This is a genomic window from Rhodopseudomonas parapalustris (assembly GCF_053772255.1).
Genome location: NZ_JAMKBZ010000006.1, coordinates 1 through 114,562 on the forward strand (window position 1 = coordinate 1; position 114,562 = coordinate 114,562).

Consider the following 114,562-nt stretch of genomic DNA (forward strand, 5'->3'; position numbering starts at 1 on the left):
AAATTGTTCACGGACGACTATTCAAGTATTCAACGTCATCGCGAGCTGAGCGAAGCAATCCAGCTCAGTACACAGCCCTGGATTGCTTCGTCGCTGCGCTCCTCGCAATGACGGAACGCTGATGACGGTACGAAACTAACTACGCCCGAGACAGCTTCGGGCCGGTGCCGTAGATCTGGTCGGCACGGGTTTCGAAGGCTTCGGCGAAACGATGGAACGCGGTGTCGAACATCGCTCCCATCAGGGTGGCGAGCATCCGACTCTTGAATTCGTAGGAAATGAAGAAGCCGACCTCGCAGGCGCGCTCCGTCTTGGCCACGAAGGTCCAGCGGTTCTCCAGATTGGAAAACGGACCTTTCAGATACTCGACCAGGATCTTCAGATTGGCGCGATCGAGGGTGACGCGGCTGGTGAAGGTCTCCTGCACCAGTTTGAACGACACCGTCATGTCGGCGATCACGACCTCGGTGCCGTCCGGCTGCTGGGTGCGCTCGCGGATTCTCAACGCCTTGCACAACGGCACGAACTGCGGATAGCGCTCGACGTCGGCAACGAGGTCGAACATCTGCTCGGCACTGTGCGGCACCCGGCGCCTGCTGGAAAACTGCGGCATCGAAGCGTCTCAGCGCGCCAGCGCAGCGCGCGCGGCCTGGAGCTTGGCAAAATCGTCGCCGGCGTGATGCGACGAACGTGTCATCGGGCTCGCCGACACCATCAGGAAGCCCTTGGCGAAGGCGGTCTTCTCGTAGGAGTCGAATTCGTCCGGCGTGACGTAGCGCATCACGGCGTGATGCTTGCGGGTCGGCTGCAGATACTGGCCGATGGTGAGGAAATCGACCTCTGCCGAGCGCAGATCGTCCATCACCTGCAGCACTTCGTGCCGCTCCTCACCGAGCCCCACCATGATGCCGGACTTGGTGAAGATCGTCGGGTCGAGCTCCTTCACCCGCTGCAGCAGCCGGATCGAATGGAAGTAACGCGCGCCCGGCCGTACCGACAGATAGCGCGACGGCACGGTTTCGAGATTGTGGTTGAACACGTCCGGCTTGGCCGCGACCACTACTTCTAGCGCACCGTCCTTGCGCAGGAAGTCCGGCGTCAGGATCTCGATCGTCGTGGTCGGGCAAGCGTCACGTACCGCGCGAATGGTGGCGGCGAAATGCGCCGCTCCGCCGTCGGCGAGATCGTCGCGATCGACCGAGGTAATCACCAGATGCTGCAGGCCGAGCTTGCGGGTCGCCTCGGCCACATAGGCAGGCTCGTTGGCGTCGAGCGCGCCCGGCATCCCGGTCTTGACGTTGCAGAACGCGCAGGCCCGGGTGCAGGTGTCCCCCATGATCATGAAGGTGGCGTGCTTCTTGTCCCAGCACTCGCCGATATTCGGGCAGCCGGCTTCCTCACACACCGTGTGCAGGCCGTGCTCCTTGACGATGCCGCGGGTCTCGCCATAGCCGCGCGTGGTCGGCGCGCGCACGCGAATCCAGTCGGGCTTCTTCGGCGACAGCGCATCCGGCCGCGCCGCTTTCTCCGGATGCCGGGGGCGGACGGGATTGGATGACACCGTATCGACGAGAACGACCATGGGCTGCCTGAGCTTGAGCGAGAACCCTACCTAATCCGGCCGCCCCCGTCCCGCAACCCAGGCCGCTTGCAGGCCGTTATCCCTTGGAATAATGCTCGAATTGTAAGCATCGCGCCCCGCGCCGGCCACGCCTTCTGGCGCCCAAGTCCCTGTCCCAGATGACCAAGCCCCGCGCTCCGAAAGCCTCGCCGGACGGAACACCCCTCTCCCTCGGCCCGCTGCTGACACGCCGGTTCTTCGCCCGCAGCGTTCACGACGTGGCGCCGGAGCTTATCGGCGCGACGCTGCTGTTTGATGGCGTCGGCGGCGTGATCGTCGAGGTCGAGGCCTATCACCACACCGACCCGGCGGCGCATTCGTTCGGCGGGCAGACGCCGCGCAACGCGGTGATGTTCGGACCACCCGGCTATGCCTATGTGTACCGTTCATACGGCATCCATTGGTGCGTGAATTTCGTCTGCGAGGCCGAAGGCTCGGCCAGTGCGGTGCTGATCCGCGCGCTGGAGCCGATCCACGGCCTCGCGGCGATGCGCAAGCGCCGCGGCCTCGACGAGCCGCGCAGCCTGTGTTCCGGCCCCGGCAAGCTGGCGCAGGCCCTCGGCATCACCATCGCTCACAACGGCCTGCCTCTCGATGCCGCACCGTTCGCGATCCATCGCCGGATCACCACGCCGGAGATCACCACCGGCCCGCGTATCGGCATCACCAAAGCTGCGGATTATCCGTGGCGATATGGGCTGAAAGGCTCTCGATTTGTCAGTAAAGCGTTTCCTCGCTGACAGTCAGCAGAGCTACCACATCTAACAACCGTCATCGTCCGGCTTGTCCGGACGACCCAGTATTCCAGGGTGCTGCGGCTCAACAAAACCGCTCTGGAATACTGGTCCCTCCGCATTCGCGGAGGGTGACAACCTTTTACGGGATACGTGCCGCCTGTCCGGCGCGGATACGTATCAGCTCGCGTTCTTGAGCCGAAGCAGCGCTTCGAGGATCTTGACCTTGCGCGCGACCGCCGCCTCGCGCTTTTCGCGTTCTTCCTCGACGACTTCTTCGGCAGCATTGGCGACGAACTTCTCGTTCGCCAGCTTGGCTTCGGCGCGCTTGATGTCGGCTTCGGCCTTGCCGAGTTCCTTCTCCAGCCGCGCCTGTTCGGCGGCGAAATCGACAACGCCCTTGAGCGGCAGCGCCGCCACCTCGCCGCGCACCAGAAGCTGTACGGCCCCTTGCGGAGCGGCATCCGCGGACGAAATCTCGCCGACCCGCGCCAGCCTCTTGATCACGTCGCTCCAGCGGCTCGCCCGCGAATTGGTGTCGGCGGACGCGCCGGCCAGCACCAGCGGCGTCAGGGTCGACGGCACGATGTTCATCTCGGCGCGTACCGATCGGATCGCGGTGACAAGATCGACCACCCAGCCGATCTCGGCTTCCGCCGCATCGTCGGAGAAGTCCGGCGCCACCGGCTCAGGGATCGCCAGCATGGCCGGCCCCGCCATCGGGTCGGTCGCGGCCGACGCAACCAGCACCGACATCTCTTCGTCGGACATCCCGGCCTTGCGCGACCACGGCGCCAGCGCCAGCAATCCGTCGCGGGGGGCGGTCACCGCCCACAGCTCTTCGGTGATGAACGGCATGAACGGGTGCAGGATCTTGAGGATCTCGTCGCGCGCCCACGCCACCATCGCGCGGGTCTCGGTCTTGGCGGCCCCCTCCTCGCCCATCAGCACCGGCTTGGCGAGTTCGAGATACCAGTCGCAATACACGTTCCAGACGAAGCGATAGGCGGCTTCGGCGGCGTCGTTGAAGCGGTAGGATTCGATCGCCTCGGTGACTTCGCGCACCGCACGCACGGTCTCGTGTGCGATCCAGCGGTTGAGCGTTTCCTTGGCCGCGGTGTAGTCGAAGCCGGCCGGCGCAACGCAGCCGTTCATCTCGGCGAAGCGGCAGGCGTTCCAGAGCTTGGTGGCGAAGTTGCGATAGCCTTCGACGCGCGAGGTCGCGAGCTTGATATCGCGGCCCTGCGCCGCCATCGCGGCCAGCGTGAAGCGCAGCGCGTCGGCGCCGTATTGGTCGATCAGGTTGAGCGGATCGATGACGTTGCCCTTCGACTTCGACATCTTGGCGCCCTTCTCGTCGCGGACGAGGGCGTGGATGTAGACGGTCGGGAACGGCACGTCGTCCATGAAGTGCAGGCCCATCATCATCATCCGGGCGACCCAGAAGAAGATGATGTCGAAGCCGGTGACCAGCACATCGGTCGGGTAGTAGCGATCGAGCTCGGGCGTCTCGTCCGGCCAGCCGAGCGTCGAGAACGGCCACAGCGCCGACGAGAACCAGGTGTCGAGCACGTCCTCGTCACGGGTGATGAATCCCTCGCGCTTGGCGGGATCCTCCGCCATGTCGTGCGCCTGCGCGGGCGTGATCACTTCCTGTTCGACGTAATAGCCGAGCGCGTTGCCGACCGCCTCCGCCTCGGTCTCGGCGACGAACACCTTGCCATCCGGCCCATACCACGCCGGGATCTGATGACCCCACCAGAGCTGGCGGGAGATGCACCACGGCTGAATGTTCTCCATCCACTCGAAGTAGGTCTTCTCCCAGTTCTTCGGCACAAAGGTCGTCTCGCCCGAGCGCACCGCGGCGATCGCCGGCTGCGCCAAGGTCTTGGCGTCGACATACCATTGGTCGGTGAGGAACGGCTCGATCACCACGCCGGATCGGTCGCCGTGCGGCACCATGTGGACGTTGGGCTCGATCTTCTCCAGGAATCCGAAATCGTCGAGTCGCGCCACGATCATCTTGCGCGCGACGAAGCGATCGACTCCGTCGATCTCCTCGGCGAATTCACGCGCACCTTCCGGCAGCCCCTCAAGATAGGCGCTGTTGTCGGCGACCGATATCTTGCCCTCGATGTCGAGCACGTTGATCTGCGGCAGATGATGGCGCTTGCCGACCTCGAAGTCGTTGAAGTCGTGCGCAGGCGTGATCTTCACCGCGCCCGTGCCCTTCTCGGGATCGGAATATTCGTCGGCGACGATCGGAATCCGGCGGCCGACCAGCGGCAGGATGACAGACTTGCCGACGAGATGCGTGTAGCGCTCGTCCTCCGGGTTCACCGCGACGGCGCTGTCGCCCAGCATCGTCTCGGGCCGCGTGGTGGCGACTACGATGAAGCTCGACGGATCGGCCGGATCGAACGTCTTGCCCTCGATCGGATAGCGCAGATGCCAGAGGTTGCCCTTCACCTCGACCTGCTGAACTTCGAGATCAGAGATCGCCGTCAGCAGCTTCGGATCCCAATTGACCAGCCGCTTGTCCTTGTAGATCAGCCCCTGGCGGTGCAGCTCGACGAACACCTTGGCGACGGCGCGAGACAGCCCCTCGTCCATCGTGAAGCGCTCGCGCGACCAGTCGCACGACGCGCCGAGCCGCTTGAGCTGGTTAACGATGACGCCACCGCTCTCGGCCTTCCACTGCCACACCCGCTCCAGGAACTTGGCCCGGCCCATCTCGCGCCGGCTCGGCTCCTGCCGCTCCATCAACTGGCGCTCGACCACCATCTGGGTCGCGATGCCGGCGTGGTCGGTGCCGGGTTGCCACAGCACGTCGCGCCCACGCATCCGCTCGAACCGGCACAGGATGTCCTGCAGCGTGTTGTTGAGCGCGTGGCCCATGTGCAGCGAGCCGGTGACGTTCGGCGGCGGAATGACGATCGAGTACGGGACAGCGTCGCGGCGCTCCGGACGGCCGGCCTTGAAGGCCTCGGCGTCTTCCCAGGCACGCGCGATGCGGGCCTCGATGTCGGCTGGCTGATAGGTTTTCTCGATCATGGCGCTGCAATCAAAAAAGGCGCGTCGCCGGGCTGCGAACGCGCTCGTTGGACGTGGCTAGAAACCTTCCGGCGCGCCGCAAGTCAACAATGGATGGCCGGTCCATTCGATCGGGCGGGACATCGGGCGAGACGTTGGCCGCCCCGCGCGGAAGCTCAGCGCCCGCGCGAGACCCGCTCGATTTCCTGGCGGACGATCCGTTCGACCAGAGTCGGCAGGTTGTCATCGAGCCAAGACTTCAACATCGGCCGCAGCATCTCTTTGACCAGATCCTCGAGGGTGCGGGCATTGTTGCTGAGCACGGTGGTGGCGAGCGAGTTGAACGCCGATTCCACCGCAGCGGACGTCGTCCGCGACATGATCGGCTGCTGCGGCTCCTCGTTCCAGGACGGAGCGGGCGGCGGTTCATAGGCCGGCTCCGGGGCCCGCGGCTTCGGCGCGGCTTCGGCGAACTCAATGTCGTCCTCGATCGGCGCCTTCTGAACCGGCGACGGTGGCGGCGGAGGAGGCGTCGGCTCGGGTTCAGGCTCCGGCAGCGCCATCTCGTCGGTCAATTCGAGAACGTCGCCATCGGGCTGTGGCGGGCGCACCTCTTCCTCGGTGGTGTTGGCATCGAGTCCAGCCAGCAACGCGTCGATGTCATCCTGGCTGTTGCTCTCGGCCGGGGCCGGCGTCGGCGGAGGAGCCGGCTTCGGCGCGGCAGCGGCAGGCTTTTGCGGCGCAGCTTGCGCCACCGGACTCGGTGCAGACGGAGGTGGGGTCATGGCCGCGGGTTTGCTCGGCGGGGGAGCCGCCTTCGGCGGCTCCGGCTTCGGGGCAACGGCCACCGGCGTCGGCGCCGGGGTCGCGGGCTTTGCTTCGTCATCGGCAATGATGCGACGGATCGACGCCAGAATCTCCTCCATGGAAGGTTCTTGCGCCTTTGCAGGCTGCGTCATCTCCGACTCCACATCATCACGCCCTTCCCGGCGTTGTATCATCAAAGCTCTTCGGGAGAGACCGGTTCCGGATCGGTAGCGTCAGGTTTGACGTTGGAAGCAGGACTTGTCCCCAGCATCAACTGCGGTACGCCCCGAGGTTCACTCCACGCGCAACGACGTCAAGCACCGCCAAACACGGGAGCATTTCCGATGCGAATCGTCGCGACGACTCGAACAACGGTAGGCAGCCGATTAGTTGTTTGCAAGCAAAGCGCCCGGGACAAACGCCCGGGCCGCACCTCGGACGGCGATCAGCGGCCGTCGGGCGTCCGAACTCCGCCCCAACTGTCGCGGACCTGATGATAGTGTACGCTGGGATCATAAACGTTGGTCTTCAGGCCGAGCACCTGCGGCGACAGCCGACCAATCGCATTGAGCACCGCGTAGGACGCCACCACGCGGTCATGCTGCGCGGTCACCAGCGCGACGCGGGCATTCACCAGCGCCTGCTGCGCGTTCAACACGTCGAGCGTGGTACGCTGGCCAGCGCGAGCTTCTTCGCGAACGCCGTTGAGCGCGATCTCCGAAGCCTTCACCTGCGACTGCGCAGACGAGACCTGCGACTTTGCAGCCTGCAACTGGCCCCACGCCTGCACGACGCTGGCACGGGTCTGGTCGCGCACCTGCTCGAGGTTGAGGCGCTGCTGCGCCAGCGTCTCCTTCGACTGCCGGATCAGGGCGTATTCACCGCCGCCCTGGTAGATCGGGATCGAGAGCTGGGCCACGCCCGAAGCCTGGAACTGACGCGGCGATGAGATCGACGGTTCCCAAGATTGCTGCGCGCTGGCCTGCAGCGTCAGCGTGGGAAACAGCGCACCCTCGTTGATCTTCACATTGAGATGGCTGACGTCGATGCCGTACATCGCTGCTGTGACGTTCGGGTTCTCGACCAGCGCCAGATTGATCGCCTGCGCCAACGTGCTCGGCAGAAAACGATCGACCGGCGAGCCGGGCGCGAGATTGCCGGGCTCGTTGCCGATGATGCGGCGATAGTTCGACCGTGTGGTGGTGAGCGTCGATTCGGCGGCGAGTTGCTGGGTATTGCCGGCCGCGAGCTGAGCCTGAGACTGCGCCACGTCAGTCCGGGTCACTTCGCCGACATTGAAGCGATCGTTGGTTTGCCGCAGCGTCTGATCGAGCACACGCACGTTGGTCCGCTGGACTTCGAGCGTCGCCGAATCCCGCAGATAGTCCATGTAGATGGTGGCCGCAGACAACAGCACCGACTGCTCCAGCACCCGCAACCCTTCGCGGGCAGCGGACACCTGACTCTCGGCGGCACGCGTGCGGTTCGCCGTCTGATTGCCATTGAACAGCGTCTGAGACGCGGTCACACCGACCGATCGAGGGATCTGCGTGCCGGACAGTTTGAATTGGTTACCTGCGAGGTTCGAGATCGCATCTGTGTATTGATATCCGCCCGACGCCGTGACAGCGACTTTCGGGCGATAGCCGGACAGCGCCTGCGGCACTGATTCGTCGGTGGCGCGGACCGATGCTCGTTGTGCGTTGAGCTGGGGATTGTTCTGATAGGCGCGGATCAGCGCAGCCTCGATGGTTTCGGCGTGAGCCACCGCATGAGGTGCGCACACCAGAACGACGCCGGCAACGACAAGGCCGGAGACTCGCTTGAACCCATCCATGTCTGGCAATCCAATCCTACACTTTTCCCCGCACCGGAACCGAAGCCGCCTCGCACCCTGGCAAGCGCCGAAAAACCGGTAAGTCTATCCTCACCATAAGCCACGGCAGCGACTTAAGAAACCCCTCGGAACGCGAGAGAAGCAAAACTCCCGAGCTGGGGCATTCGCGCCACAGGTATGATTCCTCAGCAGAATTTGCCTAGTTTCAGTCAGAACACGAAGGCCGCGGGCCGCTCCATTCCGGGCAGCACAGGCACGAACGCGTCGAACAAAACGCGGGTCCCAAAGTCACCGACAGACCTAGTCACGACGGTAACCCGCTGCGGCCCACCATCAGCAAAGGCGCCGACCAACCGGCCACCGAGCTTGAGCTGCTCATACAGAGTGCTCGGCTCGACCTCGGTTCCACCACACAGCAGAATGGCGTCGAACGGCGCGTCGTGCAGATCGCCCCGGGTCGCCTCGGCAACCCTGACATTGATGTTGGAAAGACCCAGCGCAGCCAGCGTCGAACGCATTTGCTGCGCCAGCGTCTCGTCATCGATGGTCGTTGTGACCCGGTCCCCGAGCTTGGACGCGACCGCCGCGACGTAACCGGTCGGACAGCCGACCACGAGAATGCGATCCTCCCGGGTGAGCTCTGCAGCCTGCATCATGCGCGCGGTCATGATCGGATTGAGAAGGAAGTGCTTGCGACCGTCGCCTCCGACGATCTCCAGATCGAGATCGAGATACGCCAACTCGCGCTTCGCCTCGGGAACGAACGCTTCGCGCCGCAGCGACCGCATTGCATCGATGATTCGCCAATCCGTCACGCTGGCAGGCCGAATTTGGCCATCGACCATGTTTTGCCGCGCGCGCTCGAATTCCAACATCCTCGATCCCCTGCGATGAAACCCGCGTCATCCATGCTGCAACGCGCTTCAAAACGCAACTGGCCGCGCCGTTCACAGATTTGGTGTCATGGGGGCTTCACGCCGGGCTCCATATCCCCTACATAGCCCTCGCCGTCACGGCGGCTCGCCGCAGCGTTGCGGCGGAAACGGCCGGTGTCGATCGACCGATTTCTGCTTTTCAACGCTGAACGGCTTTGTTATACGCTGCCCGCGAAGCAACGCTTCGCATGTTCCCTGGTAGCTCAGTGGTAGAGCAACCGGCTGTTAACCGGTTGGTCGCTGGTTCGAATCCGGCCCGGGGAGCCACTTCCATTTACCACCAGCGCTGCAAGACAAGCCCGGCTCGACCGAGATATGGTCGCAGCCCTCGCCTCTTTGCAGGCCCGGCTGTCACGCCGGTGTGACCCATCCTGGCATCCTTCCTGGAACGTTCTCGCGCTGGCGCACGTTGCGCCAACGCGATCCAACGAAGGAGACCAAGATGTTCAAATCGACAACGTTTGCAGCCGCTGTGTTCGCGGGCGCTGTGGCCCTGACGACCGCCGCATCGGCGCAGCAGCCGATTCAGCACCGCGGGCAGCACTACGGCTCGGACATGCAGCGTCACCATGCGTACCAGCATCGTTCCGATCAGGACCGCTGGTCGCAGAATCGTCAATGGCGTGACAGCAACGCGTTCTGGCCTGGTCAGGTAGCCGCAGGTGTGGTCGGCGGCGCCATCGGAGCGGCCGGCGCGATCGCAACGGCGCCGTTCCAGGCCGGATATCAGGGCGACTACGACATGCGCAGCTATGCGGCGCGTAACGGCTTCGTCTGTCTTCCCGGCACGACGTTCCGCGGCGAAGACGGACGCATGCATCTCTGCCAATAAGCGCCTGATCTGAAGCGCCGAGCCTAGCCGCCTCCGTTCGGGGGCGGCTTTGCCGTGGCATCGCGACTCGCGATCGGCTTTGCGAAGTTCCGAACAAAATGGCCGATCGATAAAATTCGAACGATCCGCTCAACAGGGCTCACAACAGTTCTTGTCACACTCCGGTTCGGACAGGGGAGCCGAACCATGAGCGAAGCCGAATACAATATGCTGCTGGAATCCATCAGCGACGCCGTCGCGGAAACCGCGCAGGACAACATCGTGCGTCCCAACGTCGTGGCGACGATGCGCCGCGCCGCGAACGACAATTCGGTCGAATGGCCGCTGCTGCCGTTTCCGTCCGATTGGTACGCCTCCTGCTGACAGCGTCCGCAGACCTAACGAGCGTCCTGCGAGACAGTGTCCGCCAGCGAATCCAGATGTCGCTCCGCCAGCTCTTCGATCACCAGATCCGGCCTCTCGCGTTCGATCAGCGGTATGATCTCCCGTGACGGCTTGAATCCGGACCGGGCGACATAGACCACTTCCCCGAAGCTTCGCGACAGATACTTGATCAGGCCTTCGGTGAAAGAATCGCCGATGAACATGATCTTATGCCGCGCCTGCGGACAGAACGTCCGCTGCATCGACATATCGTCGCCGACCGGCTCGGAAGCTGTCGCCGTGAAGGCACAGCGATCGGGTAGCATTGCCGACGTCCGCGTCGCCTCCCGCCGCGTCAGTCCTGCCATGCCGGCAAGATCGCCTGCATGCTCCGAAGCGACCGCAAACTGCGTCGTGTCGAGATCGATCACCGCCAGATTGGGCAGCGGCAGCGCAGCCATGATGCGGCGATAGCCGAGATAGGCACCCCAGTCGGTCCAGTGCGAGTCGTCCTTGAAGTACACCTGTCCATCCGCCTTGCCCTGCCGCAGCGTCGCGCGCAGATCGAGCACCGGCAGATGTTCCTTTTCGGCCATCGTCCCAACCTGATCGAGCTGCGACGGCGGATCGCGCCGTGACATGTAGGCCGGCATCTCCTCCCGGTAGATCGTGTGCTTGTCCGGCACCACGACGAACAGATACGGCCGGTTCGCGACCTGCAGCGGGCGCATCCGCAGCGCCAGAGCTCTGCGGGTGTTGTCGAGCTGCAGCGAACTCAGCGGGCGCTGATTGCGATACAGCTCGATCGAATTGTCGCCAGCGTAGAACAGCCAGTCGTCCTTGCCGAACACCACCTTGTCCGACGGCGAACGCCCCAGCATCACCGTGGTGAAGTTCGAATTCAGCCGCAGCAGCAGCTTCCGCAAGCCGAAATTGTCGTTGAAATACGCGTCGAACCGCTCCGGAAAGCTGTCCCACTCCGCAGCCGTGCGCGGCCATCCCGGAATCTGCGTCAGCGCGCGGTTCTCTCCGATGCTGATCTCGGCGTGCTTGAACGCCATCGCGATCAGCGACGTGAACGAGAATGCCATCACCAGGCCGACCAGGGCGCCGCTGTAGAGTCGCGCGCTGAATGAGGCTCGCTGCATCGCTAGAACCGGAAGTAGATGAACGGATTGTAGGTGCCGGCCGCGACCTGGCTGCCGGCGAGCAGGCCGATCGTCAACAGAACAATCAGCCTGCCGGCCATCATCACGGCGCCATCCTGTCCGATCTGCAGAGTGCGGACGTCGGCATCCACCCGCCCCTGACTCTGGTGGCGGCGCAATCGCCAATCCGCTGTCAGCGGACTAAACACCGCTGCGCTCGCGAGGCTCCCCATCACCAGGCAGATCACCACCAGCGGATCGATATCGCCAAGGAAATCGAGCGACCAACCCGCGCCGAAGCCGGCCATCGCCCTCAAATAGATGATCGCGTGCGAAAGATCCGTGGCGCGGAAGAACACCCACGCCAGCGACACCACGGCGAGTGTGTAGAGATGCCGCACCGGCCGCGGCATCCGCGCCAGCGCCGACGCCAATCCCAGCCGTTCGAAGATCAGGAACAGGCCGTGGATCAGCCCCCACACCACGAACGTCCAGTTGGCGCCGTGCCACAGACCGCACAGCAGGAACACCGTGGCGAGATTGATGTACACCCGCCACGGCGCGACGCGGTTGCCGCCCAGCGGGATGTAGAGATAGTCGCGCAGCCAATTCGACAGCGAGATGTGCCAGCGCCGCCAGAACTCCTGCAGTGACTGCGACAGATACGGATAGTTGAAATTCTCCAGGAAGGTGAAGCCGAACAGCCGCGCCAACCCGATCGCCATGTCCGAATAGGCCGAGAAATCGAGATAGATCTGCAAGGTATAGCAAAGCAAGCCGAGCCAGGCCGCGCCCGGGCTGAGATCGGCCGCCGGCAGCGCGAAGATACGGTCGGCGACCTCGCCGAGCGGATTGGCCAGCAGCATCTTCTTGCCGAAACCGGCGAGGAAACGCTCGATCCCGGAAGCCGCCAGTTCGAGCGTCACCGGCCGGCGCCGGAGCTGGTCGGAGATGTCGTGGTAGCGGATGATCGGGCCGGCGATCAGTTGCGGAAAGAATGCGATGTAGAGGGCAAAGTCGACCGGCCGCCGCTGTGCCCGGGCAACGCCGCGATAGACGTCGATCACGTAGGACAGCGCGTGGAAGGTGAAGAACGAAATCCCGAGCGGCAGATGCGGCGCCACCACGCTGACCGGCGCGATTCCCACCGTCTCAAGCAGCGCGTTGAGGTTCGTGATCAGGAATTCTGAATACTTGAACACCGCCAGCAGGCCGATGTTCAGCACCACAGCGGCGGCCACCACCAGCTTGCGCCGGCCCGGGTCCGTCAGGGCATCGAGCGCCAGCCCGAGCAGCCAGTTGCCGAAAATCGACCCCAGCATCACCAGCGCGAAGAACCGCTCGCCCCAGGCATAGAACACCAGACTGGCGACCAAGAGCACGCTGTTGCGAAGCGGCCGCGGCACGCTCCAGTAGACCAGGAGCAGCAGCGGCATGAACAGGAACAGGAACACAGGCGAACTGAACAGCATCAGGCCATCGCCCTCGCTTCCCAGTTCCTGCAGTCGCGCCTCGGCATCACCGCCCCGTCCTTTGGTGCGTCTTCTCCTTGCGCGACCGCCCCCGATTGTTCAAGGGCGCCTCTGTCCCCAGCGCAACGCGCTGTGCGGCGGTTGCCTATCGCCGTCCGTCCGTATAAGAGTTCGCCGCGTGGGGCCACGTGGCGGAGTGGTTACGCAACGGTCTGCAAAACCGTGTACACCAGTTCAATTCTGGTCGTGGCCTCCACTTTCCAATCAAACACTTAGCCGATCTTCCGGAGACTCGACGGGAACCTGCGTCGAGGCAAGCGTCGATGCGCGCGGAATCGTGTTGCGCACGCCCCCCGCACTCGACGATCTGTGGCGATGTGATCGCGTCCGGCGAGCGCCTGCCCGCTCACCCGCGCCGCTTGCGCCGCCAATCGCGCTTCTTCGGCTTCGGCGCCAAATCTGGCCGCTCGGCCTGCACCTGCTTGAACCGCGCCAGCATCCGGTCGAAAGCCGACAGCAAGACGGTCTCGATGTCTGGGCGATGCTCCAGCCGCGACAGCAGCATCGCGGCGGCTTCCAGCGTCGACAGCCCGTCGCGGCGCGGCTCCTTGCGCAGGCGGCCGTAACGCGACGGCGCCGCGGGATCGAGAATCACCCGCTGACATTTCAGCATCCAGGCGTTGCGCCACCACAGCGCCTTGGCTTGGCTCCAGGTGCCGTCCAGCAGCACCACGCCCTCGATCTCGTCGAGGATCATGTCCTGATACGGCTCGGGTTGCCCCTTGGCGTCGACCGCGAGGATCTCCCGCCCCTCGGCCAGTTCGGCCGCGCGGGCGGAGCCGAGATACAGCACCGCCCAGCGCGACGGATCATGCACGGTGCGGCCGAGCGCCTTGGACAGGCTCGGCCACGACAGCCCGATTCGGACCACGGCGTTCTTGAAATGCTGCGCGGTCAGCCGCGCGGTGCCGAGCGCACGGTCCTGCTCCTGCGGATGCTGCAGAATCAGAAGCTGAATCCGGCTGGGGATCGGCTCGACCGTGTCGCAAATGCACAGCGGCAGCGGCTTACCGCAGCGAGCACACTCCGGCTCCGGCGCGCCGCGCTCTGCGGCATGGGTGTCGTGTTCGGTCGTCATCTCGTCCCTACTCCGCCGGCACTGCGGCCGGCGCGCCGCGGCGCCAGCGCCGCTGCCGCACCCGGTCGATCAACAAATAGATTACCGGCGTCGTATACAACGTCAGCACCTGCGACACGAACAATCCGCCGATGATGGTGATGCCGAGTGGCCGCCGCAGCTCGGTGCCGGGGCCGACCGCGACCACCAGCGGAATCGCCGCGAACAGCGCCGCCAGCGTGGTCATCAGGATCGGCCGGAAACGCACGATGCAGGCCTCGAAGATCGCTTCGGCGGAAGACAGTCCGCGATCGCGTTCGGCCTCGAGCGCGAAGTCCACCATCATGATCCCGTTCTTCTTGACGATGCCGATCAACATGATGATGCCGACGAAGGCGATCACCGTCAGCTCGGTGCCGGTGACCAGCAGCGCCAGCAGCGCGCCGAGTCCCGCCGACGGCAGCGTCGAGATGATCGTCAGCGGATGCGCGAGGCTCTCGTAGAGCACGCCGAGCACGATGTACATCGCGATGAACGCCGCCAGGATCAGCAGCGGCTGCTTGTTCGAAGTAGCGCGGAAATCGCCGGCATTGCCGTCGAACGAACCGCGGATGCCTTCCGGCATATGCAGCTCGTCGACCGCCCGCTGAATGTTCCCGGTCGCCTCCTGCAGCGGCACGTCGGGCAGCGTGTTGAACGACACCGTGGTCGACGGCACGCCCTGGGTATGAGCGACCGCAAGCGCCGCCAGCCCGCGTTCGGCACGCACCACCGCCGACAGCGGCACCTGATCGCCGCTAGAACTGTCGACGTAGATCCGTTTCAGATCGGTCGGATCGGTCTGAAACTTCGGGTCGATCTCCAGCACCACCTGATACTGGTTGCGCTGGGTGTAGATCGTGGCGATCTGCCGCTGCGAGAACGCATTGTTGAGCGCGTTGTCGATGTCCTGAATCTTGACGCCGAGCCGGGCCGCCATGGTGCGGTCGATCGACAGCGTCAGTTGCAGTCCGCCGTCGTCCCGATCACTGGTGACGTCGGTGATCCCCTCGACGGTCTGCATTCTTTTGGCGACGATCGGCGCCCATTTCTGCAAGAGATCGAGATCCGGACTGCTCAGCGTGTACTGGTAGTTGGACTCGCTCGACCGGCCGCCGCCACGCAGATCCTGCGCCGCGAACATGAACAGCCTGATCCCGGCGACACGGCTGAGCTGTCGGCGCAGCCGATCGATCACCATCTGGGTGGTGATGCCCTCCCGTTCGGCGTTTGGCTTGAGGTTGATGAACATCGTGCCGCGGTTCGAGCCTCCGCCCCCCGGTCCGCCGCCCCCGAGCACCGAACCAACGCCCGCCACCGCCGGATCCGCCATCACGATGTCGGCGAGCTGTTCCTGCAGCTTGCGCATCGACTGAAACGAGATATCGGCGGACGCGCGGGTCGAACCGATGACGAAGCCCGAATCGTCGATCGGGAAGTATCCCTTCGGCACTTTGATATACAGCGTGACGGTGAGCGCGATGGTGGCGACGAACACCACCATCGTCACCCACGGCACCGCCAGCACCGCGCGCAGCGTCCAGGCATAGAAACCGACGATCCGACTCAGGGCGCCCTCGACCACACGATCGAACCAGTTCTGCTTCGGGGATTCCTCGGCGCGGATGTAATGCGCACAGATCATCGGTGTCACCGTCAGCGACACCACGGTCGAGACCACGATGGCGAAGGTCAGCGTCAGCGAGAACTCGCGCAGCAGCCGGCCGATCAACCCATCCATGAAGATCAGCGGCGCAAACGCGGCGACCAGCGACAGGCTGATCGACAGCACCGTAAATCCGATCTGCCGGGCTCCCTCCAGCGCTGCCGGCAGCGGCGCCATGCCGCGCTCGAGGTTGCGGTACATATTCTCGATCATCACGATGGCGTCGTCGACGACGAAGCCGACCGCGATCGCAAGCGCCATCAGCGACAGGTTGTTGATCGAAAACCCGCTGATCCACATGCCGGCGCAAGTGCCGGCCAGTGCCAACGGCACCGACACGCCGGCGGCGATGGTCGGCGTCAGCCTGCGCAAAAACAGAAGAACAACCACCATCACCAGGATCGCGGTCGCGAGCAGCGTCCATTGCATGTCATCGACGCTGGCCCGGATCGTGCCGGTGCGGTCGGCCAGCACCGAGATGTCGACGCCGGCCGGAATCCACTGCTTCAGCTCGGGCAGCAACGCCTTGACCCGGTCGATCGTCTCGATGACGTTAGCGTCGCCCTGCTTGGTGATCTGCATGATCACCGCCGGCTGCTTGTTGAACCAGGCGATGGTGCGGGCGTTGCGGGTCGCATCGCTGACGGCGGCGACGTCCGAGAGCCGCACCGTGCCGTTGGCGTCGCTCTTGATCACGATGCTGCGGAACTGCTCCGCGGTGCGCATCTGCGGATTGGTCGACAGCGTCTCGGTCAGCCGCGGCCCGTCGAACGAGCCGACCGGGCCGACCGGATTGGCGGCGACGATCGCGGCACGGACATCGTCGGTCGAGATGCCGGCATTGGAGAGCGCCACCGGATTGAGCGCAATCCGCACCGCGGGCTGGTCGGCACCGGACACCGTGACTTCGCCCACACCCGGCACCTGCGAAATCCGCTGCGCCAGCACCGTGTCGGCCACGTCGTAGATGGCGCTGGCCGGCATCGTCTTCGAGGTCAGCGCCAGGATGTAGACCGGCGCCGCCGCGGAGTTGAACTTGCGAAACTTAGGCAGTGTCGGCAGGTCGGTCGGCAGGTCGCTGACCGCGGCGTTGATCGCCGCCTGGACGTCGCGCGCGGCACTGTCGATGTTGCGGCCGATCGAGAACTGCAACTGAATCCGGGTGGTGCCCAGCGAACTCGTCGAGGTGATCTGGTCGAGGCCGGCGATCTCGCCGAGTCGACGCTCCAGCGGCGCCGCAACCGTCGCGGCCATCACCGACGGGGCTGCGCCGGGCCGCGACGCCTGCACCATGATCATCGGGAAATCGACGTTGGGCAGCGCCGCCACCGGCAGCACCGCATAAGCCACCATGCCGACCAAAAACAATCCGATTGCCAGCAGCGTCGTGCCGACCGGCCGCCGGATGAACGGGGCGGACATGGACGCCATCAGCGCGTCTCCCCGGCCAGTGGCGGGGACGGCGTCGCCGGCGGGACCGGTGGCAGCGCCCGTTCCAGCTTTCGATTGATCCGGTCGAGCGCCAGATAGATCACTGGCGTGGTGTACAGCGTCAGCAACTGGCTGAGCAGCAGACCGCCGATGATCGAGATGCCGAGCGGAAACCGCAGCTCTGAACCGGTGCCGCTTTCCACCGCGAGCGGCAGCGCGCCGAACAGCGCCGCCAGCGTCGTCATCATGATCGGCCGGAACCGAAGCCGGCAGGCCTCCACGATCGCCTCGTAGGACGACATCCCACGTCCTCGCTCGGCTTCGAGCGCGAAGTCGATCATCATGATGGCGTTCTTCTTGACGATGCCCATCAAGAGGATGATGCCGATCAGCCCGATCACCGACAGATCCTGGCCGAACAGCATCAAGGCAAGGATGGCGCCGACGCCGGCCGAAGGCAGCGTCGACAGGATGGTGATCGGGTGGATGTAGCTCTCGTACAGCACACCGAGCACGATGTAGATCGCGACGATCGCAGCCAGGATCAGCCACGGCTGGCCGTCGAGCGCCTTGGAGAACTCGGCGGCATCGCCGTAGAACACGCCGACGATGCTGCCCGGCATTCCGATCCGTTTCTCGATCGCCTTGATCTCGTTCAGCGCTTCGCCGAGCGAAGCATCAGGCGCGAGGTTGAAGCTCATCGCGACGGACGGGAACTGCGCCTGGTGCGAGATCGCCAGCGGCGCGATGGTGCGCTTCAACTCGGCGACCGCCGAGATCGGCACCTGGGCGCCCGCAGTACCGGGCACGTACAGCTTGGACAGGATCGACGGATCCTGCTGATAGATCGGCATTGCCTCGAGCACCACGCGGTACTGGTTGGCCTGACCGTAGATCGTCGAGATCTGCCGCTGCGCGAAGGCGTCGTTGAGCGTGTCGTTGACCGCTTGGATGCTGACGCCGAGCTGACCGGCACGCTCGCGGTTGACCGTGAGCGCGGCGCGCAAGCCGCCTTCCTGAGCCTCGGTCGAAACGTCGCGGAACAGCGGATCGCGGCGCAGCTCGCCGAGTAACCGATTGGCCCATTGCGACAGCAGCGCCGCGTCGGTCGCGGTCAGCGTGTACTGATATTGCGAGCGGCTGGATTGGGTGGAAATCTGCACGTCCTGGACGGCCTGGAAATACACCGTCATGCCGGGAATGCCGGCGACGCGCTGCTTCAGCCGTTCGATCACCTCGCCGACGTCGGATTTGCGGTCGCCACGCGGCTTCAGCGTCAGCACCAGCCGGCCGACATTCGGCGTGGGATTGACCGCTCCGGCACCGATCACCGAGACCACGCCGACGACGTCGAGATCGGCTTCGATCGCCTTGGCGGTCTCGATCTGCCGCGCTTTCATCTCGGCGAACGAGACCGCCGGCCCCGCTTCCGTCACCGCAGTGATCGAGGCGGTGTCCTGCAACGGCAGAAATCCCTTCGGCGCGATCACATACAGTACCAGCGTCGCCGCGATGGTCAGGAACGTCACCACCAGCGTGGCGCGCTGATGCTTCAGCACCCATAGCAGGCTGCGGTGATAGGCCTCGGCGCCGCGGTCGATCCAGGCCGTGATGGTGGCAAGCCCGGGCACCTGCCGCTCCTCGCGGGCGTGCTTGAGCAGCCGCGAGCACATCATCGGCGTCAGCGTCAACGATACGATCGCGGATGTCACGACGGCGATCGTCAGTGTCAGCGCGAATTCGCGGAACATCCGCCCGACCAGTCCCGACATGAACAGCAGCGGGATGAACACAGCGATCAGCGACATGGTCAGCGAGATCACGGTGAAGCCGATCTCGCTGGCCCCTTTCAGGGCCGCCTGCATCGGGCTTTCGCCGTCCTCCATGTGGCGGACGATGTTCTCGATCATCACGATGGCGTCGTCGACCACGAAGCCGGTGCCGATCGTCAGTGCCATCAGCGACAGGTTGTCGAGGCTGAAGCCCATGAAATACATCACGCCGAAGCTGGTGATCAGCGACAACGGCAACGCCACGCCGGCAATGATCGTCGCGCGCATCGAACGCAGGAACAGCAGAACCACCAGTGTCACCAGCACGACGCTGAGCAGCAGCGTGAACTGGACGTCGTGAACCGAGGCGCGGATCGTCTCGGTGCGGTCGCTGACCACGGTGAGCTTGACGCCGGCCGGCACCAGTCGCTGAATCCGCGGGATTTCGGCGCGGATGCCCTTGACGACATCAATGACGTTGGCGCCAGGCTGACGCTGAATGTCCAGGATCACCGAAGGCGCGCCTTGGTACCAGGCGCCGGTCCGTTCGTTCTCCAGCCCGTCGACGATCTGCGCGACGTCGCCGATCGTCACCGGCGAGCCGTTGCGATAGGCGACGATGATCGGCCGGTAAGCGTCGGCCGCGGCAATCTGGTCGTTGGCGGCGATGGTGTAGGCCTGCTGCGCGCCGTCGAGCGAGCCTTTCGGCCCCGACACGTTGGCGTTGGCGATCGCGGTGCGCAAATCCTCCATTGAGATGCCGTAGGCGGCGAGCCGCGCGAGATCGGCCTGCACCCGCACGGCGGGCTTCAGACCACCGAGCACCGAGACCCGGCCGACGCCTGAGATCTGCGCCAGCCGCTGCGCCATCAGCGTGTCCGCAAGATCGCTCATGTTGCGCAGCGACACCGTGTTCGACGTCAGCGCCAGCGTCATCACCGGGGCGTCCGCCGGGTTCACTTTGGCGTAGACCGGCGGATACGGCAGATTCTTGGGCAGGATGCCGGCCGCCGCGTTGATCGCCGCCTGCACGTCCTGGGTGGCTCCGTCGATGTCGCGGTTGAGGTCGAACTGCAGCGACACCTGGCTGACGCCGAACGACGAGGTCGAGGTCATCGCGGTCAGTGACGGAATTTGGCCGAGCTGCCGCTCCAAAGGTGCGGTGATCAGCGACGCCACGACGTCGGGGCTCGCGCCCGGCAATTGCGTCGTCACCTGCACGGTCGGAAAGTCGACCTGCGGCAGCGCCGACACCGGAAGTGCGATATAGCCGAGCAGACCGCCGATCATCAGCGCCACGCCGAGCAGCGAGGTCGCGATCGGACGGCGGATGAACGGCTCGGATACGCCCATAAAACTCACCTCAGCGTTGCGTACTGACGTCTCGCACTCTGATGTCCGCCGCCGCTGCGCGGACAGTGTCAGGGCGTCTTAGGGCCGCCAGACGACGACTCGCCGGACGCCGGCGCCTGCTGCCCGGCCTCCCCGCGGGAACGCTTGCCGCGCCCCTCGCCGGCTTCTCCGCCGCCCTGGCCCTGAGCACCGTGCGAACCCCGGCGACGTTTCTGCGGAGCGAGATCGGCGGTCGGAACTTGGCTGGCGTCTCCGATCGTCACCTTGGCGCCTTCCGCCAGGTTGGCAAAGCCGGTAGTGACCACCCGCTCGGCCGGCGTCAGTCCATCCGCGACCACGGCCTCGGTTTCGTTCTGCTGCGTCACCTTCACCGGGCGGGCGTGAACGATGTTGTCTTCGCCGATGACATAGCTGAACGTGCCGGCCGGCCCGCGCTGCACCGCTGAGACCGGCACCACGATCGCCTGCTTCAAGGTGTCGACCTTGAGTCGGACGTTGACGAACTGGCCGGGCCAGAGCTGCAGCTTGGCGTTGGGAAATTCGGCCTTCAGCTTCACCGTGCCTGTGGTCTGGTCGACTTGGTTGTCGATGCCTTTCAAGGTACCGGTATCGACCACGGTGACGCCATCGTTGCCGAACACGTCGACCCGCAGCGGCGCCTCGGCGGCCGCAGTATTGACCCGCACGATCTGCTGCTGCGGCAGGCTGAACTGCACGCCGATCGGGTTCAACTGCGTCAGCACCACGATGCCGGTGGTGTCCGAGGCGTGGACGATATTGCCCTTGTCGACCTGCCGCAGACCGGCGCGGCCGGAGATCGGCGCCACCACCTTGGTGTAGCTCAGTGTCGCCGCGGCGTTGTCGATCGCCGCCTGATCGGAGCGTACCTGCGCCTCGAGCTGCGCAACGGTCGCCTTCTGGGTGTCGGCCTGCTGTTTGGAGCCGGCATTGGAGGCGGCGAGCTGCTGATAGCGCGTCAGATCGATTTTTGCGTTGGCGAGCTGCGCCTCGTCCTGCGCCTTCTTGGCGACCGCCTGATCGTATTGCGCCTGATAGATCGCCGGATCGATCTCCGCCAGCACATCGCCGGCCTTGACGTCCTGACCTTCGGTGAAGTTCACCGAGATCAGCTTGCCGTCGACCTGGGCACGCACCGTGACATTCGCGAGCGCTTTGACGGTGCCGACGCCATCGAGATACACCGGCACATCTTCGACCTTCGGCGTCGCGGCCAGTACAGGCACCGAAAGATCGATCGGCATCCGGCGCTCCGCCTGCTTGGTCTGCATCGCCCGCCAGGCGACGAAGCCGAAACCGCCGAGAATCAAGACCATCAGCAGCAGCGAGACGCTACGGCGGCGCAGCCGCGCGCCCCATCCGTTGCGTCCGGCCCCGGACGTGTCTTTCGCATCCGGCTTAAAGAGCATCGGCCGTTCTTTCCATCTTTGGCTCCCAGCCGCCCCCGAGCGCCTGAAACAGACTGACGATCGCCTGGAACCGCGCAAGACGCGTCTGGATCAGCGCGTCCTCGGCCTGGAATAACGTCGCCTGGGTATTCAGCACCGTGACGATGTCACTGGTGCCGGCACGAAGCTGCTGCTCGGCGAGATCGAACGCGCGCCGCGACGCCGTCACCACATCGCGCTGCAGCCGCAGCCGCTCGGTATTTTGCTTGATCGACTCCAGCGCGTTGTCGACGTCGGCGAACGCCGACACCACGGTCTTTCGATAGGTCTGCAGCATCTCTTCCTGCTGCGCCCGCGTGAGGTCGAAATTGCCCTGGATGCGGCCACCGTCGAAGATCGGCTGAGTGAGCCCTGCGGCAATGTTGGAGAACGTCGCTTGCGGCGTGAACAACGACGCCAGCGCTGCGCTCTGATAGCCGCCCTGCGCGGTGAGCTGAATGGTCGGGAAGAACTGCGCCCGTGCACTGCCGACATTGGCGGTCGCCGAGGCGAGCTGCGCCTCCTGGCGGCGGATGTCTGGCCGCTGGGTCAGAAGATCGGACGGCAACCCGGGCGTTACCCGCGGCGACGACAGCCGTGTCAGCGAGCCGCCGGCGATCTTCACGCCCTCCGGGGGACGTGCCACCAGCGTTGCCAGTGCATTGACGTTCTGCGCCAGCGTCAGCCGCAGCGGCGGCAGCGCGGCGCGCTGGTTCGCCAGCACGCTCTCCTGCTGGGCCAAGTCCAGATCAGTTCCGGTGCCGGCCTTGAGGCGTTGCTTGATCGCATCCAGAATCCGGCTGGCGTTCTTGATGTTGTTTTCGGCGGTGCGAATCCGGTCCTGCGCCGCGAGCACCTGGAAATAAGCGTTGGCGACACTGGCCATCGTGGTCAGCATCACCGTGTCGCGGTCGAACCGGTTGGCGGTGGCGGTCTCCTCGGCCGCGAGCGCAGCGTCGTGGTTCTTGCCCCAGAAGTCGATCTCGTAGGAGGCGCTGAGCGACGACGAATAGGTGCTGTAGCGGCGTCCGGCGATCGTGGTGTTGGAGATGTTCGAACCGGAGGTCTTGACCTGGCTGCCATTGCCGCTGCCGCTCAGGCTCGGCAACAGCGCTGCGCCAGTGATCCGCGCCTGTGCGTCCGTCTGGCGAATCCGCGCGACGGCGGCGGCGACGTCGAGATTAACGGTCTGTGCCTCCTCCATCAGTTGCGTCAGCTCGGCCGACCGGAAGCCGCGCCACCAATCCAGCGCCGGCGGTTTCTCGACTGTGGCTCGTGACGCCGCCTTGTAGCGATTCGGCAGGTCGAGCGCCGGATCCGGCAGGTCCTGGGTCAGGATGCAGCCGCCACACGCAGCGACCAACGCCGAGGCCACCACGAGGCGGGCTCCGCGACCAAGGTAGCGAAGTGTGGTGCTCATGCTGGGCGCAGTCCATCTCCCGGCGCGGCGTAACGCCGCGCACGCCGCGCCATGAACGGTTTCGGCGCACGATGTTCTCTGCCAGTCACTTGCAACTCGATCTCGGAAAACTGCGGTTTGAAAGCCAAGTGCCATTGTAACTGGCGGAAACGCTGGCGCACAGGCCCGTCATTGCTGCGTTCGGTGACAAGTTGTTTCCGCAGCGCGAGCGTCTCCACCATCTGCCAGTGACGTTTCTCCCGATTCCATCGGTGTTCCATCGACTTGACGCCCTCACCGAATGCGGCAAATCTTACGAAGATTTCATCTGGTGATACGGCCGTCCGAGGAAGATTCCCTGCCCGCCCTTCGATTTTTTTCGCTGCCGGACGTGCTGAAACTCTCGCTCTTCGATGCCGTAGCTCGGTCGCCGGTGGGCTAGAGGGGGCTTGGAATGCGCGTCGCTATCGTCGGAACGGGAATTGCGGGAAATGCCGCCGCATGGGCGCTGTCGCAGCGCTATCCTGTCACGGTCTACGAGCGCGAACTGCGCGCGGGAGGCCACAGCCACACGGTTACGGTCGACTACGACGGCACCGCCATTCCCGTCGACATCGGCTTCATCGTCTACAACCAGCTCAACTATCCCGACCTCACCGCGATGTTCGCGCATCTCGGCGTCGAGACCGTGGAAAGCTGCATGAGCTTTTCAGTCAGCGCCGACGCTGGACGATTCGAATGGAAGGGCGGCGGCTCGAACTGGCTCGAAACCGCGGACGGCCTGTTCGCGCAGCGCCGAAACCTGCTGTCGCCGTCGTACCTGCGGATGCTGCGGCACATCCTCGTCTTCAACGAACAGAGCGTCGAAGACTTCAAGACGGGCGCCCTCGATGGACTCTCGCTCGGCGACTATTTCAAGAAACGGAAATTCGCGCCGCGGCTATTGACCGACTATCTGGCGCCGATGGGCGCGGCGATCTGGTCGGCTCCGGCATCCGAGATTCTCGACTTCCCGGCCGAGAATTTCGTCGCCTTCTTCAACAACCATCGGCTGTTGCACTACGAGCGCCCGATCTGGCGCACAGTGAAAGGCGGCAGCGCCCGCTATGTTGAGAAGCTGACCAGCGCCTTCAAGGACGACATGCGGCTTGGCGCCGCGGTAACCGCGATCGAGCGCTCGGCGAAGGGCGTGATCGTCCGCGACAGCCTCGGTGGCGTCGGAATCTACGATCACGTCGTGATCGGCGCGCACAGCGATCAGGCGCTTGCGATGCTCGCCGACGCCAGCGACATCGAGCGCGACGTTCTCGGCAGCATCGGCTATGCACCGAACATGGTGTACCTGCACCGCGATCCGCGGTTGATGCCGAAGCGCAAGCGGGCCTGGGCATCGTGGAACTTCCTGCGCTGGCAGCGCGAGGGATCCCCGGTCAACGACGTCGCGGTCACCTACTGGATGAACCGGCTGCAGGGCATCGACGCCGACAAGCCCCTCTTCGTCAGCCTCAATCCGCCGTTCGAGCCGGCACCGGAGCTGACCTTCGGCCGCTATGCCTGCGATCATCCGCAATATACTGCCAGAGCGTTCGCGGCGCAGCGCCGCGTCGGCGAGATTCAAGGCCATCGCAACACCTGGTTCTGCGGTGCCTGGACCGGTTACGGCTTCCACGAAGACGGTCTTCGGTCAGGACTCGCGGTCGCCGAACATCTCGGAGCACCGGTGCCGTGGCGCGGCCCGCCGTCGGAATTCCGCGAAGCAGCCGAATAGCCATGGCTCCCCTCGCCGCGCCCGCTTCCTCCGAACCCGTCGCTCCGCCCGCAGCGGCCGCATCGCTGTATATCGGCGATGTGATGCATGCGCGGCTGAAGCCGCTCGGCCATCGCTTCCAGTACCGGGTGATGTCGCTGCTGATCGACCTCGATCGGCTCGACGAGGCGGATCGGATGTCGCCGCTGTTCGGCGTCAACCGGCGTGCGCTGTACAGCTTCCGCGAGATCGATCACGGCCCGCGAGACGGGTCGTCGCTGCGCGCTTACGCCCAGGCTAGTGGCGCCGCGCAAGGCGTCGATCTCAGCGGCGGCCGGGTGCTGCTGCTGACCTACCCGCGAATCGTCGGCTACACCTTCAATCCGCTGTCGGTCTATTTCGGATACGATGCCTCCGGTGCGCTGGCGCTGGTGATCTACGAAGTCCGCAACACCTTCGGCGACATCCATCCTTACGTGATGCCGGTGCGCTCCGGGGAGCTCGGCCCGGCCGGTCTGCGGCAGGAGCAGGACAAGCTGTTCTACGTCTCGCCCTTCATCGAGATGGCGATGCGCTATCACTTTCGCATCGTGCCTCCCGGAGACATCGTGCGCCTGCGGATTCTCGAGACCGACGCCGAAGGTCCGCTGCTCTCAGCCACCTTTGCGGGCACGCGCCGCGCGTTGTCGACGGCGTCGCTGCTGCGAGCATTCCTGTCGCTACCGATGATGACGTTCAAAGTGATCGCGGCGATTCATTGGGAAGCGCTGCGACTGTGGATCAAGGGCGCCAAGCTCGTTCCACGTCCTGCGTCACCGCCACCCCCGCCTGGCTTTGCAGCCAGCAAGCGCGATGCTTATACTCCATGAACGGTGAGCCCGGCGTTGCATCGTTTAGCTGGGCGCGAACGATGGAACGGAAATGTCCGAGTTAGTAGCGCTGACCCCCGACAACGTCGACGCCCGCGTGGCCGATCTGCCGCGGGTGGTGCGGATGGCGCTGGCGTTCGGCGCGCGGCTGCAGCGCGGAACGCTCGACGTCACGTTGCCCGACGGCCGCCGCTTCCGCCTCGGCGGTGCCGAGCCTGGACCTTCGGCCGAGATGCGGCTGCACAGCTACGGCTTCGCTTCACGGCTGATCAATGGCGGCGACATCGGCATCGCCGAAGCCTATTTGAACCGCGAGTGGGACACGCCCGATCTCACCCAGTTCCTGTATCTGTTCTGCGTCAATCACGAGCTGATCCAGGCGATGCTTGCCGACAATCCGCTGATGCGGTTCGTGCAGATGGTCCGGCACTGGTTCAACCGCAACACCAAGCGGCAGGCGAAACGCAACATCTACGCCCATTACGATATCGGCAATGAATTCTATTCCGCCTGGCTCGATCCGAGCATGACCTACTCGTCGGCGCTGTTCGAGGATCACACCCACGATCTGACCGCGGCGCAGATCAACAAATATCAACGGCTCGCCGAAGCGATCGACCTGAGGCCGGGACAGTCGGTGCTGGAGATCGGTTGCGGCTGGGGCGGGTTCGCGGAATACGCCGCGAAGACCTTCGACGTCCGCATCGTCGGGCTGACGATCAGCCGGGAGCAGCGTGATTTCGCACAGCAGCGGATGTTCGAAGCCGGCCTCGCCGACAAGGTCGAGATCAAGCTGCAGGATTACCGCGACGAACGCGGTCGCTACGACCGGATCGCCTCGATCGAGATGATCGAAGCCGTCGGAGAAGAATTCTGGCCGAACTATTTCTCACAGTTGCGCGATCGGCTGATGCCGGGCGGCCTCGTCGGGATCCAGGCCATCACCATCCAGGACCGCTTCTTCCAGGCCTATCGCCGCGAGGTCGATTTCATCCAGCGCTACGTGTTCCCGGGCGGAATGCTGCCCTCCCCGAGCGTGCTCAAGTCGCTCGGCGAGACGTTCGGTGTGCCTGTCATTGGCGAGCGGGTGTTTGGAGAAGATTATGCCAAGACACTCGCGACCTGGAGGGACAATTTCCGCGCTGCCTGGCCGAGCCTGACCTCGCAGGGATTCGACGAGCGCTTCCGGCGGTTGTGGGAATACTACCTGTCGTATTGCGAAGCCGGATTCCTGTCCGGCAATATCGACGTCCGCCAGGTGGTTTTCGCGAAGGTCGGCTGATCCGGCTCGCCTCACGTCGCCGCGATTGCTTCATGCGGAAGCATGCGTGCCTTGTCTCGCGCCGTCCGGTCTCCTAACTTGAGGGCCCGCAACGCCACCAGCCGGACAGCATGAGCATCAAGAACGACGTCGTCGACGCCATCGGCAACACGCCCCTTATCAAATTGAAGCGCGCGTCGGAGTCGACCGACTGCACCATTCTCGGCAAGGCCGAGTTCATGAATCCGGGCCAGTCGGTGAAGGATCGGGCCGCGCTGTTCATCATCCAGGATGCGGTGAAACGTGGCGCGCTGCGCCCAGGCGGCGTCGTGGTCGAAGGCACCGCCGGCAACACTGGCATCGGGCTTGCCCTGGTCGCCAATGCGCTCGGCTTTCGGACGGTGATCGTGATCCCGAACACGCAGAGCCAGGAAAAGAAGGACATGCTGCGGCTGTGCGGCGCCGAGCTGATCGAGGTGCCGGCGGTTCCTTACGCCAATCCCAACAATTACGTGAAACTGTCCGGCCGCCTCGCCGCGCAGCTCGCCGAGACCGAACCGAACGGCGCGATTTGGGCCAACCAGTTCGACAATGTCGCCAACCGTCAGGCTCACATCGAGACCACCGCGCCGGAGATCTGGCGGCAGACCGACAGCAAGGTCGACGGCTTCGTCGCCGCGGTCGGCTCGGGCGGCACGCTGGCCGGCGTCTCGATCGGCCTCAAGCAGTTCAATCCGAAGGTCCGCGCCGTGCTCGCCGACCCGATGGGCTCGGCCCTGTACAATTACTACAAGAACGGCGCGCTGAAGTCCGAAGGGTCGTCGATCACCGAAGGCATCGGCCAGGGCCGCGTCACCGCCAATCTCGAAGGCGCACAGATCGACGATGCCTATCGGATCCCCGACGACGAAGCAGTGCCGCTGATCTACGATCTGCTCGAGCACGAAGGCCTGTGCCTCGGTGGCTCGAGCGGCATCAACGTCGCCGGCGCGATCCGGCTGGCCAAGGATCTCGGCCCCGGCCACACCATCGTGACCATCCTTTGCGACTACGGCAGCCGCTACCAATCCAAGCTGTTCAACCCGGACTTCATGCGAGCCAAGAATTTGCCGGTACCGGATTGGATGGAGACGAAGAGCACGATCCAGGTGCCGTTCGAGCAGGCATAAGCGGAGCAATGGCTGGCGGCGCGGCAAAACACTGAGCCAACGTTAACCCGCTGCCAACCGTGCTTGCACGGCGCGCTCAGCATTAAACTGAAACTTCATGGCAGTGGCCGACCCTTGCGCAAAACAAGGAGCGCGTCGGCTCATGTCAGAATTCCGATCCTTCGGCGCCACCCTCGTGGCGGCGGTCGCAGTGCTATTCGTATCAGATGCGCTGTTCGGCGACGGTGCCTACCGTTTCGACCGGTCGCTGTACGACAGCGCGCTGTATGCCCCGCACGCAGCTCCCGCCCCCGCGGCGGCGAGTGGCTTCGACGAGGCGATGACGCCTGCCGATAGGGTCCGCGAGACGTTCAGCCAGTTCACCGTGACCAGCGTCAAGCGCTACTCGTCGCGCGCGACCATCATCAGATAGCGTTCCGAGCGTTCGACGTCAGCGCAAGATTTGGCTGAGGAACAGCTTGGTACGCGCGTGCTGCGGATTGGCGAAGAACTGTTCCGGCTCGTTCGCCTCGATGATCTGACCGGCATCCATGAACACGACGCGATCGGCGACTTCGCGGGCGAAGCCCATCTCGTGCGTCACCACCAGCATGGTCATGCCCTCTTCGGCGAGGTCGACCATGGTGTCGAGCACCTCCTTGACCATCTCGGGGTCGAGCGCCGAGGTCGGCTCGTCGAACAGCATCACTTTTGGGTTCATCGACAGCGCCCGCGCGATCGCCACGCGCTGCTGCTGCCCACCTGAAATCTGGCCCGGATACTTGTCCGCCTTGTCCGGAATCCTCACCCGCTCCAGGAATTTCATCGCGGTGGCTTCGGCGTCTTTCTTCGGGATGTTGCGCACCCAGATCGGCGCCAGCGTGCAGTTCTCCAGCACGGTGAGATGCGGAAACAGGTTGAAGCTCTGGAACACCATCCCGACTTCGCGGCGGATGGCATCGACATGCTTCAGGCTCGGCCCGAGATCGATGCCGTCGACCACAATGTCGCCTTCCTGAAACTCCTCGAGCGCATTAATGCAGCGGATCAGCGTCGACTTGCCCGAGCCCGAAGGCCCGCAGATCACGATCCGCTCACCGCGCGCGACCTCGAGGTTGATGTCGCGCAGCACATGGAACTCGCCGTACCATTTGTTCAGGCCCGCGATCGAGACGATCGGATTATCAGCCATCAATCGATCCTTCCGTCAGGTCCGCCGGTGCGCGTTGAGCCGGTGTTCGACCGACAGCGAATAGCGCGACATGCCGAAGCAGAACACGAAATAGATCAGCCCGGTAAAGGCGAAGCCGGTGAACAGCGTCGTCGGGGTCGACCACGTCGGGTCGGCGAAGGCGGCACGAAGCTGACCGAGCAGATCGAACAGCGCCACGATCGACACCAGCGACGTGTCCTTGAACAGCGCAATGAAGCTGTTGACGAGGCCGGGAATGACATGGCGCAGCGCCTGCGGCAGCACGATCAGCCCGGTGGTCTTCCAATAGGACAGCCCGAGCGCGCTCGCCGCTTCCGCCTGCCCGCGCGGGATCGCGTTCAGGCCGCCGCGAATGACCTCGGCATTATAGGCACCGGCGAACAGCGCGATGCCGATCAGCACCCGCATCAGATTGTCGATTGTAAAATTGCCCGGCAGGAACAGCGGCAGCATGTAGGTGGCGAAGAACATCACCGTGATCAGCGGCACGCCGCGCCAGAACTCGATGAAGGCGACCGAGAAGATCCGGATCAGCGGAATCGTCGATCGTCGGCCGAGCGCGAGCACAATCCCGATCGGCATCGAGGCGACAATACCGGTCACCGACACCACCAACGTGACCAGGAGGCCACCCCACATCCGGGTGTCGACGATCGGCAGGCCGCCACGGTCGAGTCGCAATACAGCGATCGTCACAGCGATGCCGGCGAAGGTCCCGACCGTGGTGGCCAGCGCCCGCCAGCCGTTGCGCACACCGGTCAGCAAGAAGACCAACGCGGTGACCGCCACTGCGGTGATCGCAAGATCGAGCCACAACGGCTGCGACGAGGACTGAATCCAATCGCGCAGCGCCACCAGAGGCCAGCTCAGCCAGCCCAGCACGAAGCCGATGCCAAGCAGTCCCCGACCGATCCCCCCGCCGATCGCTCCGCCGCCGGCGAGCTTGCGTCCGGCGCTCCCGACGCTGTCAGCCAAGCCGCTTGCCAGATCGGCGCTCCAGGTCACCCCGAAGCCTTCCAGACCGCCGCCGTGGAGGAGAAAAAACGCGAGCACCGGGAACGCGACGAAGAACAAGCCCGCGTTCAGCGTCTTGGCCGGCGCGCGCGGGATCAACAGCGGCAGCAGCAGCAGCGCGCCGAGCGCGAAGACCAGATCCACCCGCCAGCGCTCCGGCGTCGGATAGAAGCCGTAGATGAATTGCGAGAACTTGGCATGGACGAACGGCCAGCAGGCACCGACCGGATGGCCGGCCTTGTCGGCCAGGCAGTCGGTGCGGTTCGAGCCGGTCCACACCGCGTCGACCAACAGGAACTTCACCGTCGGCACCACGGTGAAATACAGCAGCAGCGCCCCAACGATCGTCAGCAGGATGTTGGTCGGCGAGTTGAACAGCCGCTGCTGCATCAGCCCAATCACGCCGGGCCGATGCACCGGCGGCGGCCGCTGCGGCACCATCTCGCCGCGCACGAACACAGGAGTCACGGACCCGAGCTCGCTCATGCGCCCATGCTCCGGTTGATCCGCCACGAGTACAGGCTCATCAGGGCGCTGGTGACCAGCGAAATCAGCAGGTACACGCCCATCGTGATCGCGATCACCTCGATCGCCTGCCCGGTCTGGCTCAGCGTGGTGCCGGCGAACACCGAGAACAGGTCGGGATAGCCGATCGCAACAGCGAGCGATGAGTTCTTGGTGAGGTTGAGATACTGGTTGGTGAGCGGCGGCAAGATCACCCGCAGCGCCTGCGGGATCACGATCAACCGTAGCGTCTGGCCGCGCGACAGGCCGAGCGAGGCACCCGCCTCCATCTGCCCCTTGTGCACAGACAGAATCCCGGCGCGAACGACTTCAGCGATAAACGCGGCCGTGTAGGTCGACAGCGCCAGCGTCAGCGCCGCAAATTCCGGCGCCAGTCGCGCCCCGCCGACGAAATTGAAGCCGCGCAGCACCGGCAATTCCAGCGAGAACGGCTTGCCGAAAATCAGGAACGCGATCAGCGGCAACCCGATCAGCAGACCGAGGACGTATGGCCACACCCGCATCGGCTTGCCGGTCGCGAACAGCCGGCGCCGGGCGAACAGCGGTAACCCAATAGCTACGGCAACCGCAATCAGCAGAGCGACGAGGAAGCCGTCGAGCCCTGCCTCGCCGACCAGCCGCGGCACGACGATCCCGCGATTGGACAGGAAGAAGCTGTCCATCACCGAAACGCTCTGTCGTGGTGACGGCAGCGCTCCGAGTACGGCGAGATACCAGAACAGGATCTGGAACAGCAGCGGCAGGTTGCGAACGATCTCGACGTAGCCGCCACCGATCCGCGAGATCAGCCAATTCGGAGACAACCGAGCGAGCGCGACCGCAAACCCGATGATCGTGGCGAAGAAAATGCCGACGACCGACACCACCAGCGTATTGACGAGGCCGACCAGAAACACCCGGGTGTAGCTATCGGACTCCTGATACGGGATCAGCGTCTGACTGACGCCGAAGCCCGCAGTCTGCGACATGAAGCCGAATCCGGAGGCGATCCGCTGATTGGCGAGATTGTCGCGGGCATTGTCGAAGATCTCGTAGCCGATCCAGAACAGCGCCGCGACGAACAGCACCTGCGCGATCAGCCCCTTCCAGCCGGAGCGACCGCCCAGCACCCGCCGCAGTTTCGCGACGAGCTGCGGCGGCGGTGGGCGGGCGTCGATCGCCATCGGCGCGGGTCTTTGCGCGGTCAGCGGATCGGTGGGGCGTACATGATACCGCCCTTATTCCACAGCTTATTGAGACCGCGCGCGATCTCCAGCTTCGAACCGGTTCCCACATTACGCTCGAACGACTCGCCGTAGTTGCCGGTCGCCTTGACGATGCGGGACACCCAATCCTTGGTCAGGCCGAGCTGTTCACCGAGATTGCCGTCGGTGCCGAACACCCGCTTCAGCTCCGGTTTGTCTGACTTGGCCATCTCGTCGACGTTCTTCTGGGTAATGCCGAGCTCCTCGGCATTGATCATCGCGAACAGCGTCCACTTGACGATATCGAACCACTGATCGTCGCCGTGGCGGACCAGAGGCCCCAGCGGCTCCTTGGAGATCACTTCCGGAAGCACGATGTGATCCGCCGGCGTCGCCAGCTTCAGGCGCTGGGCATAGAGCTGCGAGACGTCTGAGGTGAACACGTCGCAGCGGCCGGATTCATAGGCCTTGACCGCTTCGTCGGCGTTGGCGAAGGCGATCACCTCGTACTTCATGTTGTTGCCCTTGAAATAGTCGGCAACGTTCTGCTCGTTGGTGGTGCCGGTCTGGACGCAGATCGAGGCGCCGTTCAGTTCCAGCGCCGAATTCACCTTGAGCGCCTTCTTGGCCATGAAGCCCTGGCCATCGTAATAACTGATGCCGGTGAAGTTGACGCCGAGAGAAGTGTCGCGCGACAGCGTCCAGGTGGTATTGCGCGACAGCACGTCGATTTCGCCCGATTGCAGCGCGGTGAAGCGGTCCTTGGCCGACAGCGGCACGAACTTCACCTTGCTCGGATCGTCGAAAATCGCGGCGGCGATGGCGCGGCAAACATCGACGTCGAGGCCGGTCCAATTGCCTTTGTCGTCGGGTGCCGAAAAACCGGGCAGACCCTGACTGACGCCGCACGACAACATGCCGCGATCCTTGACCGTCTTCAGTGTCTGCGCGCCCGCCGACGATACCGAGAATACGGCGGCGGCTGCGAGGGCGGCAACGAGCGATACACGTTTCATGCAATGACCTTTCAAGGGATGTCCTGGCCGCTTCAATCGGCTCCGTGGGCGATGCGTTCCGATTGGATCCGCCGTTCGATCGCCCGAAGGCCCGCGCGCGGCAGCCGTTGTCCGGCACCGTGCTGCAAAAACTCTCGCCCTGCAATTCGCGAGCCTCTCAGCACGGCCGTCCAGACAGACCGATATGCATCACAGAACGAGTTGCGCGTCGGGTCAAGGGGTTGACGGCCGTCTTCCAGAAGCTGCTATTACACCCATTCGTCGAAGTAGCCGAAACACACGCGCCCGCGCTGTCACATTCGGCCCAACCATCAGCGAGCCTTCATGGTCTCTTCCGACTCCAGCGGGGCGCCCGCGCCGCTCAGCACGCAGACCCGTCTCGTCACCGCGGGCCGCGACACAACGGCACAGAAGGGCTTCGTCAATCCGCCGGTCGTGCACGGCTCGACGGTGCTGTACCCGACCGCAGCCGACCTGCACGCCCATCGTGGCGAGTACTCCTACGGACGGCACGGCACCCCGACTACCAAGGCCTTGCAGCAGGCGCTGATGGCACTGGAAGGCGAACAGTGCGCCGGCGTCGGCATCACCCCCTCGGGCGTGTCTGCGATCTCGACCGCCCTGCTCGCGGTCGTCAAGGCCGGCGACCATGTGCTGGTTTGTGACAACGCCTACCGCCCGACCCGGCTGTTCTGCGATCAGATGCTGAAGCGTCTGGGCGTCGAGACCAGTTATTTCGATCCGCTGATCGGGGCCGGCATCTCCGCGCATTTCCGCCCCAACACGGTGGCCGTCGTGGTCGAAGCGCCCGGCTCGCAGTCGTTCGAGATGCCGGATATCCCCGCGATCGCCGCGGTCGCCAAACAGCACGGCGCGCTTGTGATCGACGACAACACTTGGGCAACGCCGCTGTATCATCGTTCGCTGGAACAAGGCGTCGACATCTCGATCCAGGCTGCGACCAAGTATATCGGCGGCCATTCCGACATCATGTTCGGCACCATCTCGGCCAACGCCGCGGCCTGGCCGAAGGTGTCGGAAGCGATCCGGCTGCTCGGCGTCTGCGCCGGACCGGACGACGTTTTCCTGGCGCTGCGTGGCCTGCGCACGCTGGAGGTGCGGCTCGCCCGGCACTATCAGGCAGGCCTCGAGATGGCGCGCTGGCTCGCCGCGCGCCCCGAAGTGCAGCGGGTGCTGCATCCGGGTCTCGAGAGCGATCCGGGCCATGCGATCTGGAAACGCGACTTCACCGGTGCCTCCGGACTGTTCTCGATCGTGCTGCAGGACGCACCGCAGGCGGCCGTCGATGCCCTGCTCGATACCGTCACCTTGTTCGGAATGGGCTATTCCTGGGGCGGCTTCGAAAGCCTTGTGATCCCGTTCGACTGCGCGTCGTACCGAACCGCGACGACTTGGAACCCAGGCGGCCCGGCGCTGCGGCTGCATATCGGGCTGGAATCGACCGACGATCTGAAGGCCGATTTGGAGCGCGGCTTCGCCGCCTTCAACGCCGCGCGCTGACCATAGGTTCACAACGCCAGCCTCTCCGTCATTGCGAGGAGCATAGCGACGAAGCAATCCAGGAGCTCAGTGCACGGAGCCGCTGGATTGCTTCGCTACGCGCGCAATGACGTTGGGTGTCTGTGCTTGAATCGCCAGCTGAGCCGAGTCGAGAGAGCGTAAGCGTCGCAGCCGATCAGTTCGACAGCGTCTCCGAACCGCGGGCGTGCGCCTTGATGATCAGCATGATGTTGCGCACATAGATGATGGTCGCCATCGCCTGACCGAGGATGATCACCGGCTCGCGTTTGGCGATGCCGTAGATCAGCGTCATCAGCCCGCCCCCCATCGAGAAGAACCAGAACGCCATCGGCACCACGCTCTTGCCGGCGCGCTCGCTGGAGATCCACTGCACCAGGAAGCGCGCGGTGAACAGGAGCTGCGCGACGAGCCCGAACGCGAGCCAGAAATCGAACTTGGCGACGAACACGTCGTACAGATAGTCGCCGAGTGCCTGGCCGTATTGAATCAGCATCAGTTTACCTCAGTGGCGACCGGCGTCGCTTTCTTGCGGCGGATCAGCCACCACACCCCGGCGAGGTCCATTAGTCCGACCCACAGCCGGTCGAAGAAGCCGTAGTTCGACTTGCCGGACAATCGTGGCCGGTCGGCGACGTCGACATAGACGATGTCGAAGCCCTCGCGTCGGACCAACGCCGGCAGGAACCGATGCAATCCGTCGAAATACGGCAGCGACAAAAACACGTCGCGCCGGAACGCCTTGAGGCCGCAGCCGGAATCGCGGGTACCGTCACGCAGGATGGCGTTGCGCACCTTGTTGGCGACGCGCGATTGCAGCCGCTTGAAGCCGGTGTCCTTGCGCCCCACCCGTTGACCGGCGGCGAGGCCGACCCGAGCCCCGCCCTGCTCCAGCGCGAAAATCAGTTCGGGGATGAAGGCCGGGTTGTTCTGGCCATCGCCATCGAGCGTCGCGACCATCGAGCCGCGCGCCGCGCGAACGCCGGTCCGCACCGCGGCAGACTGACCGCACGACGAGGCATGGCGGATCTGGCGGAGATTGGGCCGTTCGGCGCGCAACGCTGCGAGCCGCTGCGGGGTCGCATCGGTCGAGCCGTCGTCGACATAGACGATCTCGTAAATCCAGCGCCCATCCAGCGCGGCAGCGATCTCGGCGATCAGCGGGGCGACATTGTCAGCCTCGTTGCGCACCGGTACCACGATGGACACCGCAGGCGGCGGTCCGGACTGAGACAAGGTTTCAGGCATGCTTTCGGAACAATCCGGGGCCGACGGGAACTCGCGGCCGGGGCGCTGTCTGCGCGCCCGCTTCTTATGGGGCAGAGGCGCCGCGGGCAACCCTTTTGACGCGATCCCAGGACGGCCCTGGCAGCGGATCGATGGTGCCATCCTGCCGGATGGTGAACGCCAGCCGCCGCGCGGCGAACCAATACCGCACAGCCATTGCGCCGACGAGGCCTAGCAATGCGCCGGCGACGACATCGCTCGGATGGTGCGCGAGCAGCACCAGCCGGCTCACCAGAATCGCCAGCACGTAAGCGGCCATCACCGCAGTCAGACGAGGCCATAGCGCCGAAACCGCAAAGCCCAGCGCGGCTGCGGTAATCGAGTGGCCCGACGGCAGGCTGGCATAGGCCTCGTTCCAAGCAAACAGCGAGAAATTGTACGGATCGGCGGCCCCGCCGACGAACGGCCGGCCGCGACCGATCACACCTTTCAGCACTTCCCCGATCGCCACCGGCACCAGCACGGCCAGAAACAAGAATTGCACGCGGGTGCCGAACCCGACCAGGATCGCACGCGCCGCGCCGCGCAGCAGCGGCACACTCAGCGCGATCAGCAGCAGCAGGCCCGCCAGCGTCCACAACACGTAGGCGGACTTGCCGAAATCGGTGACGATCTTCACCGGCCACAGCGACGGCGTCCCCCGCGGCGGCATCAGGCCGATTTCGAAGGCATCGACGCCGAACATCAGCACCACGACCGCCAGCGACAGCCCGGCCGTCAGCCACAGCGCATGCCGCGCCCAGCGCCGCGCGGCTTCGGCGCGCCGCGAATGCGACGGCGCCCGGACCAATTGCGCCAGCGCCCGGCCGATCACCAGGACCAGTTCAACTGGGTAGATGCGCTGCAGCCGGCCGGGTTTGTCGGGCACAACCATATTACTGGGTGCCTTCGGAACGGAAGATCGCGATCGAGACCGGCTTGCCTTGCGAGAAGTTGTAACCGTCGATCCGCGCCGCAACGTTGTAGCGCAGCCCGATCGCCTCGGCGCGGCTCGCAAACGCACGCTCGCTACGCGACTCCACGATCGCGAACCGGCAGGAGCCGCCGAGCAGGAAGTCCGCGGCCCCGGAGCCGTCGGTCAACAGCGTGCTGGTGCCGGTCATGAACACAAGGCTCGGCTCGTGATAGCCCGCCGCAGCGGCCTTCGGCCCGACGCAAACAACTTTGCGCAGCTCGCGCGCAATTTCGACGCTCGGGAACACCGGGCGCAGCAGCGGCACCACGACGCCAAACACCGCCACGGCAAGAAATAGCGACGCCAAAGCCCCATTCAGCAGCGAGGCTTCGGCGCGGTTCTCGTCGAACAGCCGCCAGGCGAACAGACCGAAGATCAGCGAACCGGCCGCGAACGGCCACGCCAGGAACATCGGGTGATGAGTCAAATACACCGACCCGATCACCGCCAGCGGCAGAATGATGGCGGGGATCGCGAACCACCATGCCGAGCCACGCGCCAGCCAAGAGCGCGACAGAACCCGGCGCTCGATCGCCCCCGCCGTCATGATCGCGATCGCCGGATACAGCGGCAGCACGTAATGCGGCAGCTTGGTGATCACCAGTTCGAACACGATCCAGGATGGGATCAGCCAGGCCAAAAGATATTGCGCGCCCGGCTCCCGCCGCGCCCGCCACACCGCCGGCGCGGCCATCGCCGCAAGCGGCGCGCCCGGCCAGAACGTCGCCCAGAACAGCAGGAAGTACAGGCCGGGAGGCGCGCCGTGCGACTCCATCGGGCTTGCGATCTTGCTCAGCATGTCGCCGCCGACCGAGTCGGCAAAGAACGTGTCGCCGGCACGCAGATAGATCGCGATGAACCAGGGCAGCACCCACAGCAGCATCCAGGGAACGCCGAGCAGCGGCCGCAACCGCCACAGCCAGGCCGCCGACCGATCGAGGATCGCCAACGGGATCACCGTCAGCGCGATAAACATCAGGATCAACGGCCCCTTGAGCAGGATGCCCGCCGCCAGCGCGGTCCAGAACACCGCCGGTACGATCCACGACCGCTCCGGCCCGATGTCGCCGCGCTGCCAGCCGAGATAGGCCCGCGCCATCGCGCCCATCGCGGCGGTGACGGTGAACAGCAGGAACGCGTCGGTTTTCGCGAGCCGCGCCTCGACGCCGAGCAGAATACAGCTACACAGCATCAAGGCGGCGATGACCGCGCCGCGCCGGCCGACGAAGGCCAGCGCCGCCCAATAGGTCATCAGCACCGCGCCGATCGCGCCCGCCAGCGATGGCACCCGGTACAGCCAGATCCGGACCTGCGCCCGCGGAATGCCGAGCTTACCGGCGGTCTCGACCACGGTGGCCTGCAGCCAATAGATGCCGACCGGTTTCTTGTAGCGGACCTCGTCCTGGAAGCGGATGTCGATGAAATCGCCGGTCTCGACCATCTGCTTGGTCGCCTGTGCGAATCGCGCTTCGTCGCGATCGATCGGCGGGATGTTGAAGAACCCCGGCAGGAAAAACAGCAGACCGACCAGAACCAGAAATGCGGTGGCGCGCAGATGACTGACCGTCACGAAATCCAGCACCGCGACCAGCCCGCGGCCGGGATCGACGGTGGTTTTAGGTTCGCGCGGGGCGCCGAAACGGGGTCTGGCAGAGGTCTCGATCATCGGCTCCGCATACGCTGAAACCGATACAGCGACAACTGCTTAGCCCGGCTCTATTGAATTCTGACGACAACTGTGTCCGCGGCGCCAACCGCGTCCATCACGGTGAGCCGGACGAAACCCGGACCGGGCGGCGCGATCAGCCGTTGCCGCCGTCCGTCGATCTCGCCGACCGACAATCCGTTGACCATCACGGTCATCGGCAGCACCCCGCCGGCGACCTTGACGGGCAGCGCGCCGACCGAGGCTTCACTGACCGCATCGATCCGCGATCCGTTCAACGGGAACTGGATGCGCAGCGCCTTGTCGTCGCCGGTTCGCACCAGATCGCCCGCCGGCCGAAATCGCCGGAGCGGCAGCGGCAGCTTGGCATTACTGGCGACCAGCGTTCCCCGCGGCGCCTTCGGTAATGGCGCGCGGAGATGGCCGCTGCGGGCAAAGGCATCGAACAACACTGGAGCTGCCGCGACACGGCCGATCATGCCGGGCACCGGGGCGCCGTCGGGCCGCCCGACCCAGACCCCGATCGTCATCCGGCCATCGAACCCGACCGACCAGGCGTCGCGGTAGCCATACGAGGTGCCGGTCTTGAACGCGATCTGGTTGCGCACCGCATTTTCGGGCGGCGGAGTTCCGAGCAGAACGCTGCCGACCTGCCAGGCCGCGACTTGATCCATCAGGCGCAGAGTCTCTCGCTTGTCGTTGCTGGAACTTGCAATTTCGCGTAGCGGCAGAACGCTGCCGAGACGCGGCAGCCCGCTGTAGAGCTGCACCAGATCGATCAGCTTGATGCCGACGCCGCCGAGCCCCATCGCCAACCCCGGCGCTTCGTCCTTGGGCAGCACCAGTTCGGTGCCGGCCTGCTTCAGCCGCGACGCCAGCCGCGCCGCGCCGACGCGGTCGAGCAGTTCGATCGCCGGCACGTTGAGCGACAGCTGCAGCGCCTTGCGCACCGGCACCGTGCCCTGAAACGTCATGTCGAAGTTCTCGGGCGCATAGGCGCCGAACCGCACCGGCCGGTCGTCGATCAGGCTCTCCGGATGAACGAATCCGTCCTCGAAGGCGAGCCCGTAGATGAACGGCTTCAGCGTCGAGCCCGGCGAGCGCACCGCGCGGACCATGTCGACCTGCCCGGCCCGGCGGTCATCGAAATAGTCGGCCGAGCCGACATGGGCGAGCACCTCGCCGCTGGCATTGTCGACCGCCACCAGGCCGATCGAAATATCGGGGCCGAGCGCAGCGGCGCGGTCGCGCGCCAGCGTTTCGAGGGTGCGCTGCAGGCCGGCATCGAGGGTGAGCCGGATCAGCGGCGCGTCCTTGTCGGCCGCCACCGCCTGATCGGCAGAATGCGGCGCCAGGATCGGCATCGGCTTGCGTTGGCGCAGCACCGGCACCGCCCTCGCCTGCGCCGCGTCCTCGGCGCTGACGACGCCGTCCTCGACCATCCGCGCCAGCACGCGGTCGCGCGCTTCTCGGGCGACGTCCGGATGGCGATCGAGCCGGCGATGCTCGGGCGACTGCGGCAGCGCCACCAGCAGCGCCGATTCCGCCAGCGTCAGCCGTTTCGGCTCCTTGCCGAAATAGGCGATCGAAGCGGCACGAATGCCTTCGAGATTGCCGCCATAAGGCGCCAGCGCCAGATACAGGTCGAGAATCTGCTGCTTCGACAGCCTCTGCTCGAGTTCGACCGCCCGCACCATCTGCCGCAGCTTGGCTCCGAGCGAGCGCTGGCGCCGCGGCTCCATCAGCCGCGCGAGCTGCATGGTGATGGTCGAGCCGCCCGAGACGATCCGCCCCTGGCTAATGAGCTGCAGCGCGGCACGCCCGACCGCCAGCGGATCGACGCCGTGGTGCTGATAGAACCGCTTGTCCTCATAGGCGAACAGCAGCTTGAGGTAGCGCGGATCGACTTCGGTCGAGGCGTCCACCGGCAACTGCCAGCGCCCGTCGGCCATCGCATAGGCGCGCAATAGCTTGCCGTGGCGATCGACCACCGTCACCGAGGTCTGCCGCGCCTCGTCGAGCGGCAGCGGGCCGAGCGAGATGGCGTAGGCGATAAGCCCGCCGACCACCGCAACGACCGCAACCGCCGACACGATCGCGCCCCGCTTGAGCCACGACCATCCTCTCCGCCCGTCATGGCCGGGCTTGTCCCGGCCATCCACGTCTTTCGCCGTCGACGAGTCAGGCGTGGATGCCCGGGACGAGCCCGGGCATGACGATCGTGGTGGTGTGGGGGCCACGCTCATTTCGCCGCCCGCACCTCGATCGTGCCGGTGCCGGTGCGGCCGTAGCGCGAGGGATTGTACATGTCCTCGACCACCGCCTGCGGCAGCACGTATTTGCCGGGCGACACAGCGCGCACCACGTAGGCGACCGTGAACACCGACTTGTCGTCGGCCTTGCGGTCCATGGCGGCGGTGAAGCGGTCGTCGCGGAACTCGGTGTTCACCGGCTCGGCGCCGTCGGCGATCCAGCTCAGCGTGCCGGAATCGCCCGACGACACCAGATGCGGATTGTCGATCTCGAGCCCCGCCGGCAGATAGTCGGCGATCATGACGTGACCGTATTCCGGTTTCGGCTCGGTGATCGTCAGCACCACCGCGAAGCGGTCGTTCTGCTTCGCCTTGGTGATGTCGGCCGGCTCGCCGCCGAGCGTGAAGTAATTGCGCTCGATCTTGAAGCCATTGCTCGCGGCCGGCTCCGGCGTGATCGGCGAACCGCTCACCGTCACCACCGCCTGCACAGGATTGTCACCGGTGTTGGCGATCTTGAGCGGCTTGGCCTTCACCTCGTCGGCCTTGTAACTGCGATACAGCGCCGTCTTCACAGCATCGCCATTGAGGTCGAGCGCCATGGTCTCCTTGGCGAGCGAGCGCGCCGCCAGTACCAGCCAGGCGTTCTCCTGGGTCGAGGTATAAGGCGACAGGCCGCGCGCGGCTTCGACCCGCTGCACCGCCGTCGTCAGCGTCGGTCGCGGCGCGTTGCCTTCGCTGGCGAGCGACACCAAAGCGGCAGCGTCGCGCAGCTCTGAACCGTAGTCGACCCGGCCGAACACGATCGACGGCTTTGGATTGAGGCTGTCGGCCGCCGCCGCATACACCCGCTCGGCGCGGGTGCGGTCGCCGACCAGCGCCAACGCCGCCGCAAGCTGCGCCTTGGCGATCGGGGTCGCCAGCTTGTCCAGCTTGGTGTCGGCGAGATAGCGCAGGTCGCCGATCGGTGCGGCGCCGTTGCGGGCGAGCACGTACAGCCCGTAGGCGAGATCGCGGCCGCCGTTCTTGTCCGGCTCGTCGGCATTGACCACCGAGTTGCGGATGCGGTCGAGCGCGCTGCGGAACGCGACGTCCGGGACCACGAAACGCTTCTCGCGCGCCCGGGTCAGGAAGTCGGTGACATAGGCGTCGAGCCAGGCATCGTCGCCGCCGGTCGACCACAGCCCAAACGACCCGTTCGAGCCCTGCCGCGACAGCAGCCGGTCGATCGCGCCCTTGATGCGCTCGTCGGCGCCACCGTCCATCGCCAGATGCGCGCCGGCGGCCAGATCGTTGACGTAGAGCAGCGGCATCGCGCGGCTGGTGATCTGCTCGGTGCAACCGAACGGATAGCGGTCGAGCGCCTTGAGGATGGTGGCGGCGTCGAGCGCGGTCGACATGCTGACCGACAGCGACAGCCCGCCGGTGCCCGGCACCAGGTCCGAGAACATGTCCGAGGTCAGCGTCAGGCTTTCGCCCTTGGCGAGCGTCCGGATCGAGCGCCGCGCCAGGGTCTGATTGGCGGGACGGATGTCGAGCGCATAGTGCCGCGCCAGCGACAGGCCGTTCGGCCCCTGGATCGCGACGTCGAGCGCCGCCGTGCCGGCTCCGCCGGCGTCCAGCATCAGCTTGGCCGAGCCGCGCTGCTTGGCGGCGAGCTTCAGCGTCGTTGCCGCTTCGCCGCTCAGCTTCACCGGACCGCTGGCGCTGACCTTGATGGTGTAGTCGCCGGCAGCGCCTTCGACGTTGTCGAGATCGAACGCCATGGTGCCGCGGTCGCCGTTGCGCAGGAAGCGCGGCAGCGTCGTGGTCAGCACCACCGGATCGCGCACCGTGACATCTGTGTTGGCGCGGCCGACCTTGGTGGCGGTCCACGCCACCGCCATCACCCGCGCGGTGCCGGCGAATTCGGGGATGTCGAAGTCGATCGTCGCGGTGCCATCGGCCGCCACGGTGACGATGCCGGAATACAGCGCGAGCGGCTTCTGCGTCGGCGGGCTGCCCTGCAGCTCCGCCGCCGAGGCGTCGCCGCCGGAACGGATCTGGCCGCGGGCGCCCTGCATGCCGTCGATCAACTGGCCATAGAGGTCGCGGATCTCCGCGCTGAGCCGGCGCTGACCGAGATAGTACACATCGGGCGCCGGCGGCTTGTAGCCGGTGAGATTGAGGATGCCGACGTCGACCGCGGCGACCACGATCTTGGCGTCTTCACCGGGCGACAGCCCGCCGAGCTTGACCGGCAGCTTCAGCGTCGTCGACGGCCGCACCAAGGCCGGCGGCGACAGCTCCACCGACAGCGTCCGCGCCGCCTTGTCGATGCCGAACCATTTCAGGCCGATCGCACGGCCCGGCATCCGCTGCGCGGCGGTGTCGAGCGGCCGCCGCAGCGTCGTGACGACATAGGCGCCCGAGCCCCAATCCTTGCCGACCGCAACCTTGACCTGCGAGCTGCCCGGCCTGACCTGCAGCGACTGCGTGGTCAGCAGCCGGTCGCCCAGCACGTTGACGGTCAACAGACCCGCGGTCCGCGCGTTCACCGTCACCGTCATGGTGTCGCCGGAGGCGTATTCCGGCTTGTCGATCGAGGTCTCCAGCAGATCCGGCGTATCGGCCGAACCATCCGAATACCAGCCAACGTCGAACTGCACCGAGGTCAGCGGACCGGCCACATCGGCGGTCTTGACGTCGAGCCGGTAGCGGCCGGGCTCCGGGTTGAACTGCAGCCGTGCCGGCTCGCCGGCCTTGATCGACAGATCGCCGTCCGCGACCCGCTTGGTCGACTTCACCGGCTCGTAATCCCAGGACGAGTTCTGCCGGTACCACTGATAATGCGACTCGATCTTGAGCAGCTCGTAACGCAGACCGCTGCGCGGCAGCGAGGTGCCGTCCGGCGCGACGAACGCGACATCGAACTTGGCGACATCGCCCTCGGGAACGTTGCGGTCGGCGAACAGCGGCTTGACGCCGATCATCGCCGCCGCAGGCGCGATCGGCAGCACCAGCTTGCGCTCGACGGCGCGGCCGCCGGCTTCCGCCACCCGAACGAAGATCTGCGCTTCCTGCGGCCGGGTCGAGGACGGCGGCTTCGGCAGGCTCAGCTCGAAGGTGGCCGCACCATTGGCATCGGTCTCGGGCAGGTTCTCGAGCGGGGTGCGCTCGTTGCTGGTGGTCTCTTCGTCGGCGACGCCGAACTGATAGCCGGCATAGCCCGGCCGCCCTTCGGCCGGCGCCACCAGCAGATCGCCTTCGATCTGGAGCGCCGAGGCCGGCGCGCCATACAGGAAGCGGCCGTCGACCTTAAGTTCCACAGGAGCATCAGCTTTGACCGCCTTGTCCTTGGTCGAAATGTCGAATTCGATCCGATCGGGAACATAGTCTTCGACCATGAAGGTGGTTTCGCCGACGCTGGCTCCCTTCGGATCGGTGAACGCGCGGACCCGCCAGGTGCCGGTCGGCACCGCCGAATTGAGCGCAACATCGAGGCTGCGGCCGCCGGCGCCCTGGTCGGACAGTACGGCACGGCGGTATTCGACGCCGTCCGGCCGCTCGACCACCAGCGTCATCGGGCTGGCGGTCAGCGCCATGCCCTGGCCGTCGCGTAGCAGCGCGGTGAGATGCACCGTCTCGCCGGAGCGGTAGACGCCGCGCTCGGCATAGACGAAGGCGTCCGCCCCGGCCGGCACCGCGCGCCCGGCGACGCCGCGGTCGGACAGGTCGAAGGCGTTGGTCTTGAGGCTGAGGAAGGCGTAATCGGCCTTGTCGCGGCTCGCGGTCAGCAGCGCCGGCGACAGCCCGCCCTCGCCGCGCGCCAGCCCGGCTTCGAACAGGATGTGGCCGGAGGCGTCGGTCTTGCGGGTCGCCAGCACCTCGTTGTTGCGCGCGATCAGCCGCACCTCGGTATTGGCGAGCGGATCCGTCGAGGCCAGCGAATTGACGAAGACATGGATGCCGTCGTTGCCGGAGAACGCGGTCAGGCCGAGATCGGAGACGATGAACCACTGGGTGGCGATCTGGCCGTCATCGTCGGAATTGGGGATCGGACCTTTCGGCGCCGCGGTCATCACATAGACACCGGGCTGCAGATCGCCGAGCACCTGATCGACCGGGAACGCGGTGGTGACGTCGGCATTCAGTGCCGCGGCAGCGGTGTCGAGCTCGCCCGACCACACCTTGGCGCCACGCTCGTTGCCGAGGTCGCTGAGCTGGTAGCGGTTCAGCGTGCGCTGGAAATCGCTGTCGACCACGGTGTTGATCAGGTTGCGGTCGCCGATCCGGAACACCTGCACCGCCACGGTCGGGGTGTTGACGCTGACCAGCGGAATGCCGCGCTGGCCGGTGCGCGGCAGCACATAGGCGCGTCCGGTGAAGCGGACCAGCGGCTTGCGGTCGCGGACATAGACGTTGAACTCGGCCGACTTCGCCAGCGCCTCCTTCACGGTCGACGGCAGGCCGGCGCGCAGATTGATGTTGTAGCGCTCGCCGTGCTTCAGCCCCTCGACGCAGAGCTGCCGGTCCTCAGCGCTGATCGCCGGCTTGTCGGTGCCGGCCAGCGTCACATAGGGCGCAAAATCGGTGCGCTTGGCCAGTTCCTCGGAGAATTGGAAGCACACCCGCGGCGAGGCCGAATCGGAGTCCACGGTGTAATCGAGCAGCCGGAAGCCGTGATCGGCGCGCAGCTTCTCATATTGGCCGCGAATGTCGGCGACCTCGCGCAGTTCCAGCGAAATCCGCAAGGCGTCGAGCGCCGGCCGCCACAGGCTGCGGTCGGCCATCGCGCGGCCGAGCAGCGCCAGCGCGGCGGCCTCCTCGCCCGGGCTCTTGGCGCGCTGATAGGCGATATAGGCGGCGGTGGTGGCGCGTTCGCGCAGGAAGGTCTGTTCGGAACTGGTGGCGGCCTTGATCTGCAGCACGGTGCGAGCCAGCCGCTGCCAATTGTCGCCGTCGGACGGATCGAGCGCCGCGATCTGTCCCAGAATCTGCAGGCCGCTGCGGTAATCGCCGCGCTTGAACGCGGCGTCGGCGTCGCCGCGCAGCACCGCGGTCGGCTTGTTGGTGGCCGCCGCCTCGCTCTTGATCTGGGCTTCGAGCTTGATCGCGGCGTCCGCCAGCTCCTCGCGCTGGAACGCCTTGTCGGCCGCCTGAGCCGATGCGAGCCCGAGCGCCAATCCGGCGCAAAGCGTGAGGGCGCGAACCAGACCGATCATGCTTGAACTCCCTTGCCGCGAACGAGCGTCGCGTTAGACCCTTGCGCGTTAGACCCACGTCATGCCGTGACGAAGATGACGCCGTGATGGCTGGAGGCGAACGCAGGGGCCGCCGGTTTCGCCACCCATCCTCCGCCCCTCACCGGCCAGCGCCGCTTCAGGACTCGCATCCTCGCCCGCCCGCGCGCCGAACACAACGCGCCGCATGCGTTGGACGCCGGTTGGTGGCAAATGGTTCGGGGCGGTTGTGGCGGAGGCGGATTTTTTGTATCCGGTGGTGCTATAAAGCCCCCGACGGTCCCATAGCTCAACTGGATAGAGTAGCGGATTTCTACTCCGCGGGTTGCAGGTTCGAATCCTGCTGGGATCGCCAGTCTACGTGATCGCCAAACGACAGACTCGCTAGTCAACGGCTTTTACACTTCAAGGCGTCGTAGCAACCCTACGAGGCTTGATCTTGCGACAGCATCAGATGCCTCCGTTGCGCGATACAGTATGATCGCCGCTTCACAACAGAAGCAACGAGAGTTTCTGCAAGGCCTGCTGGTTCGTCAGAGCCAACTCTTCTATCTGCCTCGTCCGCTCAACGACCTGCTCAACGATCGCGAAAGCTGAGGCCGTAGCATCCTCCGTTTCGTCGTGGATCAGCTCGGGTGCGACTGGGCCTTGCTCGTCTTTTTGACGTTCTTCCTGTCCCATTCGGATTTCCCGCTCAAGGGACTTAACGATGGCGAGGGCAGAGATGCCTGCCATATCCAGCCACTTCTGCTTATCTTCCAACCCGCAAAACCGCTTCGGATCGCTATCACCCACAGCGAGTACCTCACGGATCAAGAGCTGACCAACCTCAGCGTTTTTTCGAACCAGGCGGAGCACAGCCTTGCTCAGCGCGGCCTCAGTAAAAGGAGCCGACTTCGCGAACTCAGCCAGCTTCTCAGCCTCCGTTTTCGGCTTACGCACCATCTCCCAATCCCCGCATCTCGAACGGTCGCGCAATCGAGTGTGGGGAAACGCTACACAAGTGGCAAGTGGATGGAGTGGCGGACCAACTACGCTTCTCCCCGACCAATGACCGGGAGACCAGCGTCGTTCGCTCACCTCGCGATTAGCCGGACAGCACATGTTACCTTCCAGCGGCGTTGGCGCATAAGCCGAAGTCAGCTCACCGGCACCCGCGGCTTGCGATGATGCCGGACGACCGGTGGCGGCGGTGCAGGTACCGGCTGCAGCGTCACCACGACCGGGTTGGGCTTGTGATCCATCGCGGCGCCGGTGGCGGCGTCGACGCCCATGCCGACCACGCCGCCGAGCAGCAGATTGCCGGCAAAGCCGGCGCCGCCGCTGCCGGAGACTTCGCGGGTCAGCGGGATGATCTGCGGCTCATAGCCCTCTTTGCTCAGGCTGACGGTGATGTCGGCGTTGCGGTTGACCTCGACGACGCACGGCGTGACGCAGGAAAACGGCGCCTCGGTGCCGGACACATCGGCCTTGGCGCCGGACGGCGTGCTCGCAATCGAAATGTTCTCCGTGGTGCCGCGCGTCACCGACGCACACCCCGACAGCAGCAACGCGGCCAGCGCCGCGCCTCCCCATGACCGCATTGCATTCCCTCAGATACCGATCCTCCCAGAGCACCGTGTTCCAGCGGGAATTCAAGCCGCTGCGGCGCGCCGAAGCCGCAACTGAGACGCAGAGACAAACCTATTTGCAGGATGTCCCCACCGCGGGTGATCGCGGCCGAGCTGCAGTCCGACTTTTACCGGCGGCCCCGCTCGCATGACGCTGCAGCGGCCCTGTGGCAGAATCGGATACCGATCTCCATCCCGGTGAGCATTCGAGATCTCGTGGACCAGTCCCAAGCCCGAGCGATTCTGCATCTGAAGGCGGAGATCGTCCGCGTCCGCTCGTTCGGTCAGTCGCAGCTCTACAAGTTCTGGGCCTTCAAGGTCGACGAGATCATCGACCCCGTGTGGACCGACGGTGCGATCACCACATCGACGGTGTGGCTGACCACCGACTATGGGCTGCTCGACGGCACCGGCTATCGCGACCGCCGCAAGTTCCGGATCGACCCCGGCGGGCGGGTGTCGCTGATCCAGGCCAGCAGCCACGACGGGAGCATCGTCGAGGGCCGCAGTGCCGGACGGCTGGCGAGCGGCGTGGCGCGGTCGGTGGCCTGGCCCGGGACCGGGCGCTGATCAGAACTGCCGGCTGCGGAGCAGATAGGCCGGGATCGCCAGCCCCGCCCCGATCGCGCCGACGATCGACAGCACCCGCACGAACGCCTGCGACGCGGCGACGATCTGCGCGGTCGAGGTGCCGGTGGTGTCGGCGGCGACCGCCATATAGCCGAGCATCGCCTGGCCGAAGAATGCGCCCGGCACCATCGGAATGCAGCCGGCGAGCGCAACCGCGTTGCAGGCCGGGCCAAGCCAGCGCAGCGCCAGGATCGCGGTGAACGAGGTAACGAATGCCGCCGCGAAGGTCGCGGCCTCCAGGCTGCCGCCGGTCTGCTGCACCACGGTCCGCACCGCCAGCGCCAGCGCCCCTGCGACCGCACACCAGGCGAGCGTGCGCCAGCCGAAATTGAACAGCACGCCGAACCCGGCCGCAGCGAGCGCGCCGAACGCCGCCTGATGCGCCAGATGCGGCAGCATCGCAATCCAGCTCGCGGTCATGTGTGGATCCTCAACACGAACTCGGCCAGCCACAGCCCGGTGACCGCGAACACCATGATCATGATCACGGTGACGGCGCGGGCGCTGCCCATGGTCGGATAGCCGTCCATCACGTCGGTCTGCGCGTTGGTCGACGGCACGCCCGGCACCAGCAGCAGGATCGACGCCATCATGGCGAGCTCGGTGGTCGAGCTGCCGATCAGCCGCGCGCCGAGCCCGCCGAGCGCCGCCGAGATGCAGCCGACGATGGCCGCGACCACGAAGACGTTGAAGCGGCGGCCGAGCAGCAGGTGACGAACGCCCTGCCCGATGCTCGCCGCTGCCAGCACCGGACCGAACGACAGCCAGTCCGAGCCGAGCAGCCGGCCGAACGCCGCGCAGGCGGCGCCGGTGGCGACCGCCACCAGCCACGGCGGGTGCCGCGGCGTGTCCTTCTGCAGCCGCTTCAGCTCGGCCTCGATCGCATCCGGCGTCATGTCGCCTTGCGAGGCGCGCTTGAGCAGGTCGCGCACCGCAAAGTCGAGCCGGTGGTTCACGCCATGCGGGCCGATCTGCATCATGCGGGTGATGCTGTGATGGCCGCGGGCCAGCGTGATCTCGAACGAGGCGTAGCCGGAGCGCATCCCCAGCACCTCGACGCCGAGCCCCTCCGCCACCATCCGGGCGCCTTCATGCACCACCCGCACCGAGGCACCGCTCTGCGCCAGCACCGCGCCAGCCTGCAGCGCGACGTGCGAGATCCGCGCCAGCGAGTACGGATGGATCGGTTCGAGGTCGGCGGGATCGGGCTGAATCATCGTCATGGCGGATCGCTTTATAGATCGAACGTGGGCAAAAGCGGGATCGCTCCACTGCACGCATGCAACGTATACCACGCCGCAACTAATCGCGGTCGCATGTTACCATTTGCGCGGTATCAGTGCCGAGTTAACAGCGTTGGCGTTGAATGCTTCCAATTCCGCAATGCAGGTCTATGCTCGACGCGGCCTCGGCTGCCGCCAAATTCGAAGAATGGGGTTGAAGATGAAGTTCTCGACATTGATCATCGCCTGCATCGCAGTTGCCGCAGTTGTATTCGGCGCGCGCCAATTCAATTCCGAGTCCGCCCCCACCGCGGAGGCGCCTGAACAGACCGCTGTGAGCGTCGCAGCCGTGCCGGTGAGTCCGATCAAGACGGTGACATCGTCATCGTGCTCGTCCGATGGCTGCCCGGTGTCCTGCGGCGAAGACGAGACGCCGTTGTCAGCGTTCTGCGTCAGCGGCACCAAGGCCCGTTTCGCCGATAACCTCAAGCTCGCGGGCGGCAAGCTGACCGCGACCTGTGGCATGGGCGCCAACAGCGTGCTGATGTATTGCGGCCGTCCCTGAGCGCCGCGTCGATGGCCCGGCTCGCGCCGGGCCATCGCATCGCCGGCTTCACTTGAGGCCGAGCAATTCCACCTCGAAGATCAGGGTCGCATTCGGCGGGATCACGCCGCCTGCGCCACGCGCGCCGTAGCCGAGCTCCGGCGGAATGATCAGCGTGCGCTTGCCGCCGACCTTCATGGTCGAGACGCCCTCGTCCCAGCCCTTGATCACCCGGCCCATGCCGATCGGGAATTCGAACGGCTCGTTGCGGTCGACCGAGGAGTCGAACTTGCGGGTCTTGGCGCCGTTCTCGTACAACCAGCCGGTGTAGTGCATCACGCAGATCTGGCCGCGCGCCGGCGACGCGCCGGTGCCGACCTGGGTGTCCACGATCTGGAGACCCGACGGAGTGGTGACGGATTTGGCGGATTCGGACATGGCGGGGGTGCTCGACATCAGGGCCGCGGCGGGAGACAGCGCAGCAACGGCCAAAGCCAGCACAGCGCCGGCGGGAAAAGCGAAACGCATCGGATTGTCCTTCGGGAAGATCGACGTCGGTCGCGGTGAGCCACGGTTGTAGCCGCTCGGCGCCGATCTCACAACCGAGGCAGCAACGACAGATCCGGCGCACCGCGACGCGCGGTCGCCTGCCCCGTTTCCGAAAGCGCTCGCGGCCCGGCTCCGCACCGGGCCGCGATCATCGCCCTCAATCTCTGGCGAACGGCCACGCTCCGAACTTGTAGTTCACGCCGAGCGATACGGTCTGCAGCTTGTTGCTCGCCGGCGCGAAATCGATGCCGGACAACGGCAGCGGCGGCGCGGCGCCGAACACCGAGGATGCGCCGAAGTCGAAGTACTTGTACTCCAGCGCCATCGACCACGACGGCGCCAGCGCATATTCGAGGCCGCCGCCGACGGTCCAGCCCCAATTGGTGCTGGTGTTCGATATCACCGGGCCTCCGACGCCGACCAGATTGAACTGATCCTGCTGGCGATCCCAGGCCGCACCGCCTTTGACGTACAGCAGCGTGCGATCGATCGCATAGCCGCCACGCGCCGTGAAGGCGCCGATCGCGTCGATCCTGCTGCCGCAGTTGAAACCGGCGAAGACCGGATTGGGGAAAGCGCCGAAGCAGGTGTCGGTGCCGCGGATGTTCGCCCAGTTCGCCGAGGCTTCGACGCCGGCAACGAGGTCGCCGACCTGATAGTTCACGCCGATCTGGCCGCCGAGCAGCGCGCCGCCGAGGTCGACGCGGTCGCCCGTCGTCGGAGTCGGGAATGGATCCGCATAGGTGGTGCGGCCCCAGCCCGAGCCGACGCTGGCGCCGACATAAACGCCGGTCCAATTGGCGACCGCGATCGGGGGCGCCTTGGTGATGCCGCGCTCCGCAGTGCCGGCGCGATCGATATCGCCGAACTTGTACGAGGTCTGCAAGAAGCCGCCGTAACGCTCCGAATAGAACTGCATCGGCGCGGCGACAGTCGCCCCCGGGAAGACCGTGCTGGCACTGTCCGTCGCGAAATACCAATAGCGGCCGCCGACGCCGACGCTGAAGCGGTCGGTGACGGCGTAGGACAGGATCGCCTCGAACTGCGTGCCCCAACCGTGGCCGACCTCGGACTGCGGATTGATGTCGGCGCGGAACCAGTGATTGTCGAAGCCGGCGCGATTGACGTAAGGCAGATAGGCCGCGTCGACCTCGAGCCGCAGTCGTTCGGTCAACGGCGCCCGGACGTTGATGCCGAGCGCGACGCCGCGCCAGGATTCGGTCTCGCTGAGACCGAGATAGTTGGTGGGAAACGGAACGCCACAGGTGGCGAAATCGGTCGCGATCTGAAGGCAGCCGAAGCCATTGCCGGTCTGGTAGAACGAACGATAACCGACGAAGCCGCCGAGCTTGCGCCCGCCATCGTTGATGAAATTGTAGCCGATGTCGGCGCTGCCGAACGACAAGCGGCCGTCGCGCATTTCCGAAATCGTGTTGGAATAGGTCACCTGGCTGGGGAAATCTTCGTCGTTGAGCTGCCCGTCGACGAGATGACCGAGGCCGAGGTTAGCCTTGGCGAACAGACCCGACGCATGATCGACACGCACGAACGCTTCGAGCGAATGACCGGTCTGATCGCCATAGATCAACCGCGAATTCAGCCGGCTCGGCAGGACGTTGCTGTTCAGATCCTTCTGCATCCGCCCCGAGCTGCCCCAATAGCGGGTGCCGGCTTCGACCTGCCAGCCGAGCGGCAGCGCTGCGGCTTTGACGAACAGCGGCGCGTCGCTGCCGGCGCCGAGTGTCGGCGCGCCGGAGCCGAGCCGGTAGTTCAAGCCCGCCTTGACCAGATCGAACTTCTGCTTGAATCCGACATTGGATGCGTTGCCGAACTGATCGACGTAGGATGTGTCGGCGGTGCCGAGGTCGACGTGATCGTACTCGACGAACGCCGACAGGTTCGAGCTGAGCGCGTATTCGAGGCCGGTGCCGGTAACCCAGCCCCACCGCGTCCCGCTTTCGGTGAAACGGTTGGCGATCCTCGCGCGCTGAGCATCGCTGCTGCCGCTCGCCCACGCCGCGCCGGCCTTGCCGTAGATCAACAGGTTACCCCAGGTCTGGCCGAGCCGACCCGTGATCATGCCGAGCGAAGAGACCGAGTTGTGGCAGGTGAAACTGCCTTGTGACCCGATGTCGGTTGCGCATTTGGCGTAGCCGCCGATATCGGCCGCGGATGCGGATGCTTCGACGCCGGCGACCCACCGGCCGATCTGATAGTTCGCCCCGATCTGCCCGCCGCCGAACAGACCCGAACTATCGCCGCCGCCGGGGAAGCCGCCCGACGACGATGCGGCGAGCAAGGCACCGGTTGCCGAGTCCCAGTCGTTGCGGCCGAAGCCGCCGCCGGCGTGGACGCCGAGATAGATCCCGGTCCAACTCCACTGCGGCAACGGCACGCCGGGAAGCGGCGCTGCACTGACCGACGCTGCGCCGAGCCGATAGTTGAGACCGACCTTGACCAGATGCGCGGTCTGCCCGATCGAGACGTCCGACACTCCGCCGAACTGATCGGCCATCGTCAGCGAGCGATTGCCGAAATCTGCGTAGTTGTATTCGATCTTACCCGACAAGCCCGGCAGGAAGGCGTATTCGGCACCGACGCCGACCAGCCAGCCGGTGCGGATCTCGGACGCTTCGAGGACATTGACGAAGTTGCCGCTGGCCATGCGGCGATGCACATCGGCCCAGGCGGCGCCCGCCTTGCCGTAGAGCAGCAGATCGCCGGCGGCATAGCCGAAGCGCGCCGCGAGCGTCCACAGCTCGTCGATCCGGGTAGTACAGGCAAAAGCGCCACGCAGGCACCGCGCCAGGCCGTTGATGGAACCGAAGCTGGCGTCGCCCTCGATGCCGACGACGGTGCGGCCGAACTGCGCGTTGTAGCCGGCCTGGACGCCCGTAATCGCATTGCCGCTGACGCCGTGGCCATAGAAGGCCGCTCCTGCCAGCGCAGAGCCCCCGCCCGCGATGCTGTTCCAGGCACTATCCGAAGCGGCACCGCCAACGTGGCTGCCGATGTAAAAGCCGGTCCAGTCGGTTGCGACCGCTGTGGGCGACCGGACGTTGTTGAACGGCAAATCGGCCGCAGCGGCCGGACCGCACGAAACGCCCACCACTGAACCAATGCTCAGCCACACTGAGAATTTTCTCATACCGCCCCCCCTCGGCCCGTAGCCGCACCACCCGGGGCAGGGCAACATGATTCTCTGGCGGAACTCTACGGCCGCGCGCACATGGAGACCGCGTAAAGCACAGCAAAGCTGCATTCTGCACACCATTACGCAGGTCGCACGGCCCATTGTGAGAACCTCCGACCTCGGTACAGTCTGCGCAGGACACTGAGGCTGGACGATGCGAAACGGGATGTACTCCATCCACATCCGGATGCTCGACGGTATCCGCGCGAAAGCCAACGGGATCATCATCTTGCGCGACGGACGCCTGCTCGGCGGCGATCCTTACTTTTGGACCGTCGGCACCTCCACGCTCGGCGACGCGACCTGGAAAGGCGACGCGACCTGGAAAGGAGAATTGCTGACGCGGCAGCACACGCCCTACAGCGAAACCCCAGGACGGCCGCTGTTCGCGGGGCACGACGTGACGACCGGCTTCACCGGCCGCTTCGCGGACGATCGCTCGGAAGTATACGGCACGTCGCTGATCGGCAGCCGCAGCGTCAGCTTCCGCGCCACGCTGCGGCTGCTCGCCGCCGACTGATCGGCGGTCGCTCTCTTGTTCCGACTGCGTCGCGCGAGAATTACTTCTTCATTTGATCCTTGGACATGTGGTCCTTCGACATGCCGTCCTTGTGCATGCCGTCCTTCGCCATGGTGTCCTTCTTCATGCCGTCTTTAGCCATGGAGTCCTTGGACATCGAGTCTTTGGACATGCCGTCCTTCTTCTCCATCTTGTCCATGGCGTAGGCAGCGGGAGCCGCAGCGAGACCGGCGGAGAACACGGCCAGAGCGACGGCGGAAGAGAGGCGGATGCGGGTCATGTGATGTGATCCTTGTCGAAATCGATCGGCGCGGCGAATGCCGCCCTCTTCCTCAACGCGCGCGAACAGCCGCTTGTTACGTCGGCCCGAAATAATTCTCGCTCTCACGTCGGCGGAACGGCCATTGCCGCCTAGCGCGCGTGCATCGCAGCAAGTTCTCCGCCGCACTGCAACTAACAAACATCGTACCAATTGGGCCAGTTTGTCGCATCATGCCTTGACCATCGCGCGACTGATGCCCTAGCGATTCAAGCAACAGATAATGATCGGGAGAGAAACGATGCTGTCACGCCGCCACCTCCTCGTCTCCGCACTGGCCGCACCGGCCGTCCTCAAATTCGGAACAGGCACCGCTCAGGCGGCCACCACGCTGAAGATCTCGCATCAGTTTCCCGGCGGCACGATCGACAAGGGCGACTTCCGCGACCGGCTGTGCCGCAAGTTTGCCGAGGAGATCGGCAAGCGCTCCGGCGGCGAACTGGTCGGCGAGGTCTATCCGGGCTCGTCGCTGATCAAGACCAAGGCGCAGTTCTCGGCGATGCGCAAAGGCGCGCTCGACCTGTCGCTGTATCCGATGCCCTATGCCGGCGGCGAAGTACCGGAAACCAATATCGGGCTGATGCCCGGCCTGGTGTCGACCTACGACCAGGGGCTGTCGTGGAAGACCAGGCCGGTCGGCAAGATGCTGACCGACCTGCTCGCCGACAAGGGCATCATGCTGATCACCTGGGTGTGGCAGGCCGGCGGCGTCGCCAGCCGCTCCGAACCGCTGGTCGGGCCGGACGACGCCAAGGGCCTCAAGGTGCGCGGCGGCTCGCGCGAGATGGACATGGTGCTGCAGAAGGCCGGCGCGGCGGTGCTGTCGGTGCCGTCCAACGAGATCTACGCGGCGATGCAGACCGGCGCCTGCGACGCCGGCATCACCTCCTCGACCAGCCTGATCTCGTTCCGGCTCGAGGAAGTCGCCAAGCATCTGACCTCCGGCGCCGACGCTTCGTACTGGTTCATGTTCGAGCCGCTGATGATGTCGAAGGCGGTGTTCGACAAGCTGCCGAAGAACCACCAGGACATCATCCTGTCGGTCGGCGGCGAACTCGAAGCGTTCGGCAAGAAGGGCGCGCAGGACGACGATATCGAGGTCGCCAAGGTCTACGAGAAGGCCGGCGCCAAGGTCGACAAGCTCGACCAGGCGACCGTCGAGAAATGGCGCGCGATCGCGCGCGACACCGCCTGGAAGGACTACGCCGCCAAGACCGAGACCTCGGCCAAGCTGCTGAAGCTCGCCACCGACTCCGCCGCATGATGCACGCTCCTGCGCCGGGCGGTCCTGATGCCATCGCGTCCGGTCACGGTGTGACCAGCGCATTGGCGCGCGGGCTCGCCTTTCTCAATGGCGTGATCCTGGTCGTGGCGGCGCTGGCGCTGGTCGCGGCCTGCTGCATCCTCAGCTACAGCGTGATCAGCCGCGGCCTGTTCAACGCCGCCACCTACTGGCAGGACGAGGCCGCGGTATTCCTTTTGGTCGGGGCCACCTTTCTGACGGCCGCGTTCGTCCAGGGCCAACGCGGCCATATCGGCATCGAAGCGTTTACCGGGCTGCTGCCCCCCGCCGTCAACCGGCTGCGGCTGCTCCTCGTCGACGTCGCCAGTCTCGCCTTCTGCGGCTTCTTCGCCTGGAAGTCGTGGACGCTGACCCACGAAGCCTTTGTCGACGGCCAGGTCACCGACTCGATCTGGTCGCCGCCGCTCGCGATCCCCTACGGACTAATGGCCGCCGGCATGACGCTGCTCTGTCTTCAACTCGCTCTGCAGATCGTTCAGGCGCTCGGCGGGATGCGCCGCCCGTGACAGTCCTCGGAATCGGAATCAGCTACGGCCTCGCCACCCTGGCGGCGATGTTCTCCGGGATGCCGATCGCTTTCGCGCTCGGTGCCGTCGCGCTGGCGTTCATGGCGATCTACATGCCGCACGCCTCGCTCGATACGGTGACGCAGAACGTCTACGAGGAGATGGCTTCGATCACGCTGCTGTCGATCCCGCTGTTCATCCTCAAGGGGGCGGCGATCGGCAAGTCGCGCGCCGGTCAGGATCTGTATTCGGCGCTGCACGCCTGGCTGCACCGCGTGCCCGGCGGGCTCGGCGTCGCCAACGTGTTCGCCTGCGCGCTGTTCGCCGCGATGGCAGGCTCCTCGCCTGCGACCTGCTCGGCGATCGGCTCGGCCGGCATCCCGGAGATGCGCAAGCGCGGCTACTCCGGGGGCTTCGCCGCCGGCATCATCGCAGCCGGCGGCACCCTCGGCATCCTGCTGCCGCCGTCGGTGACGATGATCCTGTTCGCAGTCGCGGCCGAAAAGTCGCTCGGCCGGCTGTTCCTCGCCGGCATCGGCCCCGGGCTGCTGCTGGTGACGCTGTTCGGCCTGTACGCGGTGTGGCGCTTCCGCAGCGAATACGCCACCGCCAAGGCGCTGTACGAGCAGACCGGCAAGGACTCTGCGATCCTCACCCGCGAGCATTACACCATGGCGCAACGCTTCGGCGCGCTGCCGCGGGTGCTGCCGTTCGTGATCCTGCTCACCGGCGTGATGATCGCGCTGTACGGCGGCTACGCCACGCCATCGGAAACCGCCGGGCTCGGCGGCGTGTTGGCGCTGGCGTTGATCGCGCTGATCTACGGGGTGTGGAAGCCCTCCGACCTGTCGCCGATCCTGACCTCGACGATCCGCGAAAGCACCATGCTGATGATGATCATCGGCATGTCGCTGTTGTATTCCTACGTGATGAGCTACCTGCACATCTCGCAGTCGGCTGCGGAATCGATCGTAGCGATGCAGCTGCCGCGCTGGGGATTGCTGGTGGCGATCCTGGCGCTGGTCGTGGTGCTGGGATTCTTCCTGCCGCCGGTGTCGATCATCCTGATGACCGCGCCGATCATCCTGCCGCCGCTGCGCGCCGCCGGCTTCGACATCATCTGGTTCGGCGTGGTGATGACCATTGTGATGGAGATGGGCCTGATCCATCCACCGGTCGGCCTCAACATCTTCGTCATCCGCAACGTCGCCCCCGACATCCCGCTCTCCGAGGTGATCTGGGGCACGCTGCCATTCGTGCTGCTGATGATGCTGGCGGTGCTGCTGCTGTGCCTGGTCCCCGGTATTTCGACCTGGCTGCCGGACCTGGTGATGGGGCCGGAGAGCGTCAGATAGTTCGCGAGGGGTAGGCGCACTTGCACCGTAACCACCCTCTCTGTGTCGACACCTCAATCGGTGGGTTACGCGCTTCGCGCTAACCCCACCCTACGAACTAACCCGCCCGCTTCTTCTTCGCATTCAGCGCATTGACGACGCGGCTGACCGGCGGGCGACCGAGCAGAGATGCGATGCCGTTGGTCGCGGCGATCAGCCTGTCCATATCGACGCCCATCGGCACGCCCATACCTTCCAGCATGTACAGCACATCCTCGGTCGCGACGTTGCCGGTGGCGCCAGGCGCGTAAGGACAGCCGCCGAGGCCGCCGGCGGCGCTGTCGATCACCCGCGCGCCCTCCTCCAGCCCGGCATAGAGATTGGCGAGCGCCTGACCGTAAGTGTCGTGGAAGTGCATCGCGAGGTTCCGCATCGGGATCGCCTCGGCGCAGGCGCGCAGCAGCTCGCGGACCTTGTTCGGCGTGCCGACCCCGATGGTGTCGCCGAGCGAGATCTCGTAACAGCCGAGATCCCACAGTGTGGTGGCAGCGTCGACCACCGCCTGCACCGGCACCTCGCCATCGAACGGGCAACCGAGCACACAGGAGATGTAGCCGCGCACCTTCACGCCATCGGCCTGCGCGCGCGCGATCACCGGCTTGAAGCGCTCGATCGACTCCGCCACCGAGCAATTGATATTGGCGCGCGAGAATCCTTCCGAGGCCGAGGCGAACACGGCCACGACCTGGGCGCCGGCCGCGCGGGCGGCCTCGTAGCCCTTTTCGTTCGGCACGAGGACGTGGAATTCGCCGGGCAGCTTCAGCGCCGCGCGCAGCACTTCGTCGGAGCCGACCATCTGCGGGATCGCCTTGGGCGAGACGAACGCACCGACCTCGACCGTCGACAGCCCCGCCGCCACCAGAGCCTCGACGAAAGCGATCCGGTCCTCCACCGAAACCGGGGTCTTCTCGTTCTGCAGCCCATCACGCGGGCCGACTTCGACGATACGGATGGTGTCGGTCATGCGCCCTCCACGTATTACTTCGTCATGCCCGGCCTTGTGCCGGGCATCCACGCCTTTCAGCGGGCCAACGCCTGAAGGCGTGGATGGCCGGGACGAGCCCGGCCATGACGGCGTTAGTTGTTAGTCTGCGTCGGCCTCGAGTTCGGCCAGCTCGGCGCCTTCCTGGACGATGTCGCCGACCTTGCACTTCACCGCCGTCAGCGTGCCGGCGAACGGCGCGCGCAGGGTCTGCTCCATCTTCATCACTTCGAGGGTGAGGATCGGTGCGCCCTTTTCCAGCTTGGCGCCGACGTCGGCGAGCAGCGCCACCACGGTGCCGGGCAGCGGCGCGACGATCTTGTCCTCGCCGGCCTGCTCCTCGCTCTCACCGCCGAACGGATCGACGAGGTGCAGCTCGAACCGGCCGTTGCGGGTGCGGACGTAAAACTCGGCGCCCTCGACCACGGCATGCACGCGCGAGCGTGCATCGCCGAGCGACACGTCGATGCCGTCACCATTCGCCGCCCAAGCAAATGCCAGTTCGCGGCCGTCGATCGTCAGCGACGACGCTCCCCCGCCATAGGTCAGCTCGACCTTGTGATCGGTGTGGTCGTGCCCCTGCCCGCGCCGGAACAAGAAGGCGCGCTTGCGCCGGCCGACGGGCATCCAGCCTGCCGTCCGCCATGGCGACGGACCTTCGGCCTTCGCCACGTCATCCTCGCCGCGCAGGATCGCCGCGACCGCCGCAGCCAGTTCGAGATCACCGAGCGCACGCGGCGCAGCGGTGAGCGCTGCAAGATTGCGTTCGATGAAACCAGTGTCGATGGCGTTGGCGCGTACCTCGGGGTGCGTCACCAGCGCCGACAGGAACGGGATATTGGTGACGACGCCGCGGACGTCGGTCTCGTTCAGTCCGCGGTCCAGCCGATCAATCGCCGCCTGACGGGTCGGCGCCCAGGCGATCACCTTGGCGAGCATCGCGTCGTAATATGGCGATACGGCATCGCCGCTGCGATAGCCGGCGTCGATGCGCAGGCCGCCCGTCTCTGACGGCGTGCGCCAGGTCGTGATCTTGCCGACCGACGGCATGAAGTTCTTCGCCGGGTTCTCGGCATACACCCGCGCCTCGATGGCGTGGCCGTTCAGCTTGAGCTGATCCTGCTTCAGCGGCAGCGCTTCGCCGAACGCGACGCGGAGCTGCCATTCGACGAGGTCGACGCCGGAGATCAGTTCGGTGACCGGATGCTCCACCTGCAGACGGGTGTTCATCTCGATGAAGAACACGTCCTTGCCGTCCGAGACGAACTCGATGGTGCCGGCCCCGACGTAGTTCACCGCACCGGCGGCGCGCCGGGCCGCTTCGCACACAGCCTCACGCTGCGCAGCGCTCAGCGTCGGCGACGGGGCTTCTTCGATCACCTTCTGGTGGCGGCGCTGCAGCGTGCACTCGCGCTCGAACAGCGACACCAGATTGCCGTGGCTGTCGCCAACGATCTGCACTTCGATGTGGCGCGGATTGTCGACATACTTTTCGATCAGCAGCGTGTCGTCGCCGAACGCCGCCTTGGCCTCGCGCTTGGCGCTTGCGATGGCATCCGAGAGTTCTTCCGCCTTGCGCACCACCCGCATGCCTCGGCCACCACCGCCGGCCGAGGCCTTGACCAGCACCGGGAAGCCAATCTTGTCAGCGGCCCCTGCGAGCGTCGCGTCGTCCTGCGCGGCGCCGTGATAGCCGGGCACCAGCGGCACGCCGGCCTTTTCCATCAGCGCCTTGGAGCCCGACTTCGAGCCCATCGCGGTGATCATCTCCGGCGTCGGCCCGACGAACACCAGCCCGGCATCGGCGCAAGCCTGCGCGAACTCGGCGCTCTCCGACAGGAAGCCGTAGCCGGGATGCATCGCTTCGGCGTCGCTCTGCTTCGCCGCCGCGATGATCCGTTCGATGTTCAAGTAACTGTCGCGCGCCCGCGCCGGTCCGAGCAGCACCGCCTCGTCGGCCTCGCCGACATGCTGCGCGCCGGCATCGGCCTCGGAATACACCGCGACAGTGCGCAAGCCCATCGCGCGCGCGGTGCGGATGACGCGGCAGGCGATCTCGCCGCGGTTGGCGATCAGAAGCGTGCGGAAGCGACGATACAGGGCCGTGTTTGCCATCATCAGATCCTGATCATCACATCCGGAACAGGCCGAACTTGGTCGGCTCGATCGGCGCATTGCTCGACGCCGAAAGACCGAGCCCAAGCACCAGCCGCGTGTCGGCGGGGTCGATCACGCCGTCGTCCCACAACCGCGCCGTCGCGTAGTACGGGCTGCCTTGCGTCTCGTACTGTGCACGGATCGGCGAGCGGAACTCCTCCTCCTCGTCCGTGCTCCACGAGCCGCCCTTGGCCTCGATGTTGTCGCGGCGGAGCTGGCTCAGCACCATCGCGGCCTGCTCGCCTCCCATCACCGAGATGCGCGCGTTCGGCCACATCCACAGAAAACGCGGCGAATAAGCCCGCCCGCACATGCCGTAATTGCCGGCGCCGTAGGAGCCGCCGATCACCACGGTGAATTTCGGCACGTTGGCGGTCGCGACCGCGGTCACCAGCTTGGCACCGTCGCGGGCTATGCCGCCGGCCTCGTATTTCTTGCCGACCATGAAGCCGGTGATGTTCTGCAGGAACACCAGTGGGATGCCGCGCTGGCAGCACAGCTCGATGAAGTGCGCGCCCTTCAGCGAAGACTCGCTGAACAGGATGCCGTTGTTGGCGATGATGCCGACCGGGAAGCCCCAGATATGCGCGAAGCCGCAGACGAGCGTCTGGCCGTAGAGCTTCTTGAATTCATCGAACTCCGAGCCGTCGACGATCCGGGCGATGATGTCGCGCACGTCGAACGGCTTGCGGCTTTCGGCCGGCACGATGCCGTAGAGCTGATCGGCCGGATACAGCGGCTCGCGCGGGGTGCGCATGTTCAGCGGCGGGCGCTGCGGCGGCTTCAAGGTGCTGACGATCTTGCGGGCGATGCCGATCGCGTGAGAGTCGTTCTGCGCGTAGTGGTCGGTGACACCGGATTGCCGCGAATGCACGTCGGCGCCGCCGAGCTCTTCGGCCGACACCACCTCGCCGGTCGCCGCCTTCACCAGCGGCGGGCCACCGAGGAAGATGGTGCCCTGATTGCGGACGATGATGCTCTCATCGGACATGGCCGGCACATAGGCGCCGCCGGCGGTGCAGGAGCCCATCACCACCGCGATCTGCGGAATGCCTAAAGCCGACATATTGGCTTGGTTGAAGAAGATCCGACCGAAGTGGCGCTCGTCGGGAAACACCTCGTCCTGCTGCGGCAGGAAGGCGCCGCCGGAGTCGACCATGTAGATGCACGGCAGATTGTTCTGCCGTGCGATGTCCTGCGCCCGCAGATGCTTCTTCACCGTCAGCGGATAATAGGTCCCGCCCTTCACGGTGGCGTCGTTGGCGACGATCATGCATTCACGGCCCGCGACTCGGCCGATGCCGGTAACGATCGAGGCCGAATGCACATCGCCGCCATAGAGGCCATTGGCAGCGAGCGGCGACAATTCGAGAAACGCGGTCCCAGGATCGAGCAGCAGATCGACGCGGTCACGCGGCAGCAGCTTGCCGCGCGCGGTGTGTTTGGCGCGGGCCGCTTCGCCGCCACCGGCGGCCACCGCCGCGAGCTTGTCGTTCAATTCATCGACCAGCGCGCGCATCGCCTCGGCGTTGCGCGCGAAATCGGCCGAACCGGGATCGATCTTGGAGTGCAGCGACATGGCGTTTCCGGCGGGTTCTGACTCGCTTCGGGACCGAAGCGTTGAAGACATCGTGTCATCGCCGGGCCGACAGGCGCAACCCTAACCTGCCCGGGCGCAACGCAACTCGCGCATAGCCGGGTCTCGCGGCCGGCGGCTTGCGCCAAGCGGCCGCGGCTGCAATGCCGGATCAGTGCGTCCAGGGTTCGGGACGACGGAAGGCGAAATTGTCGGCGTAGGCCGCGCGGCGGCGCGCCGGCTCCTTCGGCTCGATGATCTGGTATGGAATGCCCTCGCGCTCGCAATAGGCGACCGCGTCCTCACGGGTTTGGAAGTGTAGGCTGACCTGCTGGTGCATGTCCGAGGACGAGGTCCAGCCCATCAGCGGCTCGATCGTGCGCGGCGTTTCCGGCTCGTAATCGAGCTGCCATTCCCGGGTCTTGGCAGTCCCGGATTGCATCGCGTTCTTGGAGGGCTTGTAGATCCGTGCGGTCATGGAAGAGTCGAGCCTGTCGAGCTACGGCACTGCGCCGGTTTGGTGGAAGCAACGATCCTGGTGTAAAGTTCCGCCGCGTAACGGACGTGGTCGGAATCACGTAGAGTTTTGAGGTTGGTCCCGGCCAATTGAGATTCCGTCGCCTAGCGATTTCGTTTCCTGATTTCCTATATTCTGTCCCCGGCATCGTGACAATCGTAGGCCGGCGGGCGACCTCGCAACAATACGGACGATCGGCTCCATGGAGATACAGGCTATTCTGCCCAGCAAAGGGCGCGATCTGCGGCTCGACCTGTTCCGCGGCATTGCCAACTGGGCGATCTACCTGGATCACATCCCGAACAACGTGGTGAACTGGATCACGACCCGCAACTGGGGATTCAGCGACGCCGCCGACCTGTTCGTGTTCATTTCCGGATACACCGCTTCGTTCGTGTACGCGAAGATGATGCTGGAGCGCGGTTTCATCGTCGGCGGCACCCGTCTGACCAAGCGGGTCTGGCAGCTCTACGTCGCGCACATCGTGCTGTTCGTGATCTACATCGTGGCGATCGGCTACGTGGCGGAGCGCTTTTCCGATCCCGAGATCATCAACGAGTTCAACATCGCGGGTCTCGTCGCCAATCCGGGCGAGACGTTCCGCCAAGGACTGCTGTTGAAATTCAAGCCGGTCAATCTCGACGTGCTACCGCTGTACATCGTGCTGATGGGGCTTTTCCCGCCGGTGCTATGGCTGATGTTGCGCCGTCCCGACGCGGTGATGATCGGCTCGTTCGTGCTGTATTTCGCCGCCCGCTATTTCGAGTGGAATCTGCAGGCGTTTCCGGAAGGCACCTGGTACTTCAACCCGTTCTGCTGGCAGCTTTTGTTCGTGTTCGGCGCGTGGTGTGCACTGGGCGGCACAGTCCGGTCGCGCTCGCTGATCAACTCGCGCGGCATGCTGTGGTTCTGCATCGCCTATCTGGTATTCGCGCTGATCATGACGATGGCGGGCCGTTTCCAGGAATTCGGCGATCTGTTTCCGCGCTGGCTGTACGACGCCTTCAATCCCAACGATAAAACCAACCTCGCGCCCTACCGCTTCCTGCATTTCGCGGTGATCGTTGTGCTGGTGATCCGGTTCGTGCCCAAGGATTGGAAGGGATTGGAATCGCGCGTCTTCGAACCGCTGATCAAATGCGGCCAGCAGTCGCTCGCGGTGTTCTGCGTCGGCGTCTTCCTGTCGTTCGTGGCGCATTTCGAGCTGACAATGAGCTCCGGCTCACTGCTGGCGCAGATCCTGGTGAGCGCAACCGGCATCGCGCTGATGACGCTGGTGGCGTACTACATCTCCTGGTCGAAGCAGCAGGACAAACCCGTCCGCCCGGCCCCCAAGCCGGCCGTGGCCCCCGCACCCGCGGCCCCGTCCGCTTCTGGGGCGGAGCCTCAGGCAGCCCGATCGCAGCTTCAGGACGGCAGCGCGCCAGCGGTATCGCCGGCGATGATCGCGGCGGCGCGGTCGAGCCCGGAATAGAGGTCATGGCTGGCGCCGTAGCTGGCGCCATTCTCGCTCCATGATCTCCGGAGCTCCGCTGCGGAGGCTTGGCGAAGTGCTTCGATCAGATTGCCGGGGCCGAACGGTTCCGGCAGCACCACGCCGGCATCGGCCGCCGCAACATGGCGCGCATAGCCGCACACAGCGGTGGTGATCACCGGCAGGCCGTTGACCACCGCCTCCAGGATCGCGGTGCCGGTGGTGTCGACCCGCGCCGGATGGATCAGCAGGTCCGCCCCCGCCATCAATTCGGGAATGTCGCGCCGCATACCGAGCAGCACGACGCGATCCGACACCTTGGCGTCGTCGGCGAGCCGGCGCATCAGCCGCCCCTGCTTGCTGTCGTCGGCCACCCCGGCCACCACCAGCCGAGCCTCTGGAAAGGCAGCAAGTGCCGCAACCGCTCGGTCGAGCCCCTTGGTCAAAGGATGCGCCGCGACCGCCAGCCAGACGACCGTGTTGGCACCGACGCCGAACTCGCCCCTGATCCGCTCCCGCGTACCGTCTTTTCGCAGGTCCGGATGCCGGCGGCCGGGATCGATCGTCGGCGGCATCAGCGCCAGCCGCTGCGGCTCGGTGTCCCAGGCCTGCCGAAAGCTGTCGAGCTGGTGCTGACTCAACATCAGACATTGTGTCGGCCGGCCCAGCGCAAAACTCGCCGCCTCCAGGCCGAGCTTGATGCGCCGCCGCGCCGTCAGCCGATCGGACCAGCGCGCCGGCCTCGCTTTGTCGCAGCCGTCGGCGCAATACAGCACATCGAGATCGGTCAGTTTGCCGAAGCCGGCAAGACGGTCGAACGCGCGCTTGCGGCGCGCCACGGCGTCGGCGAAGCGAAGATCCCGACCGTGATTGCTCCAGGCGTCGACCGGCAGCAGCTCGATGTTCAAGTCGGAAGGCAGGTCGCCCTGCACGCGCGAGGCCAGAATGGTGACGTCGTGGCCGCGCGCTTGGAGGCGCCGGGCGATCCCCATGCAGTCCCGCTGCAGGCCGCCGCTCGGGAACAGCGACACGATCGCCAGCGCGATCCTCATCGGCCGAACTCCCCAGCTTCACGCGCGACGACGCCTTCGACATCGCTCGCGTACCGACGGGGCGAACGCCAAATCCGTCGCAAAATCAAAAGGTCGGTTGGTCGGGGCAGCTGGATTCGAACCAACGACCTGCAGTACCCAAAACTGCCGCGCTACCAGGCTGCGCTATACCCCGATCCACGCCCCCCGATCCATGATCCGGATCCCGGGGCAGACGGCCGTCGATACACGGTTCACGGCACCCCAGCAAGCCGGGCTCCGCGCGACTTGGACATCAGTGCGACTTGAACAGCGGATGCGCCACCCTGTCGCCGGCCGCGATGCCCAGCTTCTTGGCGGTGCCGCCGCTGACCTCGAGCACGCCCGCGACGGGCCCACCGGAGGCAATGATCCGGGTCGACAGCGGCTCGGTATTTTCGGCGATCCGCAGGATGGTGCCGTCACCGCGGATAAAGATCATGTCGAGCGGGATGTAGGTGTTCTTCATCCACATCGACACTTGCTGCTCGGGCCGGAAGTCGAACAGCATCCCCTGCCCGTCCGGCAGGCTCTTGCGGTACATCAGGCCGACTTCCCGCTCCTGATCGGTAGTGGCGATCTCGACGGTAAATACATGCACGCCGGTCTTGCCGACGATCTCCAGCGACTGCATCTGCGCCGCGACCGCCCCGCCCACCGCAAGGCCGCACAGCATCACCGCCACCGCCAGCACACCGAGCCACCGCAGCCGGCGGACGTTACCCATTCGAGAAGCCTGCATTGAATCGAACCTGTTTCCTGCGCGCGACCGGGCTACGTGCTGCGGCCTGGATCGGACCTAAGACGGCCCCGCCGCGCAAAGAGCATACGCGGCAGCCGCCCGCCGATTCACAAATTGGCGATCAAGGATGGCACGATCAAGAAAGATGCACGGGCGTGCGCCGATACGCCGGGCCGAGCCTGGTCAGTGCGAGGACAGTCCCGGTGCGCCGTTCTCGGGCTGGATCTCGGCCGCCATCATGCCCTTCGAGCCCGGCCCGAACCGCACCAGCACATACTGGCCCGGCCGCAGCTCGGTCATGCCGTAGCGCCGCAGCGTTTCCATGTGGACGAAGATGTCAGGCGTGCCCTCGCCGCAGGTCAGGAAGCCGAACCCGCGCAGCCGGTTGAACCATTTCACCTGGGCGCGCTCCAGCCCGCTGGTCGGCGTCACGCTGACATGCGTGCGTGCCGGCAGCATCTGGGCCGGATGGATCGCGGTCGATTCGTCCATCGAGACGACGCGGAACGCCTGATAGCCTTTGGCGCGCTGCACGCATTCGACGACGATGCGGGCGCCCTCGTAAGCGGTCTGATAGCCGTCGCGTCGCAACACGGTGACGTGCAGCAACACGTCCGGCCAACCATTATCGGGGACGACGAAGCCGTACCCCTTGGATGCGTCGAACCACTTGATGACGCCGCTGACCTCGACCAGGTTCGCCGCATCGCCGAGGCCGGCATAGGCGTCGCGCGGGTTCACATCGCGGGACGTCGCAAGCTCGCGATGCGCACCGGCTCCGAAGTCTCGCGGCGAGAAATCAGCGGCGGGAAACTCCGCTGCTCTCGGCTTCGCAGCGCTGGCTGCGGGCAAAACACCCGGCCTCTTGGACTCAAATCCGTCCGACCCCATGACCCCGGACCCCGCACGTCATCAACCAATGCGCCGCATCTGCGACGACGATGATTCGCGCAACGTCCCATCGAACTACTCAGGATTGTGCCGCCGCGAATCTGTTGATTCGAAGATAACATCGTGGCCGGAACGGCAAAGACAAAAAAAACGTTACGCGACAACTATAAACAGCCTTGAAAGCCTGCGAATCTTACGAGGTTTAGTTGCCAACGAACGGTCCGAGCGTGTCGCCAATGTCGTGACGGATCACCAGATCGGCGATTTCATCCTGCTCGGTCGGCTCATTGTTGATGATCACGAGCTTGGCGCCGCATTCTTTGGCGAGCATCGGAAAGCCTGCGGCGGGCCACACCACGAGCGACGAGCCGATCGCGATGAACAGATCGCAATGCTGCGCGAGCTCGGTCGCGCGACGCATCGCATCCGACGGCATCGCCTGACCGAACGACACCGTCGCGGTCTTCACCGGCTCGTCGCAGGCTGTGCAATGCGGCGCATGGCCGGTGCGTTGAAACCAACCGTGCACCCAATCGAGCTCGTGACGTTTGCCGCAACCGATACAGCGCGCGTAGGTGGTGTTGCCGTGGAGTTCGACCACGTCGTGTTCGGCGAAGCCGGAGGCCTGATGCAGATTGTCGATGTTCTGCGTGATGATCGCCGGGACCTTGCCGGCCCTGTACAGCGACGCCAGCGCGCGGTGGCCGCGGCCGGGCCGGGCTTTGGCAAAGGTCTGCTCCATCGCGAAGCGCCGGCGCCAGGCTTCGTCGCGCGCGTCCTGACGGGCCACGAACTCGTCGAACGGGATCGGTTGGTTGCGACTCCACAACCCGCCGGGCGATCGAAAATCTGGAATGCCGGATTCGGTCGAAATGCCGGCGCCGGTAAAAGGCACGATCGACGATGCATGTGCGATCATGTCGCCGAGCTGTTCGACCCCGCTGGAAAGGCTGGGTGCGATCATGGTTGGATCATTTCAAGAATACCCTCTCGTCGCGCGAGCATCCGCGCGCAGCGAGCCGAAACCGTGGCGACGAGGCTGCATCGACACACGCACCGCGGAGAAGCTGACGGATCCCGTGCCCAGATTCGAAGCCACATTTTTTTGAATTGCAAGAGGGCCGCGCTGGTCGGATAGTTGAACCCGTCTCTACGGATGACCTCCTCTGAAAGAGCCCCGCGCGACCTCCAAGGCGGGGCTCTTTTCGTCGGCTATCCGAGGCGATCGGATGCGATGCCACCGTGCTCGGTGTCATTGCGTTCCGTTCGCCGCACCTCCTCCGAGCGAGCATAAGGTCTGGAGCCTCGGCTCCGGGCCTTATTGTTTTGGGGGCCAGATTGGGCAGGATCGCGATCATCGACGCCGTCGGACGCTCCCGCGCTTCCTCTTGCCGTCGTTCCGTCGCAGACTCCCCGTGAGCTTTTCCCAAGGAGACCCAATGCACATGCGTTACCTGCACACCATGCTGCGCGTCCGCAATCTCGACGTCGCCCTAAAATTCTTCGTCGGAGCGCTCGGCCTCAAGGAGGTCCGCCGCATCGACAACGACAAGGGCAAGTTCACGCTGCTGTTCCTGTGTGCGCCGGAGGACGAGGAACTGGTGAAGCGTCCAAACGGACGCCCGGCTCCGACGATCGAGTTGACCTACAATTGGGACGAGGAAACCTATGGCGAAGATCGCTTCTTCGGTCATCTCGCCTTCGAAGTCGACGACATCTATGCCACTTGCGAACGGCTGATGAAGCTCGGCATCACCATCAACCGTCCACCGCGCGACGGCCAGATGGCGTTCGTGCGGTCGCCGGATCTGCATTCGGTCGAGCTGTTGCAGAAGGGCGAAGCCTTGCCGCCGCAGGAGCCGTGGGCCTCGATGCCGAACACCGGCCATTGGTGAGGCGGGAACGCGCCGACTGCCTATAGCGTCGTTCCGGGAATCGAGGCCGTCTGACGGCACGGAACGACGCGCCGCAGCTCGCGTTGGTCGAGTAACCAACGGAGGACATCAATGGCGCGAGGACTTTACTTTGGCTGATCGGCATTCCGATCCCGATCATCATCTTGCTGTGGCTGTTCTTCGGCCACTGAGATGACGACCGCTGCAAACGGTCGCGACGGGCTCCACGTCTCAAGGAGCCCGTCGTGCGGCGGCCGGCGCAGCCCGCTCAATTGACGAATTTGACGCCGAGCGTGGTGCCGCTTCGCCACACCACTTCGCAGTGCCGGCCCTGACGGGCATCTCGCGAAAATCCCAGCCGCAGCCGCGCTCCGAGCGACTCCGCTTCGCTCAGAACCAGCTTGGCCCCAGAACTCGACAGATCCAGCACCTCACAGGGACGCGCGGCAAAGCCACCGTCGAGCGTGATCCAGCCGCGCTGGCGCACCGACTTGCGCTGCTCGCGTTTGGTCTTGTCCTTGGCCATGGCTTTCTCCTCGACCTGGTCTGGGCGGCCTTGCCGGCGGACACGCTCCGCACGACAAGCCGCATCCGCGCGCGCGACGTGAGAACTTCAGCTCCGAATGCTCAGAACTGCTCCTGCTCTAGGTCCAGGGCTGTTGAAAAATCGTTGCAAGATTTAGCGAAAAGCCGGTGTATCGGCAGATCGCCACGCAGAGCGCTTGCCCCTCGGAAAAAACGCCTCTATACGTTCGCCGCTGCTTCGCGGCGGGCCGGTTCCCCGCCCCTGCTGAAGCAGCCGTTTCGGGTAAAACCGTGCGTTTCCGCCTGCGAGCGATGTCCGTATCGCGAGTGTCCGGCGGCTACGCTCCCTTCGTCTATCGGTTAGGACGCCACCCTTTCACGGTGGAGAGAGCGGTTCGATTCCGCTAGGGAGCGCCACCCTTGTTTTTCAGCGCAGCAATGATCTTGGCGACTCGCTCGTCGGCCAGCAACGTCCAGGCGGAGTCTGGGGCCGGGCTGACCTCGTAGAAATCGGTCTTGCCGCAGCTCGGGCACTCGTAGATTCGCAATTCAATGGACTGAACCGGCGAAATCCGGGCGAGGCCTGTGCGCGATCCGCAGCGCGTGCATCGCGGTCGTGTCTCTGGACTCATGACGCCCCCGAACGGAGACTGATTGACCAAGGCGCGGGAAATCCGCAAAAATACAATCTTAGATTGTATCGCGCTGGTTTATACACCCGAATTCATCATTTAAGGAATCGAATATCGAGATAACGGCCATGTAGGCCATAGCAACTTGGTCGAAGACCAGGTGGCGAGATCCCGCCCCGTTGCGAGCAATCGCAAAAGCCGCAAATCGCGGATCGACCGCGCGCCTTTCGACAGACCGGCAGCTCAAATCGACAGTCGAAGAAGCTGATCAGGCGAATACGAACAGCGTAATCGCGAGTGCCAACGCGACAAGATGCAAAACGGCCGGGATCATCGTTCCACTCCCGCCAAAGTCGTCGCAATCAAGCGCTATCATTAACCGATTCCCTCGCCGTTTGGATTTCGGTCACGCTCGCGAACGAAGCACACGGACAGGACCGAAACCTTTCTCACCGAAACGCGTTGCGCGAGGTAAGTTCCTGCTCGGGAACCATTGAAGGAGAACTCCCCATGTCCCTGCCAGATGACAGCGTTCGTCCCGAAGACGTTGCGCGCTTGCAGGCCCGCGTCGAGGCCGCCATCCGCGATCACTGGAAGGCCTATCTGTTCGAGGGTATCCTACTGCTGATCATCGGCTTTGCAGCGATCCTGCTACCGCTGCTCGCCAGCCTCACCTTCACCATCATGCTCGGCTGGCTGTTCTTCATCGCCGGCGTGGCTGGCGTCGGCTTCTCGATCTGGGCCCGGAAGGGCCCCGGCTTCTGGTGGTCGCTGCTGTCCGCCGCGCTGGCATTGGTCGCCGGCCTGGTGCTGATCGCGATGCCGCTGCAGGGCACACTGACCCTCACCTTCATCGTCGGCGTCTATTTCCTCGCCGAAGGCGTCGCCAGCATCATGTACGCGTTCCAGCATCGCGGCCGGATGTCGGAACGCTGGGGCTGGATGCTCGCCGCCGGTATCGCCGACATCCTGGTGGCGTTCATCATCATCTCGGGCTGGCCTGGCACAGCCTGGGCGATCGGCTTGCTGATCGGCATCAACCTCGTGTTCGGCGGGACCTCGCTGATCGCGATGGCCCTCGCCGCCCGCAAGGCGAGTTGACATCAAAGGCGTTGGCCGCGGCTCGCGTCAGCAGCCGCGGCAGATGCTCTTGATCTTGCGGTCGAGCGCCGCGTCTTGCGGATCGATTTGATCGATCGTCCGCTCCGGCGGCGTGTCGGACCGTCGCGGCTGCAGATGACCAATGGGCGCCTGTCTGGTCCCCGATCCGCTCGAGGCGCCCCGCGACATCGTCGAGCCGGGTGACGAGGTCGTGGCTCCGCCAGAGCCGGATTGCGCGAACGCAACGCCGCCGCTCAGTGTCAGGATCGCGGCTGCGATCATCACAGGTTTCATCGGAGCTCTCCTTCCATCCAAGTTGCCGTCGCGACGCTGGTCTGCGACGGCGCCAGCAGCAAAGCGATCTGCGCCAGCCAGCGGTCCCGCGCCGACCTCGTACCAACGCATTACGCTCCGCTCAGTTGCGGTGCCTCAGGAGCGACGGCGAACCATCGCTCATTCCGATTGCGGCGGATACAAATGCACCTCGCCACAATAGTCGGCGACACGATAGCGCGAATCCGCTTCGGTTCCATCTCCGTCCGACAAATAATTGGGGCCAACCGGCGCCTTACCGTAGCCGCCGGGAATGTCGAGCACATACTCCGGCTGGCAAAGTCCGGAAACATTGCCGCGCAGTGCTCGCATCAAGGCCTGACCTTCTGCGAGCGTGGTCCGCAGATGCGCGGTGCCGGGCGCCAGATCCCCGTGATGCAGGTAGTACGGCTTGATGCGGCATGCCACGAAGGCACGCATCAGCGCCTCCAGTGTCGGCAGGTCGTCGTTGACACCGCGCAGCAGCACCGATTGGCTGAGCATCGGAATCCCGGCGTCTATAATCCGCGCGCATGCTGCCCGCGCAGCCTCAGTCAATTCGCGCGGATGATTGGCATGCAGCGCGAGCCAGGTCGTTTTTCCAGGCGCACGCAGGGCCCGAACCAGATCCGGCGTTACCCGTGCAGGGTCGGCGACCGGCAGGCGGGTGTGGAAGCGGATGATCTTGACGTGCTCGATCGCGGCGAGCTCAGCCATGAGCTCGGCAAGACGCCGCGGTGACAGCATCAGCGGATCGCCGCCGGTGAAAATCACTTCCCAGATCTCGTCGTGCGCACGGATGTAGTCGAGCGCCGAAGCGGTCGCCTCACGCGACAGCGCGTTGTCCTTGCCGGGGCCGACCATCTCTCGGCGGAAGCAGAACCGGCAATATACCGCGCAGACGTGCACCGGCTTGAACAGCACCCGATCACGATGGCGATGCACGATGCCTTCGACCGGCGAATGCGCGGCATCGCCGATCGGATCGTCCCGCTCGGCGGACAGTGTCACGAGTTCATCGGCTTGCGGGATGTACTGCCGCGCGATCGGATCGTCGGGATCGTCGCGATCGATCAGCGCCGCGACCGCCGGCGTCACCGCGACCGCATAGCGCGCCGCGACCTGCTCCAGCATCGGGCGATCATCCGCGGCGGCGAGGCCCTCGGCGATCAGTTCGGCCGGTTGCCGCAACGTCGCCGCTGCCGGGGTGTTCAATCGCGTGACCTTGGTCATGAGCCCTCGCCCGCCGGCAGCGTCCACACCACCTGATCGATCGTCGTCGCACCGGCCGCCAGCATCACCAAACGGTCGAAGCCGAGCGCAACGCCACTGGCTTCGGGCATTTCGGCGACCGCTGCGAGAAACGCCTCGTCGAGCGGATAGCGCTCGCCATAACGCCGCTCCTTCTCGTCCATCGCTGCGACGAAGCGCGCCCGCTGCTCGCTGGCGTTGGTGAGCTCGCCGAAGCCGTTGGCGAGTTCGACGCCGCAGGCATACAGCTCGAACCGTTCGGCGACGCGTAGGTCGTCGGGCTTGGCCCGCGCCAGCGCAGCTTCCGGCGCAGGGTATTCGCTGAGCACCGTCAGTCGTCCGTCGCCAAGCCACGGCTCGACATGCTCGACCAGTACCTTGCTGAAGATGTCAGACCAAGTGTCGTCGTCGGCAATCCGCACGCTGCCGGCGGCGGCCGACGCCAGCGCGGCGCGATCCCCCTCACCTGCGCTGATCGTCGCCAGCAGGTCGATGCCGGCATAGCGGATGAATGCCTCTGCAACCGTCAGACGCTCCGGCTCGGCCCGCGGATCGGCGCGCCGTCCCCTGAACGAGAATGCACCGATTCCTGTGGCCTCGGCCGCGACGCGGATCAGCGCGATGGTGTCGTCGATCACCTGCTGGTACGGCGCCTCGGCGCGATACCACTCCAGCATGGTGAACTCCGGCAGATGCACCCGGCCCCGCTCGCGATCGCGAAACACCCGAGCCAGTTCGAAGATGCGCGTCTCACCGGCCGCCAGCAGCTTCTTGCAGGCAAACTCCGGCGAGGTCCGCAGGTATCGGGTCCGCCGTTCGCCATCAGGGCCCTGCAGTTCGGTCCGCGGCGCGTGCAAATGGGTCTCGTTGCCCGGCGAGATTTGCAGGACCGCGGTCTCCACCTCGGTGAAATCCGCGCCCTCGAACCAGCCGCGCACGGCGCGCGTCGCCGCGCCCCTCGCGCGCAAAAACGGCTGACGGTCCAGATACCTATCCCTGTTCCACCAGGGCGACGGATGGGTCTGCGTCTCCATCTCAAGTCGCCCCCGCGCGGCCGCGCAAAACACTGGCATCAGCGCCACAAATCAGTATGTTGCGGCCCGAAACCGTTTCGGCCTCGGGATACCAACGCCCGGATCGGGCCCGGACCTGAACGACAGGAAACATTCCTTTGAGAGTCATCGCCAGTTCTATTCGCAAGGGCAACGTCCTCGAGCAAGATGGGAAGCTTTACGTTGTCCTGTCTGCCGAAAACATCCATCCCGGCAAGGGCACCCCGGTCAGTCAGATCGAAATGCGCCGAATCAGCGACGGCGTGAAGATCTCGGAGCGCTACAAGACCACTGACCAGGTCGAAAAGGTCACCATCGAAGAGCGCAACTACAGCTTCCTCTACGAGGATGGCGAAGGTTTCCACTTCATGGAGCCGGAATCCTACGATCAGGTCCAGGTCGCCAAAGACGTCGTCGGCTCGGCCGCGCCTTACCTGCAGGAAGGCATGGTGGTGAAGCTGTCGATGCACGACACCACTGCCGTCGCGATTACGCTGCCCCAGCGCGCCACGCTCGAAGTGGTCGAGACCGAGCCGGTGACCAAGGGCCAGACCGCATCGTCGTCCTACAAGCCGGCGGTGCTGTCGAACGGCGTTCGCACCGCCGTCCCGCCGCACATCGGCACCGGCACCCGCATCGTGGTGCTGACCGAAGACGGCTCCTACGTCGAGCGCGCCAAGGACTGATCGGGCTTCGTCCCGACTGATTGCGACCAAAGCCCGCCGCGCTCCGGCGGGCTTTTTCATGAGCTTGGCACACGGACGATCAGCGCCGCGGCGGCGGCTGCTCCGGGACGAACACGCTGACGGCTTTCTGCAGCAGTTCGAACCGCGCCGGCGTGAAGGTCACCAATTCGCCGTCGGCGTTGACCGGACGCGGCTTGCGCGTGCGGATTTCGAACGACGTGCCGCGCGCGGCGCGCACTTCGCGCCATAGACCGTGACGGCCCTTGCGGAAATCGTAAGCCACCGCCAGCAACTTCCACACCTGCGCGAATTCGAGCGAATACAGATCGAACTGCCCGTCGTCGATCTCGGCGGTGTGCTCGACCGCCATGCCGCCGCCGTAGTAGCGCCCATTGCCGACCGCGACCTGCATCGTCTTGACCCGGACCTCGTCGTCGGGAGAGACGATCACCGCGTGAAACGGCCGTGCCCTGCTCAGCACCTTCGCCGCGGTCAGCGCGTAACTGAAGCGGCCGAACCGACGCTTGCTTTCGCCGCTAAGCTCGCGCGCCAGGTCGGCGCTGAGTCCGACGCTGGCGACGTTGAAGAACTTGTGGCCGTTGACCGCGCCGAGATCGATCGTCTGGCGGTGGCCGGCGACGATCACGTCCGCCGCAGCTTCCATATCGGTCGGCAAACCAAGCGTCCGTGCCAGATCGTTGGCGGTGCCGGCCGGGATGATGCCGAGCGGCAGTTTGGTCTTCACCAACGCCGGCGCGGCGGCGTTCAGCGAACCGTCGCCGCCCGCGATCACCACGGCCTCTGCGCCCTCGGCATGGGCTTCGATCCAGGTAGCGACTTCGTGCGGACTGCTCGGTGCCGACACCATCAAATCGAACCCGGCGGCACTGAGCCGCGAGCCAGCAAGCCCAACGGCCCGACCACCGGATCGGCTGCCACGGTTGATCACCATCAGCAGCCGTCGCACCGCCCCCGGCTGCACACAACGACGATCGGTTGGGACAGCATCACCGGGCGGCAGCTCTTCCGGCTCAGAGGCGACATCGAATTCCTGGTCCACCTGCGATCCTCGATAGAGCCGGTCAGAGCTTCGCGCGCGCATGCGTCTGCGAAGGGGTGATGGTGACGCCAATTGGGTGACCGACTTCATTGGTACAAGGGCACAGGCAGAGACATCATGTCGCTGCCGCCCCAGGGAACCATTTGCGGTTCCGGTCCGGAGCATGCCCGCGTCGCGCGGCGGCTTTGGGAGAGGCCGGCAATGCCGTAGACTGCCGACCATGTCCAACCGCGATTCCCACGCTTCCCTCACCCGCCGCCGCCTGCTGCAAATCGGACTCGGCGCATCGGCGATGCTGCCGGCCGTCGCGGCGATCGCAGCGCCGGCGGGCTTTGACGAATGGCGCGACGCGTTCCGGAGCAAGGCGATTGCCAAAGGCATCTCGCCGCGCACTTGGGATCGGGTCATGGGCCCGGTCGAGCCCGACATGAGCGTGTTCGCGAAGCTGAAGAAGCAGCCTGAGTTCAAAGAGCAGCTCTGGCAGTACATCAACCGCCGGGTCTCGGACTGGCGGATCACCGCGGGACGCGAGGCACTGCGCAAGAACGAAGCGCTGTTCGCGCGGATCGAGCGCGATTTCGGCGTCGAGCGCGGCACGCTGCTCGCCTTGTGGGGCGTCGAGAGTGCCTATGGCGATCCGCTGGTGCAGCAGAATCATATGCGCCCCGTGTTTCCGTCGCTCGCCGCCTTGGCCTGGCGCGAGCCGCGGCGGCGGACCTATTGGGAAACCGAGCTGATCAACGCGCTGCGGATCGTCGACAGGGGCTGGTCGACGCCTGAGGAGATGCGGGGCTCCTGGGCCGGGGCGATGGGCCACAGCCAGTGGATGCCGGAAGTGTGGCTGAACGTCGGCATCGACTATGACGGCGACGGACGCGTGTCGCCGTTCGGCCGGCCGGACGATGCGCTCGGCTCGACCGCGAAGTACCTGGTCAGGCGCGGCAAGTATCACCGCGGCGAGCATTGGGGCTACGAGGTCGAAGGCCCCGGCGGCGCGGTCAGCGGTCGCCGCAGTTACTTGGAGTGGTCGCGCTCCGGCGTCTCCCGCGCCGACGGCCAGCCATTTCCCGATCCCTCGGCCAGCGCGACGATGTGGGTGCCGGTCGACGGCGGCCCGAAATTCCTGCTCGGTCCGAATTTCTACGCCGTCAAGAGCTACAATCCGTCGATGAACTACGCCCTCGCGATCTGCCACCTCGGCGATCGCATTCTCGGCGGCGGACCGTTCGTGCACCCCTTCCCCGGCTCCGAGCGTGCATTGACGCTCGCCGAAGTGCAGGAGATGCAGACGAGGCTGACACGCGCCGGGTTCGACACCGGCGGCACCGACGGCCGGGTCGGCAACGACACCATGAAAGCGATCCGCGACTTTCAGCTCAAGGCTGGCCTGCTCCCGGCCGACGGCTACGGCGGGCTGAAAGTGCTGGCACGGCTGCGTCAGGGCAGATAGAGGCCGCGGACCGTTCGATGCGACATCACTGGACGTGGCACCGGATCAGGGCGCTGGCGCACGAGGAGTGGCGCGAGCTCGTCACCTTCAATCCGAGTGACCGGCCGTGGCAGATGCCGTTCTCGGCCGCGCTCGCCGCCGGAGTGCCGATGCTGATCGGCGCTTACTTCGATCACCTCGACTACGGCCTGATCTCCTCGCTCGGCGGCATGGCATTTCTGTATTTGCCGCGCACGCCGCTGCATCACCGCATGGTCTCGATGATGGCGGCGGGATTCGGCTATGCCGCTTGCTACACGCTCGGGCTGGTCGTGCATCTGCTGCCCTGGCTGCTGGTGCCGGCGATCACCTTCACGGCGGTCTTGGTGACGATGCTGTGCCGGTTCTATCGGGTCGGGCCGCCCGGCAGCATGTTCTTCGTGATGGCAGCGGCGATCGCCGCCTATACGCCGGGCGATCTGATGCAGGTGCCGCTCAAGGCGGGGCTGTTCGTACTCGGCAGCCTGCTCGCAACCCTGATCGCGATGGTCTACTCGGTGGTCGTGCTGAGGATCCGCGATCCGCTGCCGGTGCCGCCGCTGGCGACCGACGATTTCGAACACGTCGTGCTCGACGCCGTCGTGATCGGCGTGTTCGTCGGCTTCGCGCTGGCGCTGGCTCAGGCGCTGCAGCTCGAACGCCCATATTGGGTGCCGGTGAGCTGCCTCGCGGTGATCCAAGGGCTGTCGGTGCGCGCGATCTGGAATCGGCATCTGCACCGGCTGCTCGGCACCGCGATCGGGCTCGGCGTCGCCGCCATCCTGCTGGCGCTGCCGCTGGAGAAATGGAGCATTGCGTTCGCGGTGATCGCGCTCAGCTTCATCATCGAAACCGCGGTGATCCGGCACTACGGCTTTGCCGTGATCTTCATCACCCCGCTCACCATCTTCCTCGCCGACGCCGCCACGCTCGGCCAGGAGCCGGCGCACCAAATCATCGCGGCGCGGTTCATAGACACCGTGATCGGCTGCGTGGTCGGCCTGATCGGCGGCGTCTGCCTGCACAATGCTGCGTTCCGCAAGGCAGCGGCCGGCTTGATCCGCCGGCTGATCCCGGCCTATCTGATCCCTGCCAAGCACGACCGAGGCGATTGACCGAAAGTCAGGGTTTTGCCCCGGCCAAGCTGTGGAATAATACCCTTCCGCCCTCTCTTCAGGATGTATCGCCGGATTGAGCCATGACCGACGTGCGCCCGCAGGCCGAAACCTTCCAAGCTCCGCTGGACGAAATCGTCTGGAACACAACTTTTCGCCGCGGCTTCGCCGAAGCCCGCTCGGGCCGCACCCCGCGCTACGACGATGAAGTGATGTTCCAGGACGGCCTCGCCTGGGTCTACGAGTGGGGCCGCCAGTTCGCCATCCTGGCGCCGCCGGATCTGCCGCTGGTACTGCCCGAAGAAGGCGCTCTGAACCCGAAAGCCGTCGAGCTGTTTCGGGAGCTGGTGATGCAGGGCGAAATCTGCACCTGAAGATCTTTGCCTTGAAGTCGATCCGGGACGCGAACTGGCGCGTCCCGGATCATCGTCCGTTCGTTATGCGGCGCGCACAGTATCCAGGAAGCGGCTGACCTCGCCCTTCAACCGCGTGCTGTCCTTGGCCAGCGACTGCGCCGACGACAGAACCTGCGCCGACGCCGAACCGGTTTCGGTCGCGCCGCGCTGGACGTCGATCACGTTCGAGGAGACCTGCTGCGTGCCCAGTGCAGCCTGCTGCACGTTGCGCGAGATCTCCTGCGTCGCCGCGCCCTGCTCTTCGACCGCCGCGGCGATCGTCGACGCGATCTCTGACAATTGCTCGATCGTGCCGGTGATCTGCTTGATGGCCGTCACCGAGTCGTTGGTCGCAACCTGGATTCCGGAGATCTGCTGGCTGATTTCGCCGGTCGCCTTGGCGGTCTGCTCGGCGAGAGCCTTCACCTCGGACGCAACCACCGCGAAGCCTCGTCCCGCCTCACCGGCGCGCGCAGCCTCGATCGTCGCGTTGAGCGCGAGCAGATTAGTCTGACCGGCGATGGTGTTGATCAGCTCGATGATGTCGCCGATCCGGGTCGCCGCCTTCGACAGCTCGCTGACGCGGTCGTCGGTGCTGCGCGCCTGATTGACCGCATCCAGGGCGATGCGCGCGGATTCCTGCACTTGGCGGCTGATCTCACTGATCGAAGAGCTGAGCTCTTCGGTCGCCGAAGCGACCGACTGGACGTTGGTGGACGCTTCTTCCGAGGCAGCCGCAACCGTCGAGCTGAGATGCTGGGCACGGTCGGCGGACTGCGTCAGCGTGCTCGCCGACGCTTCCAGCTCGGTCGAGGCGGACGACACCGTGTTGACGATCTCGCCGACTGCGGCCTCGAAGCCGTTCGCCATCTTCATCATCTCGGAGCGACGCTGCTCGGCCTGACGACGCTCCGCCTCCTGCTGCTCGGCTTCGAGCTGCCGCACGCGGATGGCATTGTCCTTGAAGACCTGGACGGCCGCCGCCATCTTGCCGATCTCGTCCCGGCGCTCGGCATGCGGCACGTCGACCGTCAAATCGTTCTGCGCAAGCCGTCCCATGGCTGCCGTCATGTCGACAATGCCTCGGGTCACCGCACGGCCGAGGAACAACAGGCCGGCGACGATGATCACGATCATCACCACGGCGCTGACGATAATCGCCGTGTATGATGACGACAGCGCCGTCGCTGCAGCCTCGGCGCGCACCGACAGCAGCGAAGCTTCGGTATCGACCAACTCGCGAACCAGCATGCGAATGCTGTCCATCGCCTTCTTACCCGCCCCCGACGCTTCGAGTCCCCTGGCTTCGCTCACGGTTTGCGGGTTCTTCATCAGTGCGATTTCTCGCTCAGCGACATTGCCGCGCCATTCGGCACCGGCGGCGGCGATCTGATCGAGCCGCGCCTGCTGCGCCGGATTGTCCGAAGTCAGCCGCTTCGTCTCCGCCAATGACGTGCGAAATGCCTTGTCCGAAGCACGATAGGGCTCGAGGAATTTGTCTTCACCGCTGATCAGGAAGCCGCGAACACCGGTTTCGCCGTCGACCATCGACGCGACGATCGACTTGGCCTGGTCCATCACCTGATAGGTATGGGTCGTCATGTCGTTGTTTTGCGCGAGGACGGCCAGGTTGCGCACGATCAGTCCGTTGGCCGCTAGCGACACCACAGCGATCAGAAAAAAGATACCTGCCAGCTTGTAGGAGGTCCTCAGATTGAGCAGAGAAGACAGCATCGTCGTTGTTCTTTCCTTCTGGAGCGATTTGGCAAAACGTCTCTGACGACGCGGCCAATAGATGGCGGATCAGCAACCGCCCAGCTGCCGACACATCGAGAGCAAGAAGAACGATTAGTTGATCGACTCACGAGCGAGCCGTGTCCACACCCGCCGAACACCAACGCGCGAGGCTTTCATCGCCATGCCGCACTCAAGTTCCGCCCGCACACCGAACAATTAGTAAACGCGTGGGAATTACTTGCCAGATCGAGACATTTTCAATTTTGCATTGCGCAGATCGCCACTACACAACCACGTAGTAACGTCACGATCCCCGTAGAAATACGAGGCCGGATATCGCCCCTCTCAACCAGGGATCGACGCCGACAAAATCTACACCATCGAAGCGTGCTCTTCCGGATGCGAACAGGCCGGCGATTCGGTGTAGCCGCACCGAACGAATCACCAACAGCGTTGATGCAGATTGATCGCGAAACGGAATTAGTTGGCAGAGCGACCGCTGGATTAGCGAATCATCGTCGGTCCGGCGTCGGGCAGCGCGACGTCGATGACGCGGAGCTGGACGCGTTCAGCACCCTGCCAGCGGTCGATGCTGAGGCTGCCGGCGACGTGCAGTGTCTGGCCGCGATTCTCGGTCAGCGCGTTGCCCAGCTTCTGACCGACGCTGCGAAACGCGATGCCGTTGACGGTCGCACCGTCGCCGGACTTGAAGCGCAGACGCAGGTGCGCCTGCCCGACTTCGTCGGCATAGACGAGCTGGTGCGCCGGCAACGCGACGACCGGCTCCGGAGTGCCGGCGCCGAACGGCCCTGCCCGATTCAACGTCGCGGCGAGCGCGGTCGTCACGCCGCGCGCCGACACAGCGCCGTCGATATACAGCTCGTTGACGTGGCGCGACTTGGCGACGTCCGCCGCGAGCGTCGTCTCCAGCCAGGCGCGGAATTCGGCAAGCCGCTCCTTGCGCAGTGTCACGCCCGCCGCCATGGCATGGCCGCCGCCCTTCAGCAGCAAGCCGTCGTGTACGGCTTGGCGCACCGCCTTGCCGAGATCGACACCGGAGATCGATCGGCCGGAGCCGGTCCCGATGCCACCGGGCTCCAGCGCGATCGCGAAGGACGGCCGGCCGAACTTCTCCTTCAGGCGCGAGGCGACCAAGCCGACCACGCCGGGGTGCCAACCTTCCGATGCGGTGACGATTACCGCACCCTTATCCTCGAGGCCGAGAGACGCCATCGCCTCGGCTTCGGCCTGGGCCTCGGCCTTCTGCTCGATCTCCCGGCGCTCGCTGTTGAGGCGGTCGAGTTCAGCGGCGATGCGAGCGGCTTCGGAGACGTCGGATTCGAGCAGCAGCCGAACGCCGAGATCGGCGCGGCCGATCCGGCCGCCGGCGTTGATGCGCGGGCCGAGCATGAAGCCGAGATGCCAAGCCTCCGGCGGGCCGCCCAGCCTCGCCACGTCCATCAGCGCGGTGTGGCCGACATGGTCGCGCCGACGCATCGCGACCAGGCCCTTGGCGACGAAGGCGCGGTTCAGCCCGATCAGTGGCGCCACGTCGGCGACCGTGCCGAGCGCGACGTGATGCAGCATGTCCAGAAGGTTCGGCTCTGGCCGCTCAGTGGTCCAGAATCCGCGGTGCCGCAGCTCGCGATTGACCGCGACCAGCGTCATCAGCACCAACCCGACCGCGGCGAGATGGCCGAGCCCCGACAGATCGTCGGGCCGGTTCGGATTGATCAGGGCCTCGACCTCGGGCAGCTCGTCGCCGCATTGGTGATGATCGATTACCACCACGCCCATGCCGAGCCGCCGCGCCTCGGCGAGCGGCTCCAGGCTGGTGGTGCCGCAATCGACAGTGATCAGCAGCGTCGCGCCTTTGCCCGCGAGCATGCGAATTGCATCGATGTTCGGGCCATAGCCTTCGAAGATGCGGTCGGGAATGTGGATCAGCGGGTCGAGCCCGCAGTGGCGCAAGTGCCACGCCAGCAGCGCCGACGAGGTGGCGCCATCGACATCGTAATCGCCGAAGATCGCCACCTGCTCGCCGCGCGCGGCGGCGTCCGCAATCCGGTTGGCGCCCGCTTCCATCTGGGTCAGCGACGCCGGATCGGGCATCAGCTTGCGGATCGTCGGGTCGAGGAAATCCTCGACCTGATCGATCTCCACACCCCGCCCTGCCAAAACCCGCGCCAGCATCTCGGGCAATTGATAACGCTGCACCATCGCCTGTGCCTTGGCGGTGGCGCGCACATCGAGCCGATCCCGCCACGCCTTACCGGTGGCGGAGCGGGTCACGCCGAGAAACGCCGGCACGGTTTCGGGCGGCAATGCGGATACGGGAGGCGTCATGGTCAGCGCAGATAAGCACGAAGTGCGGGACGCGCAAACCGGAGCAGTAAATGCTCCACGCCTCATGCACTGGGTCGTCATTCTGAGGCGCTCGCCCTCGGGCGCGAGCTCGATGGATCCGGCGACAAGCGCAAGCAGCCCATCCTTCAAGGCCGCGCTACGCGCGGCGCCTCAGGATGACGCCCAAAACATGGAAAGGAACGAGATCAGCACCCAAGACGGTCGGCGACGCCGGCCAGATCGTCCGCCACGATGGTCCAATCGCCAGTGGCTTCGAAGTCGATCGTCTGCAGCGGGCCATATTCGGTGGGACGCGGAATGAATGCGGTCTTCAGGCCCAGGGCCTGCGCGGCCTGAAGATCGTAATTGTGCGCGGCGACCAGCATCACTTCACCCGGCTGCAGATTGAGCAGCTTTGCCGCGCCGAGATAATTCTCCGGATCCGGCTTGTAGTGCCGGAAGATGTCGCTGCCGAGAACCAGATCCCACGGCAGACCGGCATTCTTCGCCATCCGGGTCAATAGGCCGACATTGCCGTTCGACAGCGGGGCCAGGATGTACTTGGTCTTCATCCGCTCCAGGGCCGCGACGACCCCCGGCCATGGCTTCAGCCGATGCCAGCCGGTGACCATGTAATCGAGATCGTCCTCGGTCAGCCCCGTGATGCCGAACCCGCCGACCAGTTGCTTCAGCGATAGCCGGTGCAATTCATCGAGGGTGAGAAAATCGGCCTGCGGATTGTTGCGTACGGCATCCATTGACGGCACGTAAGCCTGCCGCCATGCGTCGATCAATCCGGCCCAGTCGCCTTCAAGGCCACGGTTAGCTGCGTAGGCCGAGAGATCGTCGATCAGGCTGGTCCGCCAATCGACCACGGTGCCGAACACGTCGAACAGCAGGGCTTTGACATCGATCGGCTCGGTGACCGGCATGGCATTCATCCCTCGTTGTTTTCTGTCATTGCGAGCGAAGCGAAGCAATCCAGTGTCACGAGCTCCGTCTGGACTGCTTCGTCGCTTCGCTCCTCGCAATGACGTTGTTGGGCTGGCTACAGTATCTTCCGATACTGCATGAAGCCGGAATCCTCGGCAATGCGGTCGTAAAGCAGACGCGCGGTGGCGTTGCTGGTCTGGGTCAGCCAATGCACGCGGCTGCAGCCGTCGGCTTTGGCGCGCGCGTACACCGCCTCGATCAGCTTGCGGCCAAGGCCGAGCCCGCGGGCGGTGTCGTCGACGAACAAATCCTGCAGATAGCAGTAATCACCGGCCGTCCAGCACGACCGATGATAGATGAACTGCACGATGCCGGTGAGCTTACCGTCCACATAGGCGCCGAGCAGATGCATCGGCTCGGCGGGATCGTGAAACCGCGCCCAGGTGACGTCGGAGGTGCCGGGCGCGAGGGTCGCTTTGTAGAACTCCAGATAGCCGCCCCACAGCGGCTCCCACGCGGCCCGTTCGTCGGGGCCGACGGGACGAATCTCGACGGCCATCCGACGATCTCCTTAGTCCAGGTGGAACTTTTCGAACTGGCGGTGATCCGCCTTGATGTAGCGCACCGTGCCGGTGACCGAACGCATCACCACGGTCTCGGTCTGGATTACATGCTTGCGGAACTTGACACCGGACAGCAGCGAGCCGTCGGTCACGCCGGTCGCGGCGAACAGGCAGTCGCCCTTCACCATATCCTCGATCTGGTAGACGAAATTCGGATCCTCGATGCCCATCGACTCGGCGCGGTTGCGCTTGGAGTGGGTGTCGAGCAGCAGCCGACATTGCATCTGGCCACCGATGCAGCGCAGCGCCGCCGCGGCCAGCACGCCTTCCGGCGCGCCGCCGGTGCCCATGTAGATGTCGACGCCGGTGTTGTCCGGATCGGCGCAGTGGATCACGCCGGCCACGTCACCATCGGTGATGAGCTGGACGCCCGCGCCGGTGGCGCGGATCTTGGCGATCAGCTCGGCATGGCGGGGCCGGTCGAGCACCAGCACGGTGATGTCGTGCACCGGAACGTCCTTGGCATTTGCCAGCCGGCGGATGTTGTCTTCCGGCGGTGCGTCGATGTCGATCACGCCCTTGTCGTATCCCGGGCCGATCGCGATCTTCTGCATGTAGACGTCGGGCGCGTGCAGCAGCGTGCCGCCTTCGGCCATCGCCATGGTGGCGATCGAGCCCGGCATGTTCTTGGCGCAGAGCGTGGTGCCTTCGAGCGGATCGACCGCGATATCGACCTTCGGGCCGGTGTCGACGCCGGCGCCGACCTTCTCACCGATGAACAGCATCGGCGCTTCGTCCCGCTCGCCCTCGCCGATTACGATGGTGCCTTCGATCGGCATCTTGTTGAGTTCGCGGCGCATCGCGTCCACCGCGGCCTGGTCGGCGCCCTTCTCGTTGCCGTGGCCGCGCAGCCGCGCCGCAGAGACTGCGGCGCGCTCGGTCACGCGCACGATCTCCAGCGTCAGGATGCGCTCCAGCAACAATTGCGGCGGAACGGAAATGGTGGTCGACATCGGCCCAGCTCCTCAAAACAGCGCCCCCGCGCTTGCGGCGGGGGCTGTACGAATGGTCGAACTCAGTTCTTTTCGATCCGGATCACCTGTGGCCGGCCGCTGATCACCTTATCGCGCTGCACTGCCTGCAGCGCGCGGCGCACCGCGTCTTCGGCGGTGGCGTAAGTGATCAGGATCACCGGCACCGGGACCGACGATTTGGCCGCCTTGCCGTTGGCATCGACACTGCGGTGCGGATGCCGCTGCACGATCGACTCGATCGAGATGTCCTGCTCGGCGAGCCGTTTGGCGATGGTGGCGGCGGTACCGGCATGATCGCGCGCCAGCAACCGCAGGTAGTAGCCGCCCTCGTGACGCTGCATCGGCGCCTTCGCGGTCGCCTTCAGCCCCGCCACCGGCCGGCCGAACGGCACCGCACGAATGCCGCGCGCGACGTCGGCGATATCGGCCACCACCGCGGACGCAGTGGCAGCAGCGCCGGCGCCGGCACCGACCAAAGTGATCGGCGGAATGCCGTCGCCATCGATCGATACCGCGTTGGTCACGCCCATCACCTGAGCGATCGACGACGTCTTCGGCACCATGGTCGGGTGCACGCGCTGCTCGATTCCCTTGGCGGTGCGGACTGCCACGCCGAGCAGCTTGACCCGGTAGCCGAGATCATCGGCCGCACGCAGATCCTGCGGGGTGATCGAGCGGATGCCCTCGACGTAGACCGAGCTCTCCGACACCTTGGTGCCGAACGCGAGACTAGCCAGGATCGCGAGTTTCTGCGCGGTGTCATGGCCGTCGATATCGAAGGTCGGATCGGCTTCGGCGTAGCCGAGCCGCTGCGCATCGGCGAGGCAGTCATCGAACGACAGCCCCTCCTGCTCCATCCGGGTCAGGATGTAATTACAGGTGCCGTTGAGAATGCCGTAGATGCGATCGATGTCGGTGCCGGCGAGGCCTTCGCGCAGCGTCTTGATCACCGGGATCGCGGCGCCGACCGCAGCTTCGTAGTTCAGCGCGGCACCGTGCTTCTCGGCGAGCGCGGCGAGCTTGAGGCCGTGCTTGGCGATCAGCGCCTTGTTGGCGGTGACCACGGCCTTGCCGGCAGCGAGCGCCGCCTCGATCGCAGGGCCGGCCGGCTCGCCGGCGCCGCCGATCAGTTCGACGAAGCAGTCGACCTCGGGATCGGTGGCGATCGCCAGCGGGCTCTTGGCCCACTTGATGCCGGAGAGGTCGAGCCCGCGCTTCTTCGCCTTGGAGCGCGCGGTCACAGCGACCACGCGCACGGGACGGCCGCAGCGAGCGGACAAGGTCCGCTCCTGCCGTTCGATGACGCGGACCACTTCGGCACCCACGGTGCCGAGACCCGCAATACCCACTCTGAGTGGCGCGACCATGACGCGCAAACCTGCTGCCGGAACCGGCGTTTCTCGGGAAAGAACCCGGAGGCCGGCGGGCGACCTCCAATGACGGCCTATCGCTGAACGGCGAGAGGCACGACGTTGTGCAACGTTTCGACGCCGCTTTCAAGGAAGCGCCGGACGCCGCGCGCCGCCTGGCGGATGCGCTGCTCGTTTTCCACCATCGCGATGCGGACGTAGCCCTCGCCGTGCTCGCCGAACGCGACGCCGGGCGACACCACGACGCCGGATTTTTCCACCATCAGGGTGGCGAACTGCATGCTGCCGAGTTCGCGGAACGCCGGCGGCAGCGGCGCCCAGGCGAACATCGAGGCCGACGGCGGCGGGATTTCCCAGCCGGCGCGGCCGAAGCTCTCCACCAGCGCGTCGCGGCGCTTCTTGTAGGTCTCGCGCATTTCCTTGATGCAGTCGTCGGGGCCGTTCAGCGCGGCGGTGGCGGCCACCTGCACCGGGGTGAAGGCGCCGTAGTCGAGATACGACTTTACCCGCGCCAGCGCCGCGATGATGCGCTCGTTGCCGACCGCAAAGCCCATCCGCCAGCCGGCCATCGAGAACGTCTTCGACATCGAGGTGAACTCGACGGTGACGTCCATCGCACCCGGAACCTGCAGCACCGATGGCGGCGGGTTGTTGTCGTCGAAATAGACCTCGGCGTAGGCCAGATCCGACAGGATCATGATCTCGTGCTTCTTCGCGAACGCCACCAGATCCTTGTAGAAGTCGAGGCTGGCCACATAGGCGGTCGGGTTCGACGGATAGCAGGCGATCAGCGCGATCGGCTTGGGGATCGAATGGATGATCGCCCGCTCGGCGGCGGCGAAGAAATCCGGGGTCGGCTCGGACGGCACCGAACGGATCACGCCGCCGGCCATGAGGAAACCGAAAGCATGGATCGGATAGCTCGGGTTGGGGCAGAGCACGACGTCGCCGGGCGCGGTGATCGCCTGGGCGACGTTCGCGAAACCTTCCTTGGAGCCGAGCGTGGCGACCACCTGGGTGTCGGGGTTCAGCTTCACGCCGAACCGACGCTCGTAATAGCCGGCCTGGGCCTTGCGCAGGCCAGTGATGCCGCGCGACGCCGAATAGCGGTCGGTGCGTGGCTTGCCGAGGGTGTCCTTGAGCTTCTCGAGCACATGCGGCGGCGCCGGCAGGTCCGGATTGCCCATGCCCATGTCGATGATGTCGGCCCCGGCGTTGCGCGCGGCGGCCTTGGCCCGGTTGACCTGCTCAAACACGTAAGGCGGCAAACGGCGGATGCGGTAAAATTCTTCCATGGTCCTCGACTCCGGGTAACGGTGGGATCGTTACCGCGTTCTTGATCGGAGGGGAATCCGATAAACGTGCAGCAACGCCCTGATTCGTTCGAATTTACGGCTGTTTGCGGCGAAGCTGACATGCAGCCTGCGCGCGGTCGTCACCTGCCCCGGCGGCGGGTGGTCAATGGCGGCGTCGGTCCGGCTACTTCGACGCCGCCGTTCTGGCGGCCGCGGTAGCTGCCGGCGGCGCCGCGCTGGCATTTGCATTTGCCTGGCGCTCGCGCGCGGCGATCAATTCCTGTTCGATCTTGTTACGCTCGGCCGGGGCCAGCACCGCCTCGTCGCGATTGGCCGGAAGGTCGTTCACGGCCGGGAAGGCGTCGGCTTCCTTCGCCTTGGCAGGGGCGTCGCTGCTGCCGAGCAAGGGCATATCCGACAGCGAAACCGAGCAGCCGCCGAGAGCGCAGCCGGCCACGACCAGCCCGGCCGCCACAGCAGCCCGCGAGCCAAGTCGCATCCATCCACCTCTGCCTGCCACTTGCTTCACCCTGCTCGCCTTCACGCGGCCTCGCCTCTCGACCGTCGCCGCCCGCAACAATCGTCGCACTCGCGGATTAAACCCTATCTTATTTCGCCTCGAACCGGCCAGCACCGAACCGCGACATTAACCGACCCGACCGCCTCACTGGGATGTCAATGTGGCTAAATCAAGCGCAATTTGTCGCACTGCAGCACATCGAAATCAGCGGCGTCTACCGAACTATGCCATCATCCGGTGGCCGCGACGACAAATCTCAGTGGAATTTCCATACTGGACTGTAGTGTTGTTTCATGACCGACAAGCTCGCTGACCCCCAGACCCCGAAATTCGATCCTGATGCGTTCGCCCGGAATCTGACGCAAGCGATGGAGAGCGGCAGCCAGGCCCTCGCGACGATGATGAAGTCGCAAGGCGGCACCGTGCCGCCGGACGGTCATCCGCCGCCCGGCCTGACCGAGATGGTCCGGAGCTTCTCCTCCGTCGCCAATTACTGGCTGTCCGACCAGGCTCGCGCCAACGAGCTACAGCAACGGCTCGGCAAGTCGTATCTGGAGCTGTGGGGTGCGGCCTCCCGCCGTCTGGCCGGGGAACAGGCCGAACCGGCGATCGCGCCCTCGCCGCGCGACAAGCGGTTCGCGGCGCCGGAATGGAAGACCAATGCGTTCTACGATTTCCTGATGCAGGCCTATCTGCTCACCACGCAGTGGGCGGACGAGCTGGTGAAAAACGCGGAGATCGACCCGCACACCAAGCGCAAGGCGGCGTTTTATATCCAGCAGCTCACCACTGCGCTGGCACCGTCCAACTTCGTGATGACCAATCCGGAACTGACGCGTCAAACGCTCGAATCCAGCGGCGACAATCTGGTGCGCGGGATGAAGATGCTGGCCGACGACATCCAGTCCGGCCGAGGCCATCTGAAGATCCGGCAATCCGACCCGGCAGGGCTCGAGGTCGGCGTCAACATGGCCGTGACCCCGGGCAAGGTGATCTTCCAGAACGAGATCATGCAGCTCATCCAGTACGAGCCCGCCACCGAGACGGTGCAGCGGACGCCGCTGCTGATCGTGCCGCCGTGGATCAACAAGTACTACATTCTCGACCTGAAGCCGGAGAAGTCGTTCATCAAATGGTGCGTCGACCAGGGTCTCACCGTCTTCGTGATCTCCTGGGTCAACCCGGACAAGAGCCTCGCCGACAAGGATTTCGCCGACTACATGAAGCTCGGCCCGCTGACCGCGATGGACGTGGTCGAGAAGGTCACCGGCGAGATGAAGGTGCACACGCTGGGTTACTGCGTCGGCGGCACCCTGCTCGCCTCGACGCTGGCCTGGCTCGCCGAGCGCCGCCGGGTGCGGGTCACCTCGGCGACCTTCCTGACCACGCAGGTCGACTTCACCCAAGCCGGCGACCTGATGGTGTTCGTCGACGAGGAGCAGATTTCCGCGGTCGAACGCGAGATGAAGGTCACCGGCGTTCTCGAAGGCGCCAAGATGGCGATGGCCTTCAACATGCTGCGGCCGAACGACCTGATCTGGTCCTACGTCGTCAACAACTACCTGAAGGGCCAGCCGCCGCAGGCGTTCGACCTGCTGCACTGGAATTCCGACGCCACGCGGATGCCGGCGGCGAACCACTCCTACTATCTGCGCAACTGCTATCTCGACAACAAGCTGTCGGCCGGCACCATGGTGCTGGACAACACCACACTTGACCTCTCCAAGGTCAAGGTGCCGATCTACAACCTAGCCACCCGCGAGGATCACATCGCGCCGGCGGAGTCGGTGCTGTACGGCTCGCAGTTCTTCGGCGGACCGGTGAAGTTCGTGCTGTCGGGCTCCGGCCACATCGCCGGCGTCATCAATCCCCCGGCCGCCAACAAGTACCAGTATTGGACCAACCCCGACATCCTCGCCGGTTCGGTCGCCAATTGGCTGAGCGGCGCCGAGGAGCACAAGGGGTCGTGGTGGCCGGATTGGCGCGCCTGGATCGGCCAGTTCGACGACGAGCAGGTCCCTGCCCGCACGATCGGCAATGAAGCCTACCCGCCGCTGGAAGACGCGCCGGGTAGCTACGTCAAGGTCCGGTCGTGACCTCTTGACCATCGCGCGGCGGCGAAGCTGCAACCGCGCTGAGAGGCGTCAGCTCGCCAGTTGCGCCTCGACCACCCGCGCGGTGCGCAGCAGCTTGGCGTCCTCGCCAAATCCACCGATCACCTGCAGGCCGAGCGGCAGGCCGCGTGCCGACCGGGCGATCGGCATCGTCAGCGCCGGCACGCCCAGCATGGTCCACAGCGCGCAGAAGCTGGCGTCTCCGGTATAGGCCAATCCTTCCGGCGCCTCGCCGGGGGCCGGCACCGTCAGGACGCCGTCGAGACCGCTCAGATGGCGCGGAAGTTCCTGGTGCAGCGATGCCTGCAACTGCCGGGCTTCGATGTAGCGCGGCGCGCTGATCGTGTTGCCGGCTGCCACCAGCTCCTTCAATTGCGGACTGGTCAGATCAGGCTTCTGCTTCACGAGCGTATTGAAGATGGCAGCCGCCTCTGCCGCCAGAATTACCTCGGCCGCATCGAACCCCAGCCAATACTCTGCCGGCAACTCCAGCGGCACGATGCTGACGCCAGCTCGCTGGAGTGTCTGCAGCGCAGCTTCGAACGCCTGGTTCTGCTCGGCACTGACCCGATCCCAGATCGGCGGGCGGACCACACCGAGGCGGAGCGACGGCGCAGCCGGAAGGACGTCAGCTTCGACGGCCTTGGCCGCTCCCGACGCGTCGGCATTGTCCGCCAGCAAGCCGAATGCGAACGCCGCATCCTCCACCGATCGGGTCAAAAATCCAACGTGATCGAGCGACTGCGCCAATGGGTGAACGCCGTCGCGTACAATTGCGCCGAAGCTCGGCTTGAAGCCGACGATGCCGCAATAGGCAGCGGGGCGCACCACTGAACCGACAGTCTGGGTACCGAGCGCGATCGGCACGATGCCGGCAGCCACCGCAGCCGCCGACCCGCTCGACGAGCCGCCGGGCGTGTGCTGCGGGTTGTTCGGATTGACCGTCGGGCCGGGGCTGCGCCAAGCGAACTCGGTGCTCACGGTCTTGCCGAACACGATGCCGCCGAGCTGCTTGATGCGGGTGACGATGGGCGCGTCCTGATCCGGAACATGATCGGCGTAGACGCGCGATCCGTTGGTGGTCGGAACCCCGGCAGTGGCGATGATGTCCTTGATCCCGACAGGGATTCCAGCCAGCGGGCCCTCGCCGCCCGTGAGCTGATCGGCCGGCACGCGATAGCAGAACGCCTTCAGCCACGGTTCGACCTCGTCGGCGCGCTGAGTGCAGGTTGCAAGATAGTCGGCGGGGCTCAGCGTTCCTTCACGAAACGCGCGATGGACTGCGAGCAGTCCCAACGGATTCGACATGGTGGAGATGGTCCTCGGCACGGGAAGAACACGCCGGCGATCACCTCGGACCGCCGGCGTTTCGGCTTGATTACTTCAGCGCGAGCGCCGGCTTGACGTAGTCCTGGATGACGAAATCCTCGTACTTCGGAGCCTGCTTCAGATTGCCGAGCGCGATCTGGGTCTGCATCGCGGTCTCGTAGGCCTGCTTAGTCGTCTGCACGCTGGTCGGATAGACGTTCTCGGCGATCATCCGCCGCACCGCCGCCTCGACGATCTTGGGATCGAGCGTCGGAAATTCCTTCTGAGCAATGGCGACCGCTTCATCCGGATTGTTCTTCATGAAGCGCAGCGCCAGCTCCATCGCGTTGACGACGGCCTGCGCGTCCTTCGGATCGACACCTTTGCGCGCCGTGATCGACGAGAATGCATACGGGCCGTAGGCCTTCGGGAAGCCGATCACCACTTTCATGCCCTTGGCCACCACCTGATCGAGGCCGGGCTCGTACAGCACGGCGAGCTTGGCCTGTCCGCCGAGGAACGGGCCCGGCTCCGAGCCGATCTGCACCTGCAGCAGATCGACGTCGGAATCAGGCCTCATGCCGTTGTCCTTCAATAGCTTCATGAACAGCGACGTGCTGGTGGTCGGCATCAGGCCGGCGACGACCTTCTGGCCCTTGAGGTCTTTCAGCGTCTCGTACTTGAAATCCGGCGTCGCTGCGACCCACACTGCAGCCCCGTTGACGACGTTGCAGATGATAGCGACGTCGGCGCCTTTCGAATTGGCGATCGCGGTCCACTCGGGACCATGGATCGAGAACGCTGCGCTGCCGGACAGCACCGCGGACAAGGCCGTCGTGGGCGAGCCGGCGGTTTCCTTGTCGACGTCGAGTCCCTGCTGCTTGAAGAAGCCCTTGTCCATCGCGACGTAGAACGGAAGGTAAAGCATGGACTGGAAGGCTTGCGAGATCTTGACCTGCTTGGCCATCGCGGCGGTCGGCACCGCCGTCGACATCGCAAGCGACGCCATGACGGTGACTGCACCGACGATTTTTCCGATCGAACGCATAGGGCTTTGGCTCCGTGGTTGGGTGAACAGTGTGGTGATTGCGTGAGAGGCCGCGTCTAGGCCTGGATCCGGACGTGTCCGGCATCTTGCTTCCAGGGGAGCAAGTAACGCTCCAGCGCATCGATGCCGTGGTAGAGTACGAACCCCATGAACATCAGGACGAACAACCCGACCCAAACTGAGTTCAGGTCGTAGAGACTCGATGCGTTGTAGACGAGATGCCCGAGGCCACGCTTGGAGGAGATGAACTCTCCGACCACCGCGCCGACCAGCGCGAAGCCGATATTGATCCGGAAGGTGGCGATGATCGCCGGCAACGACGACGGGATGATCACGCTATAGAAAATCTGATGCTTGGAGCCGCCCATCGACACCATCAGCGATTGCAGATCCTTGTCGCTGTCCTTGGCCGCCTGATAGGCCGCGATCAGCGCCACCAGTGCCGTCATCGACACCACAAGAACCACCTTCGACAACAGCCCCGTGCCGAACCACAGCAGAATGACCGGCGCCAAAGCGATCTTCGGCACGCTGTTCAACGCCACGATGAACGGTTCGGTCATCCGCGCGACGAAGACCGAGTACCACATCGCGAGGCCGAGGATCGATCCGATGATGGTGCCGACGACGAAACCGAGGATCGCCTCGTACAAGGTATATCCGCTGTCGACGATCAGCGAGCCGTCGAGCATCTGGGTTTCGAAGCGCAGCCAGATTCCGGACGGCTTGCCGACCAGGAATTCGGAGATCCACCCCATATGGACGCCGAACTCCCACACGAGAAAGAACGCCACAACGGCCAGCGTCTGCAGCAAGGTGCGGCCGATGTGAGTATCGAACGCGACGATCAGGCGCTGGACCGTGCTGATCTTTTCGCGATTTGCAATCGCGGCATTACCGCCCGACGGCGACGCGACGTCTGTTGCGCTGGTCATTAGTTGGACTTCACTTTTCTGGTCTGGATGTCGAGTTCGCCGCAGAGCATGTGGAAATACTCGGAGAACCGGTGATCGCTGCGCGCCTCGACCGGCCCGGCGCGCTCGATGTCGATGTGGTGGACGTTCTTGACCTTGGTCGGCCGCCCGCTTAGCGCCACCACACGCTTGGAAAGAGCCACGGCCTCGTCGACGTCGTGGGTGATCAGAATGACGGTCTTGTGGAAGGTCTCGACCGCCTCCATCAGCACGCCTTCGAGATACAGCCGCGTCTGGTAGTCGAGCGCGGAGAACGGCTCGTCGAGCAGCAGGATATCGGGATCCATGATCAGTGTTCGGATCAGCGCCACGCGCTGGCGCATGCCGCCCGACAACGTCTTGGGATAGGCCTTCTCGAAGCCGGACAGACCGAACGTCGACAGATACTCCCGCGCGGTGTCGAGCGCTTCGGCATCGGCAACGCCGCGCACACGCAGACCGAGCAGCACGTTCTCCAGCACCGTGCGCCAGGGAAACAGCAGATCCTTCTGCATCATATAGCCGATACGGCCGCGCAGACTGCTGACCGGCTCGCCGCGATAGATCAGGCTGCCGCTGTCCGCGTTCAGCAATCCGGCGATCACGTTGAAGATCGTCGTCTTGCCGCAGCCGCTCGGCCCGATGATGCTGACGAAGTCGCGCTCGTAAATATCAAAGGATAGTCCGTCGAGAACCGGCACGGCGCCGCCCTTGCTGGGAAATACCTTGCGGACGTCTCGAACGCTGAGTTGGATCTGCGGCTCGGCCATGGATTTGCTCCTTTGCAATTGCTTTGCAAAGGCTGTGCCAGCACCTCAACGAAAGTCGCAAAGCCGCCGAATTCCCAATCACTACAGCGATTAGCGACGGATCGCCCGCCCCGCGTCCGGTGAGACGAGCGCCGCCCCGGCCCAGCCGGCTGCTCAAATGCATTGTGCATTATGCACACCGAAACGGCAGTGGTTCGCGGAGTAAGTGTGATAGACGAGATTGAAACGACGGCGAGAGCGCGGGCGATGCGAGGCCCCGCGACCGGCTGCGGCGAAGACATTGCACGCCGACGGACAACCGAGGGGGTGAACGATGCGGAAACGTGGACAGCCCACGACGGTCCGCCAGCATGTCCTGCACGATCTGCGGACCAAGATTCTGCAGGGGCGCTACCCGGCCGGAACGCGTCTGCGCCAGGAAGAAATCGCGCGTCAGCTCGACGTCAGCACCACGCCGGTGCGGGAAGCATTTCGGGACCTATTGTCCGAAGGGCTCATCTCTCTCGACGCGCGGCGCGGCGCTGTTGTTCGGGGACTGACGCTGGACGACGTGCAGGAAATCTACCAGATGCGGATGCGCCTGGAGCCGCTGTTGGCCGCCCGCACCTTCGACCATGTCACCGAGGACGATCTGTCACGCGCCGAGGCCTGCCATCGCAAGATGACCGGCAAAGTGTCCGCGCAAAGCTGGGCCAGTCTCAACGAAGAGTTTCACGCTGCGCTGACCGGCAACACCACCAGCGGCCGGCTCGGCAGTCTGGTCTACAACCTCGCCCATGCCGCCTCGCCTTATGTCGTGCTGTCGCTGTTCGCTGATCCCGACATTCGCGAGGTGAACAATCGCGACCACGCCGAACTGCTGGCACTCTACCGAAGCCGCGACCGCGACGGCGTGGTGGCCACGACCGAACGCCACTTGGCGCAGACGCTGCATCTGATCGAACAGGAGGCGCAACTGAAGTCGGCGCCGGTGTCGATTGACGACGGCGAGCTGCTGAACGCCGCCCGCTGAGGCCGAAGCACCGGCGCTACGTCCCCGACACCCAGGCCAGCAGCAGCGCGAAGCCGGCGAGCCCGACCGTGATGTGAGTGCCGAGCACGACATTTGCCGCCACAGGCGACCGCCGCGCCAGCGCGGCGATGAAGCCCGAGAAAGCCGAAACGGCGAACATCCCGACCGCAACTTTGCCGAGACTGATATTGCCGGCCGCCTGGGCACCATCTGGCGTGCCGTGCAACAGCATCACCAGGGTTTCGAGGCCACCGAAGCCGAGCAACAGATGCAGCGCCACCAGCCCCTGCTTGCGTTCACCGCGCAGATACAACAGCCCGAGATACAACCCCAACGCCGTCGCCAAACCGAGGATCACCAGCACAGGAGCTGTCGTCATGCCGCCTCCGAAACCGTTTGAGCTCACCTGCGGAATTTAACCATGGCGGCGGAGCCTTGAGAACAGGCCCAGGGCCCGGGTCGCGTCTCGCGTCGCACAGCACTTTCGGAACTCATCAACGGAAAGCTCTCACACAGGCTTCCGGACCGAGACGTGAAGAAAACGGGCCAGCTCCTTATCGAACCCCTTCCCCTCGCTGGTCTCGATGGCCATCGAGGCCCACGAGCCGGCTTCGGCGTAGCGCCCGCGCAGCCACTCCTCCGACGGGTAGTTGTAGTAGCGCGAGAGCTTGTCGCGCCCCTCGCCGTCGCCGGATTTGTAGCTGGCATAGAACAGGCCGCCCGGCTTGAGCGCCCGCCACACCCGCTTCAACACATCGGCAAGCTCGTCGCGGGGCACATGCAGCAGGCAGGCGTGCGCCCAGACGGCGTCGTAAGTGTCGACGGCGTCGAGCTCGTGGAACAGCATGGTACGGACCGGCCGCCCGAGCCGGCGCGAAGCCTCCGCAGCCAGCTCCTGCGAACCGTCGGTCGCCTCGACGTCGAAGCCTGCGGCGAGCATCGCCTCGGCCTGATAGCCGGCACCACAACCGAGCTCGAGGATCTTGGCGCCCGCCGGCAGCTCGCCGAGGAAACGGGTCAAGGTGGCGCTGCGCGGCTGGCGCTCAGCGTAGGCGGTGGCGTTGCCGCGGTAGAACCGCAGCGTGTCGTCGTCGAAGGCGCGCGTCATGTCAGGTTCCAAATGGCGTCGCTCCCGTGCGCAGGAACGGGAGCGACGGCGTGTTGAGGCAAGCCGTTAATCGGCCCCGCCGATGTCTGGCAAGCCCAGCATCAGTCGCATGTTTTGCACCGCGGCGCCCGAGGCGCCCTTGCCGAGATTGTCGAGCCGGGCCACCAGCACCGCCTGGCGGTGAGCGTCGCTGCCGAACACGTAGAGCTCGAGCTGGTTGGTGTCGTTCAGCGCTTCCGGCTCGATCCGGGCGCCGGCGTACACCGCGGCGTCGCGCGTTGGCACCGACACATAGGTACTGCCGGCGTAGCGCTGCGCCAGCGCCGCATGCAGGTCGGTGGCGCCGGGTTTGCCGGGCAGCGTATCGAGATGCAGCGGCACCGACACCAGCATGCCCTGCCGGAAATTGCCGACCGACGGGATGAAGATCGGCCGCCGCGACAGGGCTGAGTACTTCTGGGTTTCGGGCAGATGCTTGTGGGCGAAGCCGAGACCATACAGCTCGAACGCCGGCGCGGTACCGGCCTCGTAGGCGGCGATCATCGATTTGCCGCCGCCGGAATAGCCGCTGACGGCGTTGATCGTCACCGGATAGTCGGCGGGCAGCAGGCCGGCATCGACCAGCGGGCGCAGCAGCGCGATGCCGCCGGTCGGATAGCAGCCCGGATTGGCCACCTTCTTGGCGGCGCGGATCTTGTCGGCCTGGTCCGGCGCCAGCTCGGCAAAGCCGTAGACCCAGTCTGGCGCAACGCGGAACGCGGTCGACGCGTCGAGCACCTTCGGCCCCGAAGCGCCGAGCTCGTCGATCAGCGCCACCGTCTCCTTGGCGGCATCGTCGGGCAGGCACAGGATAACGAGATCGACCTCGGCCATCAGCGCGCGCTTGGCGCCGGGATCCTTGCGCTTGTCGTCCGGGATGTCCTTCACGGTGACCTGGCCGTGGCGGGCCAGCCGCTCGCGGATGCCGAGGCCAGTGGTGCCGGCGGCGCCGTCGATGAACACCACCGGCTTGCGGCTCGCAGCCTGCATCTGGCCTGGATTGGTGCTGTCCGTCAGGGTCATCTGTCGCTCCTTGATCAAGCGTCTTCGCCAGCGAGTGCCGGCATGGTGTAATCCAGATGCGGCCGCAGCGCGACCATCTCGGCCGCGATTTCCTGCGAGCCGGCGTCAGGCTGGCGCGCCAGCGCGGTGGCGACCGCGACATGATCGGCGTCCGACTTGTGCTGGTTGAGCTTGAAGCTGCCCGCCACCTCGTCGACCCGCATCATCACCCCGACGACCGCCTGCTTCATCGCGTTGCGCCGTCCGGCTGCCATCTTTGCCATGGTCCACGGCCGCTTCGGCGCCAGCGCGCTTTCGAACACCGCGCTGACGTCGTAGAGCTGTGCGTCCAACTCGCTGGCCGACATCACCGCCGCCGGACCGGTCAGATGCACGCTGCGATACAGCCAGGTCGGTACCTGGTCCGGCGAAGCGTACCAGTCGGCCGACACATAGGCATAACCGGGGGTCACTGCCATCAGCCACGGGGTCCGGGCGTCGGCGCAGTGCGCCAGCGGATTGTTGCGCGCGATGTGGAACGACAACAGCGGAGTGCCGTCGCTGGCATATTGGATCGCGAACGGCAGCGGGGAAGCAATCGGCCCGGCGGCGTCATGGGCGCAAGCGAGGCCGAAACCGCGCGCCGCCGCAAACGCAAGGCAGGTGGACCGGTCAGGCTTGAATTGAGGTGGCGCATACATCGGTAAAGGCTCCTGGTTTGAACGGGAGCCGCCGGATCGATTGCGCGTAAGGGGGATTTGAAGCTCACCTGCCGCGGACCGTAACCGGCGGCAGGGACGACGCTGTCAGACGCGCGCGTCAACCCATGCCGCGGGAATGCGGCGGCGGGCTTTGGCGGTGGTGAGCGCGTTGAGCATGTCGCGTTGATAGGAGCGGTTGCGTACCAGGTCAACCCGCGATGCGCGCGCATCTCGGTCTCGATTATGAAGAGTGCCGCACGCACAGCTTGCAAATCTCGCTGTTGGACTGTATTTCCCGCGCACTGGTCGGCAGTTCACCAAGGCGTCGCTGTCCCGCGAGGGAGGCTAAACCTGCCTGTTTCCTCGATCGGCAGACACTTGTCCCGTGCCGCCGTCGTAAGTCAGCGACCAACGACATTCATCGTTCGGCACGATCGAGGATGAGGTCATGACCAGAACTGTTTTCCCATTTGCTATCCAGGATGTGTCCGCGCTGGCGCGTGCGCTCAATCGCGAGCTCGACGCGCAAGGTCACAAGCTCGGCCATGTCGAGATGCTGAACCTGCTGGCGCGATCGGCCGGCTATCGCAACTTCCAGCATTTTCGCGCCCAGTTCGACGCCGAGGATCTGCTGCAACGTCAGCCCGAGCCGGAGCCGGTCGCCGATCTGCAAAAGGTCGCGCAGGCGGTACGTTACTTCGATGCGAGCGGCGTGCTGACACGATGGCCGAAGAAGGCCAGCCATCGCCTGCTCTGCCTATGGGTGTTGTGGTCGCGCGTGCCGGCGGCGCGCGAGTTGAGCGAGAAACAGCTCAACGAGCTGCTGCTCGGACATCACGACTTCGGCGATCACGCGCTGCTGCGGCGCATGATGTGCGACACCGGCCTGATGACCCGCACCCGCGACGGCAGGGTGTATCGCCGCGTCGAGCAGAAGCCGCCGCCGGAAGCCGTGGCGCTGATCCGCCACCTCGCCCCACGGCTCGCGGCCTGACAACTCGGTCATTGCAAGGCGCACCCGGGTCCGCGCTCCGCGCCGTCCGAGCACAGGCTCCGCGACGAAGCAATCCAGCTTCTGCATTGAGCTCTGGATTGCTTCGCTGCGCGCGCAATGACGAGACGCCAAAGATCGAGGGCGGTCTCAGATCACCGGATTCCACGGCGACGGCACCAGCCGGTAGCCGTCGGCGGTCTTTTCGACATGCCCCATCGCCGGGAATGGGAAGTGGAAGCCCTGCACCCGCATCTTCTCGGCGGCGAGCATGTCGTAGGTCTTGCGACGGGTGGTCTCCGCCATCGCCGGATCCTGATCGAACATCAGGTGCCAACCCGGATGGGTGACGAACAGCGCCGGCAGATTGGTGACGTCGGACTGGACGAACACCTTGTCGGCGCCGGACGACAGCACGAATGAGGTGTGGCCGGGGGTGTGGCCGCGGGTCTCGACGGCGAGCAGACCCGGCGCGACGTCCTTGCCCCACTCGTAGGGCGTGACCTTCTTGTTGAGCCCGGTGTCGAACACCTTTCGCACGGTCTGAAACACGCTCTGCATCCGGCCCGACGGCGCGCGGCTCATCTCGCCATCGTCCATGAAGTATTTCCACTCCGCGGCCGGCACCAGCACCTCGGCGTTCGGAAACTCCGGCTTGCCCGACGCATCGAGCAGGCCGTTGATGTGGTCGCCGTGGAAATGCGAGATCACCACCAGATCGACCGATTTCGGATCGAACCCAGCCGCCGCCAAGTTGCCGGCGAACTGGCCGACATTGCCCTTGCTCGACGCAAACGCGCCGGGACCGTTGCCGGTGTCGACCACCACCAGCTTGCCGCCGGTGTTGATCACCAGAGGCGCGAATTGGATCGAGACCTTGTCCTTCGGCAGGAACGAGGCTTCCAACGCTTCGCTGACCTCATCTTTCATGACGTTGGTGACGAAGCCGTCGGACAGCGGAAAGGTGTTGATGCCGTCGGAGATCACGTTCACCTGGGCATCGCCGACCCGGTACCGATAGTAGCTCGGCGCCTGTTTGTCGGCGACCGGGGCCGCCGCCTGGGCGGGTGCGTTGCGCAGCAGCGGTGCCGCCGCGAGCGCGACGGTTGCAGTGAGGGCGTGACGTCGGGTCAAATCCATGGCGTGTCCTCGCTGGTGGTTTGCGGCGCAGTCTAAGCCGCAACCGATGGCGCGATCACGTCATGACGCGCATTTGATCGGCCGCGTCAGACCGACCGCAGCATCCAGCCGAGCCCGATCGACAACCCGTCCCCGAACAGCAGCAGCACCGCCGACCACACCAGCGCCGACAGCACGTTGGCGATCTGAAACGGCCAGAACGGCATCTCGAAGATCCCGGCCGCGAGCGGCACCGAGGCCCGCAGCGGCCCGAAGAACCGACCGATGAAAATGCTCGGCACGCCCCATCGGCGAACGAAATCCTCGCCACGTAGCAGCAGGCTCGGGTATTTCGACAACGGCCAGATCCGGGCGACGTTGTCCTTGTAGCGATAGCCGAACCAGTAAGACACCCAATCGCCCAGCGCGGCGCCGATTCCGCCGGCGAGCCAGACCGGCCAGAAGCTGATGCCGGACACCCCGATCAGCGCCCCGATCGCCACGAGCGCGCCCCAGGCAGGAACCAGCAGCGAAACGAACGCCAGCGACTCGCCGAACGCCAGCGCAAGGACCACAGGCGCGGCCCACGCCTGATGCTGGCGCACGAACTCGGCAATGTCGTGGATGTTGGCTTCCATCGTCTTTCAGTCGACCGCCATCCCCCGACGCGGCCTTCGCATAGCTGTCGCAATAGCACGGACCATGGCCGGTCCAATATGCGACACGCCCTTCCCGACCAGACCGGAATGGCCGCAATACGGCAGCCTGGCGCGGCGCGATGTCCCCGACCGGTGATGATCGATCAGGCACACGCCACTCCGGTATTATGATATTGCACGCCACCGAATTCCCGGCCGGCTCAGCTCTATCCAACCCGGCCGGCGCCGCCTATATGGCAATCCCGATGCTCGGCCGGACCGGTTGGCCCTCGATGGATCCGCATCCGCTCGGCCCGGCCTCGCCCGTCTCGGCGGCGCACGCCGGCCGGGTCTCGACCCAGCGTCACACCCGCAGCCCTTCCATGGCATAGTGCAACACAGCGATTCGGACGGCTTCGGCCGTTCGCACGAACTCAGAACAGACTCCAGGACTCATGGCCAAGGCATTGAAGGCGAGCTCCAAATCGAAATCCGGCACCGACCTGTTCGGGGCCGCGCCGAAGTCTGCCGCGCCCAAGGCGCCGGCTAAGCCGAGCGGCGCCGAGGACGGTTATACCGCCGCGGACATCGAGGTTCTGGAGGGGCTGGAGCCGGTCCGGCGCCGACCCGGCATGTATATCGGTGGCACCGACGAGAAGGCGCTGCACCACCTGTTCGCCGAGGTGATCGACAACTCGATGGACGAGGCGCTGGCCGGCCATGCGACTTTCATCGAGGTGGAGCTGTCGGCCGACGGCTTCCTCACCGTCTCCGACAACGGTCGCGGCATTCCCGTTGATCCGCATCCGAAATTTCCGAAGAAGTCGGCGCTCGAGGTGATCATGTGCACGCTGCACGCCGGCGGCAAGTTCGACAGCAAGGTGTACGAGACCTCGGGCGGTCTGCACGGCGTCGGCGTCAGCGTCGTCAATGCGTTGTCGTCGCGTCTTGAAGTCGAAGTGGCGCGCGGCCAGCAGCTCTACCGGATGGTGTTCGAGCGCGGCCACCCCAAGGGCAAGCTCGAGAGCCTCGGCAAGGTCAACAACCGCCGCGGCACCAAGGTGCGGTTCAAGCCGGACACCGACATTTTCGGCGCCAAGGCGGCATTCAAGCCGCAGCGGCTGTTCAAGATGGCGCGGTCGAAGGCCTATCTGTTCGGCGGCGTGAAGATTCGCTGGAAGTGCGATCCGGAACTGCTGAAGGGCATCGAGGACGTTCCGGCCGAGGATGAATTCCATTTTCCCGGTGGCCTGAAGGACTTCCTCGGCGCGGCGATCCACAACGACACGCTGGTGCATCCGGACATCTTCGCCGGCAAATCCGGTCGCAATGGCGCGCATGGCGCCTGCGAATGGGCGGTGGCCTGGACGGCCGATGCCGACGGCTTCCTGTCGTCCTACTGCAACACCGTCCCGACACCCGACGGGGGCACCCACGAGTCCGGCTTGCGCAGCGCCCTGCTCCGCGGTCTGAAGGACCACGCCGAGCGTGCCGGCCAGGGCAAGCGCGCCTCCTCGATCACCTCCGAAGACGTGATGGTCGGTGCTGCGATCATGCTCAGCGTGTTCGTGCGCGAACCTGAATTCCAGGGCCAGACCAAGGACCGCCTCGCCACCGCCGAGGCGCAGAAGATCGTCGAGCAGGCGATCAAGGACCCGTTCGACCACTGGCTGTCCGGCAATCCGGTCCAAGCCAACAAGCTGCTCGATTTCGTCATTGAACGCGCCGAGGAGCGACTGCGCCGCCGCCAGGAAAAGGAAATCTCTCGCAAGACCGCGGTGAAGAAACTGCGGCTGCCCGGCAAGCTGGCCGACTGCACCTCGACCGCGGCCGAAGGCTCCGAACTGTTCATCGTCGAGGGCGACTCGGCCGGCGGCAGCGCCAAGCAGGCGCGCGACCGCTCGACCCAGGCCGTGCTTCCCTTGCGCGGCAAGATCCTCAATGTCGCCTCGGCCGGTAAGGACAAGGTGGTGGCGAACGCCCAGCTCTCCGACCTGATCCAGGCGCTCGGTGTCAGCACCGGGGTGAACTACCGCGAGGAAGATCTGCGCTATTCGCGCATCATCATCATGACCGACGCCGACGTCGACGGCGCCCACATCGCCTCGCTGCTGATCACCTTCTTCTATCGGCAAATGCCGAAGCTGATCGACGAGGGCCACCTGTATCTCGCCGTCCCGCCGCTGTACCGGCTGACCCACGGCGCCAAGACGGTGTACGCCCGCGACGACGCCCACAAGGAAGAGCTGCTGAAAAAGGAATTCAACGCCAACGCCAAGGTCGATGTAGGCCGCTTCAAAGGCCTCGGCGAGATGATGCCGGCACAGCTCAAAGAAACCACGATGGATCCGGCCAAGCGGACCATGCTACGCGTCGTGCTGCTCCCCGACGACCGCGACGGCACCGCCAATTCGGTCGAGCGGCTGATGGGCACCAAGGCCGAAGCCCGCTTCGCCTTCATCTCGGAAAAGGCCGAATTCGCCAGCGAGGAGATGCTGGACGTGTGACAACCGGCAGTGTCAGGCGGCAGCCGCCGACCTGACACTGCCGATAGGTAACAGCTCCGAGGTCGCGCGGCACGAATGTCTGGTCTCGCCGGCTCTCCAGATCGAGCCGGAATTTCGCTACATCGAGATCGTCGTATGCCAAATGCTGCGCCGCTGGCATGGCCCGAACCGCGACTTTAAGGGTCTTGTACGGACCAGCGAAACAGGGCCTAATTCTCGGATGCGCACACTTTTTCTCGTCATCGGCGTCATCGCCCTTCTCGTGGGCCTGGTCTGGACCGGCCAGGGCGCCGGCCTGATTCAGTGGCCGGCCCAGAGTTTCATGATCAACCAGTCGCAGTGGATGTGGTACGGCGCCTCGACCGCGTTCGGCGGGCTGCTGCTGATCTTCGTTTCGCGCAAGGTGTGAGACGTCGTTGCCGGGCTCGCCCCGGTAACCCATTGTGCTCGAAGTGCATCGTTCTCGAAGTGCATAGATCATTGGCGCGCAGCGCGCGCGATGGAGACGCGGGTCCAGTCCGCGTATGACACACGTCGTGATGTCTCACCTGCGGAACGTCTTGATCTCCGACACGCTGCCGTCGCGGTAAGTCAGCTCGACCGAGACCGACTTCACGGTCGACGGCAGCTTGAAATACGGCGTAGCGCTGCTCGGGATCGCGACCGGGTCGCGCATGTCGCAGGCCGGCATCTTCAGCACCTTGTCGGGCACAGCGCTGTCGATACCGATCCGCGCCTCGCGGATCGCGCAGCGATACGACATCAGATGCGTGTAGTAGACCAGGAGGCCATTGTAGTCGCGAAACGACAGCCAGCTCGTCGCGGTCATGTCGAGGATCTTGCGCTGGTCGCGTAGCAACGCCGCTTCGGGCTCGAACTTGATCGGAAACGGGCCCTGCAATTCGCCGTTGGCATCGACGTAGCGCACCTCGATGGTCGAGGCCGGCGCGTCCGCTGGCAATTGGATTGACGGGTTCGGCAATCGCTTGCGGGTGCGCGGGTCGAGCGCATCCATGAATCCGGTTTCGCGGAAGTCGCTTTCCCCCGCCATGCGCCACGAGATGCCGAGCGTCGGATCGGCGATCGAGAACACCACGGTCCAGCCGCCATTGTGCCGCGAGAAGCTCGCGATCGGCGCGTTCAGGCTTTCGGAGGTCGGCGGCTTCAGAGGCGCCACCGGCGGCAGCGCGGCGACCTTCTCGGGCACCTGACTCGGTGGCGCTACGCCATTGGCCGCCTTGGGCGGTCCGTTGAGGAATACGTCATCGACCATCTGGTCGAAATACACCGGCACCTGCTTGTGGCCGATCTGCTCGGCCAGCTCGCTGACCGCGCGGCGGGTGCGTTGCGCGACCTGCACTAGGTTCTCGCCGGGATCGAGCAACTGCTTGACGAAAACACGGGTGAACACCGAGTTCGGATTACTATCTGCGTCCGACAGCCGGTCGAGCGCGGTCTGGCGCGGACCGGCGGAGAAGATCGAGAACACGCCTTCCGGCAGCGCGGTCATCGGCGCGAGCCCGCCGCGCCCGGCCAGCGCTCGCACGCCGCGGCGTTCGAACGGATTGTTGCGGCAGGCATCGAGCACCAGGATGGCGGTACGGGCGCCGCGGTTCTGCAGCCGGTCGACGATGCGGTCGGCCATGATCGAGGCGTCGCGCACCAGTTCCTCCTGCCCTTCCGTCGCGGCAGGCACGTCGACCGGCAGCAGGAAATTCTGGCCGGCAATCTCGAACCCGTGGCCGGCATAGAAGAAGAATGCGGTGTCGCCCGGCTCGATCATGGAATCGAATGCCAAAAGGCTCTGGCTAAACCCGGCGCGCGTTTGGTTCTCCGCCACCATCACCTGAAAGCCGAGGGTCCGCAGCGCATCGCCCATGGTGCGCGCGTCGTTGACCGCCTTCTGCAGTTTTGGAACCTTGCGATAATCGTCGTTGCCGATCACCAGCGCGACCCGCTTGGCAGCCTCGGCCGGCGCACACCAGATCAGCACCGCGGCGATCAGACCGACCGCCGATATCCCGCGCGCTCGCAGCGATCGCATTCCCAGTTCCCCGATGAGCCATACGGCCGGATCGGGCCGCCTGCCCCATAGTCGACCAAAACGCGGGCCGGGTTCAACCGGTTTCGGCAATGCGGCAAGCGATGCGAGACGATCCAGCGCAAAACAAGCGCGGGCCCCTTCGCAGAGGCCCGCGCCGCGTTTGAGTAGCTGGGTGCGCTCACGCCGCGCGAACAGTCTCGAGGAACTTGCCGACTTCCATCTTCAGCCGATTGCTGTCGTTGGCGAGGGATTGCGCCGCCGACAACACCTGCGTCGATGCGGAGCCGGTCTCGCCGGCGCCGCGCTGAACATCGACCACGCTGGCAGACACCTGCTGCGTACCTTGGGCCGCCTGCTGGACATTGCGGGAGATCTCCTGAGTGGCTGCGCCCTGCTCTTCGACCGCAGATGCGATCGTCGAGGCAATCTCCGACATCTTCGAAATCGTGGCGCCGATCTCGCGGATCGCGGTCACCGACTCATGGGTCGCCACCTGGATGCCGCCGATGTGCTGACTGATCTCGCCGGTCGCCTTGGCGGTCTGCTCGGCGAGCGCCTTCACCTCTGCCGCAACCACGGCAAAGCCGCGGCCGGCCTCTCCGGCGCGCGCCGCTTCGATCGTGGCGTTCAGCGCCAGCAGATTGGTCTGACCGGCGATGGTGTTGATCAGTTCGACCACATCACCGATCCGCGTGGCGGCCTGCGACAGCTCCGCGACCCGCTCGTTGGTGCGTTGCGCCTGTGTCACCGCCTCGTGGGCGATCCGCGCCGAGTCCTGAACCTGGCGGCTGATCTCGGTCACCGACGAGGCCATCTCTTCGGTGGCCGACGCCACCGACTGAACGTTCGCCGAAGCCTGTTCAGAAGCAGCAGCGACAGAGGTGGTCACCTCCTGCGCGCGCCGCGCACTCGACGTCAGCGTGGTGGCCGACGCCTCGAGCTCGTTCGAAGCCGAAGATACCGCCTGGATCACCTCACCGACTGCGGCTTCGAAGTGATGGGCCAACTTTTCCATTTCCTGCTTGCGCTGTGCGGCGATGATCCGATCCTGATCAGCCTTCGCCTGAGCTTCCTGCTTCGCCTTCTCGGAGAGCATCAGCTTGATGTCGTTGACGGCGTTGGCGGTCTGGCCGATTTCGTCGCCGCGCTCGGTACCGGACACCTCGACGTCCTGACCGCGCGCCATCGCCTGCAGATCACCGACCAGCCGGCCGATCGGGCGGGCGATGCCGAGCTGCACGATCGCGAATGCCAATGCCAGCACGGCGAGGAAACCGCCCCCGACCAACAGGATGGTCAACTTGACCGTACTCGCGACATCTGCGGAAGCGGCATGCGAGCGGTCGCCGAGCTCCTTGTCGAGCCTATTGGTGATTGAGAGCTGAAGCTCACGCACGGACTGATTGCGTTTTGCGAGATCCCTCGCGAGGCGAACTGCGAGGGCGTTGTCGTTTGCCATTGTGGCCCGCTCGAGTGCGGCGTAATCTTTCTGGATCATATCATCGAACATTCGATCGATCCGGTCGAAGTCCGCGGCAAATTGCGGCAAGCCCTTTTTCGCCTGGGCGACGAATTCGCTGAATTCCTTGTGGTTAGCTGCAATCTCGCGGCTCAGCCGCTGCATTTCGGCCGGCTCGGTTTCGGCGATGATCCGCCATGACATTCGTCCGAAGTTGTACAGGCGGGCATTGGCGCGAAAGTTCGCCTTCATGCCCTGCACTTCGTTCTCGAGCATCGCCGCGTAGGTTCGATTGATCTCTTCCATCTTCGCCGTGGCGAACCAGATTCCGAATCCGACGACCACACTGAGCAATAAGAAACAGCCGAGGATCTTGTAGAGCAATTTCACGTTCGAAAGCTGCATGGCAGATACCCCCCCAAAATTTGCCGACCCCTCGCAACGCACGTTCACACATTGGTCGATGTTGTTAGCCCTGACGGCGCCGAATTTCGATAAACTCACGAGCCCGCGACACATGTCGCGCGATGCATGAATTGATCAAAGTGGTCGGCATTCCAACGCCGACGCCCCGACACACAACATCGAGCATCGGCTGTATCAGGGGTCTTGCTAATCACGAGTAAGTACAAATTCGGTCAGTTAGGACAAAACCGGGAGACGGGTCGACAAAGCGGCCGCAACGGTCGAAATAGCGAGACCATCCACTGGAGTCAGCGTGAGAGTCAGATGAATTCGGAAGGCGTTGTTTCAAATTCGGATCAGGAATTACTGCAGGATTTTCCGCTGGTGCGGAGCCACGATCCGGTTGAGGCGCGAGACATCCTGCGCCGCTACGGCGTCGATATGATCGCCTCAAATCCCAACGACTTCTTCATGCGGACCAACCTCGCCGAGCTGCCACATATCGGCTTGTACTTCGTCCACAGTTCCGGCGCGACCGAGCTTGTCATCCCGAAGCGCGAGATCGCCCTGGTGCATCTCTGCCTGGAAGGCGAGGCATTGCTCACCAGCGGTCAACGTCGCGTCGAACTGTCGCAAGGCGCGGCGTGCATTTGTTCGCCGAGAGTGAGTGCCCAGCTCGAATTCGGACGCAACTCGCGGCAATTATTGCTGCGGATGCCGCAACGGGTGCTCGAGCGGACGATCGCGTCGCTGCTCGGCTTCAAGCCGCGGCAACCGATCCTGTTCGAACCGGCGATCGCGAACGACGAGCCGCGCTATCTCGGGTTCAGAGATCTCACGACCCTGCTCGCGTCACGACTGGATGCGAGCTACTCGGTGTGGCCGAAGAACGTGCTGCTCCATCTCGAGCAATCGTGCATCACCGCGCTGCTGTATTGCAGCCAACACAATCTCGGCCATCTGCTGGAGAACGCCAACGCGGTCAACGACGACATGCCCCGTTCCGTCCGCACGGCGGAGCACTACGTCGACAATCATCACGACGACGACATCAGCGTGGAAGATCTCGCACGTATCGTCGGGGTCAGCATCTCCACCCTCACCCGCGCCTTCCTGAAACACCGCGGCTACTCGCCGTCGGCTTACATCAAGCGCGCCAAGCTCCACCGTGCCAAAATGCTGCTGGAGACCGGGGCCGCGACCACGCTGATCGGCGTCGCGCTGCGCTGCGGGTTCGCCAATCCAAGCCGTTTCGCTCAGGATTACCGCGAGGCGTTCGGGGAATCGCCGACCGAGACGCTGCGCCGTTGCCGCCCCGCCCGCGGCTCGGAATCGCAAAAACATTAAGCTATTTCAGCCGTTTCATGTGCCGGCGCATTGACTTTGGCCGATTCCGGCCTATGTTCCGCGCTTAAAGCGGCCCGGTATTGCGACGAGCAGTACCCCGATTGAGCCGCCTGTCCGCGAACTGACTTCCCCGTGCACGATTGCTAGCCGCTCCGGGGTTGAGCGTGACAGTGATTTTCGAAGAATCCATGCGGCGGTTCGATTTAGTGGCGTGCCCCCGAGTTCCGGCCGAAAGCGTTAGGATCAGGCCGCGCCCCGACAACAGAGGCTCGATGTCTTTTACCAATCTGGGACTTTCCGAGAAAGTCCAAGCCGCCGTCGCCGCCGCCGGTTACGTTTCGCCCACTCCTATTCAACAGCAGGCGATTCCCCACGTCCTCGCTCGTAAGGACGTCCTCGGCATCGCCCAGACCGGCACCGGCAAGACCGCCGCGTTCGTGCTGCCGATGCTGACGCTGCTGGAGAAGGGCCGCGCCCGAGCGCGGATGCCACGCACCCTGATCCTCGAGCCGACCCGCGAGCTCGCCGCCCAGGTCAAAGAACAGTTCGACAAATACGGCGCCGGCCAGAAACTCAACGTGGCCCTCCTGATCGGCGGTGTGTCGTTCGGCGATCAGGATCTCAAACTCACCCGCGGCGTCGACGTGCTGATCGCCACTCCGGGCCGCCTGCTCGACCATACCGAACGCGGCGGCCTGCTGCTCACCGGCGTCGAGATGCTGATCATCGACGAAGCCGACCGGATGCTCGACATGGGCTTCATTCCGGACATCGAGCGGATCTGCAAGCTGGTCCCCTTCACCCGGCAGACCCTGTTCTTCACCGCGACGATGCCGACCGAAATTCGGCGCATCACCGAAACCTTCCTGCACAATCCCGAAAAGATCGAGGTCAGTAAGCCGGCCTCCACCGCCGTCACCGTGACGCAGTCGCAGGTGCCGTGCGGCCGCGAGCCGCACGAGAAGCGCGAGACGCTGCGTCGGCTGATCCGGGCCGCCACCGATCTCAAGAACGCGATCATCTTCTGTAACCGCAAGCGCGAGGTCGCCCTTCTGGCGAAATCGCTGCAGCGCCACGGCTTCAGCGTCGGCGCGCTGCACGGCGACATGGACCAGACCGCGCGGACCGCCGCTCTTGAGGCGTTCCGCAAGGGCGACCTGCCGATCCTCGTCGCTTCAGACGTCGCCGCCCGCGGCCTCGATATTCCGGAAGTGAGCCACGTCTTCAACTTCGATGTCCCGCATCATCCGGACGACTACGTCCACCGCATCGGCCGCACCGGCCGCGCCGGCCGTGCCGGCACTGCGATGACCATCGTCGCACCGTCGGATCAGAAGTCGATGGCCGCGGTCGAGAAACTGATCGGCCAGGCGATCCCGCGTGCCGAGGCCGACTCTGCGGTGGAAGTCGAAACCGCCGGCGAGCCGGAGACCGAGCGTCCGGCGCGATCGCGCCGCGCCGCGCCCGAAGGCCGGCAACGTGAGCCACGCCGCGAGAACCGCGAACCGCGCGAGCGCAAGCCGCGGCGCGAACCGCGTAGCGTCCCGCCGGCCGCGCCTTCGACCCACGCCTCTTTCGGCTCGGCACCGCCGGCCCGCGACACGTCCTCGGAAGCCGGCGATCACTCGCACCTGCCGGCGTTCTTGTTGCGCCCGGTGCGCGCGCGGGGCTGACCTGCGCCAGGAACCAGAAGGCGCTTAACCACGCCTTCACTCCCCGACCGTAGGTTCACGCCGTTTCAGGGCGGTGCGTTGAAAAACGCCGGATCGGAGGGTGGCTGGTGGCCGCGAAGCAGGACGACCACGATCGCACCATGGCCTATGCCGAGGTGGCTCTCTCCCAGATCAAGGCGCTCCGGCAAGGCGCGGTTCCGCGCAACTACGAGATCTGGTACATCTACGCGACCGGCTACAACCCGGAGCTGAACAAGGCGATCAACGACACGCTGACGCAGCGCGGCAGCCTGAGCGACGCCGATCTCGACCAGCTCTACGACGATTACTTGTCGCAAGGCCAGACGACCGACCGGCTCGACCGGATCGGCGCGCGCGTCGCCACCGAGGTCGACGACATCATGGCTCTGCTCGCCGAGACGCTCGGCAGCACTGCCAGCTTCGGCGAAGACCTGCGCGGCGAAAGCGACAAGCTGTCGGCTGCCACCGATCACGAACAGATCACGGCGATCGTCGAGCGCCTAGTGTCGGCGACGCGCGAGATGCAGCGGACCAACACTGCGCTGGAAGAGCGGCTGTCGCATTCCAAGCAGGAGATCGCCAACCTTCAGGTCAGCCTGGAAGCGATCCGCGCCGAGAGCCTGACCGATCCGCTGACCGGCCTCGGCAACCGCAAGCACTTCGACCGCGCCGTCGCAGAGGCGATCCGCAACGCGACCGCCAGCCATCAGCCGCTGTCGCTGCTGATGATGGACATCGATCACTTCAAGTCGTTCAACGACACTTACGGTCATCTCACCGGCGACCAGGTGCTGCGGCTCGTCGGCATGACGTTGAAGCAAAGCATCAAGGGACAGGACTTCACCGCGCGCTACGGCGGCGAAGAGTTCGCGGTAGTGCTGCCAAACACGCCGCTGCGCCAGGCGATCATCGTCGCCGACAACATCCGCCGGCTGGTGATGTCGAAGGAACTGAAGAAGAAGTCCACCGGCGAAATTCTCGGCCGGGTGACGATGTCGGCGGGCGTGTCGACGCTGAAGCCGAACGAAGGCGCCGATACGCTGATCGACCGCGCCGACGCCTGTCTGTATGCGGCCAAGCGCAATGGTCGCAATCGGGTGATCTGCGAGACCGACCCGGAGTTCTCCAACGTGACCCCGGCGGCGGTCGCCTGACGGGATCCGCTAGCGCGGCGCGCGGCGGCGCTTGGTTGCAGGTGCCTTGGGTGTCTTGCGTGCCTTGGCTGTCTTCGCCTTGTTTGATCGCGTAGGCGTCGCCTTCTCGGTCTTACTCGTCTCCACCTCCGTCTTCGTCGCTGCACGCCGTCGCTTTGCGGCCTTGCTCAGCGCGGCGCGCTCCGCAGCGGCGAAGGCGGCTCGCGCCCAGTCGGCGAGCTCATCCGGATCGTCGAGGAGCCGCTCGGGCAGCAGCCAATACGAGCCCACGGTGACCGTCCTGATACGCGTGTCATAGCTGAACGGCCGACTGCCCTCGGCTTCGAACCGTCCTGCGCCGTCGGCGTCCGTGCGCAGATAGATCGCGTCGCGGATCACCAGCGCGAAGGTGACGCCATCCGCCGAGATTCCGAAGCCGGAGAACATCCGGCGGATCGTCACCGGACCGAACGGTGCGAACAGATCGGTGAGAAATTCTCGGTCCATGACGGCTCGCAGCGCTGACGGATCCGGCGGCGCGCCGGGCGCGCCGCCGACCAGCATAGCCGTGAAACCCGCAGGACGCGCTTACTTTTTCGCCGGCGCGTAGAACGTGCCGTCGATCTCGGCGATGTCGCCCTGGTCGAGCGCCGGCACTTGCAGCACGGTGCGCGGCGGATACGGGCCGTCGCCCCAGATGTCCTTCTGCACCTTGTTGACCACCGGCCGATACTTGGCGACGTCGGTCACGAACACAGTCAGCCGCACCGCGTCGTGCTTGGTCGCACCGGCCGCTTCCGCCGCCGCCAGCATGTTGTCGAACATCCGCCGGACCCGCGCCTCGTCGCCATCGACCATCTTGCCGGTGACGCGATCGGTGCCGCGCATACCGCCGATGAACACGAAGTCGCCGGCGCGCGCGCCGATGCTCCAGGTGCCGCTCGGCGTGATGGTCTTGTCGGTCGGCGCAATGATCTTGACCGCACTCGACTCCGCGGCGGCCAAAGCCGGCGCGGCAACGACGAATGCGGCGGTGAGCAGCGTGCGCAGAGAGGGTGTCATGGCCGTTTCTCCTGGTTGTCGTGCGAGGATGGGACAGCGTGTCGGCGCTGCCAGAACGGTGCGTCGGAAAAGCGCGGCTCGGCGGCGTACATCGCCTGCTGGGTGACGAGATGCTGGGCAATTCCGAGCAGGTAGTCGCGTTCGTAAGTATCCGCCCGCTCGCGGTCGCCATCGGCCAGCGTCAAGGCCGCCTCGGCGGCGGCAACGCCGCTCCACAACGCGGTGGCAAGCCCATTGGCCCCCAGCGGATCGAGAGCGGCAGCAGCATCGCCGGCGCGCAAGACACAGCCTTCGATCAGACGGCCAGCGGTGACGGTGGCAGCGGCCGCCACACGCGGCGGAGCATGGCGTGCGACCACATCGAGTCCCAGGCTTTGCAGCCGCGGCGCGATCGCGATGGTCGAGGCAGCCAGCGCTGTCCAGCGCGCGCCGTCCTGCGTCGCTCCCGCTGGCAGCAAATCGGTGTCGGTAAACAGCCCCAGCATCATCCGCCGCCCCGGCAGCGGGGCCATGTACCACCAGCCGAGCACGACCGCCTCGACCAGCGTCGCAGCGGCGGGGTCGGCGTCGTCCGGCAGATCGAGCACACGCCACACCGCGACCAGGCGGTCGGTGCGCCGGCGCCCCGCGGCCGTCCCTGAAGACAATGCAACTCGGCCGCTGCAATCGATCGCAGCGTCGGCGAAAATCACCCGGCCATCGCTGAGTTCGAGCACGACCCCGTCGCAGTGATGCGCCAGCAAGGTGCAAGTCGCAGCAGCGCGGTCGACGCCGTCACCTTGCAACCGGGCACGCATGCGCAGCTCGAATCCGGCGCGATCGAGGTGCCAGCCGCCGCCCTCGCCCAGCGCGCCCCGGCGCAGAGTCGCATCGCCCCACACCGAAAACCGCCCCTCACTGGGAACGGCTGTGTCGGCGTCGAGCAGATCGCTCCACTGCAAACGGTCGAGCAATTGCGCCGCCGCCGGCGACAAGGTTTCGCCTCGGCTGACCACGTCGCGAGCGGCCGCGATCAACAACGGCCGCCGCCCGGACAGCACCAACGTGCGGGCGGCGGCGAGTCCCGCCAGCCCGCCGCCGATCACGGCAATTCCGCCCATCAAGATCAGCGCGGCAGCGTCGGCGCCGCGATGTCCATCGAACCGCGTTGCACTTCGACGTAGAGCTGGTCGGGAACGCCCGGCAGCCCCTTCGGGCCAGGCCGGCGCACCACCACGCCCATCTGCGTCCACAGCTCGATCATCCGGCGCAGGCCGTCGGTGTAACCCGCCTCGACATGCAGACCGATGCCAGCCGCGCCGCGGGCCCATGGCACCCGCGTGTGATAGAACCGCAGCCGCTCCTCCTCGGTCAGGTCGTCCCGCATCATCTGCTGATAGAACGCCTCGGGTAGCACATCGACCGGCAGCAGCGCCGGCCACCACACCGGCGTCGGGAAGCCGCTGGCCGTGAGCACCGCCTGGCAGCTGAACGCATCGCCCTGCCATGGCACGCCCATCCAGCGCGTCAGGTCGCCCGGCGCCTGCGGGCCGATCGGCTTGCCCTGATCCGGCTTGTCGGGATTACCGGCGAACACGTTGACCGGATTGAGCTGAAATCCGACGTCCTGGACCAGGCTCTTGCGGTTCGACAGCGCCAGGCGGAACGGCAGCTTGGTTTCGTTCGGACCGCGGTACAGCTCCTTGTGCCGGATCGGCCAGGTGATCTCGACGCCCG

General features: G+C 65.2%; 98 protein-coding genes and 5 tRNA genes (1 of these 103 cut by a window edge). 34 read left to right on the plus strand and 69 right to left on the minus strand.

The features are described from left to right. Positions 1–139 precede the first annotated feature (139 nt). Complete coding sequence (locus M9H71_RS07405) at positions 140–613, minus strand: type II toxin-antitoxin system RatA family toxin (protein ID WP_455404412.1); 474 nt, start codon at positions 611–613, stop codon at positions 140–142. Between the two features lie 9 nt (positions 614–622). Further along, entirely contained in the window at positions 623–1,582 is a 960-nt protein-coding gene (gene lipA / locus M9H71_RS07410) for a lipoyl synthase (protein ID WP_455404413.1), read from the minus strand. A gap of 158 nt (positions 1,583–1,740) precedes the next feature. Between lipA and M9H71_RS07415 the strand changes: the two genes are divergently transcribed. Continuing rightward, a complete protein-coding gene (locus M9H71_RS07415) occupies positions 1,741–2,361 on the plus strand; it encodes a DNA-3-methyladenine glycosylase (protein ID WP_455404414.1) in 621 nt (206 codons plus the stop codon). Between the two features lie 174 nt (positions 2,362–2,535). Here the strand turns inward: M9H71_RS07415 and M9H71_RS07420 are convergent, their stop codons facing one another. From M9H71_RS07420 to M9H71_RS07435, 4 genes are all read right to left on the minus strand, one after another. Then, positions 2,536–5,409, minus strand: coding sequence for a valine--tRNA ligase (locus tag M9H71_RS07420; protein ID WP_455404415.1), 2,874 nt, complete (start codon positions 5,407–5,409; stop codon positions 2,536–2,538). Between the two features lie 155 nt (positions 5,410–5,564). Then, on the minus strand, positions 5,565–6,347 hold the full coding sequence (locus M9H71_RS07425; protein WP_455404416.1) for a PopZ family protein: 783 nt from the start codon (positions 6,345–6,347) through the stop codon (positions 5,565–5,567). A gap of 293 nt (positions 6,348–6,640) precedes the next feature. Next, positions 6,641–8,032, minus strand: a complete 1,392-nt coding sequence (locus tag M9H71_RS07430; RefSeq protein ID WP_455404417.1) for a TolC family outer membrane protein — start codon at positions 8,030–8,032, stop codon at positions 6,641–6,643. A 209-nt stretch (positions 8,033–8,241) separates the two neighbouring features. Next, the gene (locus M9H71_RS07435; protein WP_455404418.1) at positions 8,242–8,907 is read right to left on the minus strand and encodes a protein-L-isoaspartate O-methyltransferase family protein; all 666 of its coding nucleotides are present in this window, start codon (positions 8,905–8,907) and stop codon (positions 8,242–8,244) included. Between the two features lie 252 nt (positions 8,908–9,159). On the opposite strand from M9H71_RS07435, the gene M9H71_RS07440 reads away from it, so the two are divergent. From M9H71_RS07440 to M9H71_RS07450, 3 genes are all read left to right on the plus strand, one after another. Next, positions 9,160–9,234, plus strand: a tRNA-Asn gene (locus tag M9H71_RS07440). Positions 9,235–9,409: 175 nt separating this feature from the next. Next, positions 9,410–9,799, plus strand: a complete 390-nt coding sequence (locus M9H71_RS07445; protein WP_455404578.1) for a hypothetical protein — start codon at positions 9,410–9,412, stop codon at positions 9,797–9,799. Positions 9,800–9,985: 186 nt separating this feature from the next. Then, positions 9,986–10,162 carry a hypothetical protein gene (locus M9H71_RS07450; protein ID WP_455404419.1) on the plus strand — a complete coding sequence of 59 codons (177 nt, stop codon included), beginning with the start codon at positions 9,986–9,988 and terminating at the stop codon, positions 10,160–10,162. A gap of 14 nt (positions 10,163–10,176) precedes the next feature. Here the strand turns inward: M9H71_RS07450 and M9H71_RS07455 are convergent, their stop codons facing one another. Continuing rightward, on the minus strand, positions 10,177–11,310 hold the full coding sequence (locus M9H71_RS07455; protein WP_455404420.1) for an alginate O-acetyltransferase AlgX-related protein: 1,134 nt from the start codon (positions 11,308–11,310) through the stop codon (positions 10,177–10,179). A gap of 2 nt (positions 11,311–11,312) precedes the next feature. Next, the gene (locus M9H71_RS07460) at positions 11,313–12,782 is read right to left on the minus strand and encodes an MBOAT family O-acyltransferase (RefSeq protein ID WP_455404421.1); all 1,470 of its coding nucleotides are present in this window, start codon (positions 12,780–12,782) and stop codon (positions 11,313–11,315) included. A 182-nt stretch (positions 12,783–12,964) separates the two neighbouring features. Here M9H71_RS07460 and M9H71_RS07465 point away from each other — a divergent pair. After that, a tRNA-Cys gene (locus M9H71_RS07465) sits at positions 12,965–13,038 on the plus strand. A 150-nt stretch (positions 13,039–13,188) separates the two neighbouring features. Here the strand turns inward: M9H71_RS07465 and M9H71_RS07470 are convergent. From M9H71_RS07470 to M9H71_RS07495, 6 genes are all read right to left on the minus strand, one after another. After that, a complete protein-coding gene (locus M9H71_RS07470; protein WP_455404422.1) occupies positions 13,189–13,920 on the minus strand; it encodes a tRNA-uridine aminocarboxypropyltransferase in 732 nt (243 codons plus the stop codon). 7 nt (positions 13,921–13,927) lie between these two features. Next, the gene (locus M9H71_RS07475) at positions 13,928–17,035 is read right to left on the minus strand and encodes an efflux RND transporter permease subunit (protein ID WP_455404423.1); all 3,108 of its coding nucleotides are present in this window, start codon (positions 17,033–17,035) and stop codon (positions 13,928–13,930) included. After that, positions 17,035–20,160, minus strand: coding sequence for an efflux RND transporter permease subunit (locus tag M9H71_RS07480; protein ID WP_455404424.1), 3,126 nt, complete (start codon positions 20,158–20,160; stop codon positions 17,035–17,037). Before M9H71_RS07480 ends, M9H71_RS07475 begins: the two co-directional genes overlap by 1 nt. A 68-nt stretch (positions 20,161–20,228) precedes the next feature. Next, positions 20,229–21,587, minus strand: a complete 1,359-nt coding sequence (locus M9H71_RS07485; RefSeq protein ID WP_455404425.1) for an efflux RND transporter periplasmic adaptor subunit — start codon at positions 21,585–21,587, stop codon at positions 20,229–20,231. After that, on the minus strand, positions 21,577–23,025 hold the full coding sequence (locus M9H71_RS07490; RefSeq protein WP_455404426.1) for an efflux transporter outer membrane subunit: 1,449 nt from the start codon (positions 23,023–23,025) through the stop codon (positions 21,577–21,579). Before M9H71_RS07490 ends, M9H71_RS07485 begins: the two co-directional genes overlap by 11 nt. Beyond that, a complete protein-coding gene (locus M9H71_RS07495) occupies positions 23,022–23,246 on the minus strand; it encodes a hypothetical protein (protein ID WP_455404427.1) in 225 nt (74 codons plus the stop codon). Before M9H71_RS07495 ends, M9H71_RS07490 begins: the two co-directional genes overlap by 4 nt. A 212-nt stretch (positions 23,247–23,458) precedes the next feature. Between M9H71_RS07495 and M9H71_RS07500 the strand changes: the two genes are divergently transcribed. From M9H71_RS07500 to M9H71_RS07520, 5 genes are all read left to right on the plus strand, one after another. Beyond that, on the plus strand, positions 23,459–24,772 hold the full coding sequence (locus M9H71_RS07500; protein WP_455404428.1) for an NAD(P)/FAD-dependent oxidoreductase: 1,314 nt from the start codon (positions 23,459–23,461) through the stop codon (positions 24,770–24,772). 2 nt (positions 24,773–24,774) lie between these two features. Beyond that, positions 24,775–25,620 carry a DUF1365 domain-containing protein gene (locus tag M9H71_RS07505; RefSeq protein WP_455404429.1) on the plus strand — a complete coding sequence of 282 codons (846 nt, stop codon included), beginning with the start codon at positions 24,775–24,777 and terminating at the stop codon, positions 25,618–25,620. Between the two features lie 52 nt (positions 25,621–25,672). Then, positions 25,673–26,902, plus strand: a complete 1,230-nt coding sequence (locus M9H71_RS07510; protein WP_455404430.1) for a class I SAM-dependent methyltransferase — start codon at positions 25,673–25,675, stop codon at positions 26,900–26,902. A 110-nt stretch (positions 26,903–27,012) separates the two neighbouring features. Then, on the plus strand, positions 27,013–28,050 hold the full coding sequence (locus M9H71_RS07515) for a cysteine synthase A (RefSeq protein ID WP_455404431.1): 1,038 nt from the start codon (positions 27,013–27,015) through the stop codon (positions 28,048–28,050). A gap of 142 nt (positions 28,051–28,192) precedes the next feature. Beyond that, positions 28,193–28,462 carry a hypothetical protein gene (locus tag M9H71_RS07520; protein WP_455404432.1) on the plus strand — a complete coding sequence of 90 codons (270 nt, stop codon included), beginning with the start codon at positions 28,193–28,195 and terminating at the stop codon, positions 28,460–28,462. Positions 28,463–28,480: 18 nt separating this feature from the next. On the opposite strand, the gene M9H71_RS07525 is transcribed toward M9H71_RS07520, so the two are convergent. Genes M9H71_RS07525 through M9H71_RS07540 form a run of 4 tightly spaced genes read right to left on the minus strand, consistent with a single transcriptional unit; the run spans position 28,481 to position 32,981 of the window. Then, positions 28,481–29,221 (minus strand): amino acid ABC transporter ATP-binding protein, encoded by a 741-nt coding sequence (locus M9H71_RS07525; protein WP_455404433.1) that lies wholly within the window; start codon positions 29,219–29,221, stop codon positions 28,481–28,483. A gap of 15 nt (positions 29,222–29,236) precedes the next feature. Beyond that, positions 29,237–30,742 carry an amino acid ABC transporter permease gene (locus tag M9H71_RS07530; RefSeq protein WP_455404434.1) on the minus strand — a complete coding sequence of 502 codons (1,506 nt, stop codon included), beginning with the start codon at positions 30,740–30,742 and terminating at the stop codon, positions 29,237–29,239. Next, on the minus strand, positions 30,739–31,944 hold the full coding sequence (locus tag M9H71_RS07535; RefSeq protein WP_455404435.1) for an amino acid ABC transporter permease: 1,206 nt from the start codon (positions 31,942–31,944) through the stop codon (positions 30,739–30,741). The genes M9H71_RS07530 and M9H71_RS07535 overlap by 4 nt, the downstream gene beginning before the upstream one ends. Positions 31,945–31,964: 20 nt before the next feature. Then, positions 31,965–32,981, minus strand: coding sequence for an amino acid ABC transporter substrate-binding protein (locus M9H71_RS07540; RefSeq protein WP_455404436.1), 1,017 nt, complete (start codon positions 32,979–32,981; stop codon positions 31,965–31,967). 324 nt (positions 32,982–33,305) lie between these two features. Here M9H71_RS07540 and metC point away from each other — a divergent pair, with 324 nt between their 5' ends. Next, a complete protein-coding gene (metC, locus tag M9H71_RS07545) occupies positions 33,306–34,502 on the plus strand; it encodes a cystathionine beta-lyase (protein WP_455404437.1) in 1,197 nt (398 codons plus the stop codon). A 175-nt stretch (positions 34,503–34,677) separates the two neighbouring features. Here metC and M9H71_RS07550 read toward each other — a convergent pair whose 3' ends face one another. From M9H71_RS07550 to M9H71_RS07575, 6 genes are all read right to left on the minus strand, one after another. Beyond that, a complete protein-coding gene (locus tag M9H71_RS07550; protein WP_455404438.1) occupies positions 34,678–35,016 on the minus strand; it encodes a lipid-A-disaccharide synthase N-terminal domain-containing protein in 339 nt (112 codons plus the stop codon). After that, positions 35,016–35,768, minus strand: a complete 753-nt coding sequence (locus M9H71_RS07555) for a glycosyltransferase family 2 protein (protein WP_455404439.1) — start codon at positions 35,766–35,768, stop codon at positions 35,016–35,018. The genes M9H71_RS07550 and M9H71_RS07555 overlap by 1 nt, the downstream gene beginning before the upstream one ends. A 64-nt stretch (positions 35,769–35,832) precedes the next feature. Further along, a complete protein-coding gene (locus M9H71_RS07560) occupies positions 35,833–36,681 on the minus strand; it encodes a phosphatase PAP2 family protein (RefSeq protein ID WP_455404440.1) in 849 nt (282 codons plus the stop codon). 1 nt (position 36,682) lies between these two features. After that, positions 36,683–38,428, minus strand: coding sequence for an ArnT family glycosyltransferase (locus M9H71_RS07565; RefSeq protein WP_455404441.1), 1,746 nt, complete (start codon positions 38,426–38,428; stop codon positions 36,683–36,685). 50 nt (positions 38,429–38,478) lie between these two features. After that, positions 38,479–40,674 carry a penicillin-binding protein 1C gene (gene pbpC, locus M9H71_RS07570; RefSeq protein ID WP_455404442.1) on the minus strand — a complete coding sequence of 732 codons (2,196 nt, stop codon included), beginning with the start codon at positions 40,672–40,674 and terminating at the stop codon, positions 38,479–38,481. Then, positions 40,671–45,884 (minus strand): alpha-2-macroglobulin family protein, encoded by a 5,214-nt coding sequence (locus M9H71_RS07575; RefSeq protein ID WP_455404443.1) that lies wholly within the window; start codon positions 45,882–45,884, stop codon positions 40,671–40,673. Before M9H71_RS07575 ends, pbpC begins: the two co-directional genes overlap by 4 nt. A 296-nt stretch (positions 45,885–46,180) precedes the next feature. Here M9H71_RS07575 and M9H71_RS07580 point away from each other — a divergent pair. Further along, positions 46,181–46,257 (plus strand) — tRNA-Arg (locus tag M9H71_RS07580). 134 nt (positions 46,258–46,391) lie between these two features. On the opposite strand, the gene M9H71_RS07585 is transcribed toward M9H71_RS07580, so the two are convergent. Together M9H71_RS07585 and M9H71_RS07590 are read right to left on the minus strand one after the other, a co-directional pair. Beyond that, entirely contained in the window at positions 46,392–46,847 is a 456-nt protein-coding gene (locus tag M9H71_RS07585) for a hypothetical protein (protein WP_455404444.1), read from the minus strand. A gap of 194 nt (positions 46,848–47,041) precedes the next feature. Then, a complete protein-coding gene (locus M9H71_RS07590) occupies positions 47,042–47,485 on the minus strand; it encodes a translation initiation factor 2 (protein WP_455404445.1) in 444 nt (147 codons plus the stop codon). Between the two features lie 243 nt (positions 47,486–47,728). On the opposite strand from M9H71_RS07590, the gene M9H71_RS07595 reads away from it, so the two are divergent. Then, a complete protein-coding gene (locus M9H71_RS07595; RefSeq protein ID WP_455404446.1) occupies positions 47,729–48,082 on the plus strand; it encodes a hypothetical protein in 354 nt (117 codons plus the stop codon). Here M9H71_RS07595 and M9H71_RS07600 read toward each other — a convergent pair whose 3' ends face one another. Then, on the minus strand, positions 48,083–48,562 hold the full coding sequence (locus M9H71_RS07600) for a threonine/serine exporter family protein (RefSeq protein WP_455404447.1): 480 nt from the start codon (positions 48,560–48,562) through the stop codon (positions 48,083–48,085). Beyond that, positions 48,559–49,365, minus strand: coding sequence for a threonine/serine exporter family protein (locus M9H71_RS07605; protein WP_455404448.1), 807 nt, complete (start codon positions 49,363–49,365; stop codon positions 48,559–48,561). The genes M9H71_RS07600 and M9H71_RS07605 overlap by 4 nt, the downstream gene beginning before the upstream one ends. Positions 49,366–49,498: 133 nt before the next feature. Between M9H71_RS07605 and M9H71_RS07610 the strand changes: the two genes are divergently transcribed. Further along, positions 49,499–49,930: a hypothetical protein gene (locus tag M9H71_RS07610; protein ID WP_455404449.1), complete on the plus strand. Its 432-nt coding sequence runs from the start codon at positions 49,499–49,501 to the stop codon at positions 49,928–49,930. Between the two features lie 48 nt (positions 49,931–49,978). Here the strand turns inward: M9H71_RS07610 and M9H71_RS07615 are convergent, their stop codons facing one another. Both M9H71_RS07615 and M9H71_RS07620 read right to left on the minus strand, forming a co-directional pair. Beyond that, positions 49,979–50,437 carry an FKBP-type peptidyl-prolyl cis-trans isomerase gene (locus M9H71_RS07615; RefSeq protein ID WP_455404450.1) on the minus strand — a complete coding sequence of 153 codons (459 nt, stop codon included), beginning with the start codon at positions 50,435–50,437 and terminating at the stop codon, positions 49,979–49,981. Between the two features lie 178 nt (positions 50,438–50,615). Further along, entirely contained in the window at positions 50,616–53,606 is a 2,991-nt protein-coding gene (locus M9H71_RS07620; RefSeq protein WP_455404451.1) for an outer membrane protein, read from the minus strand. A 199-nt stretch (positions 53,607–53,805) separates the two neighbouring features. Here M9H71_RS07620 and M9H71_RS07625 point away from each other — a divergent pair, with 199 nt between their 5' ends. Continuing rightward, the gene (locus M9H71_RS07625) at positions 53,806–54,171 is read left to right on the plus strand and encodes a GrlR family regulatory protein (RefSeq protein WP_455404452.1); all 366 of its coding nucleotides are present in this window, start codon (positions 53,806–53,808) and stop codon (positions 54,169–54,171) included. A gap of 40 nt (positions 54,172–54,211) precedes the next feature. Here the strand turns inward: M9H71_RS07625 and M9H71_RS07630 are convergent, their stop codons facing one another. Continuing rightward, positions 54,212–54,451 carry a pentapeptide MXKDX repeat protein gene (locus tag M9H71_RS07630; RefSeq protein ID WP_455404453.1) on the minus strand — a complete coding sequence of 80 codons (240 nt, stop codon included), beginning with the start codon at positions 54,449–54,451 and terminating at the stop codon, positions 54,212–54,214. Between the two features lie 280 nt (positions 54,452–54,731). Between M9H71_RS07630 and dctP the strand changes: the two genes are divergently transcribed. The 3 genes from dctP to M9H71_RS07645 are packed head-to-tail and all read left to right on the plus strand — an operon-like array spanning position 54,732 to position 57,654. Further along, positions 54,732–55,754, plus strand: a complete 1,023-nt coding sequence (dctP, locus tag M9H71_RS07635) for a TRAP transporter substrate-binding protein DctP (protein ID WP_455404454.1) — start codon at positions 54,732–54,734, stop codon at positions 55,752–55,754. Then, positions 55,751–56,299, plus strand: coding sequence for a TRAP transporter small permease (locus tag M9H71_RS07640; protein ID WP_455404455.1), 549 nt, complete (start codon positions 55,751–55,753; stop codon positions 56,297–56,299). The genes dctP and M9H71_RS07640 overlap by 4 nt, the downstream gene beginning before the upstream one ends. After that, complete coding sequence (locus tag M9H71_RS07645; RefSeq protein WP_455404456.1) at positions 56,296–57,654, plus strand: TRAP transporter large permease; 1,359 nt, start codon at positions 56,296–56,298, stop codon at positions 57,652–57,654. The genes M9H71_RS07640 and M9H71_RS07645 overlap by 4 nt, the downstream gene beginning before the upstream one ends. A gap of 97 nt (positions 57,655–57,751) precedes the next feature. Here the strand turns inward: M9H71_RS07645 and M9H71_RS07650 are convergent, their stop codons facing one another. The 4 genes from M9H71_RS07650 to M9H71_RS07665 all read right to left on the minus strand — a co-directional run bounded on the left by M9H71_RS07650 (position 57,752) and on the right by M9H71_RS07665 (position 62,886). After that, complete coding sequence (locus M9H71_RS07650; RefSeq protein WP_455404457.1) at positions 57,752–58,657, minus strand: hydroxymethylglutaryl-CoA lyase; 906 nt, start codon at positions 58,655–58,657, stop codon at positions 57,752–57,754. 120 nt (positions 58,658–58,777) lie between these two features. Further along, complete coding sequence (locus M9H71_RS07655) at positions 58,778–60,790, minus strand: acetyl/propionyl/methylcrotonyl-CoA carboxylase subunit alpha (protein WP_455404458.1); 2,013 nt, start codon at positions 60,788–60,790, stop codon at positions 58,778–58,780. Positions 60,791–60,806: 16 nt separating this feature from the next. Next, entirely contained in the window at positions 60,807–62,411 is a 1,605-nt protein-coding gene (locus tag M9H71_RS07660; RefSeq protein WP_455404459.1) for a carboxyl transferase domain-containing protein, read from the minus strand. A 169-nt stretch (positions 62,412–62,580) separates the two neighbouring features. After that, positions 62,581–62,886, minus strand: a complete 306-nt coding sequence (locus M9H71_RS07665; RefSeq protein WP_230761874.1) for an ETC complex I subunit — start codon at positions 62,884–62,886, stop codon at positions 62,581–62,583. Between the two features lie 241 nt (positions 62,887–63,127). On the opposite strand from M9H71_RS07665, the gene M9H71_RS07670 reads away from it, so the two are divergent. Beyond that, the gene (locus M9H71_RS07670; protein WP_455404460.1) at positions 63,128–64,399 is read left to right on the plus strand and encodes an OpgC domain-containing protein; all 1,272 of its coding nucleotides are present in this window, start codon (positions 63,128–63,130) and stop codon (positions 64,397–64,399) included. On the opposite strand, the gene M9H71_RS07675 is transcribed toward M9H71_RS07670, so the two are convergent. From M9H71_RS07675 to M9H71_RS07695, 5 genes are all read right to left on the minus strand, one after another. After that, positions 64,333–65,451: a glycosyltransferase family 4 protein gene (locus tag M9H71_RS07675; protein ID WP_455404461.1), complete on the minus strand. Its 1,119-nt coding sequence runs from the start codon at positions 65,449–65,451 to the stop codon at positions 64,333–64,335. The two genes, M9H71_RS07670 and M9H71_RS07675, sit on opposite strands and share 67 nt — an antisense overlap. Positions 65,452–65,549: 98 nt before the next feature. Continuing rightward, positions 65,550–65,626: transfer RNA gene (locus tag M9H71_RS07680), tRNA-Pro, on the minus strand. Positions 65,627–65,725: 99 nt separating this feature from the next. After that, positions 65,726–66,196 (minus strand): DUF192 domain-containing protein, encoded by a 471-nt coding sequence (locus M9H71_RS07685; RefSeq protein ID WP_455404462.1) that lies wholly within the window; start codon positions 66,194–66,196, stop codon positions 65,726–65,728. A 198-nt stretch (positions 66,197–66,394) separates the two neighbouring features. Then, positions 66,395–67,102: a cold-shock protein gene (locus M9H71_RS07690; protein ID WP_455404463.1), complete on the minus strand. Its 708-nt coding sequence runs from the start codon at positions 67,100–67,102 to the stop codon at positions 66,395–66,397. Between the two features lie 202 nt (positions 67,103–67,304). Next, entirely contained in the window at positions 67,305–68,066 is a 762-nt protein-coding gene (locus M9H71_RS07695) for an SIR2 family NAD-dependent protein deacylase (protein WP_455404464.1), read from the minus strand. A 481-nt stretch (positions 68,067–68,547) separates the two neighbouring features. Here M9H71_RS07695 and M9H71_RS07700 point away from each other — a divergent pair, with 481 nt between their 5' ends. Next, positions 68,548–68,997: a VOC family protein gene (locus M9H71_RS07700; RefSeq protein WP_455404579.1), complete on the plus strand. Its 450-nt coding sequence runs from the start codon at positions 68,548–68,550 to the stop codon at positions 68,995–68,997. Between the two features lie 268 nt (positions 68,998–69,265). On the opposite strand, the gene M9H71_RS07705 is transcribed toward M9H71_RS07700, so the two are convergent. After that, complete coding sequence (locus M9H71_RS07705; protein ID WP_455404465.1) at positions 69,266–69,523, minus strand: PilZ domain-containing protein; 258 nt, start codon at positions 69,521–69,523, stop codon at positions 69,266–69,268. Between the two features lie 341 nt (positions 69,524–69,864). Here M9H71_RS07705 and M9H71_RS07710 point away from each other — a divergent pair. Then, positions 69,865–69,939: transfer RNA gene (locus tag M9H71_RS07710), tRNA-Glu, on the plus strand. 725 nt (positions 69,940–70,664) lie between these two features. Further along, positions 70,665–71,255, plus strand: a complete 591-nt coding sequence (locus M9H71_RS07715; protein WP_455404466.1) for an HdeD family acid-resistance protein — start codon at positions 70,665–70,667, stop codon at positions 71,253–71,255. A 27-nt stretch (positions 71,256–71,282) separates the two neighbouring features. On the opposite strand, the gene M9H71_RS07720 is transcribed toward M9H71_RS07715, so the two are convergent. The 3 genes from M9H71_RS07720 to epmA form a co-directional block, all read right to left on the minus strand. After that, positions 71,283–71,549: a hypothetical protein gene (locus tag M9H71_RS07720; protein WP_455404467.1), complete on the minus strand. Its 267-nt coding sequence runs from the start codon at positions 71,547–71,549 to the stop codon at positions 71,283–71,285. A gap of 159 nt (positions 71,550–71,708) precedes the next feature. After that, the gene (locus M9H71_RS07725) at positions 71,709–72,800 is read right to left on the minus strand and encodes a lysine-2,3-aminomutase-like protein (protein ID WP_455404468.1); all 1,092 of its coding nucleotides are present in this window, start codon (positions 72,798–72,800) and stop codon (positions 71,709–71,711) included. Continuing rightward, positions 72,797–73,852 (minus strand): EF-P lysine aminoacylase EpmA, encoded by a 1,056-nt coding sequence (gene epmA, locus M9H71_RS07730; protein ID WP_455404469.1) that lies wholly within the window; start codon positions 73,850–73,852, stop codon positions 72,797–72,799. Before epmA ends, M9H71_RS07725 begins: the two co-directional genes overlap by 4 nt. 137 nt (positions 73,853–73,989) lie before the next feature. On the opposite strand from epmA, the gene efp reads away from it, so the two are divergent. Further along, a complete protein-coding gene (efp, locus tag M9H71_RS07735) occupies positions 73,990–74,556 on the plus strand; it encodes an elongation factor P (RefSeq protein ID WP_110787796.1) in 567 nt (188 codons plus the stop codon). Between the two features lie 79 nt (positions 74,557–74,635). Here the strand turns inward: efp and M9H71_RS07740 are convergent, their stop codons facing one another. Further along, on the minus strand, positions 74,636–75,577 hold the full coding sequence (locus M9H71_RS07740) for a lipid kinase (RefSeq protein ID WP_455404580.1): 942 nt from the start codon (positions 75,575–75,577) through the stop codon (positions 74,636–74,638). Between the two features lie 259 nt (positions 75,578–75,836). Between M9H71_RS07740 and M9H71_RS07745 the strand changes: the two genes are divergently transcribed. The 3 genes from M9H71_RS07745 (at position 75,837) to M9H71_RS07755 (ending at position 78,573) form a co-directional block, all read left to right on the plus strand. Further along, the gene (locus M9H71_RS07745) at positions 75,837–77,066 is read left to right on the plus strand and encodes a lytic murein transglycosylase (protein ID WP_455404470.1); all 1,230 of its coding nucleotides are present in this window, start codon (positions 75,837–75,839) and stop codon (positions 77,064–77,066) included. Positions 77,067–77,083: 17 nt separating this feature from the next. Beyond that, positions 77,084–78,199 carry an FUSC family protein gene (locus M9H71_RS07750; RefSeq protein ID WP_455404471.1) on the plus strand — a complete coding sequence of 372 codons (1,116 nt, stop codon included), beginning with the start codon at positions 77,084–77,086 and terminating at the stop codon, positions 78,197–78,199. A gap of 83 nt (positions 78,200–78,282) precedes the next feature. Further along, positions 78,283–78,573 (plus strand): hypothetical protein, encoded by a 291-nt coding sequence (locus M9H71_RS07755; RefSeq protein WP_013502705.1) that lies wholly within the window; start codon positions 78,283–78,285, stop codon positions 78,571–78,573. A 63-nt stretch (positions 78,574–78,636) separates the two neighbouring features. On the opposite strand, the gene M9H71_RS07760 is transcribed toward M9H71_RS07755, so the two are convergent. From M9H71_RS07760 to M9H71_RS07795, 8 genes are all read right to left on the minus strand, one after another. Further along, complete coding sequence (locus M9H71_RS07760) at positions 78,637–80,328, minus strand: methyl-accepting chemotaxis protein (RefSeq protein WP_455404472.1); 1,692 nt, start codon at positions 80,326–80,328, stop codon at positions 78,637–78,639. A gap of 507 nt (positions 80,329–80,835) precedes the next feature. Then, positions 80,836–82,677 (minus strand): single-stranded-DNA-specific exonuclease RecJ, encoded by a 1,842-nt coding sequence (recJ, locus tag M9H71_RS07765; protein ID WP_455404473.1) that lies wholly within the window; start codon positions 82,675–82,677, stop codon positions 80,836–80,838. Positions 82,678–82,883: 206 nt separating this feature from the next. Continuing rightward, complete coding sequence (locus M9H71_RS07770; protein WP_455404474.1) at positions 82,884–83,609, minus strand: haloacid dehalogenase type II; 726 nt, start codon at positions 83,607–83,609, stop codon at positions 82,884–82,886. A 116-nt stretch (positions 83,610–83,725) separates the two neighbouring features. Further along, positions 83,726–84,169 carry an N-acetyltransferase family protein gene (locus tag M9H71_RS07775; protein WP_455404475.1) on the minus strand — a complete coding sequence of 148 codons (444 nt, stop codon included), beginning with the start codon at positions 84,167–84,169 and terminating at the stop codon, positions 83,726–83,728. Positions 84,170–84,181: 12 nt separating this feature from the next. Beyond that, on the minus strand, positions 84,182–85,186 hold the full coding sequence (glpX, locus tag M9H71_RS07780; RefSeq protein ID WP_455404476.1) for a class II fructose-bisphosphatase: 1,005 nt from the start codon (positions 85,184–85,186) through the stop codon (positions 84,182–84,184). Between the two features lie 62 nt (positions 85,187–85,248). Then, complete coding sequence (locus tag M9H71_RS07785; protein ID WP_455404477.1) at positions 85,249–86,574, minus strand: homoserine dehydrogenase; 1,326 nt, start codon at positions 86,572–86,574, stop codon at positions 85,249–85,251. A 77-nt stretch (positions 86,575–86,651) separates the two neighbouring features. Continuing rightward, positions 86,652–87,872 carry an LL-diaminopimelate aminotransferase gene (locus M9H71_RS07790; RefSeq protein WP_455404478.1) on the minus strand — a complete coding sequence of 407 codons (1,221 nt, stop codon included), beginning with the start codon at positions 87,870–87,872 and terminating at the stop codon, positions 86,652–86,654. Positions 87,873–88,056: 184 nt separating this feature from the next. Then, on the minus strand, positions 88,057–88,347 hold the full coding sequence (locus M9H71_RS07795) for a hypothetical protein (RefSeq protein ID WP_455404479.1): 291 nt from the start codon (positions 88,345–88,347) through the stop codon (positions 88,057–88,059). 338 nt (positions 88,348–88,685) lie between these two features. On the opposite strand from M9H71_RS07795, the gene M9H71_RS07800 reads away from it, so the two are divergent. Further along, on the plus strand, positions 88,686–90,488 hold the full coding sequence (locus tag M9H71_RS07800) for a PHA/PHB synthase family protein (RefSeq protein ID WP_455404480.1): 1,803 nt from the start codon (positions 88,686–88,688) through the stop codon (positions 90,486–90,488). 48 nt (positions 90,489–90,536) lie between these two features. Here M9H71_RS07800 and M9H71_RS07805 read toward each other — a convergent pair whose 3' ends face one another. The 4 genes from M9H71_RS07805 to M9H71_RS07820 form a co-directional block, all read right to left on the minus strand. Continuing rightward, complete coding sequence (locus tag M9H71_RS07805) at positions 90,537–91,814, minus strand: amidase (RefSeq protein WP_455404481.1); 1,278 nt, start codon at positions 91,812–91,814, stop codon at positions 90,537–90,539. Between the two features lie 70 nt (positions 91,815–91,884). After that, entirely contained in the window at positions 91,885–92,862 is a 978-nt protein-coding gene (locus M9H71_RS07810) for an ABC transporter substrate-binding protein (protein WP_455404482.1), read from the minus strand. Positions 92,863–92,918: 56 nt separating this feature from the next. After that, a complete protein-coding gene (locus tag M9H71_RS07815) occupies positions 92,919–93,797 on the minus strand; it encodes an ABC transporter permease (protein ID WP_455404483.1) in 879 nt (292 codons plus the stop codon). Then, on the minus strand, positions 93,797–94,585 hold the full coding sequence (locus tag M9H71_RS07820; protein ID WP_455404484.1) for an ABC transporter ATP-binding protein: 789 nt from the start codon (positions 94,583–94,585) through the stop codon (positions 93,797–93,799). Before M9H71_RS07820 ends, M9H71_RS07815 begins: the two co-directional genes overlap by 1 nt. Positions 94,586–94,898: 313 nt before the next feature. On the opposite strand from M9H71_RS07820, the gene M9H71_RS07825 reads away from it, so the two are divergent. After that, positions 94,899–95,597, plus strand: a complete 699-nt coding sequence (locus tag M9H71_RS07825; RefSeq protein WP_455404485.1) for a GntR family transcriptional regulator — start codon at positions 94,899–94,901, stop codon at positions 95,595–95,597. A gap of 16 nt (positions 95,598–95,613) precedes the next feature. Here the strand turns inward: M9H71_RS07825 and M9H71_RS07830 are convergent, their stop codons facing one another. From M9H71_RS07830 to M9H71_RS07845, 4 genes are all read right to left on the minus strand, one after another. Further along, on the minus strand, positions 95,614–95,976 hold the full coding sequence (locus tag M9H71_RS07830) for a hypothetical protein (RefSeq protein ID WP_455404486.1): 363 nt from the start codon (positions 95,974–95,976) through the stop codon (positions 95,614–95,616). 129 nt (positions 95,977–96,105) lie between these two features. Further along, the gene (locus M9H71_RS07835) at positions 96,106–96,705 is read right to left on the minus strand and encodes a class I SAM-dependent methyltransferase (RefSeq protein WP_455404487.1); all 600 of its coding nucleotides are present in this window, start codon (positions 96,703–96,705) and stop codon (positions 96,106–96,108) included. A gap of 66 nt (positions 96,706–96,771) precedes the next feature. After that, positions 96,772–97,767: an N-acetyl-gamma-glutamyl-phosphate reductase gene (gene argC / locus M9H71_RS07840; RefSeq protein WP_455404488.1), complete on the minus strand. Its 996-nt coding sequence runs from the start codon at positions 97,765–97,767 to the stop codon at positions 96,772–96,774. A gap of 14 nt (positions 97,768–97,781) precedes the next feature. Further along, the gene (locus M9H71_RS07845; RefSeq protein WP_455404489.1) at positions 97,782–98,447 is read right to left on the minus strand and encodes an FMN-binding negative transcriptional regulator; all 666 of its coding nucleotides are present in this window, start codon (positions 98,445–98,447) and stop codon (positions 97,782–97,784) included. Positions 98,448–98,895: 448 nt separating this feature from the next. On the opposite strand from M9H71_RS07845, the gene M9H71_RS07850 reads away from it, so the two are divergent. Then, the gene (locus M9H71_RS07850; protein WP_455404490.1) at positions 98,896–99,441 is read left to right on the plus strand and encodes a DUF2087 domain-containing protein; all 546 of its coding nucleotides are present in this window, start codon (positions 98,896–98,898) and stop codon (positions 99,439–99,441) included. Between the two features lie 147 nt (positions 99,442–99,588). Here the strand turns inward: M9H71_RS07850 and M9H71_RS07855 are convergent, their stop codons facing one another. After that, a complete protein-coding gene (locus tag M9H71_RS07855; protein WP_455404491.1) occupies positions 99,589–100,578 on the minus strand; it encodes an MBL fold metallo-hydrolase in 990 nt (329 codons plus the stop codon). Between the two features lie 86 nt (positions 100,579–100,664). Continuing rightward, positions 100,665–101,195: a DedA family protein gene (locus M9H71_RS07860; protein WP_455404492.1), complete on the minus strand. Its 531-nt coding sequence runs from the start codon at positions 101,193–101,195 to the stop codon at positions 100,665–100,667. A gap of 455 nt (positions 101,196–101,650) precedes the next feature. Between M9H71_RS07860 and parE the strand changes: the two genes are divergently transcribed. Next, complete coding sequence (parE, locus tag M9H71_RS07865; RefSeq protein ID WP_455404493.1) at positions 101,651–103,702, plus strand: DNA topoisomerase IV subunit B; 2,052 nt, start codon at positions 101,651–101,653, stop codon at positions 103,700–103,702. A 220-nt stretch (positions 103,703–103,922) separates the two neighbouring features. Then, entirely contained in the window at positions 103,923–104,111 is a 189-nt protein-coding gene (locus M9H71_RS07870; protein ID WP_455404494.1) for a hypothetical protein, read from the plus strand. A 135-nt stretch (positions 104,112–104,246) separates the two neighbouring features. Here M9H71_RS07870 and M9H71_RS07875 read toward each other — a convergent pair whose 3' ends face one another. Together M9H71_RS07875 and M9H71_RS07880 are read right to left on the minus strand one after the other, a co-directional pair. Then, on the minus strand, positions 104,247–105,746 hold the full coding sequence (locus M9H71_RS07875) for a caspase family protein (protein WP_455404495.1): 1,500 nt from the start codon (positions 105,744–105,746) through the stop codon (positions 104,247–104,249). Positions 105,747–105,924: 178 nt separating this feature from the next. After that, positions 105,925–107,610 (minus strand): methyl-accepting chemotaxis protein, encoded by a 1,686-nt coding sequence (locus tag M9H71_RS07880; protein ID WP_455404496.1) that lies wholly within the window; start codon positions 107,608–107,610, stop codon positions 105,925–105,927. Between the two features lie 324 nt (positions 107,611–107,934). On the opposite strand from M9H71_RS07880, the gene M9H71_RS07885 reads away from it, so the two are divergent. The 3 genes from M9H71_RS07885 to M9H71_RS07895 all read left to right on the plus strand — a co-directional run bounded on the left by M9H71_RS07885 (position 107,935) and on the right by M9H71_RS07895 (position 111,805). After that, on the plus strand, positions 107,935–108,957 hold the full coding sequence (locus tag M9H71_RS07885; protein WP_455404497.1) for an AraC family transcriptional regulator: 1,023 nt from the start codon (positions 107,935–107,937) through the stop codon (positions 108,955–108,957). 272 nt (positions 108,958–109,229) lie between these two features. Next, complete coding sequence (locus M9H71_RS07890) at positions 109,230–110,630, plus strand: DEAD/DEAH box helicase (protein WP_455404498.1); 1,401 nt, start codon at positions 109,230–109,232, stop codon at positions 110,628–110,630. 140 nt (positions 110,631–110,770) lie between these two features. After that, on the plus strand, positions 110,771–111,805 hold the full coding sequence (locus M9H71_RS07895) for a GGDEF domain-containing protein (RefSeq protein WP_455404581.1): 1,035 nt from the start codon (positions 110,771–110,773) through the stop codon (positions 111,803–111,805). Positions 111,806–111,814: 9 nt separating this feature from the next. Here the strand turns inward: M9H71_RS07895 and M9H71_RS07900 are convergent, their stop codons facing one another. The 4 genes in view from M9H71_RS07900 to goxA are tightly spaced (at most 24 nt apart) and all read right to left on the minus strand, a layout consistent with a single transcriptional unit that may run on beyond the window. Continuing rightward, positions 111,815–112,348: a TfoX/Sxy family protein gene (locus tag M9H71_RS07900; protein WP_455404499.1), complete on the minus strand. Its 534-nt coding sequence runs from the start codon at positions 112,346–112,348 to the stop codon at positions 111,815–111,817. Between the two features lie 24 nt (positions 112,349–112,372). After that, positions 112,373–112,846 (minus strand): RidA family protein, encoded by a 474-nt coding sequence (locus M9H71_RS07905; protein WP_455404500.1) that lies wholly within the window; start codon positions 112,844–112,846, stop codon positions 112,373–112,375. Next, positions 112,843–113,946 carry an NAD(P)/FAD-dependent oxidoreductase gene (locus tag M9H71_RS07910; RefSeq protein WP_455404501.1) on the minus strand — a complete coding sequence of 368 codons (1,104 nt, stop codon included), beginning with the start codon at positions 113,944–113,946 and terminating at the stop codon, positions 112,843–112,845. Before M9H71_RS07910 ends, M9H71_RS07905 begins: the two co-directional genes overlap by 4 nt. A 5-nt stretch (positions 113,947–113,951) precedes the next feature. Then, positions 113,952–114,562 carry the 3' portion of a CTQ-dependent glycine oxidase GoxA gene (gene goxA, locus M9H71_RS07915; protein WP_455404502.1) on the minus strand. The gene runs 1,354 nt beyond the window's last position, so only the last 611 of its 1,965 coding nucleotides appear in the window; the start codon falls outside the window, past its right edge; the stop codon is at positions 113,952–113,954.

What these genes read in the sequence shown, in the direction of transcription:
- M9H71_RS07405 (WP_455404412.1), bottom strand. Translation starts at nt 613, where the DNA reads ATGCCGCAGTTTTCCAGCAGGCGCCGGGTGCCGCACAGTGCCGAGCAG.
- lipA (WP_455404413.1), bottom strand. Translation starts at nt 1,582, where the DNA reads ATGGTCGTTCTCGTCGATACGGTGTCATCCAATCCCGTCCGCCCCCGG.
- M9H71_RS07415 (WP_455404414.1), top strand. Translation starts at nt 1,741, where the DNA reads ATGACCAAGCCCCGCGCTCCGAAAGCCTCGCCGGACGGAACACCCCTC.
- M9H71_RS07420 (WP_455404415.1), bottom strand. Translation starts at nt 5,409, where the DNA reads ATGATCGAGAAAACCTATCAGCCAGCCGACATCGAGGCCCGCATCGCG.
- M9H71_RS07425 (WP_455404416.1), bottom strand. Translation starts at nt 6,347, where the DNA reads ATGACGCAGCCTGCAAAGGCGCAAGAACCTTCCATGGAGGAGATTCTG.
- M9H71_RS07430 (WP_455404417.1), bottom strand. Translation starts at nt 8,032, where the DNA reads ATGGATGGGTTCAAGCGAGTCTCCGGCCTTGTCGTTGCCGGCGTCGTT.
- M9H71_RS07435 (WP_455404418.1), bottom strand. Translation starts at nt 8,907, where the DNA reads ATGTTGGAATTCGAGCGCGCGCGGCAAAACATGGTCGATGGCCAAATT.
- M9H71_RS07445 (WP_455404578.1), top strand. Translation starts at nt 9,410, where the DNA reads ATGTTCAAATCGACAACGTTTGCAGCCGCTGTGTTCGCGGGCGCTGTG.
- M9H71_RS07450 (WP_455404419.1), top strand. Translation starts at nt 9,986, where the DNA reads ATGAGCGAAGCCGAATACAATATGCTGCTGGAATCCATCAGCGACGCC.
- M9H71_RS07455 (WP_455404420.1), bottom strand. Translation starts at nt 11,310, where the DNA reads ATGCAGCGAGCCTCATTCAGCGCGCGACTCTACAGCGGCGCCCTGGTC.
- M9H71_RS07460 (WP_455404421.1), bottom strand. Translation starts at nt 12,782, where the DNA reads ATGCTGTTCAGTTCGCCTGTGTTCCTGTTCCTGTTCATGCCGCTGCTG.
- M9H71_RS07470 (WP_455404422.1), bottom strand. Translation starts at nt 13,920, where the DNA reads ATGACGACCGAACACGACACCCATGCCGCAGAGCGCGGCGCGCCGGAG.
- M9H71_RS07475 (WP_455404423.1), bottom strand. Translation starts at nt 17,035, where the DNA reads ATGGCGTCCATGTCCGCCCCGTTCATCCGGCGGCCGGTCGGCACGACG.
- M9H71_RS07480 (WP_455404424.1), bottom strand. Translation starts at nt 20,160, where the DNA reads ATGGGCGTATCCGAGCCGTTCATCCGCCGTCCGATCGCGACCTCGCTG.
- M9H71_RS07485 (WP_455404425.1), bottom strand. Translation starts at nt 21,587, where the DNA reads ATGCTCTTTAAGCCGGATGCGAAAGACACGTCCGGGGCCGGACGCAAC.
- M9H71_RS07490 (WP_455404426.1), bottom strand. Translation starts at nt 23,025, where the DNA reads ATGAGCACCACACTTCGCTACCTTGGTCGCGGAGCCCGCCTCGTGGTG.
- M9H71_RS07495 (WP_455404427.1), bottom strand. Translation starts at nt 23,246, where the DNA reads ATGGTGGAGACGCTCGCGCTGCGGAAACAACTTGTCACCGAACGCAGC.
- M9H71_RS07500 (WP_455404428.1), top strand. Translation starts at nt 23,459, where the DNA reads ATGCGCGTCGCTATCGTCGGAACGGGAATTGCGGGAAATGCCGCCGCA.
- M9H71_RS07505 (WP_455404429.1), top strand. Translation starts at nt 24,775, where the DNA reads ATGGCTCCCCTCGCCGCGCCCGCTTCCTCCGAACCCGTCGCTCCGCCC.
- M9H71_RS07510 (WP_455404430.1), top strand. Translation starts at nt 25,673, where the DNA reads ATGTCCGAGTTAGTAGCGCTGACCCCCGACAACGTCGACGCCCGCGTG.
- M9H71_RS07515 (WP_455404431.1), top strand. Translation starts at nt 27,013, where the DNA reads ATGAGCATCAAGAACGACGTCGTCGACGCCATCGGCAACACGCCCCTT.
- M9H71_RS07520 (WP_455404432.1), top strand. Translation starts at nt 28,193, where the DNA reads ATGTCAGAATTCCGATCCTTCGGCGCCACCCTCGTGGCGGCGGTCGCA.
- M9H71_RS07525 (WP_455404433.1), bottom strand. Translation starts at nt 29,221, where the DNA reads ATGGCTGATAATCCGATCGTCTCGATCGCGGGCCTGAACAAATGGTAC.
- M9H71_RS07530 (WP_455404434.1), bottom strand. Translation starts at nt 30,742, where the DNA reads ATGAGCGAGCTCGGGTCCGTGACTCCTGTGTTCGTGCGCGGCGAGATG.
- M9H71_RS07535 (WP_455404435.1), bottom strand. Translation starts at nt 31,944, where the DNA reads ATGGCGATCGACGCCCGCCCACCGCCGCCGCAGCTCGTCGCGAAACTG.
- M9H71_RS07540 (WP_455404436.1), bottom strand. Translation starts at nt 32,981, where the DNA reads ATGAAACGTGTATCGCTCGTTGCCGCCCTCGCAGCCGCCGCCGTATTC.
- metC (WP_455404437.1), top strand. Translation starts at nt 33,306, where the DNA reads ATGGTCTCTTCCGACTCCAGCGGGGCGCCCGCGCCGCTCAGCACGCAG.
- M9H71_RS07550 (WP_455404438.1), bottom strand. Translation starts at nt 35,016, where the DNA reads ATGCTGATTCAATACGGCCAGGCACTCGGCGACTATCTGTACGACGTG.
- M9H71_RS07555 (WP_455404439.1), bottom strand. Translation starts at nt 35,768, where the DNA reads ATGCCTGAAACCTTGTCTCAGTCCGGACCGCCGCCTGCGGTGTCCATC.
- M9H71_RS07560 (WP_455404440.1), bottom strand. Translation starts at nt 36,681, where the DNA reads ATGGTTGTGCCCGACAAACCCGGCCGGCTGCAGCGCATCTACCCAGTT.
- M9H71_RS07565 (WP_455404441.1), bottom strand. Translation starts at nt 38,428, where the DNA reads ATGATCGAGACCTCTGCCAGACCCCGTTTCGGCGCCCCGCGCGAACCT.
- pbpC (WP_455404442.1), bottom strand. Translation starts at nt 40,674, where the DNA reads ATGAGCGTGGCCCCCACACCACCACGATCGTCATGCCCGGGCTCGTCC.
- M9H71_RS07575 (WP_455404443.1), bottom strand. Translation starts at nt 45,884, where the DNA reads ATGATCGGTCTGGTTCGCGCCCTCACGCTTTGCGCCGGATTGGCGCTC.
- M9H71_RS07585 (WP_455404444.1), bottom strand. Translation starts at nt 46,847, where the DNA reads ATGGTGCGTAAGCCGAAAACGGAGGCTGAGAAGCTGGCTGAGTTCGCG.
- M9H71_RS07590 (WP_455404445.1), bottom strand. Translation starts at nt 47,485, where the DNA reads ATGCGGTCATGGGGAGGCGCGGCGCTGGCCGCGTTGCTGCTGTCGGGG.
- M9H71_RS07600 (WP_455404447.1), bottom strand. Translation starts at nt 48,562, where the DNA reads ATGACCGCGAGCTGGATTGCGATGCTGCCGCATCTGGCGCATCAGGCG.
- M9H71_RS07605 (WP_455404448.1), bottom strand. Translation starts at nt 49,365, where the DNA reads ATGACGATGATTCAGCCCGATCCCGCCGACCTCGAACCGATCCATCCG.
- M9H71_RS07615 (WP_455404450.1), bottom strand. Translation starts at nt 50,437, where the DNA reads ATGCGTTTCGCTTTTCCCGCCGGCGCTGTGCTGGCTTTGGCCGTTGCT.
- M9H71_RS07620 (WP_455404451.1), bottom strand. Translation starts at nt 53,606, where the DNA reads ATGAGAAAATTCTCAGTGTGGCTGAGCATTGGTTCAGTGGTGGGCGTT.
- M9H71_RS07625 (WP_455404452.1), top strand. Translation starts at nt 53,806, where the DNA reads ATGCGAAACGGGATGTACTCCATCCACATCCGGATGCTCGACGGTATC.
- M9H71_RS07630 (WP_455404453.1), bottom strand. Translation starts at nt 54,451, where the DNA reads ATGACCCGCATCCGCCTCTCTTCCGCCGTCGCTCTGGCCGTGTTCTCC.
- dctP (WP_455404454.1), top strand. Translation starts at nt 54,732, where the DNA reads ATGCTGTCACGCCGCCACCTCCTCGTCTCCGCACTGGCCGCACCGGCC.
- M9H71_RS07640 (WP_455404455.1), top strand. Translation starts at nt 55,751, where the DNA reads ATGATGCACGCTCCTGCGCCGGGCGGTCCTGATGCCATCGCGTCCGGT.
- M9H71_RS07650 (WP_455404457.1), bottom strand. Translation starts at nt 58,657, where the DNA reads ATGACCGACACCATCCGTATCGTCGAAGTCGGCCCGCGTGATGGGCTG.
- M9H71_RS07655 (WP_455404458.1), bottom strand. Translation starts at nt 60,790, where the DNA reads ATGGCAAACACGGCCCTGTATCGTCGCTTCCGCACGCTTCTGATCGCC.
- M9H71_RS07660 (WP_455404459.1), bottom strand. Translation starts at nt 62,411, where the DNA reads ATGTCGCTGCACTCCAAGATCGATCCCGGTTCGGCCGATTTCGCGCGC.
- M9H71_RS07665 (WP_230761874.1), bottom strand. Translation starts at nt 62,886, where the DNA reads ATGACCGCACGGATCTACAAGCCCTCCAAGAACGCGATGCAATCCGGG.
- M9H71_RS07670 (WP_455404460.1), top strand. Translation starts at nt 63,128, where the DNA reads ATGGAGATACAGGCTATTCTGCCCAGCAAAGGGCGCGATCTGCGGCTC.
- M9H71_RS07675 (WP_455404461.1), bottom strand. Translation starts at nt 65,451, where the DNA reads ATGAGGATCGCGCTGGCGATCGTGTCGCTGTTCCCGAGCGGCGGCCTG.
- M9H71_RS07685 (WP_455404462.1), bottom strand. Translation starts at nt 66,196, where the DNA reads ATGGGTAACGTCCGCCGGCTGCGGTGGCTCGGTGTGCTGGCGGTGGCG.
- M9H71_RS07690 (WP_455404463.1), bottom strand. Translation starts at nt 67,102, where the DNA reads ATGGGGTCGGACGGATTTGAGTCCAAGAGGCCGGGTGTTTTGCCCGCA.
- M9H71_RS07695 (WP_455404464.1), bottom strand. Translation starts at nt 68,066, where the DNA reads ATGATCGCACCCAGCCTTTCCAGCGGGGTCGAACAGCTCGGCGACATG.
- M9H71_RS07700 (WP_455404579.1), top strand. Translation starts at nt 68,548, where the DNA reads ATGCGTTACCTGCACACCATGCTGCGCGTCCGCAATCTCGACGTCGCC.
- M9H71_RS07705 (WP_455404465.1), bottom strand. Translation starts at nt 69,523, where the DNA reads ATGGCCAAGGACAAGACCAAACGCGAGCAGCGCAAGTCGGTGCGCCAG.
- M9H71_RS07715 (WP_455404466.1), top strand. Translation starts at nt 70,665, where the DNA reads ATGTCCCTGCCAGATGACAGCGTTCGTCCCGAAGACGTTGCGCGCTTG.
- M9H71_RS07720 (WP_455404467.1), bottom strand. Translation starts at nt 71,549, where the DNA reads ATGAAACCTGTGATGATCGCAGCCGCGATCCTGACACTGAGCGGCGGC.
- M9H71_RS07725 (WP_455404468.1), bottom strand. Translation starts at nt 72,800, where the DNA reads ATGACCAAGGTCACGCGATTGAACACCCCGGCAGCGGCGACGTTGCGG.
- epmA (WP_455404469.1), bottom strand. Translation starts at nt 73,852, where the DNA reads ATGGAGACGCAGACCCATCCGTCGCCCTGGTGGAACAGGGATAGGTAT.
- M9H71_RS07745 (WP_455404470.1), top strand. Translation starts at nt 75,837, where the DNA reads ATGTCCAACCGCGATTCCCACGCTTCCCTCACCCGCCGCCGCCTGCTG.
- M9H71_RS07750 (WP_455404471.1), top strand. Translation starts at nt 77,084, where the DNA reads ATGCGACATCACTGGACGTGGCACCGGATCAGGGCGCTGGCGCACGAG.
- M9H71_RS07755 (WP_013502705.1), top strand. Translation starts at nt 78,283, where the DNA reads ATGACCGACGTGCGCCCGCAGGCCGAAACCTTCCAAGCTCCGCTGGAC.
- M9H71_RS07760 (WP_455404472.1), bottom strand. Translation starts at nt 80,328, where the DNA reads ATGCTGTCTTCTCTGCTCAATCTGAGGACCTCCTACAAGCTGGCAGGT.
- recJ (WP_455404473.1), bottom strand. Translation starts at nt 82,677, where the DNA reads ATGACGCCTCCCGTATCCGCATTGCCGCCCGAAACCGTGCCGGCGTTT.
- M9H71_RS07770 (WP_455404474.1), bottom strand. Translation starts at nt 83,609, where the DNA reads ATGCCGGTCACCGAGCCGATCGATGTCAAAGCCCTGCTGTTCGACGTG.
- M9H71_RS07775 (WP_455404475.1), bottom strand. Translation starts at nt 84,169, where the DNA reads ATGGCCGTCGAGATTCGTCCCGTCGGCCCCGACGAACGGGCCGCGTGG.
- glpX (WP_455404476.1), bottom strand. Translation starts at nt 85,186, where the DNA reads ATGTCGACCACCATTTCCGTTCCGCCGCAATTGTTGCTGGAGCGCATC.
- M9H71_RS07785 (WP_455404477.1), bottom strand. Translation starts at nt 86,574, where the DNA reads ATGGTCGCGCCACTCAGAGTGGGTATTGCGGGTCTCGGCACCGTGGGT.
- M9H71_RS07790 (WP_455404478.1), bottom strand. Translation starts at nt 87,872, where the DNA reads ATGGAAGAATTTTACCGCATCCGCCGTTTGCCGCCTTACGTGTTTGAG.
- M9H71_RS07800 (WP_455404480.1), top strand. Translation starts at nt 88,686, where the DNA reads ATGACCGACAAGCTCGCTGACCCCCAGACCCCGAAATTCGATCCTGAT.
- M9H71_RS07805 (WP_455404481.1), bottom strand. Translation starts at nt 91,814, where the DNA reads ATGTCGAATCCGTTGGGACTGCTCGCAGTCCATCGCGCGTTTCGTGAA.
- M9H71_RS07810 (WP_455404482.1), bottom strand. Translation starts at nt 92,862, where the DNA reads ATGCGTTCGATCGGAAAAATCGTCGGTGCAGTCACCGTCATGGCGTCG.
- M9H71_RS07815 (WP_455404483.1), bottom strand. Translation starts at nt 93,797, where the DNA reads ATGACCAGCGCAACAGACGTCGCGTCGCCGTCGGGCGGTAATGCCGCG.
- M9H71_RS07820 (WP_455404484.1), bottom strand. Translation starts at nt 94,585, where the DNA reads ATGGCCGAGCCGCAGATCCAACTCAGCGTTCGAGACGTCCGCAAGGTA.
- M9H71_RS07825 (WP_455404485.1), top strand. Translation starts at nt 94,899, where the DNA reads ATGCGGAAACGTGGACAGCCCACGACGGTCCGCCAGCATGTCCTGCAC.
- M9H71_RS07830 (WP_455404486.1), bottom strand. Translation starts at nt 95,976, where the DNA reads ATGACGACAGCTCCTGTGCTGGTGATCCTCGGTTTGGCGACGGCGTTG.
- M9H71_RS07835 (WP_455404487.1), bottom strand. Translation starts at nt 96,705, where the DNA reads ATGACGCGCGCCTTCGACGACGACACGCTGCGGTTCTACCGCGGCAAC.
- argC (WP_455404488.1), bottom strand. Translation starts at nt 97,767, where the DNA reads ATGACCCTGACGGACAGCACCAATCCAGGCCAGATGCAGGCTGCGAGC.
- M9H71_RS07845 (WP_455404489.1), bottom strand. Translation starts at nt 98,447, where the DNA reads ATGTATGCGCCACCTCAATTCAAGCCTGACCGGTCCACCTGCCTTGCG.
- M9H71_RS07850 (WP_455404490.1), top strand. Translation starts at nt 98,896, where the DNA reads ATGACCAGAACTGTTTTCCCATTTGCTATCCAGGATGTGTCCGCGCTG.
- M9H71_RS07855 (WP_455404491.1), bottom strand. Translation starts at nt 100,578, where the DNA reads ATGGATTTGACCCGACGTCACGCCCTCACTGCAACCGTCGCGCTCGCG.
- M9H71_RS07860 (WP_455404492.1), bottom strand. Translation starts at nt 101,195, where the DNA reads ATGGAAGCCAACATCCACGACATTGCCGAGTTCGTGCGCCAGCATCAG.
- parE (WP_455404493.1), top strand. Translation starts at nt 101,651, where the DNA reads ATGGCCAAGGCATTGAAGGCGAGCTCCAAATCGAAATCCGGCACCGAC.
- M9H71_RS07870 (WP_455404494.1), top strand. Translation starts at nt 103,923, where the DNA reads ATGCGCACACTTTTTCTCGTCATCGGCGTCATCGCCCTTCTCGTGGGC.
- M9H71_RS07875 (WP_455404495.1), bottom strand. Translation starts at nt 105,746, where the DNA reads ATGCGATCGCTGCGAGCGCGCGGGATATCGGCGGTCGGTCTGATCGCC.
- M9H71_RS07880 (WP_455404496.1), bottom strand. Translation starts at nt 107,610, where the DNA reads ATGCAGCTTTCGAACGTGAAATTGCTCTACAAGATCCTCGGCTGTTTC.
- M9H71_RS07885 (WP_455404497.1), top strand. Translation starts at nt 107,935, where the DNA reads ATGAATTCGGAAGGCGTTGTTTCAAATTCGGATCAGGAATTACTGCAG.
- M9H71_RS07890 (WP_455404498.1), top strand. Translation starts at nt 109,230, where the DNA reads ATGTCTTTTACCAATCTGGGACTTTCCGAGAAAGTCCAAGCCGCCGTC.
- M9H71_RS07895 (WP_455404581.1), top strand. Translation starts at nt 110,771, where the DNA reads ATGGCCTATGCCGAGGTGGCTCTCTCCCAGATCAAGGCGCTCCGGCAA.
- M9H71_RS07900 (WP_455404499.1), bottom strand. Translation starts at nt 112,348, where the DNA reads ATGCTGGTCGGCGGCGCGCCCGGCGCGCCGCCGGATCCGTCAGCGCTG.
- M9H71_RS07905 (WP_455404500.1), bottom strand. Translation starts at nt 112,846, where the DNA reads ATGACACCCTCTCTGCGCACGCTGCTCACCGCCGCATTCGTCGTTGCC.
- M9H71_RS07910 (WP_455404501.1), bottom strand. Translation starts at nt 113,946, where the DNA reads ATGGGCGGAATTGCCGTGATCGGCGGCGGGCTGGCGGGACTCGCCGCC.